113 protein-coding genes and 6 tRNA genes (2 of these 119 running past the window's edge) are annotated in these 111,641 nt (G+C 69.2%); 38 read left to right on the top strand and 81 right to left on the bottom strand.

What is annotated here, in order from left to right; translation table 11 throughout:
- Both QNO12_RS07655 and QNO12_RS07650 read left to right on the top strand, forming a co-directional pair.
- Window positions 1–833, top strand: partial view of an App1 family protein phosphatidate phosphatase gene (locus tag QNO12_RS07655; RefSeq protein ID WP_257502182.1) — the 3' portion only. It extends 205 nt beyond the left edge of the window; 833 of the gene's 1,038 nt are visible here — the last part of the coding sequence; the start codon falls outside the window, past its left edge; it ends in the stop codon at window positions 831–833.
- Window positions 834–874: 41 nt separating this feature from the next.
- Window positions 875–1,582: an SOS response-associated peptidase gene (locus QNO12_RS07650; RefSeq protein ID WP_257502181.1), complete on the top strand. Its 708-nt coding sequence runs from the start codon at window positions 875–877 to the stop codon at window positions 1,580–1,582.
- A gap of 33 nt (window positions 1,583–1,615) precedes the next feature.
- Here the strand turns inward: QNO12_RS07650 and QNO12_RS07645 are convergent, their stop codons facing one another.
- From QNO12_RS07645 to QNO12_RS07625, 5 genes are all read right to left on the bottom strand, one after another.
- Window positions 1,616–2,827: a glycoside hydrolase family 3 N-terminal domain-containing protein gene (locus QNO12_RS07645; RefSeq protein ID WP_257502180.1), complete on the bottom strand. Its 1,212-nt coding sequence runs from the start codon at window positions 2,825–2,827 to the stop codon at window positions 1,616–1,618.
- 46 nt (window positions 2,828–2,873) lie between these two features.
- Window positions 2,874–4,553 carry an acyl-CoA dehydrogenase family protein gene (locus QNO12_RS07640; RefSeq protein WP_257502179.1) on the bottom strand — a complete coding sequence of 560 codons (1,680 nt, stop codon included), beginning with the start codon at window positions 4,551–4,553 and terminating at the stop codon, window positions 2,874–2,876.
- Between the two features lie 74 nt (window positions 4,554–4,627).
- The gene (locus tag QNO12_RS07635; RefSeq protein WP_257502178.1) at window positions 4,628–5,797 is read right to left on the bottom strand and encodes a PQQ-dependent sugar dehydrogenase; all 1,170 of its coding nucleotides are present in this window, start codon (window positions 5,795–5,797) and stop codon (window positions 4,628–4,630) included.
- Window positions 5,794–6,270, bottom strand: a complete 477-nt coding sequence (locus QNO12_RS07630; protein WP_257502177.1) for a VOC family protein — start codon at window positions 6,268–6,270, stop codon at window positions 5,794–5,796. Before QNO12_RS07630 ends, QNO12_RS07635 begins: the two co-directional genes overlap by 4 nt.
- Window positions 6,271–6,673: 403 nt before the next feature.
- Window positions 6,674–6,749: transfer RNA gene (locus tag QNO12_RS07625), tRNA-Ala, on the bottom strand.
- A gap of 140 nt (window positions 6,750–6,889) precedes the next feature.
- Here QNO12_RS07625 and QNO12_RS07620 point away from each other — a divergent pair.
- The 4 genes from QNO12_RS07620 (at window position 6,890) to QNO12_RS07605 (ending at window position 10,461) form a co-directional block, all read left to right on the top strand.
- The gene (locus QNO12_RS07620; protein ID WP_257502176.1) at window positions 6,890–7,846 is read left to right on the top strand and encodes an ABC transporter ATP-binding protein; all 957 of its coding nucleotides are present in this window, start codon (window positions 6,890–6,892) and stop codon (window positions 7,844–7,846) included.
- Window positions 7,839–8,636, top strand: coding sequence for an ABC transporter permease subunit (locus QNO12_RS07615; RefSeq protein WP_257502175.1), 798 nt, complete (start codon window positions 7,839–7,841; stop codon window positions 8,634–8,636). The genes QNO12_RS07620 and QNO12_RS07615 overlap by 8 nt, the downstream gene beginning before the upstream one ends.
- An 11-nt stretch (window positions 8,637–8,647) precedes the next feature.
- Window positions 8,648–9,172, top strand: coding sequence for a DUF1697 domain-containing protein (locus QNO12_RS07610; RefSeq protein WP_257502174.1), 525 nt, complete (start codon window positions 8,648–8,650; stop codon window positions 9,170–9,172).
- 77 nt (window positions 9,173–9,249) lie between these two features.
- Window positions 9,250–10,461, top strand: coding sequence for a saccharopine dehydrogenase family protein (locus tag QNO12_RS07605; protein WP_257502173.1), 1,212 nt, complete (start codon window positions 9,250–9,252; stop codon window positions 10,459–10,461).
- Here QNO12_RS07605 and QNO12_RS07600 read toward each other — a convergent pair.
- Genes QNO12_RS07600 through QNO12_RS07585 form a run of 4 tightly spaced genes read right to left on the bottom strand, consistent with a single transcriptional unit; the run spans window position 10,421 to window position 11,726 of the window.
- A complete protein-coding gene (locus QNO12_RS07600) occupies window positions 10,421–10,750 on the bottom strand; it encodes a TfoX/Sxy family protein (protein ID WP_257502172.1) in 330 nt (109 codons plus the stop codon). The two genes, QNO12_RS07605 and QNO12_RS07600, sit on opposite strands and share 41 nt — an antisense overlap.
- A gap of 4 nt (window positions 10,751–10,754) precedes the next feature.
- Window positions 10,755–10,979, bottom strand: coding sequence for a hypothetical protein (locus QNO12_RS07595; protein ID WP_257502171.1), 225 nt, complete (start codon window positions 10,977–10,979; stop codon window positions 10,755–10,757).
- Entirely contained in the window at window positions 10,976–11,407 is a 432-nt protein-coding gene (locus tag QNO12_RS07590) for an SRPBCC family protein (protein ID WP_257502170.1), read from the bottom strand. The genes QNO12_RS07595 and QNO12_RS07590 overlap by 4 nt, the downstream gene beginning before the upstream one ends.
- A complete protein-coding gene (locus tag QNO12_RS07585) occupies window positions 11,400–11,726 on the bottom strand; it encodes an ArsR/SmtB family transcription factor (protein ID WP_257502169.1) in 327 nt (108 codons plus the stop codon). Before QNO12_RS07585 ends, QNO12_RS07590 begins: the two co-directional genes overlap by 8 nt.
- Window positions 11,727–11,920: 194 nt before the next feature.
- Between QNO12_RS07585 and QNO12_RS07580 the strand changes: the two genes are divergently transcribed.
- Complete coding sequence (locus QNO12_RS07580) at window positions 11,921–13,978, top strand: serine hydrolase domain-containing protein (RefSeq protein ID WP_257502168.1); 2,058 nt, start codon at window positions 11,921–11,923, stop codon at window positions 13,976–13,978.
- Between the two features lie 76 nt (window positions 13,979–14,054).
- On the opposite strand, the gene QNO12_RS07575 is transcribed toward QNO12_RS07580, so the two are convergent.
- From QNO12_RS07575 to QNO12_RS07560, 4 genes are all read right to left on the bottom strand, one after another.
- A complete protein-coding gene (locus QNO12_RS07575) occupies window positions 14,055–14,438 on the bottom strand; it encodes a PPOX class F420-dependent oxidoreductase (RefSeq protein ID WP_257502167.1) in 384 nt (127 codons plus the stop codon).
- A 52-nt stretch (window positions 14,439–14,490) separates the two neighbouring features.
- Window positions 14,491–14,910, bottom strand: coding sequence for a sigma-70 family RNA polymerase sigma factor family protein (locus tag QNO12_RS07570; protein ID WP_257502166.1), 420 nt, complete (start codon window positions 14,908–14,910; stop codon window positions 14,491–14,493).
- Complete coding sequence (locus QNO12_RS07565) at window positions 14,907–15,767, bottom strand: RNA polymerase sigma-70 factor (RefSeq protein WP_257502165.1); 861 nt, start codon at window positions 15,765–15,767, stop codon at window positions 14,907–14,909. The genes QNO12_RS07570 and QNO12_RS07565 overlap by 4 nt, the downstream gene beginning before the upstream one ends.
- 77 nt (window positions 15,768–15,844) lie before the next feature.
- Window positions 15,845–16,606, bottom strand: coding sequence for an SDR family oxidoreductase (locus QNO12_RS07560; RefSeq protein ID WP_257502164.1), 762 nt, complete (start codon window positions 16,604–16,606; stop codon window positions 15,845–15,847).
- A 210-nt stretch (window positions 16,607–16,816) separates the two neighbouring features.
- Between QNO12_RS07560 and QNO12_RS07555 the strand changes: the two genes are divergently transcribed.
- Window positions 16,817–17,095, top strand: coding sequence for a hypothetical protein (locus tag QNO12_RS07555; RefSeq protein WP_257502163.1), 279 nt, complete (start codon window positions 16,817–16,819; stop codon window positions 17,093–17,095).
- A 110-nt stretch (window positions 17,096–17,205) separates the two neighbouring features.
- The gene (locus tag QNO12_RS07550; RefSeq protein ID WP_257502162.1) at window positions 17,206–18,384 is read left to right on the top strand and encodes an IS481 family transposase; all 1,179 of its coding nucleotides are present in this window, start codon (window positions 17,206–17,208) and stop codon (window positions 18,382–18,384) included.
- Window positions 18,385–18,429: 45 nt separating this feature from the next.
- Here the strand turns inward: QNO12_RS07550 and QNO12_RS07545 are convergent.
- A tRNA-Ala gene (locus QNO12_RS07545) sits at window positions 18,430–18,505 on the bottom strand.
- A gap of 216 nt (window positions 18,506–18,721) precedes the next feature.
- Here QNO12_RS07545 and QNO12_RS07540 point away from each other — a divergent pair.
- Window positions 18,722–18,901: a VOC family protein gene (locus tag QNO12_RS07540; protein ID WP_257502161.1), complete on the top strand. Its 180-nt coding sequence runs from the start codon at window positions 18,722–18,724 to the stop codon at window positions 18,899–18,901.
- Here the strand turns inward: QNO12_RS07540 and rsfS are convergent.
- From rsfS to rplU, 9 genes are all read right to left on the bottom strand, one after another.
- Entirely contained in the window at window positions 18,887–19,264 is a 378-nt protein-coding gene (rsfS, locus tag QNO12_RS07535; RefSeq protein WP_257502160.1) for a ribosome silencing factor, read from the bottom strand. The genes QNO12_RS07540 and rsfS overlap by 15 nt on opposite strands.
- The gene (locus QNO12_RS07530) at window positions 19,264–20,259 is read right to left on the bottom strand and encodes a hypothetical protein (RefSeq protein ID WP_257502159.1); all 996 of its coding nucleotides are present in this window, start codon (window positions 20,257–20,259) and stop codon (window positions 19,264–19,266) included. The genes rsfS and QNO12_RS07530 overlap by 1 nt, the downstream gene beginning before the upstream one ends.
- Window positions 20,256–20,852, bottom strand: a complete 597-nt coding sequence (gene nadD / locus QNO12_RS07525) for a nicotinate-nucleotide adenylyltransferase (protein WP_257502158.1) — start codon at window positions 20,850–20,852, stop codon at window positions 20,256–20,258. Before nadD ends, QNO12_RS07530 begins: the two co-directional genes overlap by 4 nt.
- A 9-nt stretch (window positions 20,853–20,861) precedes the next feature.
- Complete coding sequence (locus QNO12_RS07520; RefSeq protein ID WP_257502157.1) at window positions 20,862–21,086, bottom strand: hypothetical protein; 225 nt, start codon at window positions 21,084–21,086, stop codon at window positions 20,862–20,864.
- A 56-nt stretch (window positions 21,087–21,142) separates the two neighbouring features.
- Window positions 21,143–22,402, bottom strand: coding sequence for a glutamate-5-semialdehyde dehydrogenase (locus tag QNO12_RS07515; RefSeq protein WP_257502156.1), 1,260 nt, complete (start codon window positions 22,400–22,402; stop codon window positions 21,143–21,145).
- Entirely contained in the window at window positions 22,402–23,253 is an 852-nt protein-coding gene (gene proB / locus QNO12_RS07510) for a glutamate 5-kinase (RefSeq protein WP_257502155.1), read from the bottom strand. The genes QNO12_RS07515 and proB overlap by 1 nt, the downstream gene beginning before the upstream one ends.
- A complete protein-coding gene (obgE, locus tag QNO12_RS07505; RefSeq protein ID WP_257502154.1) occupies window positions 23,250–24,770 on the bottom strand; it encodes a GTPase ObgE in 1,521 nt (506 codons plus the stop codon). Before obgE ends, proB begins: the two co-directional genes overlap by 4 nt.
- A gap of 111 nt (window positions 24,771–24,881) precedes the next feature.
- Complete coding sequence (gene rpmA / locus QNO12_RS07500) at window positions 24,882–25,139, bottom strand: 50S ribosomal protein L27 (RefSeq protein ID WP_179432775.1); 258 nt, start codon at window positions 25,137–25,139, stop codon at window positions 24,882–24,884.
- Between the two features lie 20 nt (window positions 25,140–25,159).
- On the bottom strand, window positions 25,160–25,468 hold the full coding sequence (gene rplU / locus QNO12_RS07495; RefSeq protein ID WP_257502153.1) for a 50S ribosomal protein L21: 309 nt from the start codon (window positions 25,466–25,468) through the stop codon (window positions 25,160–25,162).
- Window positions 25,469–25,644: 176 nt separating this feature from the next.
- Here rplU and QNO12_RS07490 point away from each other — a divergent pair, with 176 nt between their 5' ends.
- Entirely contained in the window at window positions 25,645–25,917 is a 273-nt protein-coding gene (locus QNO12_RS07490) for a DUF4031 domain-containing protein (RefSeq protein ID WP_257502151.1), read from the top strand.
- 2 nt (window positions 25,918–25,919) lie between these two features.
- Here QNO12_RS07490 and QNO12_RS07485 read toward each other — a convergent pair whose 3' ends face one another.
- Complete coding sequence (locus QNO12_RS07485; protein WP_257502150.1) at window positions 25,920–28,187, bottom strand: Rne/Rng family ribonuclease; 2,268 nt, start codon at window positions 28,185–28,187, stop codon at window positions 25,920–25,922.
- A 286-nt stretch (window positions 28,188–28,473) separates the two neighbouring features.
- Here QNO12_RS07485 and QNO12_RS07480 point away from each other — a divergent pair, with 286 nt between their 5' ends.
- Entirely contained in the window at window positions 28,474–29,076 is a 603-nt protein-coding gene (locus tag QNO12_RS07480; protein WP_257502149.1) for a vitamin K epoxide reductase family protein, read from the top strand.
- On the opposite strand, the gene ndk is transcribed toward QNO12_RS07480, so the two are convergent.
- The 8 genes from ndk to QNO12_RS07440 form a co-directional block, all read right to left on the bottom strand.
- Entirely contained in the window at window positions 29,077–29,493 is a 417-nt protein-coding gene (gene ndk, locus QNO12_RS07475) for a nucleoside-diphosphate kinase (protein ID WP_257502148.1), read from the bottom strand. It lies immediately after the preceding gene.
- Window positions 29,494–29,495: 2 nt separating this feature from the next.
- On the bottom strand, window positions 29,496–29,909 hold the full coding sequence (locus tag QNO12_RS07470; protein WP_257502147.1) for a DUF4233 domain-containing protein: 414 nt from the start codon (window positions 29,907–29,909) through the stop codon (window positions 29,496–29,498).
- Entirely contained in the window at window positions 29,906–31,258 is a 1,353-nt protein-coding gene (locus QNO12_RS07465) for a bifunctional folylpolyglutamate synthase/dihydrofolate synthase (RefSeq protein WP_257502146.1), read from the bottom strand. The genes QNO12_RS07470 and QNO12_RS07465 overlap by 4 nt, the downstream gene beginning before the upstream one ends.
- The gene (gene ileS / locus QNO12_RS07460; protein ID WP_257502145.1) at window positions 31,255–34,653 is read right to left on the bottom strand and encodes an isoleucine--tRNA ligase; all 3,399 of its coding nucleotides are present in this window, start codon (window positions 34,651–34,653) and stop codon (window positions 31,255–31,257) included. The genes QNO12_RS07465 and ileS overlap by 4 nt, the downstream gene beginning before the upstream one ends.
- A gap of 153 nt (window positions 34,654–34,806) precedes the next feature.
- Window positions 34,807–36,459 carry a dipeptide ABC transporter ATP-binding protein gene (locus tag QNO12_RS07455; RefSeq protein ID WP_257502144.1) on the bottom strand — a complete coding sequence of 551 codons (1,653 nt, stop codon included), beginning with the start codon at window positions 36,457–36,459 and terminating at the stop codon, window positions 34,807–34,809.
- Window positions 36,456–37,259, bottom strand: coding sequence for an ABC transporter permease (locus QNO12_RS07450; protein ID WP_257502143.1), 804 nt, complete (start codon window positions 37,257–37,259; stop codon window positions 36,456–36,458). The genes QNO12_RS07455 and QNO12_RS07450 overlap by 4 nt, the downstream gene beginning before the upstream one ends.
- The gene (locus QNO12_RS07445; RefSeq protein ID WP_257502142.1) at window positions 37,259–38,248 is read right to left on the bottom strand and encodes an ABC transporter permease; all 990 of its coding nucleotides are present in this window, start codon (window positions 38,246–38,248) and stop codon (window positions 37,259–37,261) included. The genes QNO12_RS07450 and QNO12_RS07445 overlap by 1 nt, the downstream gene beginning before the upstream one ends.
- Before the next feature lie 43 nt (window positions 38,249–38,291).
- Complete coding sequence (locus tag QNO12_RS07440; protein WP_257502141.1) at window positions 38,292–39,911, bottom strand: ABC transporter substrate-binding protein; 1,620 nt, start codon at window positions 39,909–39,911, stop codon at window positions 38,292–38,294.
- Between the two features lie 137 nt (window positions 39,912–40,048).
- Between QNO12_RS07440 and QNO12_RS07435 the strand changes: the two genes are divergently transcribed.
- The 3 genes from QNO12_RS07435 to QNO12_RS07425 all read left to right on the top strand — a co-directional run bounded on the left by QNO12_RS07435 (window position 40,049) and on the right by QNO12_RS07425 (window position 43,626).
- Window positions 40,049–40,702 carry a pentapeptide repeat-containing protein gene (locus QNO12_RS07435; RefSeq protein ID WP_257502140.1) on the top strand — a complete coding sequence of 218 codons (654 nt, stop codon included), beginning with the start codon at window positions 40,049–40,051 and terminating at the stop codon, window positions 40,700–40,702.
- 94 nt (window positions 40,703–40,796) lie between these two features.
- The gene (valS, locus tag QNO12_RS07430) at window positions 40,797–43,376 is read left to right on the top strand and encodes a valine--tRNA ligase (protein WP_257502139.1); all 2,580 of its coding nucleotides are present in this window, start codon (window positions 40,797–40,799) and stop codon (window positions 43,374–43,376) included.
- Between the two features lies 1 nt (window position 43,377).
- Window positions 43,378–43,626 (top strand): hypothetical protein, encoded by a 249-nt coding sequence (locus QNO12_RS07425; RefSeq protein ID WP_257502138.1) that lies wholly within the window; start codon window positions 43,378–43,380, stop codon window positions 43,624–43,626.
- On the opposite strand, the gene QNO12_RS07420 is transcribed toward QNO12_RS07425, so the two are convergent.
- The 3 genes from QNO12_RS07420 to QNO12_RS07410 are packed head-to-tail and all read right to left on the bottom strand — an operon-like array spanning window position 43,623 to window position 45,789.
- Window positions 43,623–44,951: an MFS transporter gene (locus QNO12_RS07420; RefSeq protein WP_257502137.1), complete on the bottom strand. Its 1,329-nt coding sequence runs from the start codon at window positions 44,949–44,951 to the stop codon at window positions 43,623–43,625. The two genes, QNO12_RS07425 and QNO12_RS07420, sit on opposite strands and share 4 nt — an antisense overlap.
- Window positions 44,948–45,163 carry a hypothetical protein gene (locus QNO12_RS07415; RefSeq protein WP_257502136.1) on the bottom strand — a complete coding sequence of 72 codons (216 nt, stop codon included), beginning with the start codon at window positions 45,161–45,163 and terminating at the stop codon, window positions 44,948–44,950. Before QNO12_RS07415 ends, QNO12_RS07420 begins: the two co-directional genes overlap by 4 nt.
- A complete protein-coding gene (locus QNO12_RS07410; protein ID WP_257502135.1) occupies window positions 45,160–45,789 on the bottom strand; it encodes a winged helix-turn-helix domain-containing protein in 630 nt (209 codons plus the stop codon). The genes QNO12_RS07415 and QNO12_RS07410 overlap by 4 nt, the downstream gene beginning before the upstream one ends.
- Before the next feature lie 88 nt (window positions 45,790–45,877).
- On the opposite strand from QNO12_RS07410, the gene QNO12_RS07405 reads away from it, so the two are divergent.
- A complete protein-coding gene (locus QNO12_RS07405; RefSeq protein ID WP_257502134.1) occupies window positions 45,878–47,929 on the top strand; it encodes a M3 family metallopeptidase in 2,052 nt (683 codons plus the stop codon).
- A 2-nt stretch (window positions 47,930–47,931) separates the two neighbouring features.
- On the opposite strand, the gene QNO12_RS07400 is transcribed toward QNO12_RS07405, so the two are convergent.
- From QNO12_RS07400 to QNO12_RS07370, 7 genes are all read right to left on the bottom strand, one after another.
- Window positions 47,932–49,050: an epoxide hydrolase family protein gene (locus QNO12_RS07400; protein ID WP_257502133.1), complete on the bottom strand. Its 1,119-nt coding sequence runs from the start codon at window positions 49,048–49,050 to the stop codon at window positions 47,932–47,934.
- Between the two features lie 58 nt (window positions 49,051–49,108).
- On the bottom strand, window positions 49,109–50,377 hold the full coding sequence (gene clpX, locus QNO12_RS07395) for an ATP-dependent Clp protease ATP-binding subunit ClpX (protein WP_257502132.1): 1,269 nt from the start codon (window positions 50,375–50,377) through the stop codon (window positions 49,109–49,111).
- A 216-nt stretch (window positions 50,378–50,593) separates the two neighbouring features.
- The gene (locus QNO12_RS07390) at window positions 50,594–51,265 is read right to left on the bottom strand and encodes an ATP-dependent Clp protease proteolytic subunit (RefSeq protein WP_257502131.1); all 672 of its coding nucleotides are present in this window, start codon (window positions 51,263–51,265) and stop codon (window positions 50,594–50,596) included.
- Window positions 51,266–51,296: 31 nt separating this feature from the next.
- On the bottom strand, window positions 51,297–51,884 hold the full coding sequence (locus QNO12_RS07385; RefSeq protein WP_257502130.1) for an ATP-dependent Clp protease proteolytic subunit: 588 nt from the start codon (window positions 51,882–51,884) through the stop codon (window positions 51,297–51,299).
- Window positions 51,885–51,910: 26 nt separating this feature from the next.
- Window positions 51,911–52,453: a tetratricopeptide repeat protein gene (locus QNO12_RS07380; protein ID WP_257502129.1), complete on the bottom strand. Its 543-nt coding sequence runs from the start codon at window positions 52,451–52,453 to the stop codon at window positions 51,911–51,913.
- An 84-nt stretch (window positions 52,454–52,537) separates the two neighbouring features.
- Window positions 52,538–53,977 carry a trigger factor gene (gene tig / locus QNO12_RS07375; RefSeq protein ID WP_257502128.1) on the bottom strand — a complete coding sequence of 480 codons (1,440 nt, stop codon included), beginning with the start codon at window positions 53,975–53,977 and terminating at the stop codon, window positions 52,538–52,540.
- A 74-nt stretch (window positions 53,978–54,051) separates the two neighbouring features.
- Window positions 54,052–54,125 (bottom strand) — tRNA-Pro (locus tag QNO12_RS07370).
- Window positions 54,126–54,471: 346 nt separating this feature from the next.
- Here QNO12_RS07370 and QNO12_RS07365 point away from each other — a divergent pair.
- The 3 genes from QNO12_RS07365 (at window position 54,472) to QNO12_RS07355 (ending at window position 55,723) form a co-directional block, all read left to right on the top strand.
- Window positions 54,472–54,545 (top strand) — tRNA-Gly (locus tag QNO12_RS07365).
- Between the two features lie 78 nt (window positions 54,546–54,623).
- Complete coding sequence (locus QNO12_RS07360; protein WP_257502127.1) at window positions 54,624–55,508, top strand: DUF72 domain-containing protein; 885 nt, start codon at window positions 54,624–54,626, stop codon at window positions 55,506–55,508.
- Complete coding sequence (locus QNO12_RS07355) at window positions 55,505–55,723, top strand: KTSC domain-containing protein (protein ID WP_257502126.1); 219 nt, start codon at window positions 55,505–55,507, stop codon at window positions 55,721–55,723. Before QNO12_RS07360 ends, QNO12_RS07355 begins: the two co-directional genes overlap by 4 nt.
- A gap of 5 nt (window positions 55,724–55,728) precedes the next feature.
- Here QNO12_RS07355 and QNO12_RS07350 read toward each other — a convergent pair whose 3' ends face one another.
- From QNO12_RS07350 to QNO12_RS07340, 3 genes are all read right to left on the bottom strand, one after another.
- A complete protein-coding gene (locus QNO12_RS07350) occupies window positions 55,729–56,481 on the bottom strand; it encodes an SDR family oxidoreductase (RefSeq protein ID WP_257502125.1) in 753 nt (250 codons plus the stop codon).
- Window positions 56,478–57,017 carry a gamma carbonic anhydrase family protein gene (locus tag QNO12_RS07345; RefSeq protein ID WP_257502124.1) on the bottom strand — a complete coding sequence of 180 codons (540 nt, stop codon included), beginning with the start codon at window positions 57,015–57,017 and terminating at the stop codon, window positions 56,478–56,480. The genes QNO12_RS07350 and QNO12_RS07345 overlap by 4 nt, the downstream gene beginning before the upstream one ends.
- Window positions 57,018–57,084: 67 nt before the next feature.
- Window positions 57,085–59,238 (bottom strand): acyltransferase family protein, encoded by a 2,154-nt coding sequence (locus tag QNO12_RS07340; protein WP_257502123.1) that lies wholly within the window; start codon window positions 59,236–59,238, stop codon window positions 57,085–57,087.
- Between the two features lie 170 nt (window positions 59,239–59,408).
- Between QNO12_RS07340 and QNO12_RS07335 the strand changes: the two genes are divergently transcribed.
- The gene (locus QNO12_RS07335; protein ID WP_257502122.1) at window positions 59,409–59,894 is read left to right on the top strand and encodes a Dps family protein; all 486 of its coding nucleotides are present in this window, start codon (window positions 59,409–59,411) and stop codon (window positions 59,892–59,894) included.
- Between the two features lie 65 nt (window positions 59,895–59,959).
- On the opposite strand, the gene QNO12_RS07330 is transcribed toward QNO12_RS07335, so the two are convergent.
- Genes QNO12_RS07330 through QNO12_RS07315 form a run of 4 tightly spaced genes read right to left on the bottom strand, consistent with a single transcriptional unit; the run spans window position 59,960 to window position 63,662 of the window.
- Window positions 59,960–61,456 carry an amidohydrolase gene (locus tag QNO12_RS07330; protein ID WP_257502121.1) on the bottom strand — a complete coding sequence of 499 codons (1,497 nt, stop codon included), beginning with the start codon at window positions 61,454–61,456 and terminating at the stop codon, window positions 59,960–59,962.
- On the bottom strand, window positions 61,453–62,088 hold the full coding sequence (locus QNO12_RS07325; protein ID WP_257502120.1) for an FMN-binding negative transcriptional regulator: 636 nt from the start codon (window positions 62,086–62,088) through the stop codon (window positions 61,453–61,455). Before QNO12_RS07325 ends, QNO12_RS07330 begins: the two co-directional genes overlap by 4 nt.
- 30 nt (window positions 62,089–62,118) lie before the next feature.
- Window positions 62,119–63,117 carry an Fpg/Nei family DNA glycosylase gene (locus QNO12_RS07320; RefSeq protein WP_257502119.1) on the bottom strand — a complete coding sequence of 333 codons (999 nt, stop codon included), beginning with the start codon at window positions 63,115–63,117 and terminating at the stop codon, window positions 62,119–62,121.
- Window positions 63,117–63,662 carry a ribose-5-phosphate isomerase gene (locus tag QNO12_RS07315; RefSeq protein WP_257502118.1) on the bottom strand — a complete coding sequence of 182 codons (546 nt, stop codon included), beginning with the start codon at window positions 63,660–63,662 and terminating at the stop codon, window positions 63,117–63,119. Before QNO12_RS07315 ends, QNO12_RS07320 begins: the two co-directional genes overlap by 1 nt.
- 178 nt (window positions 63,663–63,840) lie before the next feature.
- Here QNO12_RS07315 and pepN point away from each other — a divergent pair, with 178 nt between their 5' ends.
- The 4 genes from pepN to QNO12_RS07295 all read left to right on the top strand — a co-directional run bounded on the left by pepN (window position 63,841) and on the right by QNO12_RS07295 (window position 69,682).
- Window positions 63,841–66,384 (top strand): aminopeptidase N, encoded by a 2,544-nt coding sequence (gene pepN, locus QNO12_RS07310; protein WP_257502117.1) that lies wholly within the window; start codon window positions 63,841–63,843, stop codon window positions 66,382–66,384.
- A gap of 68 nt (window positions 66,385–66,452) precedes the next feature.
- Complete coding sequence (locus tag QNO12_RS07305; protein ID WP_257502116.1) at window positions 66,453–67,526, top strand: mechanosensitive ion channel family protein; 1,074 nt, start codon at window positions 66,453–66,455, stop codon at window positions 67,524–67,526.
- Window positions 67,523–67,975 carry a globin gene (locus tag QNO12_RS07300; protein WP_257502115.1) on the top strand — a complete coding sequence of 151 codons (453 nt, stop codon included), beginning with the start codon at window positions 67,523–67,525 and terminating at the stop codon, window positions 67,973–67,975. The genes QNO12_RS07305 and QNO12_RS07300 overlap by 4 nt, the downstream gene beginning before the upstream one ends.
- A gap of 36 nt (window positions 67,976–68,011) precedes the next feature.
- On the top strand, window positions 68,012–69,682 hold the full coding sequence (locus tag QNO12_RS07295; protein ID WP_257502114.1) for an FAD-binding dehydrogenase: 1,671 nt from the start codon (window positions 68,012–68,014) through the stop codon (window positions 69,680–69,682).
- Here the strand turns inward: QNO12_RS07295 and QNO12_RS07290 are convergent.
- Complete coding sequence (locus tag QNO12_RS07290) at window positions 69,679–70,353, bottom strand: DUF8185 domain-containing protein (protein ID WP_257502113.1); 675 nt, start codon at window positions 70,351–70,353, stop codon at window positions 69,679–69,681. The genes QNO12_RS07295 and QNO12_RS07290 overlap by 4 nt on opposite strands.
- Before the next feature lie 139 nt (window positions 70,354–70,492).
- Between QNO12_RS07290 and QNO12_RS07285 the strand changes: the two genes are divergently transcribed.
- On the top strand, window positions 70,493–71,353 hold the full coding sequence (locus QNO12_RS07285) for an acyl-CoA thioesterase (protein ID WP_257502231.1): 861 nt from the start codon (window positions 70,493–70,495) through the stop codon (window positions 71,351–71,353).
- A 35-nt stretch (window positions 71,354–71,388) separates the two neighbouring features.
- Here QNO12_RS07285 and QNO12_RS07280 read toward each other — a convergent pair whose 3' ends face one another.
- The 4 genes from QNO12_RS07280 to QNO12_RS07265 all read right to left on the bottom strand — a co-directional run bounded on the left by QNO12_RS07280 (window position 71,389) and on the right by QNO12_RS07265 (window position 74,730).
- Window positions 71,389–71,895, bottom strand: coding sequence for an acyl-CoA thioesterase (locus tag QNO12_RS07280; protein WP_257502112.1), 507 nt, complete (start codon window positions 71,893–71,895; stop codon window positions 71,389–71,391).
- Window positions 71,888–73,570, bottom strand: coding sequence for an energy-dependent translational throttle protein EttA (ettA, locus tag QNO12_RS07275; RefSeq protein ID WP_257502111.1), 1,683 nt, complete (start codon window positions 73,568–73,570; stop codon window positions 71,888–71,890). The genes QNO12_RS07280 and ettA overlap by 8 nt, the downstream gene beginning before the upstream one ends.
- A gap of 62 nt (window positions 73,571–73,632) precedes the next feature.
- Window positions 73,633–74,148 (bottom strand): DUF6993 domain-containing protein, encoded by a 516-nt coding sequence (locus tag QNO12_RS07270; RefSeq protein WP_257502110.1) that lies wholly within the window; start codon window positions 74,146–74,148, stop codon window positions 73,633–73,635.
- 45 nt (window positions 74,149–74,193) lie between these two features.
- Window positions 74,194–74,730: a single-stranded DNA-binding protein gene (locus QNO12_RS07265; RefSeq protein ID WP_257502109.1), complete on the bottom strand. Its 537-nt coding sequence runs from the start codon at window positions 74,728–74,730 to the stop codon at window positions 74,194–74,196.
- 241 nt (window positions 74,731–74,971) lie between these two features.
- Here QNO12_RS07265 and QNO12_RS07260 point away from each other — a divergent pair, with 241 nt between their 5' ends.
- A complete protein-coding gene (locus tag QNO12_RS07260) occupies window positions 74,972–75,235 on the top strand; it encodes a hypothetical protein (protein ID WP_257502108.1) in 264 nt (87 codons plus the stop codon).
- A gap of 11 nt (window positions 75,236–75,246) precedes the next feature.
- Here the strand turns inward: QNO12_RS07260 and yczR are convergent, their stop codons facing one another.
- On the bottom strand, window positions 75,247–76,671 hold the full coding sequence (gene yczR, locus QNO12_RS07255) for a MocR-like transcription factor YczR (protein WP_257502107.1): 1,425 nt from the start codon (window positions 76,669–76,671) through the stop codon (window positions 75,247–75,249).
- A 62-nt stretch (window positions 76,672–76,733) separates the two neighbouring features.
- Between yczR and yczE the strand changes: the two genes are divergently transcribed.
- Window positions 76,734–77,348, top strand: a complete 615-nt coding sequence (gene yczE, locus QNO12_RS07250) for a membrane protein YczE (protein WP_257502106.1) — start codon at window positions 76,734–76,736, stop codon at window positions 77,346–77,348.
- 6 nt (window positions 77,349–77,354) lie between these two features.
- Here the strand turns inward: yczE and QNO12_RS07245 are convergent, their stop codons facing one another.
- Together QNO12_RS07245 and QNO12_RS07240 are read right to left on the bottom strand one after the other, a co-directional pair.
- A complete protein-coding gene (locus QNO12_RS07245) occupies window positions 77,355–77,567 on the bottom strand; it encodes a methyltransferase (RefSeq protein ID WP_257502105.1) in 213 nt (70 codons plus the stop codon).
- A gap of 107 nt (window positions 77,568–77,674) precedes the next feature.
- Window positions 77,675–77,747: transfer RNA gene (locus QNO12_RS07240), tRNA-Arg, on the bottom strand.
- An 89-nt stretch (window positions 77,748–77,836) separates the two neighbouring features.
- Here QNO12_RS07240 and orn point away from each other — a divergent pair.
- From orn to QNO12_RS07215, 5 genes are all read left to right on the top strand, one after another.
- The gene (gene orn, locus QNO12_RS07235; RefSeq protein ID WP_257502104.1) at window positions 77,837–78,463 is read left to right on the top strand and encodes an oligoribonuclease; all 627 of its coding nucleotides are present in this window, start codon (window positions 77,837–77,839) and stop codon (window positions 78,461–78,463) included.
- 38 nt (window positions 78,464–78,501) lie between these two features.
- Window positions 78,502–78,577, top strand: a tRNA-His gene (locus tag QNO12_RS07230).
- Complete coding sequence (locus tag QNO12_RS07225) at window positions 78,578–78,928, top strand: metallopeptidase family protein (protein WP_257502103.1); 351 nt, start codon at window positions 78,578–78,580, stop codon at window positions 78,926–78,928.
- Window positions 78,919–79,227 (top strand): ATP-dependent Clp protease adapter ClpS, encoded by a 309-nt coding sequence (clpS, locus tag QNO12_RS07220; protein WP_257502102.1) that lies wholly within the window; start codon window positions 78,919–78,921, stop codon window positions 79,225–79,227. The genes QNO12_RS07225 and clpS overlap by 10 nt, the downstream gene beginning before the upstream one ends.
- On the top strand, window positions 79,224–79,721 hold the full coding sequence (locus QNO12_RS07215) for a DUF2017 family protein (RefSeq protein WP_257502101.1): 498 nt from the start codon (window positions 79,224–79,226) through the stop codon (window positions 79,719–79,721). Before clpS ends, QNO12_RS07215 begins: the two co-directional genes overlap by 4 nt.
- 7 nt (window positions 79,722–79,728) lie before the next feature.
- On the opposite strand, the gene QNO12_RS07210 is transcribed toward QNO12_RS07215, so the two are convergent.
- The 6 genes from QNO12_RS07210 to gatC are packed head-to-tail and all read right to left on the bottom strand — an operon-like array spanning window position 79,729 to window position 85,318.
- Entirely contained in the window at window positions 79,729–80,322 is a 594-nt protein-coding gene (locus tag QNO12_RS07210; protein WP_257502100.1) for a nucleoside/nucleotide kinase family protein, read from the bottom strand.
- Complete coding sequence (locus tag QNO12_RS07205) at window positions 80,297–80,617, bottom strand: hypothetical protein (RefSeq protein WP_257502099.1); 321 nt, start codon at window positions 80,615–80,617, stop codon at window positions 80,297–80,299. Before QNO12_RS07205 ends, QNO12_RS07210 begins: the two co-directional genes overlap by 26 nt.
- A 56-nt stretch (window positions 80,618–80,673) precedes the next feature.
- Complete coding sequence (dinB, locus tag QNO12_RS07200; RefSeq protein ID WP_257502098.1) at window positions 80,674–81,933, bottom strand: DNA polymerase IV; 1,260 nt, start codon at window positions 81,931–81,933, stop codon at window positions 80,674–80,676.
- 42 nt (window positions 81,934–81,975) lie between these two features.
- Window positions 81,976–83,490: an Asp-tRNA(Asn)/Glu-tRNA(Gln) amidotransferase subunit GatB gene (gatB, locus tag QNO12_RS07195; RefSeq protein ID WP_257502097.1), complete on the bottom strand. Its 1,515-nt coding sequence runs from the start codon at window positions 83,488–83,490 to the stop codon at window positions 81,976–81,978.
- Window positions 83,490–85,022 (bottom strand): Asp-tRNA(Asn)/Glu-tRNA(Gln) amidotransferase subunit GatA, encoded by a 1,533-nt coding sequence (gene gatA, locus QNO12_RS07190; protein WP_257502096.1) that lies wholly within the window; start codon window positions 85,020–85,022, stop codon window positions 83,490–83,492. The genes gatB and gatA overlap by 1 nt, the downstream gene beginning before the upstream one ends.
- Complete coding sequence (gene gatC, locus QNO12_RS07185) at window positions 85,019–85,318, bottom strand: Asp-tRNA(Asn)/Glu-tRNA(Gln) amidotransferase subunit GatC (protein ID WP_257502094.1); 300 nt, start codon at window positions 85,316–85,318, stop codon at window positions 85,019–85,021. Before gatC ends, gatA begins: the two co-directional genes overlap by 4 nt.
- Before the next feature lie 55 nt (window positions 85,319–85,373).
- Here gatC and QNO12_RS07180 point away from each other — a divergent pair, with 55 nt between their 5' ends.
- Window positions 85,374–87,074 carry a long-chain-fatty-acid--CoA ligase gene (locus QNO12_RS07180; RefSeq protein WP_257502092.1) on the top strand — a complete coding sequence of 567 codons (1,701 nt, stop codon included), beginning with the start codon at window positions 85,374–85,376 and terminating at the stop codon, window positions 87,072–87,074.
- 39 nt (window positions 87,075–87,113) lie between these two features.
- On the opposite strand, the gene QNO12_RS07175 is transcribed toward QNO12_RS07180, so the two are convergent.
- Window positions 87,114–87,590 carry a cupin domain-containing protein gene (locus tag QNO12_RS07175; RefSeq protein ID WP_257502091.1) on the bottom strand — a complete coding sequence of 159 codons (477 nt, stop codon included), beginning with the start codon at window positions 87,588–87,590 and terminating at the stop codon, window positions 87,114–87,116.
- A 127-nt stretch (window positions 87,591–87,717) separates the two neighbouring features.
- Here QNO12_RS07175 and QNO12_RS07170 point away from each other — a divergent pair, with 127 nt between their 5' ends.
- On the top strand, window positions 87,718–87,927 hold the full coding sequence (locus QNO12_RS07170; protein ID WP_257502090.1) for a hypothetical protein: 210 nt from the start codon (window positions 87,718–87,720) through the stop codon (window positions 87,925–87,927).
- Between the two features lie 8 nt (window positions 87,928–87,935).
- Here the strand turns inward: QNO12_RS07170 and QNO12_RS07165 are convergent, their stop codons facing one another.
- The 8 genes from QNO12_RS07165 to QNO12_RS07130 form a co-directional block, all read right to left on the bottom strand.
- Window positions 87,936–88,643, bottom strand: a complete 708-nt coding sequence (locus QNO12_RS07165) for a Type 1 glutamine amidotransferase-like domain-containing protein (protein ID WP_257502089.1) — start codon at window positions 88,641–88,643, stop codon at window positions 87,936–87,938.
- 64 nt (window positions 88,644–88,707) lie between these two features.
- Window positions 88,708–90,180, bottom strand: a complete 1,473-nt coding sequence (locus QNO12_RS07160) for an ArnT family glycosyltransferase (protein ID WP_257502088.1) — start codon at window positions 90,178–90,180, stop codon at window positions 88,708–88,710.
- A 69-nt stretch (window positions 90,181–90,249) separates the two neighbouring features.
- Window positions 90,250–91,494, bottom strand: coding sequence for a serine hydrolase domain-containing protein (locus QNO12_RS07155; RefSeq protein ID WP_257502087.1), 1,245 nt, complete (start codon window positions 91,492–91,494; stop codon window positions 90,250–90,252).
- 41 nt (window positions 91,495–91,535) lie between these two features.
- Window positions 91,536–91,970 carry a VOC family protein gene (locus tag QNO12_RS07150; protein ID WP_257502086.1) on the bottom strand — a complete coding sequence of 145 codons (435 nt, stop codon included), beginning with the start codon at window positions 91,968–91,970 and terminating at the stop codon, window positions 91,536–91,538.
- A gap of 1 nt (window position 91,971) precedes the next feature.
- A complete protein-coding gene (locus tag QNO12_RS07145) occupies window positions 91,972–92,268 on the bottom strand; it encodes a YciI family protein (protein ID WP_257502085.1) in 297 nt (98 codons plus the stop codon).
- 6 nt (window positions 92,269–92,274) lie between these two features.
- Complete coding sequence (gene ligA, locus QNO12_RS07140) at window positions 92,275–94,602, bottom strand: NAD-dependent DNA ligase LigA (protein WP_374761023.1); 2,328 nt, start codon at window positions 94,600–94,602, stop codon at window positions 92,275–92,277.
- 10 nt (window positions 94,603–94,612) lie between these two features.
- The gene (mnmA, locus tag QNO12_RS07135; protein WP_257502084.1) at window positions 94,613–95,755 is read right to left on the bottom strand and encodes a tRNA 2-thiouridine(34) synthase MnmA; all 1,143 of its coding nucleotides are present in this window, start codon (window positions 95,753–95,755) and stop codon (window positions 94,613–94,615) included.
- A 9-nt stretch (window positions 95,756–95,764) separates the two neighbouring features.
- Window positions 95,765–97,000: a cysteine desulfurase family protein gene (locus tag QNO12_RS07130; protein ID WP_257502083.1), complete on the bottom strand. Its 1,236-nt coding sequence runs from the start codon at window positions 96,998–97,000 to the stop codon at window positions 95,765–95,767.
- A gap of 53 nt (window positions 97,001–97,053) precedes the next feature.
- Here QNO12_RS07130 and glgX point away from each other — a divergent pair, with 53 nt between their 5' ends.
- The 3 genes from glgX (at window position 97,054) to glgB (ending at window position 103,480) form a co-directional block, all read left to right on the top strand.
- Window positions 97,054–99,141 carry a glycogen debranching protein GlgX gene (gene glgX / locus QNO12_RS07125; RefSeq protein ID WP_257502082.1) on the top strand — a complete coding sequence of 696 codons (2,088 nt, stop codon included), beginning with the start codon at window positions 97,054–97,056 and terminating at the stop codon, window positions 99,139–99,141.
- A 62-nt stretch (window positions 99,142–99,203) separates the two neighbouring features.
- A complete protein-coding gene (locus tag QNO12_RS07120) occupies window positions 99,204–101,303 on the top strand; it encodes an alpha-1,4-glucan--maltose-1-phosphate maltosyltransferase (RefSeq protein ID WP_374761022.1) in 2,100 nt (699 codons plus the stop codon).
- On the top strand, window positions 101,300–103,480 hold the full coding sequence (gene glgB / locus QNO12_RS07115) for a 1,4-alpha-glucan branching protein GlgB (protein WP_257502081.1): 2,181 nt from the start codon (window positions 101,300–101,302) through the stop codon (window positions 103,478–103,480). Before QNO12_RS07120 ends, glgB begins: the two co-directional genes overlap by 4 nt.
- A 30-nt stretch (window positions 103,481–103,510) precedes the next feature.
- On the opposite strand, the gene QNO12_RS07110 is transcribed toward glgB, so the two are convergent.
- Together QNO12_RS07110 and QNO12_RS07105 are read right to left on the bottom strand one after the other, a co-directional pair.
- Entirely contained in the window at window positions 103,511–104,452 is a 942-nt protein-coding gene (locus QNO12_RS07110; RefSeq protein ID WP_257502080.1) for a tetratricopeptide repeat protein, read from the bottom strand.
- Window positions 104,449–106,263 carry a DUF8094 domain-containing protein gene (locus tag QNO12_RS07105; RefSeq protein WP_257502079.1) on the bottom strand — a complete coding sequence of 605 codons (1,815 nt, stop codon included), beginning with the start codon at window positions 106,261–106,263 and terminating at the stop codon, window positions 104,449–104,451. Before QNO12_RS07105 ends, QNO12_RS07110 begins: the two co-directional genes overlap by 4 nt.
- Before the next feature lie 174 nt (window positions 106,264–106,437).
- Here QNO12_RS07105 and QNO12_RS07100 point away from each other — a divergent pair, with 174 nt between their 5' ends.
- Complete coding sequence (locus QNO12_RS07100; protein WP_257502078.1) at window positions 106,438–107,484, top strand: AI-2E family transporter; 1,047 nt, start codon at window positions 106,438–106,440, stop codon at window positions 107,482–107,484.
- A 21-nt stretch (window positions 107,485–107,505) separates the two neighbouring features.
- On the opposite strand, the gene QNO12_RS07095 is transcribed toward QNO12_RS07100, so the two are convergent.
- The 7 genes in view from QNO12_RS07095 to pyrH are tightly spaced (at most 59 nt apart) and all read right to left on the bottom strand, a layout consistent with a single transcriptional unit that may run on beyond the window.
- Window positions 107,506–108,228: an alpha/beta hydrolase gene (locus QNO12_RS07095; protein WP_257502077.1), complete on the bottom strand. Its 723-nt coding sequence runs from the start codon at window positions 108,226–108,228 to the stop codon at window positions 107,506–107,508.
- 1 nt (window position 108,229) lies between these two features.
- On the bottom strand, window positions 108,230–108,514 hold the full coding sequence (locus tag QNO12_RS07090) for an Rv1322 family protein (RefSeq protein WP_257502076.1): 285 nt from the start codon (window positions 108,512–108,514) through the stop codon (window positions 108,230–108,232).
- 5 nt (window positions 108,515–108,519) lie between these two features.
- Window positions 108,520–109,275, bottom strand: a complete 756-nt coding sequence (locus QNO12_RS07085) for an aggregation-promoting factor C-terminal-like domain-containing protein (protein ID WP_257502075.1) — start codon at window positions 109,273–109,275, stop codon at window positions 108,520–108,522.
- 59 nt (window positions 109,276–109,334) lie between these two features.
- Window positions 109,335–109,904 carry a DivIVA domain-containing protein gene (locus tag QNO12_RS07080; protein ID WP_257502074.1) on the bottom strand — a complete coding sequence of 190 codons (570 nt, stop codon included), beginning with the start codon at window positions 109,902–109,904 and terminating at the stop codon, window positions 109,335–109,337.
- On the bottom strand, window positions 109,904–110,947 hold the full coding sequence (locus tag QNO12_RS07075) for a phosphatidate cytidylyltransferase (protein ID WP_257502073.1): 1,044 nt from the start codon (window positions 110,945–110,947) through the stop codon (window positions 109,904–109,906). Before QNO12_RS07075 ends, QNO12_RS07080 begins: the two co-directional genes overlap by 1 nt.
- Before the next feature lie 7 nt (window positions 110,948–110,954).
- Window positions 110,955–111,509 (bottom strand): ribosome recycling factor, encoded by a 555-nt coding sequence (gene frr / locus QNO12_RS07070; RefSeq protein WP_257502071.1) that lies wholly within the window; start codon window positions 111,507–111,509, stop codon window positions 110,955–110,957.
- A gap of 51 nt (window positions 111,510–111,560) precedes the next feature.
- Window positions 111,561–111,641, bottom strand: the end of a protein-coding gene (gene pyrH / locus QNO12_RS07065; RefSeq protein ID WP_257502070.1) for a UMP kinase. Its footprint extends 639 nt past the window's final position; 81 of the gene's 720 nt are visible here — the last part of the coding sequence; its start codon lies beyond the right edge, outside the window; its stop codon occupies window positions 111,561–111,563.

The following is a 111,641-nucleotide window of genomic DNA, read 5'->3' as shown; positions in this document are numbered from 1 at the left end:
CGGTCGAGTACGAGAGCGTGCGCGGCTGGCGCAGCTTCGCCGCCGTCCCGGTGGGGTACGCACAGGTGCAGATCACCGTCGCCGATGCGGTGCACGAGGTGGTCGCCGATCGGGGCGGTGTGATCGACACGGTCATCCCGGCTCACCTGGCGCCCGGCTGGCAGACACTGACGATGTCGGTCGAGGGTGGCGAACCCGTGGAGACCCGCGTCTTCGTCGTCGGCGCCGATGTGCGCCTCGGGATCGTGTCCGACGTGGACGACACCGTCATGGTCACCGCCCTGCCGCGCCCACTCCTGGCGGCGTGGAACTCCTTCGTCGTGAACGAACATGCCCGCCAGCCCGTGCCCGGGATGGCCGTCCTCATGGAGCGGCTGGTCCGCGACGCACCCGGCACGCCGGTGATCTACCTGTCCACGGGCGCCTGGAACGTGGCGCCCACGCTCATCCGGTTCCTCAGGCGGCACCTCTTTCCCTCCGGGGCCGTGCTGCTGACGGACTGGGGCCCGACGCATGACCGATGGTTCCGAAGCGGCAAGGCGCACAAGCTGTCCAACCTGCGCCGCCTGGCCGAGGAGTTCCCGGACATGAAGTGGCTGCTGATCGGCGATGACGGCCAGCACGACGACGAGATCTACACGACCTTCGCCATCGAGAGCCCCGGCAAGGTCAGGGCGGTGGCCATCCGACGACTGTCCCCCGCCGAGGCGGTGCTGGCCGGTGGCCGCACCGCGGTCGACGACCACACCGCGGCGTCGGTGCCGTGGGTCACGGGATCAGACGGAGCCGGACTCGTCGAGCGACTCGAAGAGGTCGGCGTCCTGGAACGCTGATCCGCGCGCTCGTGTCGACGGGCGCACGTAAGCTCGCAGGCATGTGCGGACGTTTCGTGGTGGCCGACGTCGCTTCCGACCTCGTCAGCGTGCTGCGGGTCGATCTCGAAGGCGAGAACCTGCCCGCGCCGTCGTACAACATCGCACCCACGGCCCAGGTGGCGATCGTGCTGGACTCGTCCAAGACCGAGCCGCCCACCCGCCGGCTCGAGGCCGCCCGCTGGGGTCTGGTGCCGTCGTGGGCGAAGGACCCATCGGTGGGTGCGCGGGCCTTCAACGCGCGGTCCGAGGAGCTCGAGGACAAGCCGATGTTCCGCAGCGCGCTGGAGAAGCGTCGCGCAATCGTTCCGGCATCCGGCTATTACGAATGGAAGCCGGTCGGCGACGCGAAGGTCCCGCACTACATCCACCCCGCCGACGGGTCACCGCTGTTCCTGGCGGGCCTGTACGAGTGGTGGCGGAACCCGCAACTGCCCGAGGATGATCCTGCCCGCTGGCTGCTGAGCTTCACGATCCTGACCCGTGACTCCATCGGCCGCCTGGGATCCATCCACGATCGGATGCCGCTGTTGCTGGATCCCGATCACGCGGATGCGTGGCTGGATCCCACCGTCGAGAACGTCGGTGATGTGCTGGACGCCGCGATCGACGCCGCGCCGGCGGTCGCGGCCACCCTGGACGATCACGTCGTGCCCGCCGCGGTGGGCAACGTCCGCAACGACTCCCCCGCGCTGATCGAGCCCGCGTAGGAACACGACCTCGGGTGTGTCCGACCCGCTGGCTCACTCCACCGGGGCGCACTCTCCGCAGGGCACCAGCCCGCGTCCGGCGGCGGCGACCTGGAGTCTTGCCGTGGTCACGCGCAGTGCCGCCTCTTCGAGGCGGTCCGGAGACAGGATGCCGCTGTCCGCGGCGGCAGCGATTCCCTCGACGATTCGCGGTGCCGTCTCCACGGAGGAGAACATCACCGACAGGACCATGTCGTTTCCCGCCGCCAGCGCGGCCACGGCATTGGCGACGGGGTCCTGGTATCCGTCGAGCCCGGACGCCTGCAGCATCCCCAGGTCGTCCGTGATAGCGAGGCCGGTGAACCCGAGCTCCTCGCGGGCGATGCGGTGCCACTCGGCCGACAGCGTGGCCGGTGCGGCATCGATCGCGGGATAGGAGAGGTGGCCGAACATCAGGATGTCCGCGCCGGCGTCGATCCCGGTCCGGAAGGGCACGCCGTCCGTTGCGGTCCACTCGTCCTTGGTGCGTCCCGAGGTGGGGATGCCGGAGTGCGAATCGCCCGGCGCGGCGCCGTGTCCGGGGAAGTGCTTGAGGGTGGACATGGCCTGTCCGCTCGAGCCGGCCACGGCGGCATCCACCCGCGCGGCGGACTCTTCCGGGGTCGTGCCGAGGGCGCGGCGGAAGATGAACATGGACCGGTCGTCGGTGACGTCGGCGACGATTCCGAAGTTCACCCCGATCCCGGCGCGTTGCAGGAGTGCGCTGCGGGCGGCGAACGCCCCGCCGGCGGCTTCTGCCGGCTGGTCCTTCAGGGTGACCGCGGACCCGAAACCGTCCCAGGGCAGGCGGGAGACATCGCCGCCCTCCTGATCGACGGCGATCAGCGGCGGCAGCGCGGCATCCGTTGTCAGGGCGGCAGTCAGCTGTCGCAGCTCGGTCTCGGACGCGGGGATGTTGGCGCCCATCAGGATGAACCCGCCGATGCCGGTGCGCGCCATGTAGTCGGCCAGGGCGGTCGCGTCCGTGCTGGGGATGTGGCCCATCACGACGCTCGCCGCCCGCTCACGTGTGGTCATCGCCGCCACCAGCTCACGCGCCCGCGCGACCTGGTCCGACCCGGCGATCACCCGGACCGTTCCGTGTTCCGCCGCACTCGGCGAGGGTTCCGTCGCCGGTCGATCCGTGCCGTGGGACGGCGGCGCGAGACCCAGGACGAGCAGCGCGCTGAGCACGCCGGCGACGAGGGTGCTGCGAGCCGAGTTCACCCCGTCAGCCTAGGCGTGGTCCCTGGGCGGCGCCGGAGCAGGGGGCTCAGTGCCGTGCCACGATGGCGGCGGCATCCGTCCCGCGCGGAAGGCCGCCGTACTGCGCCGTGCGGTCCTCACCGAGGCGCGCCGCGAGGAACGCCTCCGCCGCCACCGACGGGGCGTGACGCAGCATGAGGGACCCTTGCAGCGCGAGAGCGAGGTTCTCGCTGAGCCGCCGCGCCTGCGCCTGCGCCTCGTCGAGATCCGCGCCGGCGATCTCATCCATCATCCGGAGTGTGCGAGCGACGTGTGCGTCCAGAAGTGCGGAGCCGCCGGAGGTCATCTCGAGCTCGGCGGCGAACGCCGCGGCCGACTCCGGATCGCGGGAGAGGGCGCGCAGCACGTCCAGTGCGATGACGTTGCCGGTGCCCTCCCAGATGGCCATCACCGGCTGTTCCCGGTAGCGGCGGGCGAGCGGGAAGCTCTCCGAGTAGCCGTTGCCGCCCAGGCATTCCAGCGCCTCGTACGCGTGGTGCGGCCCGCGTTTGGTGACCCAGTACTTCGACACGGGGGTCGCGAGGCGGCGGAAGGCGATGTCGGAATCGGACGCGTCCGCGCCGAACGCCTGCGCCAGGCGCAGCCCTGTCAGCATGGCGGCCTCCGACTCGAGGGCGAGATCGGCGAGCACCGAGGTCATCGCGGCCTGATCCACCAGGAGCTTGCCGAACGCGGACCGGCCCCGTGCATGCCACGTCGCCTCCGCGACGGCCTGGCGCATCCCCGCTGCCGAGCCCAGCACGCAGTCCATCCGGGTCCGCTGCACCATCTCGATGATGGTGCGCACGCCTCGCCCCGGCTCGCCGAGGACCATCCCGATCGTCCCGTCGAATTCGACCTCGGCCGACGCGTTGGACCGATTGCCGAGTTTGTCCTTGAGGCGCTGGATCCGGAAGACGTTGCGCATCCCGCGCTGCAGCAGGCGCGGCACGAACAGGCAGCTCAGCCCCTCCTCCACATTGCCCCGCCGCGTGTTCGCCAGCACCAGGAAGCCGTCCGACATCGGGGCGGAGCAGAACCACTTGTGACCGGTCAGCTGGTACGCGTGACCGCCCATCGCCTCGCCGACCGTGGTGCCGGCCCGGACGTCCGACCCGCCCTGCTTCTCGGTCATGGCCATGCCGATCAGCGCACTCGTCTTCTCCTCGTTGGGCAGCAGCCGTGGCTCGTACTCGCGCGAGTACAGGCGCGGAAGCCACGCGTCGGCGACCCACGGCGACTCCTTGATCGATGCCACCGCGGCGTGCGTCATCGACACCGGGCAGGCGTGCCCCGGCTCCACCTGCGCGAACAGCATGAACATCGCCGCGCGCGCCACGTCCGCACCCTGCTTCGGATCGGACCACGCCGAGGTGTGCGCACCCCGGGCGACAGCCTCGGAGATGACCCGGTGGTAGGACGGGTCGTACTCCACTTCGTCCAGCCGGAAGCCCCAGCGATCGTGGGCCTGCGCTACCGGCGGGTGCACATTCGCAAGGGTGGCATCGCGCTGGAACGAGGGCGAACCGACCAGCGCACCGGCCTCGCGCAACGCCTCATCCGCCCAGGCCGCGCCGAATGCGGCGACACCCTCCACGAGCGGAGCGTTCGCGGCGTACTCGTTCACCTCCGTGCGCACCGGTGGCTGATTCTCGACGTAGTGGGTCGCGGCGCCGATCACGCGCTGCCCGCGGGCGACTGAGGTCACGCTTGCTCCCGTTCTCGGGACGCCACCACGACGCCCGCCGGTCTCACCGTATCGGTCGCCGCGAGCCGCCTGTCTCACGGCGCGGGGGCGAGCGGCACGCTGATCAGGAGGTCATCGTCCGCACGCGGCGCCCCACGGCCGTCGGTGTTGTTGGTGAGGATCCACAGGCCGCCGTCGGGGGCGGCGATGACATCCCGCAACCGGCCCTGACCCGCCAACCCGACGGTCGGCGGCGCGGCCCCGTCGGGCGGCGTCGCATTCACCACCCACAGGCGTTCGCCGCGCAGACCCGCGACGAACACCGTGTCGCCGACGGCGGCGATACCGCTGGGACTGGCGTCGCCGGGCGTCCACACCACGACAGGGTCGGTGAACCTGGCATCGCCGGCCTCCCCCTCCACGACCGGCCAGCCGTAGTTGGCCCCCGCGACGATGCGGTTCAGTTCGTCCCACGCGTTCTGACCGAACTCGCTGGCCCACAGCTGGCCGTCCGCGCTCCAGGCCAGCCCTTGGACATTGCGGTGTCCCAGGGTCCACACCGCAGTGCCGAAGGGGTTGTCCGGGGCGGGGGCTCCCTCCGGCGTCAGCCGCAGGATCTTCCCGCCCAGCGCGTCCGGATCCTGCGCGGCATCCGGATCCTGCGCGTCACCGGTGCTCACGTACAGCAGACCGTCCGGCCCGAAGGCGATGCGACCGCCGTTGTGCGTGCCGGTGCGTCGGATGCCGGCAAGCACGGTCTGCGCCTCGCCGAGACCCAGCTCGCCGGGATCGCCGAGCAGCGGCATCCGCACGACCCGATTGTCCTCCGCCGCACCGTGATACGCGTAGAGCCAGCGTTCCCCCGAGCTCTCGTCCTCCCACACGGCCAGGCCATGAAGCCCGGACTCCCCGCCCGAGACCACACCGGGCACGACTCCTGCCGTTCGCAGCCCACCCCGCGGTGTCAGCTCCCGCACGGTGCCGCTGTCGCGCTCGGAGACGAGCGCTCCGCCCGTATCGAGAGCCACGACCGACCAGGGCGCGACCAGGCCGGTGGCCAGAGTGGTCGGTGCTCCGGCCGGCTGCCATCGACCCTGCACGACGGTCGTCGACGGCGCAGCGGTCGCAGACGGCGAGGGGGTCGCCTGCGGCGAGGCGGCACGCGTGGGCACGGCGTTCGGCGGCACGGCGGGGGCACAGCCGGATGCCGCGACCAGAGCGCACAGCAGGCACCCGATGGCCGCGGTGCGGCGCGAGCGCTTCACGAGCCGTCGGCGGCCGCCTCGAGGGCGGCGATGTCGATCCTGGTCATCCCCAGCATCGCCTGCACCGCGCGGTGCGACCGGTCCGGATCAGTGTCGCGGATGAGTTCGACCAGCCGGTCCGGCACGATCTGCCACGACACACCCCATCGATCCTTCAGCCACGCGCACGGTTGCTCCTGGCCGCCGTCGGCGGTCAACGCGTACCAGTACCGGTCCACTTCCTCCTGGTCCGCGCAGGAGAGGAACAGCGAGATCGCCTCGGTGAAGGGGAACTGGGGTCCGGCATCCATCGCGTAGTAATCGCGGCCGGCGAGGCGGAAGTGCGCGTGCATCACCTTCCCGCCCATACCCGGAACCTCGTCCGGGTACGTCGCGATGGACACGACCTCGGACCCGGGGATCAGGGCGGTGTAGAACCGGATCGCCGATTCGGCGTCGTCATCGAACCACAGGAACGGGATCACGTCGCTCATCGGGCCTCCTCGGATCATCCAGGTTCCCGCGTGGAGCGTCTGCGGTCAAGGCTGCGCTCCGGGCCCATCTCAACTCCGACGCCGATCGCGGTTCGACTGGCCACCTCTGCGCTCCAGTTGAGCGTCGCTGCCGTCCGCTACGAAGGAGAGCGGATCGACTCGGGGCCGGCGACGCGTGCGGCGCCCTGGCCGTCGGCGGGCGTCGAGGATGCCCGGCGGCTCTCGCCAGACGCGCCCGTCGCGTCGTGAACAGTGGCGCATCTTTTGGGCCGTCGCGCCGAGCGCGAAGCGGTCGACGGACTCCTCTCCCGCGCGCGCGCCGGGCGCAGCGGGTCGCTCGTGGCTGGCCCCACAAATGACAGATGTCTCGCGACATATGAGACATATGTCGCGAGACATCACATGGTGGACCTGAGGGGACTCGAACCCCTGACCCCCTGCATGCCATGCAGGTGCGCTACCAGCTGCGCCACAGGCCCGAATAGTTCTTTCGTCACCACGCCGGTTTCTCGGCCGAGCGCCTCGATCCAGGTGGTGACGCCAGTCTAGCCGAGTCGTGCCGGGGATCACTTCGACGCCCCCCCTTGCGCGCCCGCGAACGGTGTCTAGCATCCTGTACGTGCGCACACCCACTGCTGATCGGACCACCCCTGCGATCGAGACCTCGGGCCTGCACAAACGGTACGGAACCCGTACTGCTGTGCAGTCCCTCGACCTGACGATCCCCGCGGGCAGCGTGTTCGGGCTGATCGGCCCGAACGGAGCGGGCAAGACGACGACGCTGCGGATGCTGCTGGACATCATCCGCCCGACGGCGGGGATCGCCCGCGTGCTCGGCTCCGACCCGCGACGAGGCGGACCTGCGCTGCGACGACGGATCGGCTTCGTCCCTGGAGACCTCCGGCTCGAGGGACGCGTCACGGGCAGACGCCTGCTCGAGTTCTACGCCGAGGTGTCGGGTCCGGTCGCTGCCGGTGCGATCGAGGAGTTCGCCGATCGACTCGGCGCCGAGCTGAATCGGCCGGTGCACACCCTCTCGAAGGGCAACAAGCAGAAGCTCGGGCTCGTTCAGGCTTTCATGCACCGGCCGGAGCTGCTGGTCCTGGACGAGCCGACCAGCGGTCTGGATCCACTGGTCCAGCGCGAGTTTCTGCAGATGCTGCGAGAAGCGCGTGCCGCCGGCCAGACGGTACTGCTCAGCTCGCACGTGCTCAGCGAGATTCAGCAAGCCGCGGATGCCGTCGCCGTCCTCAGCGGCGGGCGGGTGGTGGCAAGCGGCGATGTGGCGTCACTGCGCCTCGCGGCGGTGCGCCGCCTCCGGGTCGGACTGGTCGACGCCGAGCCCGCCAGGATCGAGCAGGAACTGGCCGAGCTCAGCCAGGTCGGGGAGGTCCACGTCATCTCCGGTCCGGATGGGTCCGTCCGGGTGACCGCCACGGTGGCCGGCGACATCAATCCCGTGGTCGGGATGCTGGCCCGCCATCGCATCGCGGATCTCGCCGTCGAAGAGCCCGACCTGGAGGAATCCGTCCTGCGCCTCTACGGAGCGCACACCACGGGAGCACCCGATGCGTGAGCTGGCCCTGCTGCGGCGGACCCTGCGGGAGTCATGGCGCGGGCTGCTGGGCTGGACCGCAGGCGTCGCGGCGGCGCTGGCGCTGTACCTCCCGCTGTTTCCGAGTATCGGCGGCAATGGCCAGCTGCAGCAGGTCATCGAAAGCCTGCCGCCAGAACTGGTCGCCGCGCTCGGATACGACCAGATCGGAACGGGCGCGGGATACACCCAATCGACGTTCTACGGGCTCATCGGATTCCTGCTGCTGAGCATCGCCGCCATCGCGTGGGGCGCCGGCGCGGTCGCGGGTGCGGAGGAATCGGGCCGTCTCGAGCTGGATCTCGCCCATGGCATCGCGCGGCGATCCTATGCACTCCAGTCCGCGCTGGCGATGCTGCTGCGCCTCCTCTGGCTCAGCGCAGCGGCCGGCGCGATCGTCGCGCTTCTCGACGCGCCGGCCACCCTCGGACTGGATGGGGCGAACATCGTCGGAGCCACCGTCGCGCTGTGGGGACTGACCGCGCTGTGCGGCGCAGTGGCGCTCCTGGCAGGCGCCCTCAGCGGCAGACGACTGTGGGCGATCGGGGCGGGAGCCGGGGTCGCGGTCCTCGGGTACGTCCTGACCGCGGTCGCCAACCAGCTGCCGGAAGCGGAGTGGCTGCGCTCCTTCTCACCGTACTCGTGGGCATACCACCAGTCCCCGCTCGCCGACGGCGCCGATCCGGTCGGGCTGACCGCGCTGTGGGCTGCGACCGCTGTCCTGATCGCTGCCTGTGCCGGGGCGCTGCAGCGCCGCGACGTCACGGGCTGACCGGAGGACGGATGCGCTGCGTCGCCCTCATGCGGAACGTCAACCAAGGCCAGCGCGGCCACCCGTCCACCGACGCCATCCTGGCCGGCTTCGCCGACGCCGGGTGCCCCGACGCGGTGACGTTCCAGAGCAACGGGACGATCCTGTTCGATGCGCGATCCCCGGAAACGGTGGTGGACGCCGCTGCTGCGGCGATCGCCATCCGCTCGGGACATGAACGTGACATGTTCTGGATCGCCTTCCAGGACGTGGCGGCGGTCGTCGACAGGTACGCCGGAGTGAGCGAGCCACGGCGGTTCGAATTCACCGCGCACCGCGGTGGCACCATCGACCTCGAGGATGCGCAGGTCGTCGGTGAAGCAGACCGCAATCGCTGCGAACTCGTCGACACCGGTCCGCGCTGGGCGCTCGTGCGCAACAGGATCGCGGGCGAGGGACACGCCACCCCGACCCTGGAGCGCATCACCGGGCACCCGGCCACCTCGCGCGGGCTGCCGAGCATGGTGCGACTGGTGCTGCGGTTCCGTTCACGATGACGAGGGCGCCGTAGGGGTCAGACGCGCGCACGCAAGCCGGTGCCTGCGGCGGTCTGCCGCGCGTAGGCTCGCGTGCCATGGGCACGAACGACCGCGAACATGACATCGTCCTGCTCGGCGCCACGGGCTTCGTCGGGCGGTTCACCGCCGAGCATCTGGCCCGATCCGCGCCCGAGGGCGCGCGCATCGCCGTCGCGGGACGATCGAGCGCACGGCTGCTGAGCCTCACGCGTGAGCTCGGCGTGAACTGGCCGACGATCGAGGTGGACACCGCGGACGACGCGGGTGTCACCCGCCTCGCCGCCTCGACGTCCGTGATCGCGACGACGGTCGGGCCGTATCTGCGCTACGGCGAGCGCGTCGTCTCCGCCTCCGCACGGGCCGGCACGTCGTACGCCGACCTGGCCGGGGAGAGCATCTTCGTCGCGCGCAGCATCCGCGACAATCACGACGCCGCCCAGCAGAGCGGAGCGAAGATCGTCCACTCGTGCGGCTTCGACTCGATCCCGTCCGATCTCGGCCTCGGTCTGGGCCATGCGGCCGCCGGCGGCGTGCCGATCATCGCGGCGACGCTGCGCGTGCGATCGCTGCGCGGCGGGATCAGCGGCGGAACCATCGACTCGCTGCGCCAGCAGATGAAGGAGGTCAGAACGGATGCCGCGGCCCGCCGCATCGTCGGGGATCCGTATGCACTCACACCCGGTCCCTCCGTTCGTCTGCCCGGCCGTGACCCGCGTGTGTGGGGCAGAGAGCGCGGGGTGTGGCAGGCGCCGTTCATCATGGGCGCCTACAACCAGCAGATCGTCCAGCGCAGCAACCACCTGACGGGCTGGAGCTACGGTCAGCTCATGCGGTACCGCGAGGTCGTGAGCACAGGACGCGGGCTGCCCGGCTTCGTGCGCGCCGCGGGAATCGGCCTGGGGACGGCGGGTTTCGTCGCCGGCGTGGCGTTTCGGCCGAGCCGGGCGATCCTGGACCGTGTTCTGCCCGCGCCGGGGGCCGGCCCCGGGGCGACGGCGATCGCCCGCGGCCGCTTCGCCCTCGACATCGACATCTACCCCGTCGAAGGCGACCCCGTCCGCACGCGCGTGGCGGCGCCGTACGATCCCGGCTACGGGGGCACCGGTGTGATGCTCGGTGAGTCGGCGCTCAGCCTCGCACTCGATGACCTGCCCGACCGCTCCGGGGTTCTGACGCCGATGGTGGCGATGGGAGAGGCGCTCGCCGATCGATTGCGCCGGCACGGGTTCACGCTGGACGCCGGCGCGCGTGCTGAACCCACAGGCTGAGGATCGCCTCGTCGGCGGCGGCGGCGCCGTCGACGCGAATCCAGCCGATGCCCATGGACCTGCCCGCACCCATCTCCGCCCGTGTGGCCTCCGATCGCTGAAGCAGCGTCGCGTCGTCCGCGGGGTCGATGCGCACGAGCAGACTGCCGTCTTTGTTGACGGCGACGAGCATGGTGTCCTCGACCATGACGGCGACGGCCCCGAACATGGAGACCTCGCGCACGGACTCGGCGGGCAGCAGCTGCTTGATCCTGTTCAACAGGTCACGCCGGTCAACCTGCGTCGGCATCGGCTCACCCCCCGTGCGGCAGGTAGCCGAGCCGGTCGAAGGACAGGCGGATATCGGTGATCTGATCGCCTTCCACGGTGAACAGCTCGCAGATCAGCGAATCCGACACGTGATCCAGTGCGCGATCGACATCGCCGCTGGTCCAGGCCCGGTGGTAGGCATCGACGATGGCTTGCGGTGTGGTGGGGTTCGGCATCCCGTGCTTTCCTTCGTACTCGGTGGTGGTCATGCTGAGGGCGTCCAGTCATCCGCCGGCAGATTCCGGCCGGTGGCGACCAACGCCAGTCGCGCGACGAAGTGCTGCCACCCGTCGACGTGCCCGGCGACCTCACCCTCGGGCAAGTCGGTGTGCACCACCTCGACCCGCGTGCCCAGGGCGGTGGCGGTCAGCTCGAACGACACGGTGGATGAACCCGGCGGCAGTGTCGCGCTGCCCTCGAATCCCCACGAGACGATGACCCGCCGCGGCCTGTCCACCTCCAGGAAGGTTCCGCGGGCGCCGTAACCGGCGATGTTCACCGAGAACTCGCCGCCGGGGGTCGGCTCCACCTGCGCCCAATCGCCCATCCACGCGGTGATCCCATCCGCGGTGATCAGATACTCGAAGACGCGCTCCGGTGCTGCCGCGATCTCGACGCTGGATCGATGCTCAGCCATCGAGCCCCTCCGCGCTGCTCTCGACCGCGCGCTTGAGGCGTGTGAGGCGCTCCGGCCAGAAGTCATCGAAGAACGCCTTGCCGACCGCGAGGCCCTCCACACGCACGGCGAACATGTGCCGGGTGCCGGATCGGGTGCCAGCGACCAGCCCGGCCCGGCTGAGCACCTTCAGGTGATGCGACACGGTCTGCTGCGACAGCCCCAGCTCGGCGGCGATCTCCCCGACCGGCCGCCGACCGTCGCGCACCAACGCGAGGATCGCCCGGCGGTGTTCATCTGCGAGGGCGCGAAACGCCTTGTCGAGGGCTGCCGGTTCCATGCCTACCAGTGTGACCACAAGCATTCGTTTGTACAAGCGCGACGTGGTGAAGGGCGATCAGCGGTGCACCAGCATTTGCGCTCTGCAGAACGGATGCGGGAGACTGACGCCCACGCGGGTGCTGGGGTCGCCACCTCCGTCGCCACATGGCGTGCACGCTCGATGGCGCCCCCCTCGGCACGAAGGAGTGCATGATGAGGGCGACCTCGCCCGTGTACGCGGCATTCGCGGCCTGCGCCGCCATCATCACGGTGGTCGCGGTGACGATCGCAGCGACCCCGAAGACCTCGGACTTCTCGCGGACCGCCTCCATCGCGAGCCAGGACGCGGAAGCCCTGCTCGCCGCGCACGATGGGACATCCCTTTCCCTGGCGCTGGTCGCCGGCGACGAGCTCGCCTGGTCTGCCACCTTCGGCGCGGTCGACACGCGCGGCACAGCGCCGACCGCCGAGACGCTGTACGGCATCGGGTCGGTCAGCAAGATCGTCACGACGGTGGCGGTCATGCAGCTGGTCGACGCCGGGAAGGTGGACCTCGACGCGGCGGTCGCGGACTACATCACCGATTTCCGGATGGAGGACCCGGGCTACACACGGGTCACCGTGCGTATGCTGCTGAACCACTCCGCCGGGTTCCCCGGCACCGATTACGCCAACGGCTTCACGTCCGCCCCGTTCGCCGACTACGCCGAGCAGATGCTCGCGCAGCTCGCTCGTTCCCGGCTCAAGAGCATGCCGGGATCGGTCGCGGTGTACTGCAACGACTGCTTCACCATGGCCGGTCTCCTGGTCGAACGGGTCAGCGGCATCCCGTTCACCGAATACGTCCAGGCCCGAGTGTTCGAGCCGCTCGGCATGACCGCGTCGATGTACCCCACGGATCCGCTGGAGCCCGGCGGGTTCGCACCGGTGATCGTCGACGGCGAGGCCCAGCCTCCGGAATACCTCAACCTCTACGCGTCCGGCGCCCTGTTCTCGACACCGCACGAGCTGGCACGGCTGGCGGCGGTGCTGCTCGGCGACGGCACGTGGCGTGGCCGGCAGGTGATCTCCCCCGCTTCGATCCAGCAGATGGGTCTGGACCACATGTCCGGCACGCTGGACCCTATCGCCTCGACGGCCTTCCGGTACGGTCTGGGCTGGGACACGGTGGCCGATCCCGGGCTGGAGGCAGTCGGTGCACGCGGCTGGGGCAAAGGCGGCGACACGGTGGATTACCACGCGGCGTTCCTGCTTGCTCCGGATTCCGACGTCGCGGTGATCATCACGGCCGCGGGCCGGCAGGTCGGTTCGGGGATGCTGAGCACTCTGGCGCAGACCGTCCTGCGCAACGCGATCAGCGAAATCCATGGCGCTGTGCTGCCGCCGGGTGCATCCGTCGACCACGACCCGCCGGAGGCACGCCCTACGACCGGTCAGCTGGACGCGATGGTCGGTTCCTACGCCGGGTCGATGCTGGTGCGCGTGGGAGCCACGCCGGAGGACTCGCTCGCCGTGGATGCGTACGCCGGCGGAAAATGGGTGCCGCCGGATTTCTACACGCTGCGCAGCGACGGCCTCTTCTGGAGCACGACCGAGCCGTCACGATCGTTGCAGACCCGTTCCGCCTTGGGACGGACCTACCTGGTGCTTCAGCTTGCCGAACCGCAGGGGACCTTTCTGGAGACCACCATCCTCGGCGAGAAGGTGTCACCGCACGACGCGCTCCGCGCCACCTGGACGGAACGGGCGGAGCGGAGCTGGGTCATCGTCAACGAGCGCTCCGACTCGCTGCTCTGGAACGGCAACCCGACCCTGACCATGGCGGATCCGGATGGCACCGGCTATCTGTGGGTCACCCATGCCCAGGGATCGACGCCCGTCGATCCGCGAGACAGCGACGATCTCGCGTCGATGTTCGTGCAGCTGCCCGCGGTGAACGGGCGCGACATGAACGACCTGCGCATACTGTTGCGCGAGGGCGAGGAGTGGGTGCAGTTCGGCTCGGCGACGTATCGCCCCGTCGAGAGCATCCCACCCCTGGAGGAAGGCGTGGTGCGGATATCGATCGGCGTCGATTCCGCCGCGCAATGGCGTTCCGTCCCCGCCGAGACGCGGCTGAGTTCGACCGGCGACGGCAGCTGGCGCGCGTACACCGCGGACGGTGATCCGATCGATGTGGCGACCGGCTGGGGAGTGCTGCCCGCCGGATCGCTCGTCGCCGTGTTCGGGATGGCCGGAGAGACCATCAGGCTCAGTGCTGAACGGATCTGAACCCGGAGCAGGGACAGTGTCGCCGGCGTGACAGAGCCCGAATCACGCGGCTACCGACGCGGAAGGCAGCAGCGCATCAGTTGAGCACGAGCGTCACCGAGACGCTCTTGGAACGCATCAGCTTCTGCCCGGCCCGGATCGCCTTGTACTTCGCGCCGTACTTGCGCATCAGCGCGCGGTCGATCCGCGCGCGAGTGTCTTCGTCGTGGCGCACGACCGCCGTGGCTTCCACTGCTTCAGCGCCGTCCAGGAGTCGTCCTCGCATGTCGCAGGGGGTCAGCACCACGCGGGCGGTATGAGCCAGGCGCTTGACCTTGCCCGACGTGGCGGCGGTGGTGATCAGGGCATCCTCCCCGTCCCGGACGATCCAGACCGGAGTTGCCACCGGGACGCCGGTTCGACGGAACGTCGTCAGCAGAACGTACTCGCGGGCGGCGATGTCGTGGAGCGCAGGGATCATTCTTCTATTCTCCGCCGTTCCGCACTGGCCCGGCGCCAGCACGGACCCAGCTTCAGGCGACGTCGAAGCGCACGAGCTTATCCGGGTTCACGACGACCCAGATGCGCGAGATCGCCTCGCGCGTCGTTGCGACGCTGATCACCGCGACCAGGATGCCGCCCTCGCGCAGGAGGATCCCGGGCGCACCGTTCACGGCACCCACGTCGAGGGTGAGCAGTGGGTACTGCGCGAGGATCCCCAGGAGCAGATCGGCTGCGGCCCGGTCGCCCTCGACCCGGTCCGCGGGTGTCGGGACGAGCCCCCCGCTGTCGACGGCGAGCTCCACATCGCGGGCGAACAGCCGCGCGATCTGCTCGGGATCACGCCGTTCGCACGTTGCCGCGAGTGCGCTCACGGCAACCGCGTGCCACCGCTGCTGGACGGCCTTCGTCTTCGGATCCGCGTGCCGTGACGGGTTGCGCCACCATGTCATGCGCCCACCGTCGTGACGTGCTGAAGCTTGTCGGGGCTCATGATCCAGAGCAGCTGATGGATCCCTCGGTCGGATACGGTCAGCGTCAGCGCCGTGGTGACGACGCCGTCCTCGGACAGGGTCACGGCGGGCTGACCATTCACCTCCACCCAGTCGATGGTCTTCCCGGTCCAGAAATGACTGGAGAACGCGGCGACGAACTTGGCCACCCGCGACTGCCCGACGACGGGAATGCGCGCGGCCAGTTTGACCCCGTTGCCGTCGGTGTAGCTGACCACATCCGCGACGAACAGCTCTTCCAGCGCCACGGCGTTCCCCCGCTGCGCGGCGGAGAGGAACGCCTCCAGCAGGCGGCGCTGTTCACCCGTGGCCACCGCTGTTCGCCGCTCCGAGGCCAGGTGCTTGCGCGCCCGGCTCACGAGCTGCCGTGCGGTGGCGGGTGCGGTCTGCACGATCTCGGCGATCCGGTCGTAGGGATAGTCGAATGCTTCACGGAGCACATAGGCGGCACGCTCCGTGGGAGTCAGCTTCTCGAGCAGGATCAGCATCGCGTACTGCAGCGCTTCGCCCCGCTCGGCGCCCAACGACGGATCGTCGGCCGTGTTGACCGGCTCCGGCAACCACGGACCGATGTAGGTCTCCCGTCGCGTATGCGCGGACTGGAGTGAATTGATCGCCAGCCGGGTGGTGATCGTGGACAGGAACGCCGCCGGCTCGAGCACCTCGTCACGGCGGGTCGATTGCCAGCGGATCCACACGTCCTGAAGGATGTCTTCGGCATCGGCGACGCTGCCGAGCATGCGATAGGCGATGCCGAAGAGTCGGCCTCTGCAGCGCTGGAACGCTTCCGTCGCCACTGCCAAGTCCTGTGTGCTCGCGTCGTCTGGCACGATCAATCCGCCCTTTCCGCGTGGATCCGGAGAATCGAATCGATTCAGTGTGGCACCGGGACACCGGTCTGCCACTGGTGCAGTGACGTGGCACTTATTGTCGCGCCCCTGTCGGGGAGCAGGTCCCACCGGCCTACCCGCGCACCGAAGTAGGTTCCGAGCGGATCTGCGAGCAGTTCACGCTCATCGTGCCGGAACCGCAGGTCACGCCTGGCCACATCGGCGAGGCTGAACACCTCCGGCCCGGCGAACTCCACGATGCCGCCCACGGGCTCGCCGACGGCGATGTCGGCCACAGCCGAGGCGACATCGTCCGCGGCCATCGGCTGGACGAGCACATCGGCGAGAGACCCGCCGCCGCCACGCAGCGCTGTTTCTGTGATGTCCCGGATGAACTCGAAGAACTGGGTGGCGTGCACGAGGGAGTACGCGCGCCTCGAATCGATGACCAGGCGCTCCTGCACGGCCTTGGCGATGAAGTATCCGCCGTGCGACCGGGCGAGTCGATCGGTTCCGACCACGGAGAGCGCGACGTGGTGTGCGACGCCGGCGGCGGCACCATAGGTGAGCAGGTTGAGGGTGGATGCCTCGAAGAACTCAAGTGCGGCCGCCTCGTCGGTGTATGAAGAGTTCGAGACGTCGATCACGGTCTGCGTCCCCTCGTGCGCGTCTGCGAGGCCTTCGCCGGTGAAGGAGTTCACGCCGGTCGCTCGGGACGCCGCGATGACCTGGTGCCCGCCGCGTTCGAGCACGTCGACCAATCGGCTTCCGATCAGACCGGTGCCTCCGATGACGGTGATTCTCATGGCGGTTCCTTTCCTCATTCGAAAGCTCAGACCGCGCGGCAGCCGCATGTGTGACGACGAGGGCAGAATTGCCCGGTGCTGTCACATCGGCACGGTCCCTCCGGTCCTTCCTGGTGAGCGGCCGACGTCCGACCGCTCCCCCGCACAATCGACACCTTCCCGAAAGCAGGCGAACCCCCCTCCGCAGCCTCGCCGGCGACGCACCGCCCGGTGACGCAGGCGGCACTGTCCGAGCCGCTCGCGACCGAACGCCCGGCGTGGCGGGACATCCCGTCGTGGTTCGTGTTCGGTGACGCCGACCTGAGCATCCCCGACGCCGTCCACCGCGCGACCGCCCAAGCTCTCCCTGCCGAGGGACGATTGCCCGACCGATACCGGCTGCGCTACGACCGCGTCGAAACCGACGACCGCGTCAGCATCCGACGCGCGGGCCAACTCACCCCACCCGGCCGCTGGCCCCACAAATGCCAGATGTCTCGCGACATATGAGACATATGTCGCGAGACATCACACGGTGGAACTGAGGGTGTTTGGGTTCAGGACATGTGTCACAGGTGATAGGTCGCTGATGAGTCGCGACATAGGTCACAGTCGGCGGGGTGTCGAAGCATCGGGTCGTGGTCTTGAAGGTCATCGCTGGGCAGTTGTCCGTCACGCAGGCGGCGGAGGAGCACGGGATCTCCCGCCGACATCTGCAGCGGCTCCTTGCCCGGTATCGGGTGGGCGGATTGGAAATGGTCGAGCCGCGCTCGAGGAGACCGAAGACGAACTCGGCGGCCACGTCGGGTGAAGTTCGAGACCGGATCATTACTCTCCGGCAGGAGCTGACTTCCCGGGGGCTGGACGCCGGACCGGTGACGATCGCGTGGCACCTCGAACGTGAGGGACACCCCCCACCATCGACGTCCACGATCAGACGGATACTGCACGCCGGCGGGCTGGTGATCCCGGAGCCGCGGAAACGACCGAAATCCTCCTACATCCGGTTCGAGGCCGCGCAGCCGAACGAGACCTGGCAGTCCGATTTCACCCACTGGCGCCTCGCCGACGGCACAGACGTGGAGATCCTGAACTGGCTCGATGACCACTCCCGATACCTGCTCTCCTGCACCGCCCACCTGCCGGTCACCGGCGACGACGTCGTCACCACGTTCCTGGCAGCGACCGACGACCACGGGGTGCCGGCCTCGACCCTCACAGACAACGGCCGCGTCTACACCGCCCGCTTCGGCGGCGGCCGGAACGCGTTCGAATACCTCCTCCCGCTGTTGGGCACCCGTCAGAAGAACGGCTCACCCGGCCACCCGCAAACCCAAGGCAAGATCGAACGCTTCCATCAGACCCTGAAACGCTGGCTCGCCGCGCACCCCGCCCCGGCCGCCCTTGACGATCTGCAACGACAGCTCGACCTGTTCCGAACTCACTACAACGAGCACCGCCCGCACCGCAGCAACGACCGGGCCACCCCGGGCGACACCTACCGGGCGATACCGAAAGCCCTCCCCACCTCACCGCGCGAGGGGCACTATCGCCTCCGCTACGACCACGTCGACCACAACGGAAAGATGAGCCTGCGCCGAGCCGGCCGCATGCACCACCTCGGCATCGGCGCCGACCACCGCGGCAAACGCATCCTCGCGCTCATCGACGAGACCACCGTCACCGTCATCCACCTCGACACCGGCGAGATCCTCAGCACCCACCACATCAACCCCGCCCGCAGCTACTGGCGCGACCAACAACAAGAGCCCGGCCGATGGCCGGGCTCTCATTTGTGACACATGTCGCGACTCAGATGAGACACATGTCGCGACTCATTACATTGGTGGACCTGAGGGGACTCGAACCCCTGACCCCCTGCATGCCATGCAGGTGCGCTACCAGCTGCGCCACAGGCCCGGAAACCGCCTCCCGATCGGAGGCAACCCCAAAAGATTACTACACCGATACGCATGGTCCGAACCGGCCGATGTCCGTGCATCCGTCTACGGTGGTGCACGAAAGGGGCGGAATGGCCACGCTCGGCAACATTACCTTCCACGGGACGGACCCGCGAACGCTCGCGCACTTCTGGGCCGGGGTCTTCCACTAACCGATGCTGGAGTCGGCCCACGCGTGCCCAGCTCGACGCCGAGAAGGACCGCCTGGTCGCTGGGCGCGACCGCCTGGTCGCTGGGCGCGACCGTCGTACGGCTCGTCGAGCAGAGCTGGGGACCGTGGCCGGAGCTGTACTACCAGCTGCAGGACCCCGAGGGGAACGAGTTCTGCCTGCGTGAGGGGCTACTCGACCGCTGACCGGGCGGCCAGTTCGATCGGCACGACCGGGCAGTCTTTCCACAGACGCTCGAGCCCGTAATACAGGCGCTCCTCCTCGTGGAAGACATGTACGACCAGATCCCCGAAGTCCAGCAGGATCCACCGCGATTCCTGGCGGCCTTCGCGACGGAGCCGCTTGTGTCCGGCCTCGAGGAGCTTGTCCTCGATCTCGTCGGCGATCGCTGCCACGTTGCGCTCGCTGCGGCCCGTGACGAGCAGGAAGATGTCGACCAGAGGCAGCGGACCGGACACGTCGAGAGCGACGAGATCCTCACCGCCCTTGGCATCGGCAGCGTGCGCAGCGACGCGGAGCATGTCGCGGGCTTGCGGGGTGGCGGTCATCAGAAAACTCCAGTCACAAACGCAAGGATGAGCACACCGACGAGCGCGAGCGCGAGCACGCCAGCCGTGATTGCGAGCGTCAGCATGAGGCGCCCGCCCTTCTCCGGCGTCGGGGGCTTGATGATGTCGCCGTCGTTCTTGACGGTGCTGATCGCCGCACTGGCGGCGATCGGCGTCGGCGATGAGTGTGCGGGCAGTTCGCCGTCGACCAGGACCGCGTCGACGTCCTTGCCGTCCGCCGTCCCGTCGGCGTGGCCGGTCGAACCGAGACCCTCGGGCAGGTTGAACGAGCCCGTGATCAGCACCTCGCCGGTCGCGGTCACCGGTGCGACGAGGTTGGGGGCAGAAGGGGTCTGCGAAAGGATCAGCGCGTTGCCGGTGCCGATGGAACCGGTCACCGAACGAGAGATGAGCTGGTCGAACGAGGGAGGCAGATCCGGCTGCACCGCCGCACCGGCCAGGAGCCCGGCACCCAGCTGAGGACTGACCACAGCCTTGTCGGCGCCGTCCTCGTCCGCATCGCCTTCGGCTGCCACCAAGTCCAGCACCGCGTCGGCGGACTCGCTGTCGTTCTGGTCCGCGACCTCGTCTGCACCGTCGCGCTCCGCCTCGGCGGCCTCGACGGCGGATGCCGCAGCGTCGGCCACCGATGCCGCATGCGCGGCGGCGATCTCGGGCGTGATGACCGGCACCGACGCGGTGCGGATGCGCTCCTGCTGACGCGCCTGTCGGCGTGTCAGCGGGGTGGCATCGAGATCGACGCTGGCGTCGGGTGCGGGTTGGTCGCGAACCGGCGCCGGGACAGCCGCGCGCGGAAGCGGGGCCGAGACGGGTGCAGCGGTATCGTCCGGCTCGGTCGCCTCGCCTGCGAGGTCGGATGCCGATTCGGGGTCAGCGCTCGCATCAGAGGCGACGGGGGTCGCTCCCGTGTTGCGCAGGTCACGCAGCTGCTTGCGGGTGAGGGCTGGTGTCGCCGGCTGCTCGGGTGTGCTCATTCCTTGCTCCGGTAGAGGTGATGCTTCGCAATGTATTGGACGACCCCGTCGGGAACGAGGTACCAGACGGGATTACCGTGCTCAACGCGCTCGCGGCAGTCCGTCGATGAGATGGCCAGGGCGGGGATCTCGAGTTGGCTTACGTCTTCTGTCGGCAGACCCGCAGTGCTCAATACGTGCCCGGGTCGGGAGACGGCGACGAAGTGGGCGAGGTCCCACAACTCATCATGGTCCCTCCAACTGAGAATTTGCGCCAAGGCGTCTGCTCCAGTGATGAAGAACAGGTCCGCGTCGGGCCGCTGCGTCTTCAGGTCGCGCAGAGTGTCGATCGTGAAGGTGGGTCCGGCCCGGTCGATGTCCACGCGGCTGACGGTGAACTGCGGGTTGGATGCCGTGGCGATCACGGTCATCAGATAACGGTGCTCGCTGGGAGACACGTCGTGCTTCTGCCACGGCTGACCGGTGGGCACGAACACGACTTCGTCCAGGCCGAAGGACTGGGCGACTTCGCTGGCCGCCACGAGGTGACCGTTGTGGATGGGGTCGAACGTCCCGCCCATGACCCCGATCCTCGGGGCGCGCGTCACCGACATGCAGTCGGCCTAGTGGCCGTGCCCCGCCCTCTGCACCTCATGCGCGTGGGAGGCGGCATACGCGTCGGCCTTGTTCGCGTGCCGGTTGGCGACGTTGCGGTACGACAGGGTGACCAGCGCCAGCGCACCGAACACGACGATCGAGACGATGCCGAAGATGACGGTCTCCAGCGCCACGTTGCCGGTATGTTCGGCCTCTTCTGCGGCGAGGACGAGAAGCGAGGCGATGGTCATTCGTGCTCCGTTCGGGTTTCGCGTCGCAGCGACGACGCAGCTATCAGTTTATGTGGTCACGGGCGGACTTGCCCGGAGCCCCGCGCCAGCCACTTGGTGCTGGTCAATTCGTTCAGACCCATCGGACCGCGCGCGTGCAGCTTCTGCGTCGAAATGCCCACCTCCGCACCGAAGCCGAACTCACCGCCGTCGGTGAACCTCGTGGACGTGTTCGCCATCACGACGGCCGAGTCGACTTCGGCGAGGAAGCGCTCCATGTTCGCGGCATCCTGCGTGATGATCGACTCGGTGTGGTGGGTGGAGTAGCGACGGATGTGCGCGAGCGCCTCGTCCAGATCGCCGACGACGCGCATGGAGACATCCAGGCTGAGGTACTCGGTGGCCCAGTCCTCATCGGTGGCGGGAACGACGTCGGCGCAGAGCCCGACCACCTCGGAGTCGCCGTGCACGGTGACACCGCGCTCGGTCAATGCGGAGACCACCGCGGGCACCAGCCGGCGGGCGGCGTCACGGTGCACCAGGACGGTCTCGACGGAGTTGCAGACGCTGGGACGCTGCACCTTCGCGTTCACGACGATCTCGCGCGCCCACTCCAGCGGGGCCGATTCGTCCAGCAGGATGTGGACCACACCCGCACCGGTCTCAATGACGGGCACCGTCGATTCGGTGACCACGGTCTCGATCAGCTGCGCGCTGCCCCGCGGCACGAGCACGTCGACGATGCCGCGCGCGTGCATCAGCTCGCGGGCGCCGTCGCGGCCGAACTCGTCGATGGTCTGGATCGCCTCGGGATCGATTCCCCGGGCGGCGAGGGCGTCGCGCATGGCGCTCACCAGCGCCGCGTTGGTCTGCTCCGCTGCCGAGCCGCCCCGCAGCACCACGGCATTGCCGGAGCGCAGCGACAGCGCGGCGATGTCGACCGTGACGTTCGGGCGCGCCTCGTAGATCGAGCCGACCACACCGAACGGCACGCTCACCTTGGTCAGCGCGACGCCGTTGGCGAGCGTCCGCTCCTCCAGCACCCGCCCGACCGGGTCCGGCAGGGCGGCGATGTCGCGGACCGCCGCGGCCAGAGCGGCCACGCGCGGCTCGTCCAGACGCAGACGATCCTGCAGCGCGGTCGAGAGTCCGCTCGCGCGTGCGCGCTCCAGGTCCTCACCGTTGGCGGCGACGATGTCCGCAGCCGCGGAATCGATGGCCTCGGCCACGGCCAGGAGCGCATCGCGCTTCTCCGCGTCGCCGAGCAGGCCGATGGATCGGGCCGCGGACTTGGCCAGGAGCATCCGGTCGCGCGCGGTCGTCGCGGTGGTGGTCATCAGCCCAGTGTATCGAGGGCGTGCGCGGCGGGCCGGCGGATGGGCCCGGTCAGCGAACCCACGACCGGTTCAGGGTGCGGCGCGAACCAGGTGCCGATCTCATCGCCGCGCAGGGCGCGATCCACCAGATCGGCGCTCGTGACGAGCACGCCGATTCCGGATGCCGCCGCCAGCCTCGCCGCGGAGACCTTCGTCGCCGCTCCCCCGGTGCCGACGCTGTTGACGACCACGGATCCGAACTCGTATCCGTGCAGGTCGTCATCGTGCGCGACGTAGGAGATGGGCAGCGCACCGGGCTGGTCAGGCGGGCGCGTGTACAGGCATTCGATGTCGCTCAGCAGCACCAGCGCATCGGCGCCGATCAGCTGAGCGACGAGGGCGGCAAGCCGGTCGTTGTCGCCGAAGCGGATCTCATGCGTCGCGACCGTGTCGTTCTCGTTCACGATCGGCAGGATCCGCAGACCCAGCAGCCGCTCCATCGCACGACGCGCGTTCGAGCGCGGCGTCGGGTTCTCCAGGTCACCGGCGGTCAGGAGCACCTGACCGGCGACGATCCGGAACGGACGCAGCGCCTCCTGATAGCGGTAGATCAAGACGTTCTGACCCACGGCAGCCGCGGCCTGCTGGGTCGCGAGGTCGCTGGGACGCTCCCCGAGGCGGAGGTACGGCATGCCGGTCGCGATCGCTCCCGAGGAGACCAGCACGACCTCCGTTCCGCGCCCGTGCGCCTCGGCCAGCGCGTCGACGATCGGAGGGATCTTTCCGGAGTTCTCCCCGCTGATCGACGAGGAGCCGACCTTCACGACGATGCGGCGCGCGGTGCGAAGCTCCGCCCGTGTGGCGGCCGTCACGCCTGCTCCTCGTCGTCCCGCCCGACCGGGTTGGTTTTCGCGGCGATGCGCTCGGTCTCCAGCTCAGCGCGCGCCTCCGACTTCGCGTCCATGCGCTCGTAGTAGCGCTCGCGCCGCTCGGATGTCGTGCGCCGCGGATTCAGGTCGAGACGCGGGTCCGTGCCGCGCGGCGCCGTGGCCAGCTCCGCCATGGATCCCAGCGAGGGCTGCCAGTCGAAGACGACACCGTCGTCCTCGCCGATGACGACCGTCGATCCGGGCTGCGCACCCGACTTGAAGAGCTGATCCTCCACGCCCAGCTTCTCCAGACGATCTGCCAGGTAGCCGACGGCTTCTTCGTTCTGGAAGTCCGTCTGCTGCACCCAGCGCAGCGGCTTGGCGCCCAGGACGCGGTAGATGTCCCCGTACGTGCCACCCTCGACCCGGATGGTGAACTCGCGCTCCGAACCGTGCGGGCGGACGACGACCCGTTCGACCACGGGCTTGGCCGCCTCTTCCACCCGATGCGCGGCGACGATGTCGCCCAGCGCGTAGGTGAGCTGACGCAAGCCCTCGTGGCTGACCGTGGAGATCTCGAAGACGCGGTAGCCGCGAGCCTCCAGCTCGGGACGGACCAGGTCGGCGAGGTCTTTGGCTTCGGGAACGTCCACCTTGTTCAGGGCGACGATCTGCGGTCGTTCCAGCAGGGGCAGTTGCCCCTCCGGTACGGGGTACGCCGCCAGCTCGGCCAGGATCACGTCGAGGTCGGTCAGCGGATCGCGCCCCGGCTCCAGCGTGGCGCAATCCAGAACGTGCACGAGCGCAGTGCAGCGCTCCACGTGGCGGAGGAACTCCAGGCCCAGGCCCTTGCCCTCACTGGCACCCTCGATGAGGCCGGGGACATCGGCGACGGTGTAGCGCACGTCCCCTGCTTGGACGACGCCCAGGTTGGGGTGCAGCGTGGTGAAGGGGTAGTCGGCGATCTTGGGCCGTGCGGCCGAGATCGCGGCGATGAGGCTCGACTTGCCCGCGGACGGGTACCCGACCAGCGCCACGTCGGCGACCGTCTTCAGCTCGAGAAGGACGTCGCCTTCCCATCCGGGCGTACCGAGCAGGGCGAATCCGGGGGCCTTGCGCTTGTGGTTGGCCAGGGACGCGTTGCCGAGGCCGCCGATGCCGCCGGGCGCCACCACGAACCGCATACCGGGTTCGATCATGTCGACCAGGGTCTCGCCGGAGACGTCCTTGACCACGGTGCCCACGGGCACGGGCAGCTCCAGAGTCTCCCCGACAGCGCCGGAGCGATGATCGCCCATTCCGAATCCGCCGTTGCCGGCCGATCGGTGCGGCGAGTGGTGATACGACAGCAGGGTGGTGACCTGAGGGTCTGCGACCAGCACGATGTCGCCGCCGTGACCGCCGTTGCCGCCATCGGGGCCGGCCATCGGCTTGAACTTCTCGCGCTTCACCGACACGCACCCGTTTCCGCCCTTGCCGGCGGACAGGTGCAGCGTCACTCGGTCAACGAATGTGACCATGCGCTCCCCCTTTTCGGGCTCTTGGTGCCTGATGAGTGTTGCCTACTGATGAACACGTGAGGGGGCGGGCCGAAGCCCGCCCCCTCACGAGAAAACTGCGTGTGCGGCGGACTACTCCGCCGGGACCACGATGTTGACGACCTTGCGGCCGCCCTTGGCGCCGAACTCGACCGCGCCGGCCTCGAGGGCGAACAGCGTGTCGTCTCCACCGCGTCCGACGTTGACGCCGGGGTGGAAGTGGGTTCCGCGCTGGCGGACGATGATCTCGCCGGCGAGAACCTTCTGGCCGCCGAAGCGCTTCACGCCGAGGCGCTGTGCGTTGGAGTCACGACCGTTGCGAGTGGAGCTTGCGCCCTTTTTGTGTGCCATGTCCTGAGTCTCTTCCGTGCTTACTTGATGCCGGTGACCTTGACGCGCGTGAGGTCCTGTCGGTGCCCCTGGCGCTTCTTGTACCCGGTCTTGTTCTTGAACTTCTGGATCACGATCTTGGGGCCGCGCTCCTCGCCGACGACCTCGGCCGTGACGGTCACCTTGGCAAGCTTGTCAGCGTCGGTCGTGACGGTGTCCCCGTCGACGAACAGCACGGCGGGCAACTTGATCTCGTCGCCGACCTTCGCGGACTGACGATCGAGGACGACGATCGTGCCGACCTCGACCTTCTCCTGCCGGCCACCGGCGCGCACAACTGCGTAGACCACTTCATACCTGTTTCTTCGGGGAGCGCGCGGCTCCGGATGCCTGAGCAAAGACTCGATGCGGAGCAGAAATGTCGTCAACGCACCAAGGGGATACTTTACCGGATGCGCACGCCACAAGCAAAAGCGCCTCCCCTGGGGCTCGTCCCCATGACCTGGTCGGTGCATAGGATCGGGTGATGGCGATCCTCATCGACGACGCGCGCTGGCCGGCGCACGGTCGATTCTGGGCGCACCTGGTGAGCGATTCCAGCCTCGACGAACTGCACGAGTTCGCGGCGGCGAACGGCATCCCCGGGCGCGGCTTCGATCGCGATCATTACGACGTGCCGGATGAGGCGCACGCCCGCCTGGTCGCTGCGGGCGCACGCCATGTCGACGGGCGCGTCCTGGTCAAAGCGCTCATCGCATCCGGTCTTCGCGTCACGGCGAGGGAACGCCGCGAACGCTGAGGCTAATCCTCGGTCGGCGTATGCGAGACAGGAGTTCCCGTCAGCGCAGCCGTCGTCACACGGCGGCGCGACCGCCCCTGACCGGGCGCCTTGGGCTCGGGAAGAGCGCTGAGCACGGAGTCCAGCAGCAGATCCTTCTCGGTCCGCGGCGCCTTCGACCCGGCATCCTGTCGCTTCTTACGCTGCTTCTTGGGCCGCTCGACCGGCGCCTCTGCGACCGGCGCCTCGACCGGGACGATCTCCTCGTCCTGGTGCGAGTGGATCGTGGATGCCGCGATCTGGGCCAGTGCCGACTTGACGCCTTCGGTGATGACGTGGGTGCCACCGGTCGCACCGTTGGCGGTGGGCGCGGCGGCACGCGGACGGCGACCCGGAGGGGACCCATTGCCGGCCGGTGCGCGGTGCTTCACGACGGGGTCGTGGTGGACGATCACTCCGCGACCGGCACACACCTCGCACGGCTCGCTGAAGGTCTCGAGCAGGCCGAGACCCAGCTTCTTGCGGGTCATCTGGACGAGGCCGAGCGAGGTCACCTCGGCGACCTGGTGCTTGGTGCGGTCACGACTCAGGCACTCCACCAGGCGTCGCAGCACGAGGTCGCGATTGGATTCGAGCACCATGTCGATGAAGTCCACCACGATGATGCCGCCGATGTCGCGCAGCCGCAGCTGGCGGACGATCTCCTCAGCGGCCTCGAGGTTGTTCTTGGTGACCGTCTCCTCGAGGTTTCCGCCGGTGCCGACGAACTTGCCGGTGTTGACATCGACCACGGTCATCGCCTCGGTGCGGTCGATCACCAGCGACCCGCCCGAGGGCAGCCAGACCTTGCGGTCCAGCGCCTTCTCGATCTGCTCCGTCACACGGAACCGGTCGAACGGATCGACGTCGCTGTCATACACCTCGACGCGATCGAGCAGGTCCGGTGCCACGCTCTCGAGATACGCCGTGATCGTCTGGTACGCGTCCTCGCCCTGGATGAGCATCTTGGTGAAGTCCTCGTTGAAGACGTCGCGGACGATCTTGACCAGAAGGTCGGGTTCGGAGTGCAGCAGTGCCGGCGCCTGGATGGATTCGACCTGGCGGCTGATGTGCTCCCACTGCGTGGTGAGACGCTGCACGTCGCGGGTGAGCTGATCCTCCGTGGCCCCCTCGGCCGCGGTGCGGACGATGACGCCCGAGGATTCGGGCAGCACCTCTTTGAGGATCTTCTTCAGGCGAGCGCGTTCGGTGTCCGGCAGCTTGCGCGAGATTCCGTTCATCGTGCCGCCCGGCACGTACACGAGGTAACGACCGGGAAGGGAGATCTGACTCGTGAGCCGGGCGCCCTTGTGGCCGATCGGGTCCTTGGTGACCTGCACCAGGACACGGTCGCCGCTCTTGAGCGCGAGCTCGATGCGGCGGGGCTGGTTACCCGTCTCCACGCCGTCCCAGTCGACCTCGCCGGAGTAAAGCACCGCGTTGCGTCCACGGCCGATGTCGACGAACGCCGCCTCCATGCTGGGCAGGACGTTCTGGACCCGGCCCAGGTACACGTTGCCGATCAGCGACGCGTCCTGATTGCGGGCGACGTAGTGCTCAACGAGCACGTTGTCCTCGAGCACGGCGATCTGGATGCGCCCGTTCTTGGAACGCACGATCATCTCGCGGTCGACGGATTCGCGGCGCGCGAGGAACTCCGCCTCGGTCACCACGGCGCGACGACGACCCGCTTCCCGGCCGTCCCGGCGGCGCTGCTTCTTGGCCTCGAGGCGGGTGGAGCCCTTGATGCGCTGCGGCTCGGTGATCAGCTCGACCGCCCGCTGACGGGGCTGCTGCGGCTCCGGCGGAGCGGATGCCTCGTCCCGGCCCTCGCCCGTCCGGCGGCGGTTGCGGCGGCGGGCACTGGTTGATGAGGACTGCTCGGCAGCGGGCTCCTCATCGGGCAACGCCGGCAGCGCCGGCAGCGCCGGCGGCTCGGGCGCGTAGAACACCAGCTGAGTGGACACCGCCGAGACGAAGACCTCCGGAAGAAGACCGAGATCCACCGCGGACTTCGGGCCGGAGTCCTCGGCCGGCGGTGCAGCCGGTTCAGGCTGCTCGGCGGGAGGTGTTGCGACCTCCGTGCCGGGTTCTGCCGGATCGGCGGAGGTCGGACCCGTCGCCTCGGCGGTCTGGGTCACATCGGACTCGACTTCCGGCGCGGGCGTGTCCGGTGCGTCGGGAGCGCTGGGCGCTACCGGTGCGTCTGAGACGTCGGCGGATTCGAGGTGTGCATCGGTTTCATCGGCCATCACTGGCGTACTCCCTGCGGACGACACCGCGCGTCGTCCGGCGAAATCTCGTGCGGTGCCGCACCTGCGGTGCCGCTAACTCATCGGTCTGCAGCCGGCCCGTGGCTCGTGCTGCGAAGGGCGCTCATCGCCCGAAGTCTTCTGGTGACGCGTATGGCGGCGCGGCCGCGACGCATCGCAACCATTATCGCACTTTCAGGGACTGAATGTGCCGACGCGCCCCATCGGTGTTTCGAGGCCGGACGCGCGCGGCGTCTGCACAGGCCTCAATGCCATAATCCGAGACATGACGCAGCCCGGTTCCCGCACCCGGCCGACCGCCCTGGCGGTGTGGCTTCTGATCGCCGGCGTCATCGGCTGGTGGGCGGCCTTCTCGCTCACCGTGGAGCGACTGCACCTGCTGATGGACCCGGATGCGATCCTCGGCTGCGACATCAGCCCCCTCGTGCAGTGCGGCAAGAACCTCGAGTCCTGGCAGGGCAGTGTGTTCGGCTTTCCCAACCCGATCCTGGGTCTGACCGGGTGGGTGGCGCCGATCGTCGTGGGCGCGGCGATCCTGGCCGGGGCACGGTTCGCGCGCTGGTTCTGGCTGCTGTTCGAACTCGGCCTGGCGTTCGCCTTCGTCTTCGTGATCTGGCTGATCGGTCAGAGCGTGTTCGTGCTGGGCACCCTCTGCCCATGGTGCATGGTGACGTGGGTGGTGACGATCCCGACCTTCTACGCGGTCACCCTGCATCTGCTGCGCACCGGACTCGTCGCTGCGCCCCGACCGGTCCGCAGCGCCGCCGACACGCTGATGGCGTGGCTTCCGCTGCTCGCGGTCATCAGCTACGCGATCATCGCGGTGATCGCCCAGATCCGTCTGGACGTGCTCGGCGCCGTCTTCTGATCAGGGGAACCAGATGTCGAGCTCTCGAGCTGCCGATTCCGGGCTGTCCGAGCCGTGCACGAGGTTCTGCTGCACCTTCAGTCCCCAGTCGCGTCCGAAGTCACCACGAATGGTCCCGGGAGCCGCCGTCGTGGGATCGGTCGTACCGGCCAGGGACCGGAATCCTTCGATCACCCGATTGCCGGCCAGCCGGATGGCCACCGACGGTCCCGACATCATGAACTCCACCAGCGGCTCGTAAAACGGCTTGCCGGCGTGTTCGGCGTAGTGCTTCTCGAACATGTCGCGATCGGGCTCGACCAGTCGGATGTCGACGAGCGAGTACCCCTTCGCCTCGATTCGAGCAAGGATCGCGCCGGTCAGGCCGCGCGCGACGCCGTCGGGCTTGACGAGGACGAGAGTCTCTTCGGTGGCCATGGTCATTCTCCGTTCAGGGTGTCGGCTTCGGCGGCGAGCCGCGCGTTGCGCGCGTCCAGGGAAGCCCCCTTGATCGTCGCATATCCCCACATCGCACCGAAAATGAGCGCGACCAGCGCAAGCGCCGGCACCAGGATGGCGCCCAGGGCGACCACCAGCTGCAGGGCCCAGCCCAGGGCGATGCCCCATCGGTGCCGCAGCGCGCGACCGGTGAGCACCATCACGACCGCCAGGACCGCCCCGGCCACGATGCCCCACCAGCCGGGGATCTGCGGTGGCAGCGCGTTCAGCCCGTAGATCGCGAGCCCGCCCAGGAATACGACGATCGATTCGAACGCCAGCACGATCGATCCGAGCGACTCTTCTGCGCCGCGCGCGCGGCGCTGACGCGGCGCGCGCTCCTCTCCCCCGCTCATTCGACCCACCCGGCCTTCCAGTCCTCTTCGGCCGCGAGGCCGACGGCCTCACCGGCCAGGACCACGGAGCCGGCGATCACGACCGCCCGGCGGTCGGATGCCGCCGCCCACGAGCGCGCCGCCTCGGCCGCGTCGGTCACGTTCGCGTGGACGGTGACGGGCAGTCCGGCCGCCTCGGCCCGATCGGCGATGCGGTCCGCGTCGTCGGCACGCTCGGAGTCGGGCGCCGTCGCGAACACGTGGGTTGCGATGCGGGCGATCTCCGCCATGATGCCCGCGGCATCCTTGTCGGCCAGAACCCCCAGGACCACGCCCCACTCGTCGAAGTCGAACGAGTCGCCCAGCGCCGTTACCAGAGCGCGCGCGCCGTGCGGGTTGTGTGCGGCGTCGACGATCACGGTCGGGTTCACCCCGACCAGCTGCAGCCGGCCCGGTGAGGTGGCCTGCGCGAAACCCTCGGCGAGGATGTCGCCGGCTATCGGCTGGGTTCCGCCTCCGATCAGCGACTCCACGGCCGCGATCGCGAGCGCAGCGTTCTGCGCCTGGTGTCCTCCGAACAGCGGGAGGTATTCCTCCGAGTAGACGCCGGCGAGCCCGCGGACCGAGATGAGCTGGCCACCCACCGCCAGTCGGGCGTCGGTGAGCGCGAACTGCTCTCCTTCGAACGCGATCGTGGCGTCCTGCGCGGCGGCCGCCGCGCGCAGCACAGCTTCGGCCGCGGCATCCTGTCGTGCGGAGACCGCAGCTGCGCCGACCTTGATGATTCCGGATTTCACTGTGGCGATCTCACGGATGGTGGAGCCCAGCCGGTCCGCGTGGTCGATGTCGATCGGCGTGAACACCGCGACATCGCCGTCGGCCGTGTTGGTCGAGTCCCACGATCCGCCCATCCCGACCTCCAGCACGAGGACATCGATCGGCGCGTCGGCGAAGGCCACGAACGCAAGCACGGTGAGCAGTTCGAAGAACGTCAGCGGCGCGTCGTCCGCTGCCGCCAGCTCGGCGTCGACGAACTCGACGAACGGGAGGATCTCGTCCCATGCGTCGGCCACCGCCGCATCTGAGACGGGCTCTCCGTCGATCATGATCCGTTCGGTGAAACGCTCCAGATGCGGGCTGGTGAACAGCCCCGTGCGCAGTCCGTGCGCGCGCACCAGGCTCTCGATGATGCGGCTCGTGGATGTCTTTCCGTTGGTGCCGGTCACATGCACCACGCGGTACGTGCGCTGCGGGTCATCCAGCAGTTCCAGCACCCGACGGGTGCGCTCGACCCGTGGCTGCACCCAGCGCTCGCCCTGGCGGGTCAGCAGGGCGTCGTACACGGCGTCCGCGCGGCTGCGATCGCTCATCGGGGGTCCTCGACCTTCGTCAGTGCTCTGCTCACCGAAACGGTGAAGTCTCCGGCGTTGGCGAAGGTGCCCTTCGCGAACTCCGTGGCGTGGTCGGCGCCGGCCGCCGAGAGCGCTCCGTCGCCGAGCAGCAGGGTCGCGTCCGCGTCGGTGACGGCGTACTGGACCGCGAGGGTTTCGCCGGCGACGTCGGCGATGTCGAACGCCGATGCCACCGCCTCGCCGTCGGTGACCGAGTGGAAGGTCAGCACCAGCCGGATGCGATCGCTGACATCGAAACCGGCCGCCTTGCGCGTGTCCTGCACCGCCCGCACGACGTCGCGGGCCAGGCCCTCGGCTTCCAGTTCGGGGGTGGTGTTCGTATCGAGGAGCACGAAACCGCCGTGCGGGAGCACTGCCAGGGCCTCTCCCTCCGGCCGTCCGGTCGTTTCGAGGACGAGTTCGTACTCACCGGGCTGCAGCACGATCGAACCCGCGGTGACGGACCCGTCCGTCTCGGACCAGTCCCCCGCCTTGGCCGCGTGGATCGCCTGCTGCACCTGCTTGCCCAGCCGGGGACCCGCGGCGCGAGCGTTGACCGAGAGGCGGTGCGAGATGCCGTAACGCGACGCGGTGTCCTGCTGCAGTTCCACCAGCTCGACCGATTTGACGTTGAGCTCCTCGCGCAGGATGTCCTCGAACTGCCGGAGCGATTCGGCGGCGGTCGCGACGACGGTCAGCCGCGCCAGCGGGAGCCGCACACGCCGCCCCTCACGCTTGCGCAGTGCGTTGGCGACCGAGGAGACCTCACGGACGGCATCCATCGCGGTGCGGATGTCATCCGCGGCCGGGAACGCGTCGGCATCCGGCCAGTCCTGCAGGTGGACGCTGCGTCCGCCGGTGAGCCCCTGCCACACGCGCTCGGACACCAGCGGGATCAGCGGAGCCGCGACCCGGGTGAGCGTCTCCATCACGGTGTACAGCGTGTCGAAGGCCTCGCGACTTCGCGGATCGTCGCTCACGCCCACCCAGAACCGGTCCCGCGAGCGGCGGATGTACCAGTTGGTGAGCGCTTCGGCGAAGTCGCGCAGCTTCGCCGCGGCCGTCGTGGAGTCCAGCCCGTCCAGGTCGGCGGCGACGTCGCGGACCAGGTCGCCGGTCAGCGCGAGGATGTAGCGGTCCAGGACATCCGTGGAGTCGGTGCGCCAGGTCGCCTCGTACCCGCCGCCGCCGGGGCCGCCGGCGGCGTTGGCGTACGTGGAGAAGAAGTACCACGCGTTCCACACCGGGAGGAGGAATTCCCGCACGCCCTGGCGGATGCCCTCCTCGGTGACCACGAGGTTGCCCCCTCGCAGGACCGAGCTGGCCATCAGGAACCACCGCATCGCATCCGAGCCGTCGCGGTCGAACACTTCGGACACGTCCGGGTAGTTGCGCAGCGACTTGGACATCTTCTGGCCGTCGCTGCCCAGCACGATGCCGTGGCAGCTGACTCCGGTGAACGCGGGGCGGTCGAAAAGCGCACCGGACAGGACGTGCATCACGTAGAACCAGCCGCGGGTCTGGCCGATGTACTCGACGATGAAATCAGCCGGCGAGTGCTGGTCGAACCACTCGTGGTTCTCGAACGGGTAGTGCACCTGTGCGAAGGGCATCGAGCCGGAGTCGAACCACACATCCAGCACGTCCTCGATGCGGCGCATCGTGCTCGCGCCGCTCGGGTCGTCCGGGTTCGGCCGGGTCAGCTCGTCGATGTACGGGCGGTGCAGATCGACCTGACCGGTGGGGTCGCGCGGCAGCCGCCCGAAGTCGCGCTCCAGATCGGCCAGCGAGCCGTACACGTCCACGCGCGGGAAGTCGGGGTTGTCGCTCTTCCAGATCGGGATCGGCGAACCCCAGTACCGGTTCCGGCTGATCGACCAGTCCCGCGCGCCCTGGAGCCACTTGCCGAACTGTCCGTGTTTGACGTTCTCCGGAACCCAGGTGATCTGCTCGTTGAGCTCGACCAGGCGGTCGCGGGTGTCGGTGACCCGCACGAACCAGCTCGAGACGGCCTTGTAGATGAGCGGATTGCGGCAGCGCCAGCAGTGCGGGTACGAGTGCTCGTAGCTGGCCAGGCGGAGCAGTCGGCCGTTCTGGCGCAGGATGCGCACCAGCGGCGTGTTCGCGTCCATCCAGAGCTGGCCGACGACATCGGTCACCGCGGGCAGGAACTTGCCGCCGTCGTCGAGGCTGAGGATCGTCGGGATGCCGGCGGCATCGGCGACCCTCTGGTCGTCCTCGCCGTACGCGGGAGCCTGGTGCACGATGCCGGTGCCGTCGCCGGTGGTGACGTAGTCGTCGGCCAGGATCCGCCAGGCGTTCTGGGTGCCGTACACCTCGGCGTCGGCGTAGTAGTCGAACAGACGGTCGTAGTGCACGTCCGCCAGATCGGCGCCGAGGTGGACCGCCTCGACGGCCGCCACGGCATCCGCCGCGTTTTCGTAGCCGAGGTCCTTCGCATAGTTCGCCAGCAGGTCCTCCGCGAGGAGGTAGCGGTGCGACTGGGCTTCGGCCGGATCGTGCGCCGCCCCGGCTGCGCCGGGTGACGGGTCGTGATGCACGTCAGCGGCGCCCAGCGGACCGCCGGGGACGACGACATAGCGGATGCCGGGGCCTACGGCCAGGGCGAGGTTGGTCGGAAGCGTCCAGGGGGTCGTGGTCCAGGCCAGAGCGCGGACGGCGGTGAGCCCGAGCGCTTCGGCCTTCACACCCACGAGCGGGAAGGTCACCGTCACCGAGGGGTCCTGGCGCATCTTGTAGACGTCGTCGTCCATGCGCAGCTCGTGGCTGGACAGCGGCGTCTGGTCGCGCCAGCAGTACGGCAGCACGCGGTAGCCCTCGTACGCGAGCCCCTTGTCGTAGAGGGTCTTGAAGGCCCACAGCACGCTCTCCATGTAGTCGGTGTCGAGGGTCTTGTAACCGCGGTCGAAATCGACCCAGCGCGCCTGACGCGTGACGTACTCCTGCCACTCCTGGGTGTAGGCGAGCACCGACTCGCGGGCCTTCGCGTTGAAGGTCGCGACGCCCATCCGCTCGATCTCCTCCTTCTCGGTGATGCCGAGCTGCTTCATCGCCTCCAGTTCGGCGGGCAGGCCGTGCGTGTCCCATCCGAAGACGCGATCGACGCGATGGCCGCGCATCGTCTGGAACCGCGGAAAGAGGTCCTTGGCGTACCCGGTGAGCAGGTGCCCGTAGTGCGGCAGACCGTTGGCGAAGGGAGGCCCGTCGTAGAAGACCCACTCCGGTGCGCCCTCGCGGTTGCGGATGGACGCCTGGAAGGTGTCATCCGCGTTCCAGAAGTCGATGACCTCGCGCTCGATCGCGGGGAACCGGGGGCTCGGCGGGACGTCGGGTCCGGACTTGGGATAGGTCATGTCACTCCAGCAGGTTGCGATGCTTCCTGCGAGGACGACCCCCCTGTCCGGAGAACCGCGGTACCACCCCGCCTTGCGCCGGTGCACCGGATCTTCCGATCCGTCCACCGTGCCCCTCTCACTGCGGCTGTGACGGGCCTGCCCCGTCCGGTTCTACTGGGGGCTCGCGCCCTGTTCTTCCGGAAGCTCCCCGGTGATGGCCGGATCTGCGCTGCTGAGTCGATTGTACCCACGCACGCCGCCCGGCGCGTCTCCCCGATCGGCTCCGTCCATCTTCCCCGCGCGCAGCAGCGCGCGGGTGAACGGATGCCGCGGCTGGCGGAAGACCTCCGCAGTTGACCCCGCTTCCACGACGCGGCCATCCCGCATCACCATGATCTCGTCGGCGACGGCCGCGACCACCCGCAGGTCGTGGGAGATCAGGATCATCGCTATCCCCGTCTCGCGCTGCAGACGGTTCAGCAGGGCGAGCACAGTGACCTGCACCGAGGCATCCAGCGCGGAGACCGGCTCGTCGAGGATCAGGATGTCGGGTCCGACGGCGAGCGCACGTGCGATCGCCGCGCGCTGACGCTGTCCGCCGGAGACCTCCCCCGGGCGGCGCAGGGCGATGCCCGGATCGAGTTCCACCTGCTCGAGCAGTGCGGCGACACGGTGCCTGCTGGCGGCACGGGCGACCCCGCCCGCACGAAGAGCCTCGGACAGCGAACGACCGATGCTCCAGCGCGGATCGAACGCGGCCCGGGGGTTCTGATGCACGAGTTGGATGCGGCTGCGCGAGGGCCGCCGCCGTGCTTCGGTGGCCGGGTTCCACATCGCGCCTTCCAGCGTCACCTCTCCGGCGTCCGGCGACTCGATCCCCATCAGGAGGCGGGCCAGAGTGGTCTTGCCCGATCCGGATTCGCCCACGATCCCCAGCGTGCTCCCGCGTCGCAGAGCGAGCGACACGTCGTGGACCACCGTCCCGCTCCCGGCGAAGCTCTTGCTGAGCCCCTGCGCGGCCAGCACGATCTGTCCGGACGGCTCGGAGCGGGGCGGGGTGCGGGTGCGCCACGCAGCGACGAGCTCACGGGTGTGCGGGTGCCTCGGGCCGACCAGCACCTCGGCGGTCGCGCCCTCCTCCACGATCTTCCCGGCCCGCATGACCGCGATCCGGTCGGCGACGTGCGCGACGGCAGCGAGGTCGTGGCTGATCACGACCAGGGCGGTTCCGGCATCCACGATCTCGCGCAGCAGCTGCAGGATCCGCAGCTGCACGGTCGCGTCCAGCGCGGTCGTGGGTTCATCTGCCACGACGATGCGCGGGTTCGTGACCAGCGCCGACGCGATCAGCGCGCGCTGCCTGAGACCCCCGGAGAGCTCGTGGGAGTACGCCTCGACGCGCCGGGACGCATCGGGCATCGAGACGGATTCGAGCGCCGCCACGGCGCGTTCACGTCGTCGCGCTCGTGTGTCGCCGGTGTGGATCTCCAGCGGTTCCTCGATCTCGCGGCCGATGCGACGCAACGGGTCGAGGGAGACCAGCGCATCCTGCGACACCAGGGCGATCCGCGATCCGCGCACTCCGCGCCAGGCGCGTTCATCCGCTGTGCTGACATCCACTCCGTCTACCGAGAGCACGTCGGCGGTGACGGTGGCCCGATCGGGGGCAAGGCCGAGGAGGGCGTGCGCGGTCATCGATTTGCCCGCGCCGGACTCCCCCACGATCGCCAGGCACTCCCCCGGCGCCACAGACAATTCGACGCCGTCCACGATGACGCGCCCATCCATCACGATCCGCAGACCGCGAACCTCCAGGGCGCTCATCCGCGCCGCCCCTCGGCGCGGGCCCGCAGCGCCCGCCCGAGCGCGCTCAGCGAGATCACCGTCAGGGTGATCGCGATGCCCGGGAAGACCGCGATCCACCAGGCTCGCCCCAGCACGTTCCGGCCGCCCGACAGCAGGAGCCCCCATTCCGGGGTCGGCTCGGTGGGCCCGAGCCCGAGGAAGCTCAGACCGGCCGCGGCGAGGATCGCCGAGCCGACGCCGATGGTGGCCAGCACGCTCAGCGAGCCGGCCACACCGGGCAGCACGTGCCGTGCGATCGCCACCGGCCGGGACACACCGAGCAGGTACGCGGCCTCCACATGATCGGCCTGCCGGAGCGTGCGGGTGTGCGCGCGCGCAAGGCGGATGTACACGGGCACCGCGGCGATCGTGACGGCGACCGCCACCGTCACCGGCCCGGGGCCGAGGATCGCCACCACGACCAGCGCCACGAGGAACTCCGGAAACGCCAGCAGCACATCGACTCCGCGCATCGCGACGGCGCCGACCGGACGCGGCGCCAGACCGACGGCGATACCGAGCAGGAGCCCGAGGACAGCGGCGAGGACAGTGGCTGCCAGCCCGATGCCGATCGAGATGCGGGCGCCGTACACGACCCGCGTGAAGATGTCGCGCCCGCTCTGGTCGGTGCCGAACGGGTGCTCCGCGCTCGGGGGCAGCAGTGCCGCACGCAGGTCCGTCGCCAGAGGATCCGCGCTGGTGAAGACGCCGGGCGCCACGGCCATGCCCAGTACGACGAGCAGGACGACCGATGCCGCGACCAGCCACACCCGGCGCATCAGACCGGCTCCGGCATCCGGGCGGGCGTCACGCCGATCGGTGCCGCGTGCGAACGCAAGCGCGGATCCAGGAGCGGGTAGGCCAGGTCGACCAGCAGGTGCACCACGACGAACACCACGGCGCTGAGCATGATCACACCCGCCACCACGGGCAGGTCCCGGTCGGTGATGGCGGTGAGCGTCACGCGCCCCAGCCCCGCGCGGGCGAACACCGTCTCCACGAGCACCGCTCCGCCCAGCAGCGATCCGACGAGGTAGCCGGCCAGAGTGAGGGCTCCGGTCGAGCCGTGGCGCAGCGTGTGACGCAGCAGCAGCCGCGAGCCGCCGGCTCCCCGCGCACGCACCGTGAGGGCGAAGGGCTGGCGCTCGGCCTGCTCGATTCCGTCGCGCAGCACCTGGCCCAGCAGCGCCGCACAGGGAAGCGCGAGCGTGACGGCCGGCAGCACCAGCGCGGCGAAGCCACGCGAACCGGACACAGGGAACCAGCCGAGAGTGAACGAGAAGACCGTGAGCAGCACGAGCCCGATCCAGAACACCGGCGAGGAGAGGATCACCAGCTCGGCGGCGGCCACGACCGCACCGGCGCGACGGCCGCGGGCGAGCAGCACGACGGCGAGCGCGATCAGGAGGGCCAACACCAGCGCGAGCGCGGCGAGCTGGAGGGTCGGAAAGAGCTGACGGCCGATCACCTCGGTCACCGGCATCCGCAACTGGTACGACTCGCCGAGGTCCCCGCGCAGCAGCCCCGCGAGGTAATCCAGGTACTGCGCGATCGCGGGACGGTCCAGGCCGAGCTCGGTCCGGATGGAGTCCTTCACGGCCTGCGAAACCTGCGCCTGCGGGCCGAGCATGACATCCACCGGGTCACCGGGGACGATCCGCATCGTCAGGAAGGCGAGGGTTGCCGCACCCCACAGCACCAGGAGGATGCCTCCGACGATCTCCGCGATGCGCAGCAGCGATCGCCGGGGCATCCTGGGCGTGCTCATGACGGGCGTGCCCTCCTCGGGCCTGGACGGCGGCTGTGCGTCGTCAGCCGAGTGAGGCGGTGTAGAACAGCGGACGACCGTACAGATCGTAGGTCAGACCCTGAACCTCCGCTCCCACCGCCGTGATCACAGACGGAACGTAGAGCGGCACGATGGCGACGTGCTGCGCGTTCCACTGCTGGACCTCGCGATAGATGCCGGCACGAGCGTCTGCGTCGCCCTCGGCGACGGCCCGGGTGAGCAGTTCGTCCAGGGCGGGGTCGCTGACCTGCGATGCGTTCTGGAATCCCTCGGTGTGCAGGTGGCTGCGCAGCAGATCCGCGTCGACTCCGGAGAAGCCCCAGTCGGTCAGATCGAAGGTCTTGGGCTCGTACTGCTCGTTGTAGGCGCCGGGCTCCAGCACCTCCCGTACGATCTCGAAACCGACATCCTTCAGATCGGCCTGGATGGCGTTGGCCAGCGCTGCGCGGTCATCGGGCACGGGGGTCCAGGCGATCCAGCGCGCCGAAAGCCGCTGCCCGTCCTTGACGCGGTAACCGTCGGCGTCCCGCTGCGTCCAGCCGGCCTCGTCCAGCAGCGCCCCCGCGGCCGCCTGGTCGTAGGTCCAGGTGCCTTCGAGAGTCTCGTCATAGCCCGGCGTCGCCGGCCCCAGAACGCTCCAGGCCCGCGGGAACTGACCGAAGTAGATCGTCTCGACGGCGGTGTCGACGTCGATCGCACGAGAGAAGGCCTGCCGCACGCGCTCATCGCCGAAGACGCCGTACTTCTCGTTGAGGAACAGCGAGTAGGGCAGCCCGGGCAGACTCTTCGCGTCGACGGTGAGGCCGGCGTCGAGCTCGGACACGACGCTCGGCGGCAGCTGGCTCGCCAGATCCGCTTCTCCGCTGGAGACCACTCCGGACCGCACCGCGGACTCCGGCACGATCGTCACGCGCAGGGTATCGACCTGCGGCACGCCCGCTCCGTCCGGACCCCAGGCGTAGTCGGGGTTGCGGGTGTAGACGATCTCCTGGTCGGGCACGTACTCGCTCAGCAGGAACGGGCCCGTTCCCACCGTCACGTCCGGCCCACCGGCCTTGAGCTTGTCGGCGCTCGTCTCCAACACGGCGGGCGAATAGAACCCCAGGTTCGCGGTGCTCGCCGCCTGCAGGAAGGGAGCGTTCGGCTGGGTGAAGCGCACCGTCACCGTGTGCTCATCGACCACCTCGGTGCCCGCATAGAAGTCGGCGCCGAGCATGCTGGCCGCCTGCGCCGACGCGGTCTCCGGGTCGGCGATGCGGTCGAAGTTCGCCTTGACCGCTGCCGCGTCGAAGGGTGTGCCGTCGTGGAACTTGACGTCATCACGCAGCTGGAACGTGTAGGCGAGCCCGTCATCGGACACACTCCATTCCGTCGCGAGCCAGGGCGAGAAGGTGCCATCGGCGTTCTGGAATACCAGCGAATCGAGGACCACGCGCTGCACCATCGCGGAGACATCCAGCTGGCTGGTCTGGGGATCCATGTGACCAGCCGAGAGATTGGCCCCCTCGATCGCCCAGACGATCTCTTCGCCGTCCGTGGCGTCGCCGCTCTGCGCGGCGCAGGCACTCAGCGCGAGCGCGGCGGTCGTGAGCGCTGCGAGGATCGGGAGCAGACGACGGGAGCGTCGGCGGTGTGCAGGCATGAAAAGCACCTCTGATCAGGCGGGTGGAGGGGGAACGCTCCATCCTACATCTTGCACCGAGTCCAAGAACCGTTTCGCGCTGCTCCCCTCCTGCAGCGCCGCGCCGTCGGCGATCGGCTGCCGCGTAGCGTGGAGACATGGCCCGTGCATCGCTCCCCCTCTCCCCGCGCATCAGCGCCCCGGATCTTCCCGCGCGGCTTGATCCGGCGGTGCTGGGCGCACGGGTCGATCTTCTCGGCGCTCTCGTACAGGGAACGACCGGAGATCTGGACGCGCCGGACGCGCACGTGAGCGAGAGCATCCTGCGGGATCTCGATCTCGGCCGTTTCGATTTCCGCCGCGCGCGGTTGAGCGATGTCGACATCTCCGGGCTCTGCGCAGTCGCGGCCACAGCATCCGAGTCGCGCTGGCAGACCGTCCGGATCGACGGCGGCCGCATCGCCACGCTGGATCTCTCACGCAGCACCCTCTCCGGCGTCGAGATCCGCGGTACGCGCATCGACTACCTCACCCTGGCGGGCTCCGATGCCTCGGATCTGAACTTCGTCGACTGCACCATCGGCGCGCTGGATGCCCCGCAGGCGACTCTGCGCAGGGTGGCGTTCTCCGGGTGCCGCGTCACCGAGGTCGACAACCGCGGGTGGCGCACCGAGAACGTCGATCTGCGCGGCCTCGAGGGTGCCAACTACCTCGACATGGCTGCGCTGCGCGGCACCACCCTCAGCGAGCGGCAGGTCTCATGGCTCGGCCGCGCCTTTGCCGAGGCGGTCGGTGTCGACGTCCGGGACTGAGCGCTCCCGGCTCCCGGCAGCAAGAGCGATAGAATCGATATCCCACACTCAGGCACGCTCACACAGTGCCGCACATATCGCCAAGGAGACCCTCATGGCCGACGCACAGATCCCGGACAAGCCCGCTCTTGAAGGTCTCGAGACGAAATGGGACGCCGCCTGGCAGGGCCAGGGCACATATCTGTTCGACCGGGCCGAAGCGGTGCGACGGGGACGCGCCGGCGTGTACTCGGTGGACACTCCCCCGCCGACCGCCTCCGGCAGCCTGCACATCGGCCACGTGTTCTCGTTCACGCACACCGACATCAAGGTGCGCTTCGAGCGCATGCGCGGCAAGTCGGTGTTCTACCCGATGGGCTGGGACGACAACGGCCTGCCCACGGAGCGCCGCGTCCAGAACTACTACGGCGTGCGCTGCGATCCTTCACTGCCGTACGACCCGGACTTCACGCCGCCGTACGAGGGCGGCGACAACAAGAGCTCGCGCGCGGCAGACCAGGTGCCCATCAGCAGGCGCAACTTCATCGACCTCTGCGAGGCCCTCACCGCACAGGACGAGGTCACCTTCGAGGAGCTCTTCCGCCAGCTCGGGCTGAGCGTCGACTGGACGCAGACGTACCGCACGATCAGCGACGACACCATCCGCACGTCGCAGCTGGCCTTTGTGCGCAACCTCGAGCGCGGTGAGGCGTTCCAGGCGATGGCGCCGACGCTGTGGGACATCGACTTCCGCTCGGCGATCGCGCAGGCGGAACTCGAGGATCGCGACCAGCCCGCTGCGTACCACCGACTCGCCTTCCACAAGACGGACGGCTCCGGCGACGTGTTCATCGAGACGACCCGGCCCGAGCTGCTGCCCGCCTGCGTGGCGCTGGTGGCGCACCCGGACGATGAGCGCTATCAGCCGCTGTTCGGCTCGACGGTGCGCACGCCGCTGTTCGATGTCGAGGTCCCCGTCCTGGCGCACCCGCTCGCCCAGCAGGACAAGGGGTCGGGCATCGCGATGATCTGCACCTTCGGCGATGTCACGGACATCGTGTGGTGGCGCGAGCTCGACCTGTCCAACCGCACGGTCCTGGGCAAGGACGGCCGCGTGCTCGCCGAGGCGCCCGACGTGATCGTCACCGAAGCGGGCAAGGCGGCCTACGCCGAACTTGCCGGTAAGACCGTGTTCAGCGCCAAGAAGCGAGTGGTGGAGCTGCTGAGCGAGTCCGGCGAGCTCATCGGCGACCCGAAGCCGTTCACCCACGCCGTCAAGTTCTACGAGAAGGGCGACCGCCCCCTCGAGATCGTCTCCACCCGCCAGTGGTATCTGCGCAACGGCGCCCGCGACGAGGCGCTGCGCGAGAAGCTGATCGAGCTCGGTCAGCAGATGTCCTGGCACCCGGACTTCATGCGCGTGCGGTTCGAGAACTGGACCAATGGGCTGACCGGCGACTGGCTGGTCTCGCGCCAGCGCTTCTTCGGTGTGCCGATCCCGGTCTGGTACGCCCTGGACGAGCACGGCGAGCGCGACTACAGCCGCGTGCTGGTGCCCTCGGCCGAGCAGCTCCCGGTCGACCCGACCACCGATGCGCCGGCCGGCTATACCGAATCGCAGCGCGGAGTCCCCGGCGGCTTCGACGGCGAGCGCGACATCTTCGACACCTGGGCGACATCGTCGCTGACCCCGCAGCTGGCCGGCGGATGGCAGCGCGACGAGGAACTGTGGTCGCTGGTCGCACCGTTCGACGTGCGCCCGCAGGGGCAGGACATCATCCGCACCTGGCTGTTCTCGACCATGCTGCGCAGCGCGCTGGAGGATGACCGCGCGCCGTGGACGGATGCCGCGATCTCCGGCTTCATCGTCGACCCGGACCGCAAGAAGATGTCCAAGTCGAAGGGCAACGTCGTCACCCCCGCCGACATCCTGCACCAGCACGGCTCGGACGCGGTCAGGTACTGGTCGGCCTCCAGCCGGCTGGGCACCGACGCCGCCTTCGACCCGCAGAACCCGACGCAGATCAAGATCGGCCGTCGCCTGGCCATCAAGGTCCTCAACGCCGCGAAGTTCGTGCTCTCGTTCCCGGTGCCCGAGGACGCCGCGGTGACGCACGCGCTGGACGCGTCGATGCTCGCGACCCTCGACGGCGTGGTCCGCGAAGCGACGAAGGCGCTGGATGCCTACGATCACGCCCGCGCCCTGGAGATCACCGAGTCGTTCTTCTGGACGTTCTGCGACGACTACCTGGAACTGGTCAAAGAGCGGGCCTACGACCGCTCCGATGTCGGCCAGGCCTCGGCCGCGCTCGCACTGCGCATCGCCCTGTCGACGCTCCTGCGGCTGTTCGCGCCGGTCCTGGCGTTCGCCACCGAGGAGGCGTGGTCGTGGTTCAACGACGGCTCGGTGCACACCGCACCGTGGCCCGAGCCGCTGGGCATCCAGGGCGACCCCGCGGTGCTCACGGTCGTCGGCGACGCCCTGATCGGCATCCGCCGGGCAAAGACCGAAGCGAAGGCCTCACAGAAGACGCCCGTGACGCGCATGACGATCGGCGCCCCCGCGGACACCGTCGCGCTGCTGCAGCTGGCCGAGGGCGATCTGAAGGCAGTCGGGCGGATCGCCGAGATCACATACGCGGATGCCGAGACCATCGCCGTCTCGGGCATCGAGCTCGAGCAGCAGGAGGTCTGAGATGCAACTGGGCACACGATGGTCGGCGGGAAGCGAACCACCCGCGTCGGTCCCCGCCTCGCTTCGCCAGCAGATCGACGCCGTCGAGGACGCGATGCCGGCCGATCAGCTCGGGCAGCCGACGCCGCGATGGACGCTGACGTGGCTGGAGGGGCGGCCGATCGCCGAGCTGGACACCGGAGTCATCGTCAGTCTGGACGCGAACGGCAAGGCGGTCGTGCGCTACGACGAGGATGACGAGTTCGGCTAGGACCCGCCCTGAGGCTCGGCTCCGGCTCGTCGGGTGCCGACGATCAGCAGCCGGGCCGCGACGAGAGCGGCGACGGCAACGACGGCGGCGGCGATCACAAACGGCAGCCGCAGATCGATCCGCGCCACCCATCCGCCCAGAAGCGTCGCAATCGGGAACATCCCCCAGGTCAGCATCCGGATGATCCCCAGCACTCGACCGAACAGGTGCCCCGGCACGATCTGCTGCCGAAGCGCTCCCCACGGGACGTTCCAGGTGGACACGGCGAACGCGAACAGGCCGTACGCGAGTACAGCCGTCACGACGTCGGCGGCGAGGCCGGTCAGCAGCATCGCCAGCGCTGAGACGACGTTGGCGGCGAACAGCACCCAGCCACGGCCGAACCCGGCCACAAGCCGCGGCGCCGTCAGCGCGCCGACGAGGGCTCCGGCGCCGATGCCCGCCGTGACGAGACCGATCGCGGCCGGCGCCACGTGCTGAACGTCCAGGAAATACAGGATCGTCCCGGCCTGCGCGAATGCGAACGCGGAGCCGACGAGCGACGTGAAGACGACCATCGCCCGCAGATAGCGGCTCCCCCACAGGTAAGCGATCGCCTCGCGCGCAGAAACCTTCGACGGTGCGGCCTGGCCGGTCGCGACCTGTGGCGGATCCGGTTGCGCAGAAGCGGCGTGCTCGCGAAGCGGGCGGGCGGCCGACAGCGGAAGCAGGACGGCCAGCACGATCGGGACGAGATAGCCCACCGAGCCCACCCACAGGGGCAGCGCCAGCGCGACGGCGAACAGCACTCCCGCGATGGGCGTCGCGATGAAGCTGTCGATCGTGACCTGTGCGGCCTGCATACGGCCGTTCGCGCGATCGAGCTGGCGCGGGGTGACCAGGCCGGGGATGACGGCGTTGGTCGCATTGTCGAACAGGGTCTCGCCCAGGCCGAAGACCAGCGTGCCGGCGAACAGCGCCCACAGGCTGATCTGCCCGGTGGCGGTGAGGATCGCCAGCCACAGCGCGACCGCACCGCGGATGCCGTTGGCAACCGCCATGATGATGCGGCGGTCGAATCGGTCGACGATCATTCCGGCGGGCAGACCGAACACCAGCCACGGCAGGAACGCGAGCGCGCCCACCACGGCGATGGCCAGCGGATCGCGGGTCAGCGTCGTGGCGATGAGCGGGACGGCCATGCGGCCGAGCCCGTCCGCGAGGTTGCTGAAGGCGGCGGCGATCCACAGCTTGCCGAAGTCACGGCCCAGCGGGCGAGGCCGGCCGCGCGGACGGGCCGGTTCGGCCGCCTCGCCCCTGGCAGCGGGCGCGGCCGCGTCGGTCATCGCGGAAGAACACCCATCGCGCCACGCGCCTCTGCGGCGGCGCGCAGGGTGACGGCGTGGGAACGAGCCTCCGCAGCGCGGCGGTAGGCGGGGTGGCCACGACGGTCGAGGCGAGCGGCGACGTACCGATCCAGGCCGGAGGCGGCGCGCAGGAGCGCGCGTTCGAAGGGAGTCGCCCGCGGGAGGACGCGGGGCGCGGAGACGGCGGTCATGACGGTTCTCCTAGCTCGGGGAGCGGGAACACATCCGCTCGGATGGTGACGGGGCGCACGCCCTCGCCGGTCTGGTCGCGATATTCGTCGACGGTCTGGTCGATGAGCGCCATGATCTTCCTGTTGAGCTCTCTGCTCTGGTCTGCCGTGAGACGCGCGGTGGCGGTCGAGATCATGCTTGCCTCCTGCCACGCGTCCCGCCCCGCGACGTCCTGAGCGATCCCGCGATGGATGAACTCCAGCAGCTGGTCCTGGCGCAGCGTGAAGAATTCGTTCATGACGATCTGCGTGGCCGCCTTGCCGGATGGCGTCTTCATCGCCTCGGGATTGGCGAAGGACACGCCTCCTGCCGGCCGCTCCCACCACCGCTGGCGGCCCGTGCCCTGGTCGGTGCACTCCCGAATCAGCTCGTGCTTGGCCAGTGCCCGCAGGTGGTAGCTGGTCGACCCCGAGGACTCCCCTAGCCGCTCCGCGAGGGAGCTGGCGGTCTGACGGCCGTACTGGCTGAGGATGTCGTAGATCTTCACCCGCAGGGGGTGCGCCAGCGCGCGGAGGGCGCCGGCATCCAGCACCCGGTCACCCGAGCGCCAATCGTCGGGCTGGGCGGGTTGCGGTTCGTCAGTCATAGGACGACGATAGCGGTGCAAAGGGATCTTTGCAAGCATCTCTTTGCAAACATATCGTGGCATCTACGTTGGCTTTAGGCTTGGTCGCATGGCGAATGAGAACCCCCTGCTGTCCCCGAGTCCACTGCCCTACGGGCTCCCGGAGTACTCGCTGATCCGCCCCGAGCATTACCTTCCTGCCTTCGAGGCCGCGTTCGACGCGCAGCGTCGCGAGATCGAGGCCATCACACGTCTGCGAGCCCGGCCGACATTCGAGAACACGATGGTCGCGCTGGAATCCAGCGGCAGACTGCTGGGCGATGTGGCCCGCACCTTCTACACCGTCTCTTCCGCCGACGCCACACCGGAGATCCAGGAGATCGAAGAGACGCTCGCGCCGCTCATGTCCGCGCACCAGGACTCGATCCAGCTGGATGCCGACCTGTACCGACGCATCAAGACGCTGCACGAGCAGCGGGACGATCTGGGGTTGACCGCCGAGCAGCGGTATCTGGTGGAGCGCCACTTCCGGGAGATGTCCCATGCCGGCGCGGGCCTGGATGACGCGGCGAAGGCGCGTCTGACGGCCGTGAACCAGCGGCTGTCCACCCTGACGACGACCTTCGAGAAGAACCTGCTCCGTGACACGAACGAGCTCGCTGTGGTCTTCGAGGACGCCGCCGAGCTGGACGGCCTCGCCGAGGGTGAACTCTCCGCGGCCGCACAGGCGGCGGCGGACCGCGGGCTCGAGGGCAAGTGGGTGGTCACGCTGACGCTGTTCACGGGGCACCCGTACCTGTCCACGCTGACCGACCGCACCAGCCGCAAGCGCATCCTGGATGCCTCACGAGCGCGAGGTTCACGGGCCGGACTGAACGACAATCGACCCGTGCTGCGCGAGATCGTCAGGCTCCGTGCCGAGCGCGCCGCCCTGCTCGGTTACCGCTCGCACGCCGCCTACGTCACCTCGGACGAGACCGCCGGCTCGCCCGAGGCGGTCCACGACCTGCTGCGCCGCCTCGCGGTGCCCGCGGCGCGCAACGCGGCACGGGAGCAGGCGGTCCTGCAGAGGATCATCGACGCCGAACCGGAGCCGTTCCCGCTGGAGGCGCACGACTGGGCGTTCTACACCGAGCGCGTGCGAGCTGCCGAGTACGATCTGGACCGTTCCGCGCTGCGTCCCTGGTTCGAGGCCGAGCGGGTGCTGCGGGACGGGGTGTTCCACGCGGCGACCGAACTGTACGGAATCACGTTCGAAGAGCGCGCCGACCTGGACGCATACCACCCGGACGTGCGCGTCTTCGAGGTGCGCAATGGCGACGGATCCACTCTGGGTCTGTTCCTCCTGGACCTCTACACACGCGACACCAAACGCGGCGGGGCGTGGATGAACTCGATCGTGCTGCAGTCCCGCCTGCGCGGTACTCAGTCGATCGTCGTGAACAACCTGAACGTGCCCAAGCCCGCGGCCGGCCGCCCCACCCTGCTGACGCTGGACGAGGTCACGACCCTGTTCCACGAGTTCGGGCACGCGCTGCACGGATTGTTCGCCACAGTCACCTATCCGCACTTCGCCGGGACGAACGTGTTCCGCGACTTCGTCGAGTTCCCCAGCCAGGTGAACGAGATGTGGATCTACTGGCCGGAGATCCTGGACACCTATGCGCGCCACGTCGACACCGGGGAGGCGCTCCCCCGCGATGTGGTGGAGAAGCTGCGGGCATCTGAGGCGTTCAACCAGGGGTTCGCCACCAGCGAGTATCTCGCCGCCGCATGGCTCGATCAGGCGTGGCACTCGCTGGATGCCGAGACGGCCGCGGGAGATCTGGACGTGGCGGATTTCGAGGCGGCGGCGCTGTCCGACATCGGCCTGGACAACCCCGTCGTTCCGACCCGTTACTCATCGACGTATTTCGCACACGTGTTCTCCGGGGGCTACAGCGCCGGCTATTACTCGTACATCTGGAGCGAGGTGCTGGACGCGGACACCGTCGAGTGGTTCCGCGAGAACGGCGGTCTGCAGCGTGCGAACGGAGAACGGTTCCGCGAGCGCCTGCTCGGCGTCGGCGGGTCCAAGGATCCGCTGGAGGCCTACCGCGACTTCCGCGGGCGGGATGCCGAGATCCAGCCGTTGCTGGAGCGCCGCGGCCTCGCCGCCTGACGCTAGAGCAGGCCGATCTCGCGCGCGAACGCGCGCGTGCGCGCTGCCATGGCGCCGGGTACTTCGGCAACGGCGAAGTGGCCGCCCTCGGCCAGCCGCTCGAACACCCGGAGGTCCCGGTAGAACGTCCGCGCAAGCGACTCGGGATAGTCGTGCTCGTGTCGTTGGATGAACACCGCTGCGGGCACCTCCACCGGGGGGATCGGATCCGGTGTGTCCGCGCCCTCGTAGTACGGTCGGAACGAGGTGCCGATGCTCTGCGTGACCCAGTAGATCATCGCCTCGGTCAGGATCCGCTCCCGGGCGATGCGCCGCTCGACAGCGACCGGCTCTGCCGGCGGGGTGTCGCTCCACTCCACGAGCTTCTCGGTGAGCCACCCGATCAGACCGGCCGGGGAATCGTTCAGCGCCACGGCCAGCGTGTCCGGGCGGGTCGCCTGTACGTGCCCGTAGGCACCGTCTCTGTCGTGCGATGCGGCCAGCCGTGCAAAGAATCCGCGCTCCTCGGGTGAGGCGCTCTGACGGCGTTCGTCCGGTGTCGGGAAGTGCGCGTGCGTGACCAGGACGCCGGCCGCCGCGTCCGGGTAGGACGCCGCGATCAGGTCGTTCACGTTCGCGGACACGTCCTCGCCGTAGGTCAGGTACCGCCGATAGCCCAGGACGTCGGTCATCAGACTGTGCATCGTGGCAGCCAGGCGCCGTTCGGTGATCGGTCCCGCCGCGTACGGCGTCGAGAACGCGAATCCGGGGAGACTGGCCACCACGACCGAGAAGTCCGGCAGCAGATCGGCGAATTCCAGCTGCAGGGCGAAGGTGTGCGGCCAGCCGTGCATCACCAGCAGTGCCGGGGGGTTCTCCCCCGTCCCCCGCCGATGCGCGAAGTGAATGGTGGTGTCCTCGATGTCGGCGAGGAACTGCGGATGCGCGCCGAGCCATCGCTCCCGCTCCCGCCAGTCGAAATCCCGCCAGGATTCCACGAGCTGCCGGTGGTACTGCGCGCTCATCCCGGCGGCAGGGCGGCGTGGCGAATCCTCCAGCAGCCGACTGCGCGCCAGCCGATCCCGCAGGTCGTCGAGGACGGCATCCGGCACGTGGAGGGTGAACGGCCTGACCGGGATCATGAGAGAACGTTACGACGGAGCCCGGACGCGGCGTGCTGCGGCGGGGAGACGCCGGGCCTCAGGCGCTCTTGCGAGCCCGGCGGTGCACGAAGGTCGGCGCTGCGCCGGTGTCCACCGCGTCACGGGTGACCACGACCTTCTCGATGTCATCGTTCGAGGGGATGTCGAACATGATCGGTCCGAGCACATCCTCGAGGATCGCCCGTAGCCCGCGAGCCCCGGTCTTGCGGTCCACGGCGAGATCCGCGATCGCCTCCAGGGCATCCGTCTCGAACTCCAGTGCCACGCCATCCAGTTCGAACATGCGCTGGTACTGCTTGACGAGCGCGTTCTTCGGCTCGGTCAGGATCTCCATCAGAGCCACCTGGTCCAGTGGCGTGACGGATGCGACGACCGGAAGCCGTCCGATGAACTCGGGGATGAGCCCGAACTTGTGGAGGTCCTCGGGGCGCACTTCGCTGAACAGGCTCAGATCGTCGCCCTTGTTGTGCAGCGGAGCGCCGAAGCCGATGCCGTGCTTGCCGACCCGGCTGGAGATGATGTCCTCCAGCCCTGCGAATGCGCCGGCGACGATGAACAGCACGTTCGTCGTGTCGATCTGGATGAACTCCTGGTGCGGATGCTTGCGCCCGCCCTGGGGAGGCACGGATGCGACCGTGCCCTCGAGGATCTTCAGCAGCGCCTGCTGGACGCCCTCGCCGGAGACGTCGCGGGTGATCGAGGGGTTCTCGGCCTTGCGCGCGATCTTGTCGACCTCATCGATGTAGATGATGCCGGTCTCGGCCCGCTTCGTGTCGAAATCGGCGGCCTGGATGAGCTTGAGCAGGATGTTCTCGACGTCCTCGCCGACGTACCCCGCCTCGGTCAACGCTGTCGCGTCCGCGACCGCGAACGGGACGTTCAGGCGCTTGGCGAGCGTCTGCGCCAGGTAGGTCTTGCCACAGCCCGTCGGGCCGATGAGCAGGATGTTGCTCTTGGCGATCTCGACCTCGTCGGCACGCTGCTCCGCACTCTGAATCGTGCCGTGCGCGCGGATGCGCTTGTAGTGGTTGTACACGGCCACCGACAGCGCGCGCTTGGCGGCCACCTGGCCGACCACGTACTCCTCGAGGAAGGCGAAGATCTCGCGCGGCTTGGGCAGATCGAAATCCGACACGACGCCGGTGGAGGACTCCGCCATGCGCTCTTCGATGATCTCGTTGCACAGCTCGACGCATTCGTCGCAGATGTAGACACCGGGCCCGGCGATCAGCTGTTGGACCTGCTTCTGGCTCTTTCCGCAGAAGGAGCACTTGAACAGGTCGGCACTCTCACCGATGCGCGCCATCAGGCTCTCCTCGTTTCATGCAGTGAGGGCCTCGCCCCCATGGCGTCGGGATCCCTGCCCCGGCTGTCCTCAGAGCCTAACCGGTGACATCGACATGCGGAGGGATTGCGGGGCGCATTGGGAAAGCGCGACCCGGGTTTCTGCTGACGGCGGAACCGGTGCACGACGACGCCCCGCTTCCTCTTCGCAGAGGCAACGGGGCGTCGAGGCGATTGGCTACTTGGTCAGCGCGGCCGGAATGCGCTTGCGCGTGGTCAGCACCTGGTCGACGAGTCCGTACTCGACGGCCTCGCGGCCGTCCAGGATCTTGTCGCGGTCGATGTCGCGGTTGACCTGCTCGACCGTGCGGTTGGAGTGCGCGGCGAGAGTCATCTCCAGCCATGTCCGCATGCGGAGGATCTCCGCCGCCTGGATCTCGATGTCCGATGCCTGGCCGTGCCCGGCCTCGCCCATCGCGGGCTGGTGGATCAGCACGCGAGCGTTGGGCAGCGCCAGTCGCTTGCCGGGCGCTCCGGCCGCCAGCAGGACGGCTGCCGCGGAGGCGGCCTGCCCGAGGACGACGGTCTGGATCTGAGGGGAGATGTACTGCATCGTGTCGTAGATCGCCGTCATCGCGGTGAACGAACCACCGGGCGAGTTGATGTACATGATGATGTCTCGGTCGGGGTCCTGGCTCTCCAGCACGAGCAGCTGCGCCATGACGTCGTCCGCCGATGCGTCGTCGACCTGCACGCCGAGGAAGATCACTCGATCCTCGAACAGCTTGTTGTACGGGTCCTGGCGCTTGTAGCCGTACGCCGTGCGCTCCTCGAACTGGGGAAGGATGTATCGGCTGGAGGGCAGTGCCAGGCCGTTGCCTGCAGTGCCGCCGAAGGTGGGGGTGCTCATATCGCTGTCGTTCCTTCTCATTCGCCTTCGGTCACTCCTGGTCGGTTCCGCCGCCGCCGACGACGTCTTCGAGATGCGCGCGGATGTGGTCGACGAAACCGTACTCGAGCGCCTCCTGGGCGGTGAACCAGCGGTCCCGGTCGCCGTCCTCGTTGATCTGCTCGATGCTCTTGCCGGTCTGGGCGGCGGTGATCTCGGCCAGACGGTTCTTCATCGAGACGATGAGCTGCGCCTGCGTCTGGATGTCGCTGGCGGTTCCGCCGAACCCGCCGTGGGGCTGGTGCAGCAGCACACGCGCGTTGGGCGTGATGTAACGCTTGCCCTTCGTGCCGCTGGTCAGCAGCAGCTGACCCATAGACGCGGCCATGCCGATGCCCACGGTGACGATGTCGTTCGGGACGAACTGCATCGTGTCGTAGATCGCCATGCCCGCGGTGATGGATCCGCCGGGCGAGTTCACGTAGAGGAAGATGTCCTTCTCCGGGTCCTCGGCGGCGAGGAGGAGGATCTTCGCGCAGATTTCGTTGGCGTTGTCGTCACGCACCTCCGAGCCCAGCCAGATGATGCGGTCTTTCAGCAGCCTGTCGAAGACGCTGGTCGCGACAAGGGGTTCGGCCATGTTCACTCCTGATTCGGTGGTCGTGGCTACGAATCTACCGGCGCTCCGCATCCGACCCGGCCGTGTTCGCCCTGGGCAGAGAAGCCGTCGTCGCCGACGAGATCCTCGGCGTACCGCAGCACCGCCCGGCGGTACATGCTCAGGTGCGGGGCCAGGGTGCGCAGGGCGATGGAAGCCGCTTCCCGCATGTCTCCGGCGGACGCCAGTGCGAGGGCGAGGAACGCCGCCGCCTCGTCATGCAGCACCGACGGCGGGGTCTGCTCGACTTCGGCGCGCAGCATCCCGATCGCCTCGTCGTGGCGATCGAGGTTGCGCAGCGTGCTGGCCAGCTGGATCACCGCCTGTGCCCGGTGCGGGTCATCCAGCCCTCCGGCCAGGGCTGCACGGTACAGCGGCTCGGCCTCGCTTTCCCGCCCCGCGGCATCCCGTGCGCCGGCGCGTTCGAACAGTGCCCGCGGGTCAGCATCGGGACGCTGCGCGGCCAGGGCGTCGATCCGCTCGATCACCTGCTGCTCGCTCAGCGACGCGTCCGCCCACACGGCTGCCACGCGCTCGTCCCACTCGGTCATGACTGCCCCCTCTGTGCGAAAGAAGGGGACGGATGCCGCGGCACCCGTCCCCTTCCGCATCGCCGGCGTCGGCGACCTGGTGTCTTACTCTGCGGCCTTCTTCTTGGCCGGAGCCTTCTTGGCCGCAGCCTTCTTGGCCGGCTTCGCGGGTGCTTCCTCGGCCTCGATCACGGCGTCCGCCTCGGCAGCGGCGTCCGCGATCTCCTCAGCCTCCTCGAGGACCTGCTCCTCGGCGGCGGCCTCGTCCTCGACCGATACGAAGCCGGTCAGGTCGACCGGGGCGCCGTTCGTGTCCACGACGTTGACCTTGCCCAGCGCGACGGCCAGTGCCTTGTTGCGGGCGACCTCGCCGACCAGCGACGGAAGCTGGTTGTTCTGCTGCAGCGCCTCGATGAACTCCTGCGGCGCCATCCCGTACTGCGCGGCGGACTGCACGAGGTACTGCGTCAGCTCGTCCTGCGAGACCGACACGTTGAGGTTCTCCGCGATCGCGTCCAGCAGCATCTGCGTGCGGAACTGCTTCTCGCTGGCCTCGGTGACCTCGGCGCGGTGCACGTCGTCCTCGAGGCGGTTCTCGCCTTCGAGGTGGGTGTGCACCTCGTCCTCGATCAGCTTCGGCGGCACGGGGATCTCGACCTGCGTGAGCAGCTGCTCCACGAGCTTGTCGCGGGCGGCCGATCCCTGGGTGAAGGTGGACTGCTGCGCCACACGATCCTTCAGGCTCTCGCGCAGCTCGGCGAGGGTGTCGAACTCGCTGGCGATCTGCGCGAAGTCGTCGTCGGCCTCGGGCAGCTCGCGCTCCTTGACGGCCGTGACCACGACGGCCACCTCGGCCTCCTCGCCGGCGTGGTCGCCGCCGATGAGCGTGGAGCGGAAGGTCGTCTCTTCACCCGCGGTGAGCGAGTCGATGGCCTCGTCGATGCCCTCCAGCAGCTCGCCGGATCCGATCTCGTACGAGACGCCCTCGGCGCGGTCGATCTCGGTGCCGTCGATGGTGGCGACCAGGTTGAGCTCCACGAAGTCGCCGGTCGTGGCCGGCCGGTCCACGGTCACCAGCGTGCCGAAGCGGGCGCGGAGGCGGTCCAGCTCCTCGTCGATGGCGGCCTCGTCGACCTCGACGGCGTCGACCTCGATCGTGGTGCCCGCGAAGTCCGGGAGCTCGAAGTCGGGGCGGACATCCACCTCGACCTCGACCTGCAGGTCGCCGGCGAAGTCCTTCTCGTTCGGCCACTCCACGACGTCGGCGCTCGGACGGCCGAGGACGCGCAGCTCGTTGGCCTCGACGGCCTCACGGTAGAAGGTGTCCAGGCCTTCACTGACCGCGTGCTCGAGCACGGCGGTTCGGCCGACGCGCTGATCGATGATCGGAGCGGGGACCTTGCCCTTTCGGAACCCCGGAATCTGCACGTCCTGCGCGATGTGCTCGTATGCGTGAGCGATGCTCGACTTGAGCTCATCCGGCGAAACCGTGATGTGCAGCTTCACCCGGGTGGGGGTGAGCTTCTCGACGGTGCTTTTGACCATGCCTGTTCGTTCTCCTCGTGATCGACCGCGTGCCAGCGCGGCAGCTGAAGGTCTGGGTATGTGGTGCCGTGACGTCGGGGCGACAGGATTTGAACCTGCGGCCTCCCGCTCCCAAAGCGGGCGCTCTACCAAGCTGAGCTACGCCCCGGGCGGGTGCGCACGCGAATACGTGCTGATCGGCCCCCAGAAGTCTAGCCGACAGGCCGGTGCCCCATGGCACCTGCCCGATACGGGCGTCCGGCGGCGTTGACGCGGCCGGCGCGTCGGTGCGCGGCATCCGCATTCGGAGACCGCCACCGGATTCGGATCCCCGCCCGCCGGCCATCCGAATCCAGTGCAGTGACCCGATTCCGAACCGACCCGAGAACCCCAATCCACGGCGTGGTCAGAGAACGCCCCGCGGCATGTCATAGAATCGACGATGCCGCGGCCTGCCGGAACGCAGTCCAGGGCAGACAATCGAATACCTGTACCGGCGGGATTCCGCCGAATTCGGGGCTGTAGCTTAGTGGTAAAGCCTTAGTCTTCCAAACTAATGATGCGGGTTCGATTCCCGTCAGCCCCTCCACTGCCCTCACGTGCGACTGAATTCGCCGCCGTCCGCAAGTCCCGTGCCGTCCGCTGCGCGTGCTGGTATCCCGGAGTCATGGCGTCTGGGACATTCGACACTGAGCCCGGACGCGTGCGCGTCGGGATCTCGGGATGGCGGTACCCGTCGTGGCGGGGAGATTTCTATCCGCGCGGCCTCGTACAACGCCGCGAACTGGAGTTCGTCGGTCAGCGCATGTCGACGCTCGAGGTCAACGGGTCGTTCTACTCGCTGCAGCGGCCGGAGAGTTACCGGCGATGGGTGCAGTCCGTTCCGGAGGACTTCGTGTTCGCGGTGAAGGGCTCCCGCTACATCACGCACATGATGCGGCTGCGCAACATCGACACCGCCATGGCGAACTTCCTGGCCTCGGGCGTGCTCGCCCTGGGCAGGCAGTTGGGACCGATCCTCTGGCAGCTGCCCGAGCGTCTCGCCTACGACCCGGACGGCCTGGAGGCCTTCCTCGCCGGCCTTCCGCGCACTACCGGCGCCGCCCTCGCGCTCGCCCGAGGCCACGACGAGCGGCTGGACGGCCGCTCCTGGCTGGCCATCGACGCAGACCTCCCGATCCGGCACGCGCTCGAACCGCGCTCGGCGACCTTCGAGGACCCCGCCCTGATCGCGCAGCTGCGTCGCCACCAGGTCGCGCTGACGGTCGCCGACACCGCCGGAAGGTGGCCCGCGTTCGGCGAGGTCACCGCCGACTTCGTCTATGTGCGCCTGCACGGCGCTCAGGATCTGTACACCAGCGGATACACGGATGCCGAACTCGACGCGTGGGCGGCACGCATCGCCGGTTGGGCCGGCGGATCGGGCCCCCCGGACGGGCAGCCCCGCGACGTGTACGTGTACTTCGACAACGACGCGCACGGGCACGCCCCCCACGATGCGCTGGCCCTCGCCGAGCGGGTCGGTGACCGCGGGGAGGTCGAGCTGCGATGAGGCGGGCGCACGTCGACTCCTCCGCCCTCGCGTCGGTCGGCTACGACCCGCAGACTGCGGAACTGGAGATCGAATTCGTCAGCGGTGACGTGTACCGCTACTTCGCGGTGCCCGCGCGCGTGCACCGCGACCTGCTCGCCGCCGCCAGCAAAGGCCGCTTCTTCCGCGACCGCATCCGCGATCGCTACCCAGCGCAGCGTGTGCGCCCGCGCTGACGACCTCAGATCGAGATGGAGAAGCCGCCATCCGCGCTGAGCAGCTGACCGGTGACCCACCGGCCGCGCGGGGAGACCAGGAAAGCGACGACCTCGGCGACGTCGGCGGGTGCGCCCAGGCGTCCACCCGGCTGCATGCCGGTCAGCGTGGCACGCACCTCGTCCGTCATCCATCCGGTGTCGATCGGACCGGGGTTGAGCACGTTGGCCGAGATCCCCTGAGGCGCCAGTTCGCGAGCGGCCGAGATGACGATCCGATCCAGCGCGCCCTTGCTGGCCCCGTAGGGCAGGTTGCCGGTGGTGTGGTCGCTGGTGAGCGCGACGATCGCACCGCCGGCATCGGCCTGCTGCGCGAACTGCCGGATCAGCAGCCAGCCGGCCCGCGCATTGACGGCGACGTGTCGGTCGAACTCCTCGACGGTGGTGTCCAGGATCCCGGACTCCACGTCCCACGCGTGCGAGAGCACCAGCCCGGACACGGTGCCGAGCTCAGCATGCGCCGCGTCGAAGAGGGATGCCGCGGCATCCGCGTACTGCAGATCGACCGGGATGTCCACGATCCGCGCGCCGGCATTCCGCGCATCGGCGATCACGGCCTCGAGGCCCCGGGCCGCGTCAGCACCGAAGATGGCATCGTCAGCCGGCTGCCAGCGGCTGAGCGCGAGATCCCACCCCTCGCGGGCCAGTGCCCGCGCGATGCCGGCGCCGATCCCCTGCGGGCGGCCGACACCGGTGACCAGCGCGACCGGTCTGCTCATGCGCCGGACTCGGCCTCGGCGTGGCGGACGCTGTGGGTGCGGTATCCGTCGGCATTGCGCAGGATGCTCTCCCGCTCTTCGGCGGTCAGCTCCCGCCGCACCTTGGCCGGGACGCCGGCGACCAGCGATCCGGCCGGGATGATCGCCCCTTCGAGCACCACCGCGCCGCCGGCCACCAAACAGCCCTCGCCGATCACCGCTCCGGAGAGGATGACGCTGCCCATCCCGATCAGGCAGCCGTCGCCGATCGTGCAGCCGTGGACCACCGCGTTGTGCCCGACCGACACGTTCTCGCCGATGACGACCGGGTGGCCGCGGTCGACGTGGACGGAGACGTTGTCCTGGATGTTGCTGCCGGCACCCACCGTGATGCTGTCGCCGTCGGCGCGCAGGACCGCGTTGTACCAGACGCTGGCGCCCTCGTGGAGGGTCACGGCCCCGATCACGCGCGCACCGGCGGCGACGAACGAGGTCTCTGCGGTGTCGGGCGTTGCGTCGCCGAAGGGAAGGACGGAGGCCTGCGAGGAGACGGTCATGCCTTCGACCATATCGCCGCGGACGCGGCGCACCGTGACGCGCGAACCGCGCCCCGCCCACCGACGCTCACCCCGCGCTGGGCACTCCCCTGCCGAGCGCGTCGCTCAGCGCGGCCGTGTACCACGGCGCGAGCGTGTCGGCGAAGGTCACGGTGAGGTGGTCCTGGTCCCGGTAGACGTTGGCACCGCCGATGACCGGGGAGCACAGCTGCTCACCGCAGAACACGCCGGTGAAATCGAGCAGGGTCACCCCGGGCACGCCCTCCGCGGCATCCCGCAGGGGATCGTCCGCGACCAGCAGCTGCGCGCGGGGCCCGTCGCATTCGCTCAGGGAGCGGGTGCGCAGGCACTTGTTCGGATCGGTCTCCCACACCGGGTTGTCCACCACGGTGACGACCGGGATGCCGCGGTCCAAGACCTCGCCCCACGCGTCGCGGTAGCCGGCCACCGCGGCGTCGTGTGCGGAGTCGTAGCCGGCCGAGGAGTACGGGGTCGTGGCGATCGCCGCCGTGAAGACGGCGTCCAGATCGCGGTCCGCCAGTTGGGCACGCACCCCGTCGCGCCACTGCGTGCACGCGGCGCCGAACGCGCCGGGTGTGGACAGCGGCGCGGTGTTCCACGGGCATGCGCCCTTGAAGTAGGTGACCAGGTGCCACCCGTTCTCGTCGGCCATGCGCTGGAAGGTCGACAGCAACTGGTACGCGTGGCTGTCGCCGATGAGCGCGATGCGCGGTGCGTCCGGGGCGTCGGAGCCGAACTCGCACGAGACCGGGCTGGCGTTGTTGAGCTGGACGAAGCACTGCTCGTCGGCGGGACGGTCCACACCCGCGAATCCCGGTGCCGGCAGAATCGTGTCGCCGAAGTCCGCGCCCCCGCAGACGGCATCCATCCCGACCGCTGCACCGAAGCACGCCGGCGGGTTCTCACGCAGCTCCTGGATGGCGCGCACGCCCTCGCTGTAGGTCGGCGCGTTCACCGCCCAGGCACCACCGGCGGCGCCGGCGACCACCAGCATCGCGGCCAGCGAGGACCACAGCGTCACCCGGGCCGGACGCGACGTGAGGACCTTCCAACCGCGCGCCGGGTCCTCAACGAACCGCTTGGTCAGCCAGGCCAGGAGGAAGCAGATGCCGAGCAGCGCGACGCGGTGATAGATCGTCAGCCCCCAGAAGGGCACCGACGGGGCGATGATGATCAGCGGCCAGTGCCACAGATACAGCGAATAGGAGATGTCGCCGACGAATTGAGCGGGTCGCAGCGCGAGCAGGCGCGTCGGGTACCACCACCGCTCGGTGTTGGTCGCCGCGATCACCGCGGCGGCAGCGAGGGTCGGCAGCGCGGCGGCATACCCGGGGAAGGGTGTCTGTCCGTCGAATCGGAAGATCACGAAGACGAGGACGGCGATGCCCGCCCAGCCGAGCACGAAGCTTGCGACCGCGTTGCGGATCCGCAGCGCCGGAACCAGGGCGACCATCGCACCGATGCCGAACTGCCACATCCGACCGAACGTCACGAAGTACGCCGGTGCCGGATCGGTCAGCGTGAAGACCACGCAGAAGGCGAAGGACAGCACGGTCACCGCGGCGAGGGCGATGATGACCGCGCGGCGACGCGATCCGCGGAACCACTTCACGGCCACCCACGCCGCCAGCAGCATGATCAGCGGCCACATCACGTAGAACTGCTCTTCCAGCGACAGTGACCAGTAGTGCTGGACGGACGTCGGTTCCCCGCCGTGGTTCAGGTAGTCCGCGGAGTTCAGGGCCAGGTACCAGTTCTCGACGTAGAAGGTCGAGGCGAGGATCTCGCGCACCTCGTTCGGCAGGGCCGAAGTGGGTGTCAGGTAGGGCGACATCGCGACCAGCGCGCAGAAGAGCAGGACGAGGAGGGATGCCGGCAGCAGGCGTCGCGCGCGTCGGGCCCAGAACTGCCCGAGCCGAACGGTGCCGGTGGCGCTGAGCTCGCGCATGAGGTGTCCGGTGATCAGGAACCCGGAGATGACGAAGAAGATGTCCACGCCGACGTAGCCGCCCGAGAACCGTGCCGGCCAGAAGTGGTAGAGCACGACCGCCAGCACGGCGATGGCACGCAGCCCCTGAACGTGCGGGAGGAACCGCGACGGTTCGGCATGCTCCGGCGAGCGGTCGGTCGGCTCACGCCGAACCGGCCGCGACGGATCGGCCAGATGCTGCGGTCCGAGGTCATGATCGGCGGAGGGCACCCCTCGACGTTAGTCGCTGAGGCCGCGCATTCCGGCTCGACCCGTCGGGAGGACCCGGCCGGGTTAGCCCAGCCTGTGCTTGCTTGCGGAATGCGCCCCGCTGAGTACCGTTGCAGCAAGCAGGCAGCCCGCGTCCCACGCGCACGAGCTGCCAGATGGAGGCGAAAGAGATGACCAAGATGCAGACAATCCCCGCAACAGCCGCCGATCCGACGGTCGCGGCAGGAGCTGCCCAGTTCCTGACCCCGGTTGCGCTCGGGCTGCAGGCGCTGGCCGTGAACGGCAAGCAGGCGCACTGGAACGTGCGCGGTGCGAATTTCATCGCGATCCACGAACTTCTCGACACCATCGTGGCGCACGCGCAGGACGGCGCCGATCTGGCCGCCGAGCGGATCGTCGCTCTCGGACTGCCCATCGACGCCCGCCTGTCGACGGTGGCCGCGAAGGTCCCGACCTCGCAGGTCCCGGCCGGCTTCACGCAGTGGGAGGCCATGATCCGCGGCGTGATCGCCGACATCGATGCCGTGCTGATCGACGTCAAGGCGGCCATCGACGGGCTCGACGAGGTCGACCTCGCCAGCCAGGACGTGGCGATCACGATCCGCGAGTCGCTGGACAAGGACCGCTGGTTCCTCTTCGCGCACCTCGCGGAGTAGCACCGACACATGACGAAGCCCCCGGTCCGTCCAGACCGGGGGCTTCGTCGTGTCAGGCACGAGGGTCACGCGCGGTGCGTCACGCGTCCGGCCAGGAGTGTCGCCGCAACGCCCATCCGCCGCAACTCGGGCTCACCCGCGCTGAGCGGATCGCGCTCCACCAGGACCAGGTCGGCGCGGGCGCCCGGTTCGGTCGCCGCCGCTGCGGTCGATCCGCCGTGGGTGGATGCGGCCAGCGCGGTTTCGGCATCGATCGCCTGCTCCGGATGCCACGGCTGCCTTCCATCGCGCGTCCGGAACGTCGCGGCGGCGATCGCCGCCCACGGGTCCAGCGGCGAGACTGGCGCGTCGGAGCCGAACAGCAGGTTCGCGCCGGAGTCGGCGAGGGCGCGCAGCGGATACGGCAGCGCGGTCTGCCCCGCCCAGATCGAGTCAGTCAGATCGCGGTCGTCGATCGCATGCTCCGGCTGGACGCTCGCGCCGACGCCGAGCCGCGCGAACCGCGGGATGTCGGCGTGGGCCACCAACTGTGCGTGCTCGATGGTGCCGACGGCGCCGGTGAGCGCGAACGCGTCCAGCGCATGCGTATTGGCGGTGTCGCCGATGGCGTGGATCGCGCAGGCGAGCCCGGCGCCGGTCGCCGCGGTCATCAGCTCGCGCAGTGTCGCCTGATCGACCGCGAGCACGCCGTGGTTGTGCGGATCTCCCGGGTACGCGTGCGAGCACGCCGCCGTACGGGTGCCGAGCGAACCGTCGGTGATCACCTTGAGCGCTCCGACGCGGGCCAAGCCGGAATCCTCGCCGCGCACCGGGTCACCGGTGCGCAGTCCTTCCGCGATCGCACGCTCCAGGAGCTCCGGGTAGATGCCGAACTCCACCCGCAGCGTGTCGAACCCGCCGCGCAGGCGCCGCGCCCACGCGGACTCGTTCCACGCCATGTCCAGGTCCACGATGCCGACGACGCCTCGAGAGGCGGCATCCCGAGCAGCCTGCGCCACCAGCGCGTCGCCGGCGTCGGGGTCGACGTCGTTGAGTCGCCGCGAGATCTCGAACGCGGGACCCTCACGCAGGATGCCGATACCGTCGGGCCGGTGACCCTCGCGGCGCAGCGCCGCCGTGTTCAGCCACACGCTGTGCACGTCCGCGTTGATCAGATACGTCGGAACGTCTCCGGTCGCTGCATCCAGCACGTCCAGGCTCGGCACGTCCCGCCAGAGTGCGTCGCGGAAACCGGTGCCGACGCGGCGACCGTCCCCCAGGGTCGGCGCTCGTCCCATCAGGCGGGCGGCGTGCGCGGCCGACTCCGCGCCGATCAGCGGCACGCGCTGGGAGATCAGCGCCCACTGCATGACGTGCACGTGGTGATCCCACAGCCCCGGTATCAGCCAGCCGCCGTCCGCGTCGAGCACCTCGCCGCGCGGCGCCAGGACACCGGCCGGTGCGATGTCGGAGATGATCCCGTCTTGCAGGAAGACATCGACCGGCCCGTCCGTCGGAAGCAGGGCGCGCCCGGCACCCGAAACGCGGGCGCGTGCGATCGTCCCGACCGTCGCACCGATCACGCGCGCGCCATCGCCTCGTGGGCGCGGCGCATCTCGGCGGCCAAGGCGGGATTGGCGTACGGGCCGTCGCCCTCGAGCTGGGCGATCACGGTCTCCACGACCTCAGCGGCCTTGTTCTGGCTCAGCTTGCGTTTGGCCACGATCCTCCTGGGAGTCAGGCGGAAGCCGATGGTCCCGCGCTCGAGGCGCTCGACGAACGCGGGATCGTTGGGTCGTTCCCACATCATCCGCGGCTCCGGCAGGCGGGACTCGAACCGCGTCACCAGACGATCCAGCACCGCCAGGTTCTCCTCGGGAGTGAGCACCTCCGGGATGCCGGACAGGTGCGCGGAGACGAAGTTCCAGGTGGGCACGCTCTGCGCGTCGCCGTACCAGCCGGGCGAGATGTAGCCGTGCGGACCCTGCACCACGACCAGCAGCTCACCTGCGCCCAGGCCGTGGATCATGTCGTCCGGCTTGCCGACGTGTCCGACGATGGTCAGATCGTCCCGGCCCTCGTCCAGCAGCACGGCATAGTGGGAGGCGACGAGGCCGTCCTGTGTATCGCTGACCAGGGTCACCCACGGGTTGCGGTCGATGAGGCGACGCAGCTCCGCGACATCCGTCATGGTGAAGCTCGGGTTCTGACGCATGCTGACCATGCTACGGTCCGTCGCACCGCCTCACCTCTGGCAGTAGGGGCACCAATACAGCTTGCGGGTGGCCATCTCCTCGACCGCGATCGCCGTGCCGCAGACCCGGCAGGGCAAGCCCGCGCGGTGGTACACCCAGTGGCGATCGTCACGGCTGGCCATGGCCGCGCGGTACGCCTCCGGATCCAGGTCGTCCATCGTCATCATCTGCCCGGTCTCCACTCCGATCGCGAGCAGGCGGACCCAGTCGTGCCACAGGTGTCGCAGCACGTCGTCGGGGACATCGCGTCCCGGTGTGTGCGGGTTCTGCCTGGCGCGGAAGAGCAGTTCCGCGCGGTACACGTTGCCGATGCCGCTGACCACGCTCTGATCCATCAGCAGCTGGCCGATCGGGGTGGGCTTGCGCCGCGCGACTGCGACGAACCGCTCCTCCCCCTCAGCGATGTCGTCCACCAGCGGATCGGGCCCGAGCTTCGCGATCGTGGCGGCGACCTCGTCGGGCGTCTGCAGCTCACAGGCAGTCGGTCCACGCAGGTCCGCGCAGGTGAGGTCGGTGAGAAGCCGCAGCCGGACCTGCCCGACCACCGGAGGCGGCCAGGCGTCCCCGTCGTCGGCGAGGCCGGTCGTCTGCTCGGACATGCGCACGCGCACGCGGGCACGGCGCGGTGCTCCGATCGAGGTCAGTGAGTTCTCGCCCGCCGCATCCAGGATCGGGGCATCCAGCGCCGTGCCACGCTGGTTGGTCTGACCCATCCGGCCGTTGGCCGATGCGATCGTCGGGTCCGCCTCGATCTCGCCGGCGAAGTCCCACGCCCCGTACATACCCAGGTGGACGCGGAGCCACAGATCGTCGTCGAACTCCAGGAACATCTGCTTGCCCACCGCACGCACCGCCGTCGCGGTGCGACCGCTGAGGATCTGCGCGCCTTCGGCGAACCTGCCTTGCGGACTGGATGCGGCGACCGTGCGCCCGACGAAGTTCCGGTCGAACTGTCGGGCGATCCGGTGGACGGAATGCCCCTCCGGCATCAGCCGGCTTCGGGGTCGAACGAACTGTCGGCGGCGGCGAGCACGTCGGGTCGTTCGGCGCCGGCCCGCGGGTCCGGTTCCAGCACACCGTCGCGCTCGAACGCCGCGATCTGCGCGATGCGACGCGCGTGGCGCTCCTCGCCGGAGAACGGCGTGGCGACGAATCGATCGATGAAGGATGCCGCCTCTTCGAAGGTGTGCTGGCGGGCCCCGATCGCGATGACGTTCGCGTCGTTGTGCTCGCGGGCCAGTTCCGCCGTGGCGATGCTCCACACGAGTGCCGCACGGATGCCGCGGACCTTGTTCGCGGAGATCTGCTCGCCGTTGCCCGACCCGCCGAAGACGACTCCGAGAGCGTCGATCCCGGCCTCCTGATCGGCGATGACCGCCTGAGCGGCGCGGATGCAGAACGCCGGGTAGTCGTCGAGGGGCTCGTATTCGAGCGGACCGTGATCCACGACGTCGTGCCCCTGACCCGCGAGGTGGTGCTGCAGCTGGGTGGAGAATTCGAGGCCGGCGTGATCGGTCGCGATGTGGATGCGCATGGCCCTCAGTCTACGGAGCCGCGGAAGTGGTGGGCGGGCCGCGACGCCCTCGCGTGAGGCGATCTCGACGCGACGCAGCCGGTCACGGGAGGGCGCCCTGACGTAGGCTGGGGAGGTTGCCAGCGCCGGCCATCCGCCGCTCTCGTGACATCCGAACCCCTACACATCGGGAGCTGCCGTGCCTGGAGAGAACCTCACCCGCATCGAGGCGCAGGAGCGCCGCGCGATCGTGGACACCCACTCGTACGACGTTGCGCTCGATCTGACGAAGGGCGCCGAGGTCTTCGGCTCGCGCACGGTCGTCACCTTCTCCGCCACCGAGGGCGCCGACACATTCATCGACCTGATCGCACGCGAGGTCCACTCCATCACGCTCAACGGCCGCGACGTGCCCGTGTCGGCGTTCGCCGACTCGCGGATCGCGCTGACCGGCCTGGAGCGTGAGAACGAGCTGATCGTGGACGCGGACTGCCTCTACACGAACACCGGCGAGGGACTGCACCGCTTCGTGGACCCCGTCGACGAGGAGGTCTACCTCTACTCGCAGTTCGAGGTTCCCGATTCACGTCGCGTCTTCGCCGTATTCGAGCAGCCCGACCTGAAGGCCGCGTTCCAGTTCACCGTCACCGCTCCGGAACCGTGGAAGGTCGTCTCCAACTCCCCCACTCCCGAGCCGAAGAAGCACGGTGACGGCCGGGCGACCTGGACGTTCGAGCCCACACCGCCGATCTCCTCCTACATCACCGCCATCATCGCCGGCCCCTACGAGGAGATCTTCTCGGAGCTGACCAGCGCCTCCGGCCGCGTCATCCCCCTGGGTGTGTACGCGCGCAAAAGCCTGTGGCAGTTCCTGGATGCCGATTACATCTTCGAGAAGACCCGCCAGGGCTTCGCGTACTACGAGGAGAAGTTCGACTACCCGTATCCCTTCGCCAAGTACGACCAGCTGTTCGTTCCGGAGTTCAACGCCGGCGCGATGGAGAACGCCGGCGCGGTGACCTTCACCGAGTCCTACGTCTTCCGCAGCAAGGTCACCGACGCCATCAAGGAGCGCCGCGTGGTGACGATCCTGCACGAACTGGCGCACATGTGGTTCGGCGACCTGGTCACCATGAAATGGTGGAACGACCTGTGGCTCAACGAGTCCTTCGCCGAGTGGGCGTCGACGATCGCCACCGCCGAGGCCACCGAGTGGACCGAGGCCTGGACGACCTTCAACGCGATGGAGAAGACCTGGGCATACCGTCAGGACCAGCTCCCCTCCACGCACCCCGTCGTGGCCGAGATCGCAGATCTCGAGGACGTCCAGGTCAACTTCGACGGCATCACGTACGCCAAGGGCGGTTCGGTGCTCAAGCAGCTGGCCGCATGGGTGGGCATCGAGGCGTTCTTCGCCGGGGTCGCGCAGTACTTCCAGAAGAACGAATGGGGCAACACCGAGCTGTCCGACCTGCTCTCCGAGCTGGAGGCGACCAGCGGCCGCGAGCTGGGCACGTGGTCCAAGAAGTGGCTCGAGACGGCAGGAGTGAACACTCTGACGCCGGTGATCTCCGCGGACACGGACGGCACGATTACCCGGTTCGCCATCTTGCAGACCGCCCCGGCGGACTATCCCACGATCCGCCCGCACCGGCTCGGAGTCGGCTTCTACAACGTCACGGACAACGGTCTCCAGCGCGCGCACCACGTCGAGCTGGATGTGGACGGCGACCTCACGGAGGTGCCCGAGCTGAAGGGCCAGAAGCGCCCCGACCTGGTCCTGCTGAACGACGAGGACCTCGCCTACGCGAAGATCCGGCTCGACGAGCGCTCGCTCGCCACCGCGATAGAGCACCTCGGCAGCATCACCGACCCGCTCGCCCGATCGCTGGTGTGGGGTGCGGCGTGGGACCAGACCCGCGATGCCGAATCCTCCCCCAGCGCGTACATCGATCTCGTGCTGCGCAACATCGGCAGCGAGACCGAGTCCACGACGGTGCGCACCACGCTCGGCCAGCTGCAGCTCGCCGCGAACGCCTACGTGGCGCCCGAGAAGCGCACGGCGGCACGCGAGAAGGTGGCGGACGGGCTGTGGGCGCTCGCGCAGGCGGCCGAACCGGGCAGCGACAGCCAGCTCCAGTTCGTGACCGCGTTCGCGACCGCGGCGTCGACGCCTGAGCACTGGGCGATCGTGGCGTCCCTGCGCGATGGCGAGCGGACGCTGGAGGGTCTCCAGATCGACACCGACCTGTCCTGGCAGCTGCTGATCTCCCTCGCGGCCGGTGGGGTGGCGCACGAGAAGACGATCGATGCGGCGCTCGCCGCCGACAACACCGCCAAGGGCGGGGAGTTCGCGGCGCAGGCGAGGGCATCGATCCCGCAGCCGGCCACCAAGCGCGCGGCGTGGAATTCGATCATCGAGAACGATGACCAGCCGAACACGATCGTGCGCTCCACGGCGCTCGGGTTCCAGCATCCGGCCACCGTCGGCCAACTCGGCGATTTCATCCAGCCGTACTTCGACATGCTGCTGCCGATCTGGGAGTCCCGCTCCTACCAGATCGCGCAGTACATCATCGTCGGGCTGTATCCGGCGCCGCTGGCGAACCTGGAGCTGCGCGACGCGACGCGGGCGTGGCTGACGGCCAACGGCGCTGCCTCCCCCGCGCTGCGTCGGCTCGTGGAGGAGAACCTCGCGGGCGTCGAGCGCGCCCTGGCCGTGCAGGCCCGCGACGCGGAGTGACGATGTGATCGGACGCCTCGGCCCCGCACTCAGGCGGCGCCGAGGCGTCCCTCGTTAGGATCGTGACGATGATGTGGACTGCTGCGGACCCGACGATCACCAACCCCGAGTTCTGGGCCGAGGTGGGCCGCTTCTTCGCCGAAGCGGGATGGAACGTCGTCCGCGTGCTCGCGATCCTGCTCGGCGCCTTCCTGATCGGCTGGGTCCTCAGACTGGTCATCCGCCGTGTCGTCGGGCGCATCGTGAACGGCGCAAAGAGCAAAGCCAACGTGGATGACACGCAGGCGCTGGATCGCTCACCGCTCGCGTCGATCCGTCTGGTGCAGCGCACGCGCACCCTCGGATCGATCCTGCAGAACATCGTGAACGTGTCGATCGTCGTCGTCACTCTGCTGCTGATCGTGAACGTGCTGGCGCCGAACGCCCTGGCCTCGCTGACCCTGCTGACGGCGGCGATCGGCGCCGGCCTGGGTTTCGGCGCGCAGAACATCGTCAAAGACGTGCTCAACGGCATCTTCATCGTCGCCGAGGACCAGGTCGGCATCGGGGACGTCGTCGATCTGGGTCTGGCGACCGGCATCGTGGAGTATGTCAGCGTGCGCGTCACCACCGTGCGAGACGTCAACGGCACCCTCTGGTACGTGCGCAACGGCGAGATCACCCGAATCGGCAACATGTCGATGGGCTGGTCCCGGGTGATCGTGGACCTCGCCCTGCCGGTGGGCTCGGACATCCCCGAGGTGGAGGCTGCGCTGCTACAGACCATGCAGGACCTCGCGAAGGATCCGAAATGGCGAACCCGTGTGATCGACAAGCCTGAGGTCTGGGGTCTGGAGTCCGTCTCCGGCGACGCGCTGATCATCCGGCTCGTGATGAAGACCCGCGCCAACGCGAAGGATGACGTCGCGCGAGAACTGCGGATGCGCGTGCTCAACATGGCCGAGAACCTGGGGCTCACGCTGCCGCAGCTCAACTCGATCACCCTGAGCGGCCTGGACGGAGCGCAGCGGGTGCGTGGCGCGAACCCCCCGAAGACTCGCCCGACGAAGGTCACCACCGATCCGGCGCCGCCGGATCGCGCCGTGTGGCGGCCCAAGCGCCCGCTCAAGAAGCCCCCACAGACACCCGAAGGACCCCGATGAGCATCAGCTTCTACGATGAGGTCGGCGGTCACGAGACCTTCGTCCGACTGGTCGACGCGTTCTACCGGGGCGTCGCCGACGATCCGGTGATGCGGCCGATGTATCCCGAGGACGACCTGGAACCCGCCAAAGAGCGCCTGACGATGTTCCTCGAGCAGTACTGGGGCGGGCCGGGCACCTACAGCGAGCAGCGCGGCCACCCACGGCTGCGGATGCGGCACGCGGCGTTCCATGTCAACCCCGACGCGCGGGACCGGTGGCTCGCGCACATGCGCGTCGCGGTGGACGAGCTGAAGCTCGCGCCGCTGCACGAGGAGACGCTGTGGGACTACCTGCAACGGGCCGCCTTCGCGATGGTCAACACCTTCGAACCGTCCGGCATCGGTCCCTCGGCCGGCGGGCGCAGCACGACCGGACTGCCCCTCTCACCGCAGACTCCCCCGCACTGACGCGCTGAGCTGCACCGCCCCGACGAAGGAGTCGCCATGCCCGCATCGCCCACCTCGCACTCCGCTGACATCCTGGTGATCGGATGGGGGCTGGCCGGACTCGTCGCCGCCGCCGAGGCCCTCGCGGCCGGCAAGCGCGTTCTGCTCGTGGACCAGGAGCCGCGGACCAACCTCGGCGGGCAGGCGTGGTGGTCCTTCGGCGGTCTGTTCTTCATCGACTCGCCCGAGCAGAGCCGGATGGGGATCAAGGACTCCTTCGCGCTCGCGCACCAGGATTGGTTCGGCACCGCCGGATTCGACCGCGACGAGGACGCGTGGCCGCGGCGCTGGGCCGAGGCGTATCTGCAGTTCGCCCACGAGGAGAAGCGATCGTGGCTGCGGCAGAAGGGCATGGGGTTCTTCCCCGTCGTCGGCTGGGCCGAACGGGGCGGCTACACCGCGACCGGACCGGGCAACTCCGTCCCGCGCTTCCACATCACCTGGGGCACCGGACCCGGCGTGGTGGCCCCGTTCCAATCCGCCGTCGAGGACGGCGAAGCGCGCGGTCTGCTGACGATCCTGCCCCGCCACCGCGTGCACACGCTGACGAGTGCGGACGGGGTGGTCACCGGCGCTGCCGGCGAGATCCTGGCCCCGTCCGGCGCCGCCCGGGGCATGGCCAGCTCACGCGAAGTGGTCGGAGCGTTCGAGATCACCGCGGGAGCCACCATCGTCTCCTCGGGCGGGATCGGCGGCAACCACGAGATGGTCCGTGCGCAGTGGCCTGCCCGTCTCGGCGAGCCGCCCTCCGCGATGCTCTCGGGCGTCCCGGCGTACGTCGACGGTTCCATGCTCGCCGTCTCCGAGCAGGCCGGTGCCCGCCTGATCAACGGCGACCGGATGTGGCACTACGTGGAGGGCATTCAGAACTGGGGTCCGGTGTGGCCGCTGCACGGCATCCGGATCCTGCCCGGTCCGTCCTCCCTGTGGCTGGACGCGACCGGCCGGCGACTGCCCGTGCCGCTGTTCCCGGGCTTCGACACGCTCGGCACGCTTGCGCACCTGCGCACCAGCGGCCACGACCACAGCTGGTTCGTGCTGTCGCGGCAGATCATCGAGAAGGAGTTCACGCTCTCCGGCAGCGAGCAGAACCCCGACCTGACCGGTCGTGACATCCCGCTCCTGGTGAAGTCCCGCCTCGGCAAGGGCGCAGCCGGCCCCGTCCAGGCCTTCATGGACAGCGGAGCCGACTTCGTGGTGCGCGACAACCTGGATGACCTGATCGCCGGGATGCGAGCGCTGCCCGGCGGCGAGGTGCTGGATGCCGCGGTGATGCGCACCGAGGTCGAGGCCCGCGATCGGGAGATCGAGAACGACTTCACCAAGGACGCGCAGATCGCGATGCTCCGCTCCGCCCGCTCGTACCGAGGCGATCGCCTGGTCCGCACGGCCAACCCTCACCGCATCCTGGACCCGAAGGCCGGTCCGCTCATCGCGGTGAAGCTGCACATCCTGACCCGCAAGTCACTGGGCGGCATCGAGACGGACCTGCAGAGCCGTGCCCTCGCAACCGACGGCGCGCCCATCCCGGGTCTGTACGCCGCCGGTGAGGCGAGCGGGTTCGGCGGCGGCGGGGTCCACGGATACCGTGCGCTGGAAGGGACATTCTTGGGCGGATGCCTCTTCTCGGGCCGCATCGCCGGCCGGGCCGCCGCCGCGGCGGTCTAGGCTGCTGCGCCCGTCGTACGCACGTCCGTCATGCCGACGCGCGCGGGTCCGCGCAGCAGCACGTGGCCCCTGCGCAGCGTGAGGCGCGTCCACGCGCCGCCGGTACGGAGCACGCCCTCCTCCTCGCCGACGATGAACCCCAGCGTGAATGCGGCGAACGCGACGCCCAACGGCAGCCCGCCCAGTGCGTCATCCGGCACACCCCAGACCGCTGCGCGCACCGCGCGGACGGCGTCCTCACCCGGATTGTCCGGCAGCGCCTCGGCCACCGCGGTGATCCCCCACTGGGCACGCGCCGCCAGGAGGGACGTCCCGATCGTCCCCGTCTGCACCCAGCCGCCCCGCGGGGGTGTCACGCCCGTCCACGAAGGAGACAGACCCACGTCCGGAAGCAGCAGCTGCGCGGCATCGTCATCCGCCGGGACCAGCTGGGACGCGTCGACGACCACATCGCAGATGAGTTCGGGGTCGACCGGCACGGTGCGCATCGCCAGCACCGTGGGCGTCGCATCCAGCAGTCCGCGGGGGGCGAAGGGGGCCGACGTCATCACCAGAGTGCCGTCCACTGCGCGCAGTCGTACCGCACCGTCGCCGACGCGGGCCGTGCGCCCGGCGAACGTCAGGGCATCCACCGCGGCGGCGGCTTCGGTGAAGATCAGGCGCTGGGGCATCCGCCCTAAACTACCAACGATGGCGGGGCGCTGCCCCGCCGCAGAGACGAGAGAGCCTGTGACCGAACAACAGCCACCGACCTCCGCGGATCAGCCTGCCACGGACGACTTCGTCCCCGATCCCGATCCGGTCGGATCGATGCTCGCCGTGCTCGACCTGTCGCACTCGGGTGCGCGCACCACAGAGGACATCTTCACGGGTGTCTCGCAGTCCATGCCGTACGGTCGCGTGTTCGGAGGTCAGGTCCTCGCGCAGTCGATCGTGGCCGCCGAGCGCACCACCCCCGAGGGACGCGCGGCACACTCCATGCACGGCTACTTCCTCCGGCCGGGCGACGCGTCCAAGGGCATCACTTTCGCCGTGGACCGCATCCACGACGGTCGGTCCTTCTCCACCCGGCGCACCCAGGCGTTCCAGGAGGGTGTGCCGATCTTCTCCATGATCGCGTCCTTCCAGGACGAGGGCCCCGGAGTCGAGCACGCCGAGCCGATGCCCGAGGGACTGCCCGCCCCGGAGGATCTTCCCGATCTGGAGGCTCAGCTGGCCGGCGTGCATCCGATGTCGCGGCGGCTGTTCGTAGACCGCCCGCTGGACCTGCGCCACATCCCATCGTCCATCTATCTCACCGCGGAGGATGAGCCCGCGCCGCGCCAGGCCGTCTGGGTCCGGACACGGCGGGCGCTTCCCGCCGATCAGAGGACCCACCGAGCGGTGCTGGCCTATCTCAGCGACCTGACGATCCAGGAGTCGATCCTGCGCGCTCACGGCATCGCCTGGGCCACACCCGGCCTGAAGGTGGCGAGCCTGGATCACGCCATGTGGTGGCATCGTCCCGGCCTGGCCGATGACTGGATGCTGTACGTGCAGGAGTCCCCGAGCGCGCGCGGCGGGCGCGGCCTGGCGACCGGACGGATCTACTCCCGAGACGGGACCCTGATCGCCAGCGTCGCGCAGGAGATCATGGTGCGTGTTCCGGCCGAGTCCTCGGGCGGGCGCTGATCCTCAGCGACGGTGCTCCTCAGCGACGGTGCTCCTCAGCGACGGTGCGCGTACGCGATGGGTTCGCCCAGATAGGGCGTCCAGGCCTGCCGCTGTTCGTCGGTCAGTCGCACGGGTCTGCCCGTGGCGGCATCCACCATCACGACGACGGCCGAGGCACGGGCGTACAGCTCCTGCTGGGCCGAGGTGGCGGGGCTGAACACCTCGTAGCAGACCTCGATGCTGGATCCGCCGACCTTGCCGAACCAGAGCTGCACGTCCAGCGGATTGCGCTGGTACGGCACCGGACGCAGATACTCGATCTCCTGCCGGGCGACGAGCGTCAGCGTACCGGTGTCGATCCCGGAGTCCAGCACCGCGGTCGGCGGCGCCTCCTCGTCGATTCCCGGCCGCCAGAACGCGCGAATGCGCACCTCTTCGAGGAGCTTCAGCATCGCGGCGTTGTTGACGTGATTGAACGCGTCCAGATCGCCCCAGCGCAGGTTTATCGCAATGTGGATTCGCCGGGCGGATGCCGCTGCCCGGGTCGGCTCATCAGTCACGGGTGAGCTTGCGGTACGTGGAGCGATGCGGCTTGGCCGCATCCGGTCCCAGGCGCTGGATCTTGTTCTCCTCGTACGCCTCGAAGTTCCCCTCGAACCAGTGCCACTTGTCGGGCTCTTCTTCGGTGCCCTCGTACGCCAGGATGTGCGTGGCGATGCGGTCCAGGAACCACCGGTCGTGAGTGATGACCACGGCGCAGCCGGGGAATTCCAGCAGAGCGTTCTCCAGGCTGCCGAGCGTCTCGACGTCCAGGTCGTTCGTCGGCTCGTCGAGCAGCAGCAGGTTGCCACCCTGCTTGAGAGTCAGCGCCAGGTTGAGGCGGTTGCGCTCACCGCCGGAGAGGACTCCGGCCTTCTTCTGCTGATCCGGGCCCTTGAACCCGAACTGCGAGACGTACGCGCGCGACGGGATCTCGACCTTGCCGACCTGGATCCAGTCCTGGCCGTCGCTGACGACCTCCCACAGCGACTTGTTCGGGTCGATCCCGCCGCGAGTCTGGTCCACGTACGAGATCTCGACGGTCTCGCCGACCTTGAGCTGCCCGCCGTCCAGCGGCTCCAGTCCGACGATCGTCTTGAACAGCGTGGTCTTGCCGACGCCGTTGGGCCCGATGATGCCGACGATGCCGTTGCGCGGCAGCGTGAAGCTCAGTCCGTCGATGAGGCTGCGGCCGTCGAAGCCCTTTTGGAGGTTCTTCGCCTCCAGGACGAGCTGTCCCAGGCGCGGCCCGGGCGGGATCACGATCTCGTCGAAATCGAGCTTCCGCGTGCGGTCCGCCTCCGCGGCCATCTCCTCATAGCGTGCCAGACGCGACTTGGACTTGGTCTGGCGGCCCTTGGCGTTGCTGCGCACCCATTCCAGCTCGGATGCGAGCCGCTTGGCGAGCTTGGCGTCCTTCTTGCCCTGGACCTGGAGCCGTTCCTGCTTCTTCTCGAGGTAGGTCGAATAGTTGCCCTCGTACGGGTAGAGCCGGCCGCGGTCGACCTCGCAGATCCATTCCGCGACGTGGTCGAGGAAGTACCGGTCGTGCGTGACGGCCAGCACGGCGCCGGGGTACTTGGCGAGGTGCTGCTCGAGCCACTGGACGCTTTCGGCATCGAGGTGGTTGGTGGGCTCGTCGAGGAGCAGGAGATCGGGCTTCTGCAGCAGGAGCTTGCACAGCGCGACGCGGCGCTTCTCGCCACCGGAGAGGTTCGAGACGATCGCCTCGGACGGCGGCGTGCGCAGCGCGTCCATCGCCTGCTCCAGTTGCGAGTCCAGATCCCACGCATCAGCGGCGTCGATCGCCTCCTGGAGCGTGCCCATCTCGGCCAGCAGCGTGTCGAAGTCGGCATCCGGATCGGCCATCAGCGCCGAGATCTCGTTGAAGCGGTCGAGCTTCTCCTTGATCGGACCGACGCCCTGCTGGACGTTCTCCAGCACGGTCTTGTCCTCGTCCAGCTCCGGCTCCTGCATGAGGATGCCGACGCTGTAGCCGGGGCTGAGCTTCGCCTCGCCGTTGCTCGGGGTGTCGATCCCCGCCATGATCTTCAGAATCGTGGATTTTCCGGCGCCGTTGGGTCCGACGACGCCGATCTTCGCTCCGGGGAGGAAGGCCATCGTGACGTCGTCAAGGATCACCTTGTCGCCGACAGCTTTGCGGGCGCGGACCATCGAGTAGATGTATTCAGCCATATCCGCTCCAGTCTACGGGGCGGTCATGTGCCCGAGATCCGCCCGGGTGGGGCCAGACACGCTCACCAGTCGATGGGACGCGTGGCACCCACCAGGCACTTCCCGTCGCCCAGACCGGGCGTCACCACGGTCACCGGAGCACCTGACGACGGGCCCACCTGGCCGACCAGACAGTCCGCACCCCACCGGACGGCGAACTGGATGCTCTCGGCCGGGTTGCCGATGGTGGTCTGGTCGGCAGTGACCTGCATGGCCGCCTTGTCGAACCCCGCTGCCACCAGAGCATCGACATACGCGCGTCCGGACACGTTCTCGGGACCGGCCCAGACGGCAGCGGTGACGCTGGTGAACAGCGGCAGGTTGTCCTGCGCGCTCCCCTCGGGGATCAGCGCCGGGCCGGCGGGCACCGCGGCCGACGGAGATGCCTCCGGCGCCGCCGTTGCGGTTGCGCTCGGCGGCGGACTGCTCGCCGTCTGCGGATCGGAGCATCCGCTCAGCACCAGTGCCGCGCCGAGTCCGACAGCGAGGAGGACGAACGATGCGGGGCGCGCACGGCGACGCTCGGGGGGGCGGGACACGGACAGAGTCTAGGTGGGCCGCCCCGAGCGCTTTCTGTGCGCCGGTCAGAACGGGGCCTCGACGCCGGCCAGCGCCAGTCGGTCAGCCGACTCCGACCCGGTGGCCGCCTGCGGGGCGACCGTGTCCGCATCCAGGCTCTGCTGGGCCGGGCTCCCCCACGCCGGGTCGGCGACGTCGGCCGGCGCCCAGGCATCCCCCGCCGGCTCGGACGGCGATGCCACCGCAGCGGGCGCATCGCGGGTGAACACGGACGTGCCCCAGAACAGGTCGTGCCCGATCGCTTCCAGGTCGATCTCCATCGCGGTGCCCTTGCTCTCGCCGGTGTCCCAGGACCTGATGCGCAGTCGACCGGTCAGGATCACCCGGTCCTTCTTGCGCAACGACTGGAAGGCGTGCTCGGCGAGCCTGCGGTACGCCGAGACGGTGTACCAGTTGGTGCCGCTGTCCGTCCACGCGCCGGTGGAGCGATCGAAACGGCGCTGCGGACTGGCGACGCGGAATGTGGTGATCGGCAGACCATTGGGGTTCTTCCGCTCCGGGTCGGTCCCGATGATTCCGACGATCGTGATGGTGTCGCTCATGTCGCATCCTCTCTGCCCGAGGACCGTCCCCGGGTCGCGCCGATGCCCGAGTGCCCGTCGGGCACCGGCGCCATCTCAGACTGCGCGGACCGAGCACGGTCCGGGGCCTGAGGGTGGCGCTCTGCGCAGAACGGGTCGTCCCTGGCGCCCTGGGGAGGAGCCGACGGGGTTGCCCTCGCTCGTCACGGTGGGCGATGTCGGAGGTCGAACGTATCTTCGACCTATCGGAGAGGAGCACGACATGAGTCTCATCCTGGACGAGCCCGCACCGGGAACACCGAACCTGTCCCGCGCCCGCGGCGTCCGCCTGATTCGAGCCGCGCCCGCGCTCTGGCGGATCGTGGACGGCCGTGGCCTGGTCCTGGGTCACCTCCGGGCGATCGGCCAGGGCGCGCAGCTGAGGTACAGCGCCCGGCGCTTTCACGCACCGAGCCGCGCGTTCCTCGAACTCGGCGAATTCTGGTCGGCCGACGACGCCGTGGAGTGCGTGACGTTCAGCCGGTGACCGACTGCAGCTCAGACCACCGAGTCCAGTTGGTCGACGATGGACACCGGAGCCCCTCCGCGCACGCGAGGCCATGCCTCGGCGAGGATCGACACGGCGCGGACGAGTTCATCCGGCGAGCCGGTGAAGGGAATCCGCAGATGCCGGTCGTGGCCACCATCGACAGAGAATCTCGGGCCTGCGGAGAGCAGCAGGCCCCGCGAGCGCACGTCCATGACCAGAGCGGAGCTGAGGGGCGCGTCCAGCTCGAGCCAGAGCGACACCCCGCCGTGCGTCCGCGGTACACGCCACTCCGGCAGGTCCGCCGCCAACGCGGTCAGGACGGCATCCCGCCCGGCCCGCAGGACGTGGGACCGCTGCGCGACGACGGCGGCGTACTCGGGCAGCACCGCTGCGGCAACCGCCTGCTCGAACTCGGGGGTACCCAGGTCCTGCGCGGGACGCGCCGCCACCAGGCGACGGATGAGGTCTGCTTCGGCGCGGATCCATCCGATGCGCAGTCCCCCCCACACCGTCTTTCCGAGGGAGCCGACGCGCACCGTCAGTGCCGGGTCCCCGTCCAAAAACCCGGGTGAGAGTGCTCCGCGGTCGATGTCCAGGTCGGCCGTGGTCTCATCCAGCACCAGGACGGTGCCGGTGCGATCGGCCGCGCGGGCGAAGGCAGTGCGCTCGACCTCGGTCATCGATCGGCCCGTGGGGTTCTGGAAATCGGGCATCAGGTAGCCCAGCACGGGCAGTGTACGCGCGAACGCCTGCTCCGCGCGGTCCAGATCCCAGCCGTCATCGGTCGTCACCGGCACACCGACCAGGCGCGAGCCGGCGCGCCGGAAGGCGTCGGCGGCGTGCGGGTAGGTCGGGGTCTCGATCAGCACCCGATCGCCCCGCCCGAGCAGGACGGCGGCCAGCAGGTGGATGGCGCTCTGGGCGCCCGTGGTGACGATCACCTCGCCGGCGGATGTGGGGATGCCGCGGTCGCGGTACCGCGCCGCGATCGCCTCCCGCAGCTCGGTCCGTCCGAGGACGTCGTATCCGACGCGGGAGACCAGGGCCGCCGCGGAGTGCGCCACCTCCGCCACCACGCCGGCCAGGCCGGGCCAGGCCGGCGGGCTCGCCTGCTGCAGGTCCACCGCGCCCTCGGTGGACGGGGCGCGTCCAGGGTCGCGGCGTCGCAACGGGAGGGTGACGCTGCCGGACCCGCGCGTGCTGGCGATATGCCCGGACTCGCGCAGGCTGCGATACGCGGCCGCCACCGTGCTGCGGCTCACCCGCAGTCCGGCCGAGAGCTCACGCTCGGCCGGGAGTGCCGTCCGCGGAGCAAGCCGGTTGTCCAGGCACAGCAGCCGGATGCCGTCCGCCAGAGCCTCGTAGGCGGGTTCTCGGGTGCGCCAGCCGCCGAGTGCCGCGGACAGCGCACGTGCCGATATCCGTGAGTCCATGCAGCCACCATACCGACATTGGACTGGTCGGTACGGTCCACTTCTGGGATTGGATAGCAGACATGCCCCGTCGCGTCCTGCAACTCCTCGTCGGCCTGTTCCTGTACGGAGCGGGGTGCGCGTTGACGGTCCAGGCCGGACTGGGCATCGACCCGTGGACGGTCTTCGCTCAGGGCATCTCCCTCCACACCGGCATCGGCATCGGCTGGGTCACGAACATCCTCGGCTTCGTCGTGCTCCTGCTGTGGATCCCGCTCCGTCAGAAGCCGGGCATCGGCACGGTGGCGAACATCCTGCTGGTGGGCACGAGCATGCAGGTGGTGCTGTGGCTCATCCCCCCGGTGACGGGCTTCGCCGCGCAACTGGGAATGCTGGTAGCCGGCATCCTCCTCGTCGCCGTGGCGTCCGGGCTGTACATCGGCGCGCGGTTCGGGGCCGGGCCGCGGGACGGTCTGATGACCGGGCTGCACGCGCGTCTGGGCTGGCCGATCTGGATCTGCCGCGTGGTCGTGGAAGCGACGGTGCTCGCGGCCGGCTGGGCGCTCGGCGGCACCGTCGGGATCGGAACCGTGCTGTTCGCGGTGCTCATCGGACCGCTCGTGCATGTCGCGCTGCCGCTCCTGGACACCGCACCCGCCGCACGCGCGGCCGCACCCGCGCGACGCGACGGGCGCTGACGCGAGTCAGTGCTCGCGGAACTGCGGCCAGTCGCTGCCGGGTGTCATCCGCGAGTGCAGAGCGTTCTTGGCGATCTCCATCGACGGATACGTCCCCGCCGAAGCGTCGGCTCCCGCCATCGTCACGGTGTACCCGGCGTCGTCCCTGCGGATGCTGCCGACGACACCGGAGTTGCCGTAGGCCACCCACAGTCCATGGCGCGCTTCGGCCGTGCTCATCATCGAACCCCTTCCGTCCCTCCGACCATACGACCGCGGCGCGAGAGTCGCCAGTGCCACGCGGACCAGCGGAGCGGGAGCCCATTCGGCGGCCGGACGGGGACGAGTGCCCCCGACAGGACTCGAACCTGTGACCGGCGGATTAGAAGGCCGCTGCTCTATCCACTGAGCTACGGAGGCGCGAAACCAGCGTATCGCGCCCCCGCGGGAGGATCCGGTGCCCGCCGGCGGGCAGGGCGTGTCCCGAGCCCCTGACTAGGATGGAGCGCATGGTGGGGGCTTCGGAAAACGACAGACTCGTGTGGATCGACTGCGAAATGACGGGTCTCGATCTGGCGATCGACGAACTCGTCGAGATCGCGGTCGTCGTGACGGACTTCGAGCTTCGGCCGCTCGACCCGGGTTTCTCGATCGTCATCAAGCCCGACGACACGGCGCTGGCCCACATGAACGACTTCGTGACCGCCATGCACGAGAAATCCGGGCTGCTCACCGAGATCCCCGACGGCGTCAGCGTGGCCGAGGCCGAGTTCGAGGCGCTCGAGTACATCCAGCGCTTCGTCCCCCTCGAGGGCAAGGCACCCCTGGCCGGGAACACCATCGGCACCGACCGGATGTTCCTGGCGAAATACATGCCCCGCGTCGACCGCTGGCTGCACTATCGCAATGTCGACGTGTCCAGCGTCAAGGAGCTCAGCCGACGCTGGTATCCGCGCGCCTACATCCACGCTCCCGCCAAGGGCGGTGGCCATCGTGCGCTGGCGGACATCCGCGAATCCATCCTCGAGCTCGCGTATTACCGCTCCGCTGTCTTCGTGCCCGAGCCGGGGCCGACCAGCGACGGCGCGCGGGCTGCGGCGGCTGCCGCCGTTTCGTCTTTCGCGCCCGGAGTATGAGAGAATTTCCTGGTTCCTCCGCACACGCGGTGGACATGGTGGGTATAGCTCAGTTGGTAGAGCGCGGCCTTGTGGTGGCCGATGTCGCGGGTTCGAGCCCCGTTACTCACCCCAATGCTTGACATGGATGCCTCGGCATTCGAGGCCCTTGTGGTCGACGAACTGGATAGGCTTCCCGACGACATGGTCGACGGACTGGATAACGTGATCTTCGTCGTGCAGGATCGCCCGGACGACGGGAGTCTGGATCTGCTCGGCCTCTACGACGGCTGGGCGCTGACCGAACGCGACCGCTACGGTTCCGGCGAACTGCCCGACCGCATCATCCTGTACCGGGAGCCGCATCTCGCTGTCTGCGACAGCATCGGTGATCTCCGGGACGAGGTGCACACGACCCTCGTCCACGAGATCGCGCATTTCTACGGAATCGACGACGAGCGCCTGCACGAACTGGGATGGGCGTGATGGCCAACCCCGCCGCGCCCGACGTGGTCGAAGACCGCGAGATCCGACTCGACGCACAGGTTCGTCGCCCGTGGCAGACGGTCGTCTGGAATGACCCGGTGAACCTCATGAGCTATGTCACGCACGTGTTCCGGGAGTACTTCGGGTTCGACCGACCGCATGCGGAGCGTCTGATGCTGGCTGTCCACCACGACGGGCATGCCGTCGTCGCCGAAGGGGCCAGGGAGCAGATGGAACTGCACGTTCAGGCGATGCACGACTACGGTCTGTGGGCAACGCTGCGGCAGGCACCCCAGTGAGCGGCGCCCGGACGGTCGTGCTGGAGCTGACGCGGATGGAGGCGGCTCATCTTGCCGGTCTCGTCCAGCAGTTCGCCGAGCTGCTGGACGGAGCCCACAGCGCGGGCGGCGACCCGGCGATCGCTCGTCTGGTGCCGGATGCCTATGCCGATGACGCCACGGCCGCCCAGGAGTTCCGAGACGTGACCGAACAGGATCTGCTCGACCGCCGCCGCGATGACGCCGATCGGGTGCTGGCCTCGCTGCATGACGCCGCCGTCCTGCCGGACGCGCCCGCGGAAGATGTGGCGATGGAGATCGTCGAGCTGCGCCTTGATCCTGAGGACCTGAGGTCGTGGCTGCGCTCACTGGCCGCGATCAGACTGGTGCTGGCGACCCGGCTGGACATCCGCACCGAGGAGGACCACGACGTGGACGATCCGCGATTCGGCATCTACGAGTGGCTCGGGTACCGGCTGGACGGGCTCGTACAGGCCGCATCCGAGGACGACTGAAACTGCGTCACGGGATCGCGAACACGAGGGTGGCACGGCTGGCCGGTGCGTCGCGAAGAAGGTGTCTCTCCTCCTGCTCGGCCCAGCGCGCCCAGTGCGGACGATACGCGTCGCCGTCGCGATGCAGGGCGCGGCGCATGCGTGAGGACGGCGGTGACTCCAGCCAGACGCGCACATCTGCGAGCTGAGAGGTGGATGCGGTCAGCAGACCGGAGCCTTCCACGATGAGCGGAAGAGACGGGTCCACGGCATGCGCCTCGGCGTGGGCAGAGGCATCCCAGTCCCACCGCTCCCACACCCCCATCATCCCGCGGGCGTGCGGGCGCAGGATCAGCTCGCGAGCGGCCTCGACACCGTCAGCCAGGCCATCCCAGCCCGGGTACAGCGAATCGAGCGCCACCAGTTGAACGCGACCCCGCAACGGCCAGCGCGCGACCAGCCGGCGCGCGAGCGTCGTCTTGCCGGATCCGCTTCTGCCGTCGATGAGCACGACCGGGTTGGCTGCCGCGACACCGACGATGGCCTCGCGGATGTGCGCAGCGGCGACGTCGAGCGCGGCGGAGAAGGGGTCGGCGCTAGCGCTTGAGAGCGCGGATGACACGGCTGAGTGCGCGACCGGCGACCCACACGAAGGGGATTGCGACCGCGAGGAAGGACACGACGTTCGGCTCGAACCGCAGATCGTCCCCGCGGCGGATGTAGGCACCCAGGGGGACGGCGTATCCCCCGCCACCCCCGCCGCCGTTGCCCGACTCATCGGAGCCGCCACCGAATCCTGACCACGTCAGCGCGACCGGGACGATGCGGACTCCGTCGATGTCCGTCTGCTCGCCGTAGGCGCTCTTCACGCCGAAGGTCGCGGACTGCTTGCCGAGTTCGAGTGCGATGTTGGGCATGGCTCAACGGTACCGGGCTGGAGGCGGCATGCCCAGAGCCACGGCGGGGTCCGGTCTCAATCGAGGCTGTGCGGTTTCGGGTGGGAGGGCAGGGTCCCCCCTCCGCGCGGCCCGCCGAGCAGGGTCGCGCGCGTGACAGCCCCACACCCGAACCTGGCGGCCGCGTCATCCAGCGCCCCCTCGATGCGACGCCACTCGGCGTCGTCGTCCCAGAGCGTCAGCGCCGCACCGCCGGAGGGGAGCAGCTTCTCGGCACGGACGCCGACCAGTCGTACCGGCATCCGGCGGTCGACGGCGCCGAACAGCTCGAGCGCCGCCTCGCCGATCCGCTGCCCTACCGCCGTCGGCTCGGGCAGCGTCTGGGACCGGGTGATCGTGCTGAAATCGGCGAACCTCACCTTGATGGCGACGGTGCGCGCCTCCCAGCCGTGTGTGCGCAGGCGTGCCCCCACCCGATCGGCCAGGCGGCGGAACTCGGTGCGCAGCACCCCGAGGTCGCCGATGTCCTCGTGGAAGGTCTCTTCGTGGCCGATGCTCTTCTCGACCCGCTCGGTATCGACCCTGCGCGCGTCCAGCCCGCGCGCCAGCTGCCAGATGCGGTCGCCCATCGCCGGCCCCAGAGCACGGTCCAGCACGGGCCGGGGCGTCTGCAGCACATCCCCGATCGTATGGATGCCGCGCCCCTCGAGCGCCTCTGCGGACTTGGGGCCGATGCCCCAGAGCGCGCGGACAGAGCGCGGCGCGAGGAACGCCGCGGTTCCGGACGCCGGCACGATCAGCATGCCGTCCGGCTTGCTGATCGTCGAGGCCATCTTGGCGACGTGCTTGGTCGCGGCCACCCCGACGCTGCAGGTCAGTCCGGTCTCCTCGACCACCCGCTCTCGCAGCATCCGCGCGATCTGCCCCGGCCTGCCCCACAGCCGCCCCGCGCCGCGCACGTCCAGGAACGCTTCGTCGATCGAGAGCGGCTCGACCAGCGGCGTCACGTCGTGGAAGACCCGCATGACCTGCGCCGACAGGGCGAGGTAGCGGTCGAAATGCGGGGGGACGACGATCGCGGTGGGGCACAGCCGCAGTGCCTGGCCGACCGGCATGGCCGAACGCACGCCGAAGCGGCGTGCTTCGTACGAAGCGCTCGAGACCACGGAGCGCCCATCGGGGGCGCCGATGATGATCGGCTTGCCCCGCAATGAAGGGTCATCCAGCACCTCGACCGATGCGTAGAACGCGTCCATGTCCACGTGCAGGATGCCGGTTCCGGCGTCGTCCGCGTCCGCCGGGGAGACCAACCGCCCCGTGCCGTCCCCGCGTCCCATACGTCGATTCTCCCCCGCGCCGCCGACATGCGACGGATGAGGCTACTGCGCCGCGCGCTCGAGGATCAGTTCACGCACACGGGCGGCGTCGGCTTGACCGCGCATCGCTTTCATCACGGCGCCGATGACCGCGCCGGCCGCCTGCACCTTGCCTTCGCGGATCTTCTGCATGACGTCCGGCTGCGACGCGAGCGCCTCGTCGATCGCGGCGATCAGTGCGCCGTCGTCCGAGACGACGGCCAGTCCGCGCCGGTCGATCACCTCTTGCGGGGTGCCCTCCCCGGCGACGACGCCTTCCAGCACTTGCCGTGCGAGCTTGTCGGTGAGGGTGCCGGCCTCGATCAGCGCCTGCAGCGCTGCCACATCGGCCGGCGAGATCAGATCGGCTGCCTCCCGTCCCTGGGCGTTCGCGAGGCGGCTGATCTCACCGGTCCACCATTTGCGTGCGGCTGCCGGGGCTGCCCCGGCCGCAATCGTGGCGGCCACCTCGGCGAGCAGGCCGCCGTTGGCGACGTCCTGGAACTCGAGGTCGCTGAAGCCCCATTCGCTCTTCAGCCGCCGCCGGCGCTCGGCCGGGCGTTCGGGCAGTGCGGCGCGCAGCTCCTCGATGAGCTCGAGGGACGGCGCCACCGGCAGCAGGTCCGGCTCCGGGAAGTACCGGTAGTCGTCCGCGTCGGACTTAGGACGGCCGGGCGACGTGGTACCGGTGTCTTCATGCCAATGCCGGGTCTCCTGTGTGATGGAACCGCCGGCTGCCAGGATCGCGGCTTGGCGCTGGATCTCATAGCGGACGGCTCGTTCCACCGAGCGCATCGAGTTGACGTTCTTCGTCTCGGTGCGCGTGCCCAGCTTCTCCTGTCCGCGGGGGCGCAGCGACACGTTGGCGTCGCAGCGGAGGTTTCCGCGCTCCATGCGGGCCTCCGATATGCCCAATGACAGGACGATGTCGCGGATCGTCTGGACGTACGCCTTGGCGATCTCAGGTGCGCGGTGCTCGGCGCCGATGATCGGCTTGGTGACGATCTCCACGAGCGGCACGCCGGCGCGGTTGTAATCCACGAGGGAGTACTCCGCACCCTGGATGCGACCGGTCGCGCCGCCCATGTGGGTCAGCTTGCCGGCATCCTCTTCCATGTGCGCCCGCTCGATCGGCACCGTGACGATGGTGCCGTCGGCCAGCTCCACGTCGACCGAGCCCTCGAACGCGATCGGCTCGTCGTACTGGCTGATCTGGTAGTTCTTTCCCAGGTCCGGGTAGAAGTAGTTCTTCCGCGCGAACCGGCTGGTCGGGGCGATCGAGCACCCCAGAGCGAGCCCGAGACTGATCGAGTACTTGATCGCCTCTGCGTTCACGGTCGGCAGCGAGCCGGGAAGTCCCATATCCACCGGCGCGACCAGGGTGTTGGGACCGGCAGCATGGTTGGCGGAGTTCGCGGGGTTCGCCGCGGACGAGAACATCTTGCTCTCGGTGTTCAGCTCGACGTGCACCTCGAAGCCGAGCACCGGCTCGTACAGTTCCAGGGCTTTGTCGAAATCCATCAGCTTGTCCTTGGCCATCAGCGTGCCCCTCCGGTGGATCCCTGAGCCTGTCGAAGGGTCGGTGCGCGATCCAGCAGCGGTGCACCCCATGAGTCGACCAGGACTGCTTCGAGCGCCGCTCCGACACGGTAGAGGCGTGCGTCCTCGCGCGCCGGCGCGAGGAACTGGATGCCCACAGGCAGCCCGTCCTCGCTGGCCAGGCCGGAGGGGATCGAGATGCCCGGGACCCCGGCGAGGTTCGCCGGGATCGTGGTGACGTCGTTGAGGTACATCTGCAGCGGGTCGTCGATCTTCTCGCCGATCTTGAACGCGGTCGTCGGCGCGGACGGGGTCGCGATGACATCGACCTGCGCGAACGCCTCGGCGAAGTCGCGCTGGATGAGCGTGCGCACCTTCTGCGCCGAGCCGTAGTACGCGTCGTAATACCCCGCGGACAGCGCATAGGTGCCGAGGATGATGCGGCGCTTGACCTCATCGCCGAAGCCCGCGTCGCGCGTCTTGGCCATCACGTCCTCGACGGTGCCGCCCGGAACGTCCAGGCGCATCCCGAAGCGCACGGAGTCGAACTTGGCGAGGTTGCTGGATGCCTCGGCGGGGAGGATCAGGTAGTACGCGGCCACGCCGTACTCGAAGTGCGGAGCACTGATCTCGACGATCTCGGCACCCTGCGCCTGCATCGCGGCCAGCGCCGAGCGGAAGGATTCCGACACTCCGGCTTGGAAGCCGGAGTCCGGCAGCTCCTTGATCACTCCGACCCGCAGACCGCGGAGCACGTCACCGCGAGCGCCTTCCCGCGCGGCATCCGCGAACGACGGCCAGAGGTCGGTCAACGAGGTGGCATCGTGCGGGTCGTGACCGCCGATGACATCGTGCAGCAGTCCGGCATCCAGCACCGTTCGGGTCACCGGGCCGACCTGGTCCAAGCTGGATGCCAGTGCGATCGCGCCGTAGCGGCTGACGCCGCCGTACGTCGGCTTCATGCCGACCGTGCCCGTGACGTGGGCGGGCTGGCGGATCGAGCCGCCGGTGTCCGACCCCAGTGCGAGCGGGGCTTCGAACGCAGCGACGGCAGCGGCTGAACCGCCGCCGGAACCGCCCGGGATCCGGTCGAGGTCCCACGGGTTGTGGGTGGGTCCGTAGGCCGAGTGCTCGGTCGAGGACCCCATGGCGAATTCGTCCATGTTCGTCTTGCCGAGCGGAACGAGCCCGGCGGCGCGGGAACGCGCGACCACGGTCGCGTCGTACGGGGACATGAACCCCTCGAGGATCCGTGATCCGCTCGTGGAGGGCATATCGGTCGTGACCAGCACGTCCTTGATCGCCAGCGGCACGCCGGCGACCGGTCCGAGCTGCTCCCCCGCGGCACGGCGGCGGTCGATGTCGGCGGCCACCTCGAGCGCGTGGTCGCTGACATGCAGGAAGGCGTGGATGTCGCCGTCTACGGCAGCGATCCGGTCCAGATGCGCCTGGGTGGCCTCGACGCTGGATACCTCGCGCGAGGCGAGCCTGTCGGCCAGGTCGGCGGCGGACAGGCGAGTGATGTCGCTCACTGCTCCTCCCCCAGGATCGCCGTGACGCGGAAACGCCCGTCCGCGGCATCCGGAGCATTCTGCAGCACCTGCTGGGTGCTGAGCATGTCGCCGGCGACGTCGGGACGGAAGACGTTCTGCAGCGGGATCGGGTGGCTCGTCGCCGGCACATCGGGGGTCGCCACCTGGGAGACCTTGGCGATGTTGTCGACGATCACGTCGAGCTGCCCCGTGAGGCGCCCGACCTCCTCGTCGCTCAGCTGGATCCGGGCGAGCACACCGAGATGGCGCACGAGATCAGGGGTGATTTCAGACACTCCCCCATCCTACGAGCGCCCGCCTGCGCGTTCGGACCGTAAGTAGGCTGTTCCGGTGACGACGTACGAGCCTCCCCGCCCCTGGATCGCCAGCTACGCCGAGGGCGTCCCGGCGGATCTCGGGCCGCTGAGCGGATCACTGGTGGACATCGTGCAGGCCTCGGCCCGTGACTACCCCGACGCGCCGGCGCTGCAGTTCTTCGGCCGCACCACTTCCTACCGCGAGCTGAACTTCGCGATCGAGCGCGCCGCTGCCGGTCTGCGCGACCAGGGCGTCGGGCACGGCGATCGGGTGGCGATCGTCCTTCCCAACTGCCCGCAGCACATCGTGGCGTTCTACGCCATCCTGCGCCTGGGTGCGGTGGTCGTCGAGCACAATCCGCTGTACACGCCGCGCGAGCTGCGCAAGCAGTTCGAGGACCACGGCGCGCGTCACGCGATCGTGTGGAGCAAGGTCGTCGCGACCGTGCAGGAGTTTCCCGCCGATCTCGCCGTCACCTCGCTGATCTCGGTCGACATCACCAAGGCGATGCCGCTGCGCACCCGCGCGGCGCTGAGGATGCCGATCGCGAGGGCGCGTGCCGCCCGCTCCGCCCTGCACGAACGCGCGGGCGGCACGATCTCGTGGGAATCCATCGTCTCGACTCCCCCGCTGCCGGTCTCGCACCCGACGCCGCAGACGGCCGATCTCGCTCTGATCCAGTACACCAGCGGCACGACCGGGACCCCGAAGGGCGCGGCGCTGACGCATCGCAACCTGCTGGCCAATGCCGCGCAGGCGCGCGCCTGGGTGCCTTCGATCGTGCGCGGCGACGGCTGCGTCGTCTACGCGGTGCTGCCGATGTTCCACGCGTACGGGCTCACCCTGTGCCTGACGTTCGCGATGTCGATGGGCGCCCGGCTGGTCCTGTTTCCGCGGTTCGACCCCGACATGGTGCTCGAGGTGACCAAGAAGCATCCGGCGACCTTCCTGCCGTTGGTCCCACCGATCGCCGAGCGGCTCTTGAAGGCATCGCGGGAGAAGGGCGTGTCGCTGGCGGGCACGCGGATCGCGATCTCGGGCGCGATGCCGCTGCCCCACGACCTGGTGGTGCCGTTCGAGGAGGCCTCCGGAGGATACCTGGTCGAAGGCTACGGGCTCAGCGAGACCTCGCCGGTGCTGATGGCCAATCCGGTCGCGGACAACCGTGTGCCCGGAACGGTCGGACTGCCGCTGCCCGGCACGGAGGCGCGGGTCGTCGATCCGGAGGAGCCGACCCGGGATGTCGAGCCCGGCGCTGCCGGTGAGCTGATCGTGCGCGGTCCCCAGGTGTTCAGTGGCTACTACGGCAAGCCGGAGGAGACCGAGCGCGTCTTCGTGGACGGGTGGTTCCGCACCGGGGACATCGTGACCATCGACCAGGCCGGGTTCGTCCGCATCGTCGATCGGATCAAGGAGCTGATCATCACCGGCGGTTTCAACGTCGCCCCCACCGAGGTGGAGATCGCGCTGCGCCAGCACCCGCAGGTGGAGGATGCGGCCGTGGTCGGCCTGCCGAGCGAACACTCCGGTGAGGAGGTCGTCGCCGCGATCGTGGTCTCCCCCGGTGAGGAGATCGATGTCGAGTCCGTCCGGGAGTTCGCCCGCGGCATCCTCACCCCCTACAAGGTCCCCCGACGGATCTTCGTCGTGGACGAGCTGCCCACCTCGATGGTCGGCAAAGTGCTGCGTCGCCATGTGCGCGACTCGCTGTTGCAGCTGACTGGTCATTCGTAGGCACGGTCATTCGTGAGGGCACGGGCCCTGCCGCCTGTCTCAGGCGTGCTCGTCCTCTGCGCGCGGGCCGGGCTGCACGGTCCACGACGGCGGCTCGTCCTTTCCGGACTCCTCGTCCTGCTCCGCCTTCTGCGCCGTTTCCTGCACGAGGCCGGGCGCGTGGTGTGTCGGGGCGTAGATCGCGTACAGGCGAAGCGGCTCGTCGCCGGTGTTGATGACGTCGTGCCACGTGCCGGCGGGCACCTGGATGGACCAGCCGTCGGAGACGTCCTGCTCGAAGGTGAGCTGGTCCTTCTCCGGACCCATCACGCATCTGCCGCGGCCCGCGTCCAGACGCAGGAACTGATCGGTCTCCGGATGGACTTCCAGCCCGATCGAGTCTCCGGGTGAGATCGACATCAGAGTGACCTGCAGGTACTTCCCGGTCCAGGCCACCGTGCGATACGTCGAGTTCTCCCGGGTGGCGGTCTCGATGTCGAACGCATTCGGATTCGGGCCGTTGTCCTCGATGTGCACGCGGAGAGCTCCATTCGCTTGGGTGGTGTTGTCTGGAGTGTCGCCTCTTCAGCGGTGACGCACAAGGGGATTGCGGAACCCGACCTGTCGATTCCCCTGTGGCCCGTGGTGCGGCATGCTGAAAGCCATGGGAGGCACACCGAACGGCTTCGAGTTCACAGTGCGGGGCGACCGTGTGGAGATCCGCCACCATGGCCGGTTGGCCGCGACGCTCCGCGCGTCCTCGGCGATGAAGTTCCTCGACGATGTCGAGCGCAACGAGCCGCAGCAGGTGATGGCGCGCGTCACCGGCAATTACAAGCGCGGCAACGAACGGTCGGGCACCCACCGGCCGTAACCTCGGGCCTACATCTGCGCGGCGCTTCCGACCGGTTGGCGCTGCTGGGGCGGGAACAGTTCCCAGTGCCCCTCGGAGACGACATCGACCGCATCGCCGACCACCGCGATCGCGGTCTGGTCGTCGATAGCGTACGCGGGACCGGACATGTCGGCCGCCCATCGGCGCGCACGGGGCAGGGTGTTGCCGGACCAGCCGGGGTAGTCCAGGTGGGGGAAGATCGAGAAGTCCACGACGCCCAGCGTCTCATCGCCGCCGCCGGGTCTCCAGTCCACGAAATCCTCGCCGATGCGAGGCGTCATGACCATGCTCCCGGCGCTGACGCCCACCCAGACGGTCTCGTCGAGGGACGGCAGCAGATCGGCCAGCCCGGACTCCCGCATCCAATGGGCGAGGTAGACGGCCTCGCCGCCGTCCACCAGGAGGACGTCGGCGTCGCGAACCCACGTGACCCATCGTGCGCGGTCGATGCTCGGCAGGGCGGTCAGCTCGAGCACTCCGACCGATTTCCAGCCCAGGCCGCCGAGGTTCGCGCTGTCCGGCCACGCCCCGGCGATGGACCGCCACACCGATTCGGGAGTACACGCGGGCTGGCCCCATTGCCCCGTCGGGATGAGGAGCGCTGTGCTCTCGCTGATCGGCTTTCCGACCAGCTCGATCAGTCGCCGGCGGATGCTGTCGTTCGTGACCCCGCCGGATGTCAGGAGCAGCTTCATCGAAACTCCAAACTCGGTGCAGTGTGAATCGGATGCTGGGACGCTAGCAGGCATCGCCCGAAGCTCAATCCAGGTGACGGAACCTCTCCCACAACTCGTCCCAGGGCTCCAGCGGGCCGGTGCACACCATCACGGGCGCCCCCTGCTCCTCGTTGTCGACGCCGACGCCGTTCTCCAGCGTGTCCACCAGGGCGCATTCCTCGAACCAGCGCTGCATACCGCGACCTTGCCATCCCACGAGCAGGACCGTCTGGGCATCGGCCGCGGGTGGGCCCAGGTCGCCGAGTGCGTTGTGCCCGCTCACCACCGGCGGCAGGCCGACACCGAAACGGTCCAGTGCCCCCGCCTCGCCGTAGTTGCTCGTGATGATCGCATCGGCGCGGACGGATGCCGCGGCATCCGTCACCTGCTCTGCGTACCGTTCCCAGCCGACCTGATCGGCCGCTGCCGAGTTGATCGCGGCGAGCCCGGTGGCGCCGAAGACCTGCACCGGCAGCACCGGGAGCGACGCGATCGCGCACGAGACGGCGTTGACCCCGAGCAGGACCGCCACCACGGTGCGACGGCGCCTCGTGCGCGCCCAGCCGGCAACCAGCACCGAGCCCATCGCGGTCAGGACCGCCAGCACCCCTGCGGTGTAGTAGAACTGCGTGCCGGCGATGAAGACGAACAGCACCACCACGGCGAAGGTGACCGACAGGAAGCGCAGCGGATGCCACAGCGGTCGGCGGAACAGCCCGACAAGGCCGGCGATCCAGAACACGGCGAGCACCGGGCCCACGAGGAGGATCAGCATGGGTCCGACGAGGATGCGCACCTCGTCGGCGTTGTTCTGAGCGAGTGCGGCGCCCATCGCGAACTGCGGCCATCCGTGGGCGGCCTGGTAGATCACGTTCGGCACGGCGAGCAGTCCCGCCAGCCCGACGCCGCCCCACAGCCAGCCCGACAGGAACCATCGTCGTGGTCCGCACACGGCGAGTCCGACGGCGATGCCGATCATGAGGATCACGCCCAGGAGCTTGTTGAACGTGCTCGCCCCGATCACGGCACCCGCGGCCAGCCACCACCGGCCGTCCGCACGCAGCACCGCGCGGATCGTGAACAGCAGTGCGGCGGGCCACACCACGAGGTCGAGGCTGGCCGTGAGCAGAACGTGCCCGAAGAGGAGGGTGAGGCTGGCCCCGGCCATGCCCCACGCGGTGAGGGCCTGCGCCACGCGCGTGCCGCCGACCTCCCTGGTGACCAGGGTCAGGATGAGCACGGATGCCGCTGCGCACACCAGCGCGAGGATCCGCAGCCCCACGACGCTGTCGCCGAACAGCCCGACGGCGGCCTTGGCCAGCAGCGGAGTGAGCGGCGGCTGGTCGGTGTAGCCCCACGCGGGCGGAAGCATGCGGAAGTACAGCTCGTCGCGGTGATAGCCGTACGCCGAGGAAGTGGCGGCGAGCACCAGCGCGAGGGCGGTCATCGCCCCGACGGCATGCCCGATGGCCAGCGGATGCCTGGTCACGACAGCCTGGGAGGTGTCGAGAATCACGACGCTCAGGCTAGCGGAACCCCGCGACGGCTCCTGCGGCGGCGCACGCGGAGTGCGACGCGCCGGCCTTCATCGGCTGCAGGGCTGCGTGGGCATCTCCGTGACGGCCGACGCGAAGACGGGGTGCAGCGCCTGGACCACCCGGAAGACCTCCTCACCGGTCCCGCCGTCGCCATTGGCGAACGCGACGAACACGGCATCGGTCGTCGCGAAGTAGGTGACGTTGGTGCCGTACCCGGGCTCCGCCCCGGAGTGACCGAGATCGAGGATGCATCCCGTGGCGAGGTCGCGGTGCACCTGCACGCCGAGTCCGTATGCCAGACCGTCCGCGCCGGAATCCGGAGCGGTGTCGCCGTACCGGGCGATCAGCAGCTCGGGCGAGATGCCGGCTCCTGCCCCCAAGGCCCGGCCCCACGCGTGCATGTCGTCGAGCGTGGAGACCATGGCGCCCGCAGCCCAGCTCTCCGCGTTGGACCAATCGATGGTGTCGGTGGGACGGGGCAGCTCCGGGCAGAACAGCGAATATCCGTGCGTCGACGGTGCCTCCACCTGCCCGTCCGGCGCGAACCGGCTGCGGCTCAGTCCGAACGGTTCGGTGATCCTGGCCTGGATCAGACCGGCCAGGTCTTCGCCGGTCGTCTCCTCGAGGATGCGGCCGAGGAGGAAGGTGTTGAAACCGGAGTACGTGAATCCCTCACCGGGCGCGAAGCCCGACCTCGGCGTCGTCGCACCGATGGCGATGACACGCTCCGGGTCGGCGACCGCGTACGGGGCCGCGCAGATGCGCTCGATCTGTTCCATACCGGGAGGGCCGATGCCGCTGGACATGTTCATCAGCATCCGCACGGTGATGTGGGACGCTTCGGGGAAGTCCGGGTACCAGCGGTCGATCGTGTCCTCCAGCGTGAGGCCGGAGGTGCCCTCCCCGATGAGCTGCAGGGCAACGCTGGTGACGATGCTCTTGGTGATGCTGCCGATCTTCTGCTGGTTGCCTGCCTTCATCGGCTCCCCCGTCTCCAGGTTCGCGGTCCCGCGCGAGGCCACCCACTCACCCTGGCCTGGGATCCAGAGGCCCACCAGGACGCCGGGCAGCTGTGTGGCGGCGAACGATTCGTCCAGCGCCGCCTCCAGAGCGGCCACCAGCTGCCGATCCAGCCCCGGAGTCGGCGTCTGACCCGTCGGCGCGGGCGAGGCCTCCTGGGACACCGGCCCTGCCCCGCAGGCGGCCAGCCCCAGGGCCAAGACCGCGGCGAGCAGCCCACTCATCCCGCGCCGGCCGATGTGCTCTGCCCTGCCCGTGCGCGGCACTCGCATGTCGGCCCCATCCTGTCGGTTCCGCCGAGAGGATCGGCCCCTCAACCTATCCGCAAGTCGCGCGGATCCGATAGGGGCGGCGACCGAGGCGGGTTGTGCATGAACTCGAGGCGGATGCCGCTGTCATCCTCGACGAAGGACGCGTAGTAGCGGTCGTTGAACCGCGGATACAGCTTCGGCTCGCGCACGGCGGACCACCCCGCAGCGAGGGCGACCGAGTGCAGGCGGTCCACCTCCGCCCGGGACTCCACCGCGAAGGCCAGGTGCTGCCATCCCACCTCGCCGTGCCGGTGCGGCTGCGAATCCGGCTCGCGCGCCGGGAACAGGATCAGCTCCACGTCGCCCTCTCGATACCAGGAGACCGAGCCGTCCGCGTCGTATCGCGTGAATTCGAGCGCCTGCAGCAGCGGGTCGAACTGCTCGGTCGCGCGGTCCAGGTCCGCGACGGTGATGCCGAGATGGTCGAAGACCGGCACGCTACTGCTCCGCGCCGGCCGCGAGGGCGTACGGGTACAGCGTCGCGGTCATCACACCGGCGGCGACCGCCGGATCGGTCTGCATGACGGCACGCGCCGTCTCCTCGTCGGGCGCCTCGATGATCGTGATGGCCGGGGTGGTGGGATCCTCCGGCATCCGGCCGGCGAGGATCAGGATGCCGGCGCTTTTCAGGGCCTGGACGTAATCGAGGTGGTCGGCGACGGCCTCTTCGTGCTCATCGGCTGCGTCGGGCAAACCCGGACGGGCCGGGACGATGCGATAGAGCCATTGCGCCATGACCGCTCACTCCCCACTCGCGGACGCGGCATCGGCGCCGTCCGCGCCGGCACCGTCGCCCAGGGCGGCCGGCCCCTGGGTGACCAGCACGTGGAACTGCGCGGCGTCGATGATCCGTACCCCGAGCTCTTCGGCCTTGGCCAGTTTCGAGCCCGCGCCCGGTCCGGCCGCCACGAAATCGGTCTTCTTCGACACGCTGGAGGCGGCCTTCCCGCCCGCGTTGATGATCGCCTCCTGCGCCCCTTCGCGGCTGTATCCCTCCAGCGAGCCGGTGGCCACCACGGTCACACCCTCCAGGACCCCGCCCGCCTCGGCGGCGGCACCGGGTCCGGGGTGGCCGGGGGTGTGCAGCTGCGCCCCGGCCGCCGTCCAGCGCTGGACGATGTCACGGTGCCAGTCCACCTCGAACCAGTCGATCAACGAGTCCGCGATGATCCCGCCGACCCCTTCCACCGCGGCCAGCTCGTCACGGGACGCCGCACGGATCGCGTCGAGCGAGCCGAACCATTGCGCGAGCGCCCGCGCGGCGACCGGCCCGACGTGACGGATGTTGAGCGCGACGAGGAAGCGCCACAGATCCTTCGTCTTGGCCAGCTCGATGTTGGCCAGCAGCTGGGTCGCGGAGGAGGACAGGATGTGTGCGGCGTCTCCGTCGAACGGTCCGTCGGTGTCGAGGGGCGGGTCGGTCTTCTTGCGCTGGCGGCGGAACGGCGATCGGGTGTCCGGGCTGCCGTCCTCGAGCAGCCTGGGCAGGCCCGTCTCGGCGTCGCGGACCACGACGTCGATGCCGAACAGGTCCTCAGGGCGCAGGTCGAACAGCCCCGCCTCGGTCACCAGCGGGGGGATCTCCGGCCGGACCGGCTGGGTGAGCGCCGCCGCGGACACCTCGCCGAGCCCCTCGATGTCCAGCGCACCACGCGACCCGATGTGCTCCACCCGCCCGCGCACCTGGGCGGGGCACGACCTCGCGTTCGGGCAACGCAGGTCGATGTCGCCCTCTTTCGCCGGAGCGAGCGGGTGTCCGCACTCCGGGCAGACGGTGGGCATCACGAAGGCCCGCTCGGTCCCGTCGCGCAGCTCGACGACGGGGCCGAGCACCTCCGGGATCACATCGCCGGCCTTGCGCAGCACGACGGTGTCGCCGATCAGCACACCCTTGGCCTTGACCACGTCCTGGTTGTGCAGCGTCGCCTGACGCACCACGCTCCCGGCGACCCGCGCCGGCTCCATCACCGCGAACGGGGTGGCGCGTCCGGTGCGGCCGACCGAGACGACGATGTCCAGCAGCTTGGTGTTGACCTGCTCGGGAGGGTATTTGTAGGCGATCGCCCAGCGCGGAGCGCGGCTGGTCGCGCCCAGCTCGTCGTGCAGCGCCAGCTCGTCGACTTTCACCACGATTCCGTCGATCTCATGCTCGACGTCGTGCCGGTGCGCACCGTAGTGGCGGATGAACTCGTCCGCCGCGGCGGCGGAGTCGGCGACGGAGAAGTACGCGCTGGTCGGCAGCCCCCAGGTGGCCAGGAGCGCATAGATCTCGCTCTGCGTCGACACCGGGGGGTCCGGCCACGCGCCGATGCCGTGCACGGTCATGCGCAGCCGCGACAGCCGCTGGTGCATCGCCTCCAGCTGCCGGTCGTTCTTGCCCTCGGTCTTCTGCCGCAGCGAGCCGCTGGCGGCGTTGCGGGGGTTGGCGAACAGACGGTCGCCCATCCGCTCCTGGTATGCGTTCAGGGACTCGAAGTCGGCGACGTTGAAGAACACCTCCCCGCGCACCTCCACCAGCGGCGGATGCCCGGTCCCGGCGAGCCGCTGCGGGATGCCGCGCACCCGGCGCACGTTCTCGGTGACATCCTCGCCCACCCGGCCGTCACCGCGGGTCGCCGCCGACACCAGGCGTCCGCGCTCGTACCGGAGCGAGAGGGCGAGCCCGTCGATCTTCAACTCGCACAGGTAATGCACCCGCCTGCCCGCGTCGCGCTCCACCCGGGTCGCCCAGGCGAGGAACTCCTCGTCGCTGAAGACGTTGTCCAGGCTCAGCATCCGCTCGGCATGCTCGACCGGAGCGAACAGCGTGCCCGACGCGGCTCCGACCGAGAGCGTGGGCGAGTCCTGGCCCTGCAGCTCGGGATGCAGGCGCTCGATGGCCTCGAGCCGGTGCATCCACGCGTCATAGGTCGCGTCGTCGACGATCTCGGCATCCTGCCCGTAATAGGCCTCACGGGCGCCGAGGATGCGATCGGTGAGCTCGCTCGCGTGCGTGCGGGCCTCATCCAGGGTCAGGCCCGCGATGTCCGTGCCGTGGTCGGCGTTGGCAGGGGTGGAGGCATCCGTCACGCCCGTAAGTCTAGAAGCCGCCTGCGACAGATGAGCCCGCGGGCCCCGCCGGTCGGGCTTCGACGGGGACGGCCGAGACGGTGCGATCGATCGTGAACTGACCCAGCACCCTGGTCCCGTCGTACAGCACCGCGGTCTGCCCCGGCGCCACACCGTCCAGCGGCGTCTCCGGGGTGACCGTCAGCGCGCCGCCGGCCAGTCGCGCCCGGGCCGGCACCGGATCGGCGTGGGCGCGGATCTGCACGTGGCAGGCGAAATCCGGGACCGCCGGTGCCGCACCCGTCCACGTGAACCGCTCCCCGGCGATCTCCGCCGTCGCGAGCGCCTCCTTCGGCCCGACCACCACGGTGTTGCTGACCGGCCGCACCTCCAGCACGAAGCGCGGCTTCCCGTCCGAGGCGGGCACGCCGAGGGCGAGCCCGCGGCGCTGACCGACCGTGAACGCGTGCGCGCCCTCGTGCGTTCCGACGACGGCGCCGGAGCGATCGACCACGTCGCCTCGCGCCGCCCCGACCCGCTCGGCCAGCCAGCCGCGGGTGTCGCCATCGGGGATGAAGCAGATGTCATGGCTGTCCGGCTTGTTCGCGACGGTCAGTCCGCGCGCCTGCGCCTCGGCGCGCACCAGCGCCTTCGACGGGGTCTCGCCGAGCGGGAACAGCGTGTGCGCGAGATGGTCGGCGGTGAGCACCCCGAGGACGTAGGACTGGTCCTTGGCGGCGTCGCTGGCGCGGTGCAGTTCGCGCTCCCCCGAGGCGTTCTCGCGCAGGATCGCGTAGTGCCCGGTGCAGACGGCGTCGAAGCCGAGGTCCAGCGCCTTCTCGAGCACCGCGGCGAATTTGATCCGCTCGTTGCAGCGCATGCAGGGATTCGGTGTCCGGCCGGCACTGTACTCGGCGACGAAGTCCTCGATCACGTCGTCGCGGAACCGCTCCGAGAAGTCCCAGACGTAGAACGGGATGCCGAGACGATCCGCGGCACGTCGCGCGTCCATCGCATCCTCGATCGTGCAGCAGCCTCGGCTCCCTGACCGGAGTGTGCCACCCGCCCGCGAGAGCGCGAGGTGGACGCCGACCACATCGTGCCCGGCGTCGACGGCGCGCGCGGCGGCCACCGCGGAATCCACCCCACCGCTCATCGCCGCCAGAACACGCATGTGAAGAGTCTACGAGCGCTGGGCTCCGCCGAAGCTGGGAGCGGAGCCCGGAACGCGGCGTGAGGACAGCCCGGCCGCGCGTGCCCGCTCGAACGCGGCCGGAAGCGCATCCAGCACGGCGTCGACGTCCGCATCGGTGGTGGTCCGTCCCAGCGTCAGCCGCAGGGCGCTGCGCGCCGCACTCTCCCCGAGACCCATCGCGCGCACCACGTGCGAGGGCTCCGGCACGCCGGCCTGACAGGCCGAACCCGTCGAGACGGCGATTCCCGCAGTGTCCAGCAGCAGCAGCAGCGAGTCGCCCTGCGCTCCCGGGAACACCACGTGCAGGTGCCCGGGCAGCCGCTCCGCCGCCGCGGCCGAGACTCGCGCGTGCGGAATCCGAGCCCGCAGCCCCGATTCGAGCCGGTCGCGCAGGGACCGGATGCGCGTCGACTCGGCGGCCAGTTCGCCGACGGCCAGCTCCGCCGCCACAGCGAAGGCCGCTGCGCCGGCGGCATCCTGGGTGCCGGCGCGAAGACCGCGCTGCTGCCCGCCGCCGTGCAGGAGGGGCTCGACGCGCGCCTCGCGCGCCACGACCAGCGCACCCACACCGACCGGTCCGCCGAGCTTGTGCGCCGCGACGCTCATCGCGACCAGTCCTGCGCTGCCCGATCCGGACTGCGCGCGCAGGCCCCGGAACGACAGCGGAACGTGTCCGAACGCACCGACCGCGTCTACGTGCACCGGCACGTCCGCCTCGGCTGCGGCGGCGGCCGCCCCGACGAGGGGCTGCAGGCTGCCGACCTCGTTGTTTGCGGCCAGCAGCGTCGCTGCCGCGGCATCGCCACCGCCCACCGCGCTGCCCCACGCGTCCAGATCCACCCGCGCATCGCGGTCGACGGGCACCCATTCGATGTCGGCCACCTCGTGCGCGTGCAGCCAGCCGAGCGTGTCCAGCGTGGCGTGGTGCTCCGCGAGCGGCGCGACGATCGCGTTGCGGCCTGTGGACTCACGACGGGCGCGGTACAGACCGGTGATCCCGAGGTTCACCGACTCGGTGCCGCCGGAGGTGAAGACGACCTCGACCGGATCGCAGTCCAGCGCCGCAGCCAGACGCTCGCGCGACTCCTCCAGCAGCTGACGGGCGGACTGACCGGCGGAGTGGATCGAGGAGGCGTTTCCGACCGTCTCCGTGGCGGCCAGCCACGCCTCGCGCGCTTCCGCGCGCAACGGCGTCGTGGCAGCGTGGTCGACGTAGACGACCATGGACCCTCCGCTCGAAGCAACCTGCGACTGTGCGCGTTACTACTGTAGAACGCATGCTTTCGCCAGAATCCCTCGCCGCGCTCGCCCCGCGGTCAGGCCTGCTCCGTTCGGAGCTCGACGACCTCGGCGTCACCCTCGGACCTGACGGCGGCACGCTGCGGGTTTGGGCCGCCAATGCCGGCGAAGTGGAACTGGTCCTGTTCGACGACAGCGACCTGGACTGGAGCACCGACACCATGCCGCTGCAGCCTGCCGGTGGCGGCGTGTGGAGCGTCACGACGCCCGGGCTTCGCCCTGGAGCGCGGTACGCCATCCGGGTGGACGGCCCGCACGGGCCCGGCAACATGTTCAACCCGGGGACCCTCCTGGTCGAGCCGTATTCCAAGGGCCTGGTCAGTGGCGGGTTCGAGGACTGGCGATCGGTCGTGATCGAGGGCGGCTTCGACTGGGGCGGGGTGGCCAAGCCGGCGGTCCCGCTGGATCGGACGGTGATCTACGAGGGCCACCTCAAGGGGCTTTCGAAACGGCATCCTGCCGTGCCGCCCGCCCTGCACGGCACGTACGCCGGCCTCGCGCATCCGGCGATGATCGATCACTTCCTCACGCTCGGCGTGACCAGCATCGAGCTGCTACCGGTCCATGCGTTCGCCACCGAGCCGCGCCTGCTCCAGCATGGACTGACCAACTACTGGGGGTACAACTCCCTGAACTTCTTCACCCCGCACGGCGCGTACGCCACGGAGGAGAGCCGCCGCGGGGGGCCGGAGGCGATCCTCCGGGAGTTCAAGGGCATGGTGCGCCTCCTCCATGAGGCCGGACTGGAGGTCATCCTCGACGTCGTCTACAACCACACCAGCGAAGAGGGCATCGGCGGCCCCCGGACCAGCCTGCGCGGCATCGACAACCGCTCGTATTACCGGCAGGACCAGGACGGCGTCTACATCGACGTCACCGGTTGCGGCAACTCGGTCGACACCTCGACGGATGCCGCATCCCGCCTGGTGCTGGACTCCCTGCGCTACTGGGCCAACGACATGCAGATCGACGGGTTCCGGCTGGACCTGGCCGTGACGCTGGGTCGAGATGCCGCGCACACGTTCACGCCGGAGCACCCGCTGCTGCGCGCGATCGCCGAAGACCCGGCGCTGGCCGGTGTCAAGAAGATCGCCGAGCCCTGGGATGTCGGAATGGGCGGCTGGCAGACCGGCAATTTCGGCGAAGGCTGGCTGGAGTGGAACGACCGCTACCGCGACCGCGTCCGCAACTTCTGGCTCAGCGACGTCGACTACGCACGCCGCGCCTCCGCCGCCCCGGTGGGCATCGGCGGCTTCGCCACCCGCCTCTCCGGGTCCTCGAACACGTTCAGCGCGGAGCGCGGCCCGCTGGCGAGCGTCAACTTCGTCACCGCGCACGACGGGTTCACGCTCAACGACCTCGTCTCGTACGACGTCAAGCACAACCTCGGCAACGGCGAGCAGAACCGGGACGGGGCGGACACCAACCGTTCCTTCAATCACGGCGCGGAGGGCCCCACCTCCGATGAGGGGATCCTCGCCACCCGCCGCAAGGCGATGCGCAACCTGCTGGGCACACTGCTGCTGTCGGCGGGCGTGCCGATGCTCTCCGCCGGAGACGAGTTCGCGCGCACCCAGCGCGGCAACAACAACGCGTACTGCCACGACTCGCCGCTGACCTGGATCTCGTGGGAGCACGCGCCATGGCAAGACGACCTGTTCGCGCACGTGCGGCGTCTGCTGGAGCTGCGCCGCGAGAACCCCGCCCTCCGGCCGAGCCGATTCGCCAAACTCAACGAGCACACCCCCTCCGCCTCTGTGATGCAGTGGTACGACCAGAACGGCAGGACCATGTCGATCGAGCAGTGGACGGACCCGTCCAGCCGGACGCTCCAGTACGTCGCCGCTTCGACGCCGGAACACGAGGAGTTCAACCGGATCCTGCTGATGGTGCACGGAAACGAGCACCCCGTCGACGTCACGCTGCCTCGGATCGACGGCGTCGCCACGTTCGTGTCGCTCTGGTCCAGCGCGGACGAGACGCCCAGCGACACGCATGCGCAGCTGCGTCCGGGAGATACCGTAGCCCTGCCGGGAACCTCGATGCGGCTGTTTCGCGCAGGGTAGGCGAGGGCCGGACGGCGCGCCAGAGCCTGTCCCCTCGCCGAGGCTCGCGGTAGGTTCGAGGGGTGGTCACGACGACGCGCTCCGTGCGCACCCGCCCCTGGCGAAGCGCCTCGCCGATCCCCCTTCGGACAGTGGATGACCCGCCGCCCGAGTCGGCCGCCGCGGTCTCCGGGACGGTGACTGCGCGCATCCCGATCGTGCTGCCCTCGCCGTCGGTGCCCGGGGGGCAGTTCCGCCCGAGCGCGTTCTCCGGCGAAGCGGTCCCTTTCCGAGCCACGGCCTTCCGCGAGGGCCACGACCGCATCGGCGTGCACGTCAGGCTGTTCTCCCCCTCCGGCGATGAGTCGCTGCATCGGCTGTCCGCCCTGGAGGACGGGTTCGACCGGTGGGAGACCACGATCGCGCCGCTCGAAGAGGGGGTCTGGAGCTTCCGCTTCGAGGCTTTCGCCGACGACTTCGCCACCTGGGAGCACGCGGCCGAGGTGAAGATCGCGGCCGGCGTCGACACGGCGATCATGCGCGAACTCGGCGCCCTCCTGTTCGAGCGGGCCGTCGCCGACCAGAGCCGCCCGCTTCCCGAGCGGCGTCGGCTGGAGAACGCCGCCCGCGATCTGCGCGATCCCGCAACGGACGACGGACGGGCTCTGGATGTGGTGCGCGACCCGTCGATCGCCGCGTTATTCGCGGTGCGGCCGGTGACCTCGCTGATGACCGTCGGGGCGACCCTGGAGCTGCTCGTGGAGCGAGAACGCGCCGGCGTGGGCGCGTGGTACGAGTTCTTCCCCCGGTCTGAGGGCGCGCGGCCACTGAAGGACGGCACCATCAAGAGCGGCACGTTCCGCTCCGCCACGCGGCGTCTCGCCGGGGTCGCGGGGATGGGGTTCGACGTGCTCTACCTGCCGCCGATCCACCCCATCGGCCGGGTGAACCGCAAGGGCCGCAACAACACCCTCGACCCGCAGCCGGGCGATCCCGGATCGCCGTGGGCCATCGGCTCCGACGAGGGCGGGCACGACGCCGTCCATCCCGACCTGGGGACGCTCGCGGACTTCCGCGCGTTCGTGCGGGCCGCACGCGAGCGGGGCCTGGAGGTCGCCCTCGACTTCGCGCTGCAGGCGGCACCGGACCACCCCTGGGTCTCCGCTCATCCGGAGTGGTTCACGACCCTCCCGGACGGCTCGATCGCCTACGCCGAGAACCCGCCCAAGAAGTACCAGGACATCTATCCGATCAACTTCGACAACGACCCCGAGGGGATCCGGGCGGAGGCGCTGCGCATCCTGCGCCACTGGATCGCGCAGGGCGTGAAGATCTTCCGGGTGGACAACCCGCACACCAAGCCGCTGCAGTTCTGGGAGTGGCTGATCGCGACGGTCTCCGCCGAGAACCCCGACGTCGTGTTCCTCGCCGAGGCGTTCACGCGACCCGCTCCGCTGCAGGGCCTCGCCCTGGCGGGGTTCCAGCAGAGCTACACCTACTTCACCTGGCGCAACACGAAGAGCGAGCTGGAGGAATTCCTCACCGGCCTCGCCCATGACACCGCCGACTTCCTCCGCCCGAACCTGTTCGTAAACACGCCGGACATCCTCACCGAGTATCTGCAGTTCGGGGGCCGACCGGCCTACAAGATCCGTGCCGCGATCGCGGCGACGGGTGCGCCGACGTACGGCGTGTACGCCGGGTACGAGCTGTACGAGAACGTCGCGCGTCCCGGTTCCGAGGAGAACATCGACAACGAGAAATACGAGTACAAGCTCCGCGACTGGGACGCCGCCGAGGAACGCGGAGACTCGTTGGCGCCCTACCTGAGGCGCCTGAACGAGATCCGCCGCGACCATCCTGCGCTCGGGCAGCTGCGCAACCTCACAGTGCACTGGAGCGACGACGACGCCATCCTGGTGTACTCCAAGACCCTCAGCGCCGAGCTGTCCTCCACCGGGCGGGCCGACACCGTCATCGTGGTGGCGAACGTGGATCCCCACTCGGTGCGCCAGACGATGGTGCATCTGGACACCCGAGCCTGGGGCGTCACTCCCGGTGAACCCTTCGAGGTCGAGGAGCTTCTGACCGGCCAGCGCTGGACCTGGGCCGATTACAACTTCGTCAAGCTCGACGCCTTCCACGAGCCTGTCCACATCCTGCACGTGAAGGAGTCGCGATGAAGACCACCACCGATGACCTGCTGGACGCCGTGGCCGAAGGCACCCATCACAACCCGCATTCCGTACTCGGCATCCACCGCGGGACGAACGCCGAGGGTGCGGTGGAATGGACCATCCGCGCCCGGCGTCCGCTGGCCCGCAGTGTGACCGCCGTGTTCCCGGACGGCACTCGCGTGCCGCTGGAGCACGTCCGCGGGGGGATCTGGGAGGGTCAGCGCGCCGGTGAAGACGGCCGGTACACGCTGCTGGCCACCTACGAGGACGGCTCCGACCACACCGCCGAGGACCCGTACCGCTTCGCGCCGACGATCGGTGAGCTCGACCTGCACCTGATCCGCGAGGGCCGGCACGAACAGCTCTGGCGCGTGCTCGGCGCCCACGTGCGCGAACTGGACGGCACCGTGGGCACGTCCTTCGCCGTGTGGGCCCCGAACGCGCGGGCGGTGCGCGTCGTGGGCGATTTCAACGGCTGGGACGGCGCCTCGCATGCGATGCGGTCGATGGGCGGCAGCGGAGTATGGGAGCTGTTCGTGCCGGAAATCGGCGTGGGCGCCACATACAAGTTCCAGCTGCTCTCGCGCAGCGGCGAGTGGGTCCTGAAAGCGGATCCGATGGCCCGATACGCGGAGATGCCTCCGGCGACTGCGTCCGTGATCACCGAGTCGGAATACACCTGGTCGGATGCGGCCTGGATGGCGCAGCGGGCGAAGAGTCAGCCCATCTCCCAGCCGATGTCGATCTACGAGGTCCACTTCGGCTCCTGGCGTCCCGGGCTGTCCTACCGCGACGGTGCGGATCAGCTGATCGAATACGTGACCGCCCAGGGCTTCACGCACATCGAGTTCCTTCCGCTGGCCGAGCACCCGTTCGGCGGATCCTGGGGCTACCAGGTGACCGGCTATTACGCACCGACCAGCCGCTTCGGCACGCCGGACGACCTGCGTTATCTGATCGACCGCCTGCACCAGGCCGGTATCGGCGTGATCATGGACTGGGTTCCCGGGCACTTCCCCAAGGACGCGTTCGCACTGGCCCGGTTCGACGGTGAGCCGCTGTACGAGCACTCGGATCCGCGCCGCGGTGAGCACCGGGAGTGGGGCACGTACATCTTCGACTACGGCCGCAGCGAAGTGCGCAACTTCCTCGTGGCCAACGCGCTGTACTGGTTCGAGGAGTTTCACGTCGATGGGCTGCGCGTCGATGCCGTCGCATCGATGCTGTACCTGGACTACTCGCGCCAAGCCGGCGAATGGACGCCCAACGTGCACGGCGGGCGCGAGAACCTGGAGGCGATCCATTTCCTGCAGGAGGTCACGGCCACGTCCTACAAGCGCTATCCCGGCATCGCGATGATCGCGGAGGAGTCCACCAGTTTTCCCGGGGTCACCGCACCGACCAGCCAGGCGGGTCTCGGGTTCGGCTTCAAGTGGAACATGGGTTGGATGAACGACTCGCTGCAGTACATCTCACGCGACCCGATGTACCGTTCGCACCACGAGGGCGAACTGTCGTTCTCGTTCGTCTACGCCTTCACCGAGAACTTCGTGCTGCCGATCAGTCACGACGAGGTGGTGCACGGCAAGGGCAGTCTGTTCTCCCGGATGCCGGGGGATCACTGGCAGAAGCTCGCGAACATGCGCGCGTTCCTGGCCTACATGTGGGGTCACCCCGGCAAGCAGCTGCTGTTCATGGGTCAGGAGTTCGGTCAGCCCTCCGAGTGGGCCGAAGGACGGGGCTTGGACTGGTGGATCCTCGATCAGCCCTCGCACGCCGGCCTGCAGAGCTTCGTTGCGACGCTCAATCGCGTGTACCGCGACAACTCGGCGCTGTGGGCGCGTGACAACGACGGCACCGCCTTCTCCAGGCTGGGCGGCCCGAGCTGGAACCCCAACGTGATCGCCTTCACACGCCGCGATTGGCACGGCAACGCCGTGGCCGTCATCTGCAATTTCTCCGGCGTGCCGGTCCACTCCTACGCTCTGGACCTGCCCGCGCCGGGCGTCTGGCACGAGATTCTCAACACCGACGCGCAGGACTACGGCGGCTCGGGCGTCGGCAACATGGGGCTCGTGCAGGCGAACGACTCGGGGCGCGCAACGATGGTGCTCCCGCCCCTGGGTGTGCTGTGGCTGCGGCACGACCCGGACGCCCACATCCCCTCGCCGACGCGCGGCTGATCCGCGTGCGCTGAGGCGCGTCGCCGCCGGCTAGAACAGCAGGGAGGCGAGGCGGCCGCGGGCGCGGATCACACGCGGGTCGGCGTCGCCGGTCAGCGCGAACAGCTCGAGCAGCCGCTCGCGCACGGGCGTGCGCTCGTCCGGCGCCAACGCGGCGAACAGATCCAGCAGGCGCTCGAACGCGTCCTCGACGTGGCCGCCGGCGACATCCAGGTCGGCCACGGCGAACTGCGCGTCCACGTCGGTCGGTGCCGCGGCCGCAGCGGCACGTGCCGTCTGCAGGTCCAGGCCCTGCACGCGGCTGAGGAGCTTCACCTGACCGAGGCCGGCACGCGCGTCATCGTCGCGGGGATTCTCGGCGAGGGCCTTCTCGTAGGCCGCGATCGCACGGTCGTAGTCGCCCGCTTCGATGGCGTCGAACGCTTCGGCGTGCAACGGCGGCAGCGGAGGCTCGACGGCTGCGGCGTCCTCGTCCCCATCGGCTTCGGCCGGGTCGACATCGAGCGTCCCGGTGACGCCGTTCTGGGCGGCCAGCTGCAGCAGCTGCGCGAAGACCTCACGGACCTGCTGCTCCGGCACGGCTCCGGTGAACAGCGGGACAGGCTGACCGGCGACCAGGGCGACCACCAACGGGATCGACTGAGCGCGGAACGCCTGGGCGAGCTGCGGATTGGCGTCCACGTCGACCTTGGCCAGGACGAGGCGGCCGCCCAGTTCGGTGACGACGCGCTCCAGGATGGGGCTGAGCTGCTTGCAGGGACCGCACCACTCGGCCCACAGGTCGATGACGACCGGGACGGTGCGGGACAGCTCGAGAACCTCCGGGAACGTCTCGTCCGTGACGTCCATCACCAGCGAGCCGGTCGCCGCAGCGGCAGGCTCCGTGCCGGCCGGAGCGGGAGCGGGCCGGTTGCGGAGTGCAGACAGGTCGACGGCGCCGCGCAACGCGGCACCGGGGGTTACGTCCGTCAACTGATCACCTTTGCATCGAGGATTTCGGATCCGTACCCGAGCAGGCGGATCTTCTCCGAAGACCCCTGACCCGGAACGTAGAAGAACAGCTGGTCGCTGAACGTCGTGGAGAAGCCGGTTGCGGACTGCTCCGCGCCGGCCAGCGTCTTGACCGTCGGGTTGCTGTCCAGCTTGATGACCGCGTCGGCGTTCGTCGGCTGGACGGTGTCGACCTCGTTCATGTTGATGGCCACGATAGCGCCGCTTTCGAGTGTGGCCAACGCGAGCGGCGGGTGGGTGCCGGGCATGGACTCGAAGGAGAGGCTTCCGGTGGATGCCGCTGTGGTGTTGAACTCCGCAAGGCGCTGGTCCCGGTCGGCGGCGATGCTCACGCGGAACTGGTCGCCCTCGGCTTCGAACTGGTCGTAGAACTCGCTGGCCTCGCCGTTGTTGATGATGTCCGCGTAGGCGGCGGCGAGCTGATCCGGCGGCATCACCAGGAACGAGGAGTCCGGCGGCACCTGGGCGGCGCCCACGTACGCCGGGGCGAGGTCGGGCATCTGCGTGGCCGCTTCGAGGCTGGACAAGTAGGTCAGCTTGTACGGCGCCCACGCATCCGCCTGGGTCATCAGCATGATGCTCGCCGTCTTGTCAGCCTCGCTGTTCACGACGGCCATCACCGAACGCGGCCACCCGTCGTAGGCCTGCGGGAGGACGATTTCGAGAGGCTTCACCGGGATCGCCGTCGGCGCCTTGTAGTCGGCGATCGCGGCGCGCAGCGTGTAGTTGGTGGTGCGCTCGGCCAAGACGGCGCCGGTCAACCGCGTCGCCGCAAGCGTGGGGTCCAGGGCCGCGTCGGCGTCGGCTGCGGTCGCGGCGATCCGGGCGATGATCCGCTCGGCCTGCGCTTCGGTGACTGCCGGTGCCTGCTGGCCCTCGGGCACGATGACGGTCGCCGTGGGCGTCGGCGTGGGGCTGCCGGCCAGCTGCGGCCAGGAATCCGCCGAGCATCCGGCGAACAGGAGCGCCGAGACCGCGACGGCCGGGATGACCGTGAACGCGCGCCGGCCGGATGTCACGGAGCGGCGGGTCGGGGTGGCGCTGATGACGCCCTTGTCCGCCCCCTCGACGGCAAGGTCGATGGGCTGGGTGGCGGCGAGCGGGAGGCCCTTGCGGCGAGGGCCGCGCGAACGGCGGGCGTGACGGATCCCGAGGATGTACAGGAACACGCCGATCACCATCAGGATGCCGCCGATGACGATGAGCGGACCGGCCAGCGGGGTGGCGCTGGCGATCGGCCATGAGACGGTCACTTCCGCTGGCGCGGCCTCGATGCCGTCCGCGGCGACGAGCACGCTCATCTCCTCGGGAAGCTGCAGCGGTGCGATCAGGAGATCCTCTTGCTGGAACTCGTCCAGCCAGAGGTCCGATCCGACCGGGCTGCGGACCGGGGCCGCCGGCTCGGTCGCCCCGGCCTCGGCAGCGGCAGCCGTCTCGTCCTCGACCGCGGTCGGTTCGATCGCCTTCGTGACGATCTCGCCGTTCTTGTCGAGGGAGACCTGGTTGTAGGTCGTGTCGGCCAGCCAGGCCTTCATGTCGGCGGTGCGGCCGTACGCCGCGAAGATCTCGCCGTCGCCCTGCGCGCGCAGCGTCTGCGCACCGGGCACCATGTTCAGCACGTCGCCGTCGATCAGGAGGTACGGCGCACCCTCGGAGACCGAGATGGCGGCCGTTTCCGTCTTGGGACCTTGGAAGACGGTGCGTTGGGCGATGCCTGCCCCGATCATCACGGCAGCCAGGACGAACGCCGCTACGGCCCACACGAAACGCACAGAACACCTTTCCGGGCCCGCAAGACTGAGCAGCGGGCCACCTACTCGACATTCCAGACTAGCGACAACGACCTGAAAGTCCTCCGGGAGGCGCCAATCCCCGCATGAGCGCCCTCGTGTGCTTATCCTGACGTGACAGGGTCGACGGCCCGTCGAGAGAGGCTGGATCGCCACATGAAGGTGCACAACCCGTTCCGCGTCGCGTTCGTGGCGACTTTGGGCGTCGGACTCGGGATGGTCCTGATCGGGAGCATCCAGACCCTGTCGACCATCCTGCTGTACGTCGGCACGGCGCTGTTCCTGAGCCTCGGTCTGGAGCCTGCGATCTCCTTCCTCGAGCGGCGCAAGCTGCGGCGCTGGGCGGCGGTTCTCATCACGATCCTGGCGGTCCTGGCTGCCTTCGCCGGGATCGTGCTGATGCTGGTGCCCATCATCACCAGCCAGGTCAGCCAGCTGATCGCGGCGATCACGCGAGTCGTGCAGCGCGGGACGACCCTCGATGACATCAAGGAATGGCTGGGCGGAGTCTTCCCGAATCTCGATGTCGAAGAGGTCTTCGTCTTCGTCCAGGACTGGATCGAGAACCTCGACTATGCGTCGATCGGCGAAGGCGTTCTGGCGGTCGGCGCCGGCGTGCTCGCCGGCCTGGCCGGAGCGTTCATCGTCCTGATCCTGACCATCTACTTCACGGCATCCACTCCCAACCTGAAAGCCGCCGTCTACCAACTCGTGCCGGCATCCAAGCGCGCGCGGTTCATCGACATCGCCGAGCAGATCACGAAATCCGTCGGCTACTTCGTCATGGGTCAGGTCACCATGGGCGTCATCAACGGCGTGCTCAGCGCGATCCTCCTCTCCATCATCGGGGCCCCCTTCCCCGCGGTGCTGGCCGTCGTGGCCTTCTTCTTCTCGCTGATCCCGCTGGTGGGCACGCTGACCGGCTCGGCGATCATCGTCCTGACGTGCCTCGGCCTCGGCTCCCCGACGACGGCGCTGATCGCGGCGATCTATTACCTGATCTACATGCAGATCGAGGCGTACGTCATCTCGCCGCGGGTCATGAACCGAGCGGTGTCGGTCCCCGGCGCGGTCGTGGTGATCGCCGCCCTCGCGGGCGGGTCGCTGCTGGGTCTGCTGGGAGCGCTGATCGCGATTCCGGTCGCCGCCAGCATCCTGATCATCTACCGGCAGGTCGTGATCCCGCGCCAGAACGAGCGCTGAGAAGACTGCCGCACTCGCCTGTCACTGGCTGAGCGGTCCGTCCCATTCGGTGGCGAGCGGCAAAGCGTCCGGGTTGACGGCCGCCACGATCTCGGTGAGGACCCGTCGGGTCTGGCTCTCCCCCACCCACAGGTGCTTGCCGCCCTCGACCGGGATGAGCACCGCATCCGGAAGGGACGCGAACTTCTCCGCGGCCTCGTCGGGGCGCAGATAGTCGTCCAGCTCGGGGACGACCACGACGACGCGACGAGAACCGCCCGCCCAGGCTGCGACCTCTTCGGGCGTCGTCCTGTGCAGCGGCGGCGAGAGGAGGATCACTCCCTCGATGTCGTGGTCCAGTCCGTACTTCAGCGCCACCTCCGTGCCGAACGACCAGCCCACCAGCCAGGGGCGCGGCAGCCGGCGCGTGCGCACGAAATCCATCGCGGCAGCCAGGTCGAACGCCTCCGCGCGACCGCCGTCGAAAGCGCCCTCGCTGGTGCCGCGCGGCGACGTGGTCCCCCGCGTGTTGAATCGCAGGACGGCGAGGTCGGCCAGAGCGGGAAGACGGGCCGCCGCCTTGCGGAGGATGTGCGAGTCCATGAACCCACCGGCCGTGGGCAGCGGATGCAGGGTCACCAGGGTGGCGACCGGTTCCCGATCCGCCGGGACGGCCAGCTCCCCGACCAGGGTCAGGTCGTCCAGGGTGTGCAGTTCGATGTCCTCCCGCCGGGCAGGCAGGAGCACGGGTCCGCGGATGTCCATGTCAGGCGATCCTCCAGCAATGCGTGTGCCAGTGTCTGCGACCGGCGAGATCGGCCTGATCGCCGAGCACGCCGTCAGCGCGCCAGACCACCAGGTGGGCGACGCCGCCGAGGACCGAGCGACCGCAGCCGGGGCAGACATAGCTCTTCGCCGCCTGCGCGGCCGTGACCGGCTGCACCGTCCATTCCACACCCCGTCGCACCTCGGTGCGCTTCCAGCCGGTGATCAGTCGCTCCAGGGCGTCGTCGCCGTCGTCCTCGGGGCGCCGACGGTTTGGCCGCGGCATGGCGGTCAGTACCAGCCGACGCGCTCGGAGTGGTCCCACGCACCGCACGGCGATCCGTAGCGACCGCCGATGTAGCCGAGGCCCCACGAGATCTGCGTGGCCGGGTTGGTCTCCCAGTCCGCGCCTGCGCTGGCCATCTTGTTGCCGGGGAGGGCCTGCGGGATGCCATAGGCGCCGCTGCCGGAGTTGTACGCATTGACCCGCCAGCCGGATTCGCGGTTCCACAGCGCGACGAGGCAGGCGAACTGGTCATCGCCCCATCCGCGCGCCAGCACCATCTCGTAGGCGATGCCCTGCGCGGTACCGGGATCCGGTGTGACGAACGGCGGTCGCCACCCCGACGAGGAGGACTCCTCCGCGTCGTCGTTCGCGGCGACGACCGGCTCCGGTGTCGGCGTCGGCTTGGGGGTGACGTACACGGTGTAGCCGGCACGGTCCAGATCAGCCGCGGCCTGCTCGCCGGCCTCGCGTGCGAGCAGCAGCCGCTGCGCGTCATCCAGCGTGCTGGAGTAGAGCGTGACGGGTATAGGCTCCTGCGCGCGCGCCTCGGTGAGCGCGACGCCGGTGGGTCCGATGTACGCGGCCGCGAACCCGATGACGGCGAACGCGGCGAACACGCCGGCGACGCCGCGGCGGCGCGACCAGCGCGGAGAGGTGGGGCTCCGCCGGTGGGAGGCCACTGCTACCGCCGCCGTGTCGAGGGTCGCCGCATCCTGACGGGGCATTCCTCGGGCGGGAATCATCTCGTTGCCGGAAGTCACAGTGTCCCGAGTCTAACCAGCACAGCGCGGGCGTGCCATCCGGGGTTGCTTTTGCGACATCACGCGACGGCGAGGATGACTTCGATCACGGCATCCAGAACGGCGTCGACCTGGGCTTCGCGGTATCCCCCGCGCTGCATCCGGAACGCCACGCCGCGGACCTGCTCCACCGACAGCGCCTCACCGGTTTCCAGATAGCGGGCGAGCTTGTCGGCGACCAGATCCACCTCGTCGATGCGATATCCGTAGCGGAGGCCGCCGACCCGATCGAACCGTCGCCCCTTCGGACGCGAGAGGCGATCCAGCACCACCTGGGCGGTTTCGCGGGTCTGTCCGACCCATGCGTGCACGCCGCCGTCGGCGACCGCCGCCTCGCGCTCCCGTGCCGCGAACGCGTCTTCGATCCGACCGAGCGCGTCGTCCACCGCGGAGATCACGTAGCCGTGCCGAACGATCGGGAATGCGACCCGCCGCACGTCCGCCGAGGTCATCTGGTCCGCCTCGTCGCCGTATCTCTCGAATGCGTTGCGGGCGCGCAGGAGAAACGCGTCCACGGCGCGCTTCTCATATCCCTTCACCGACCCGTGGGTCTCGGCGAACGTGATCGTCGCGGTATCGGACGTGGTCATCACGCCGCCAGCGGAGAGAGCAGGTAGAACAACGCGAGGGCGCCGACCGCCGAGGGCAGGATCGAATCCAGCCGGTCCAAGACGCCGCCGTGACCGGGAAGCCATGAGCTCATGTCTTTGATACCGAGATCGCGCTTGATCATGGATTCGCCGAGGTCACCGGCGGTCGCGGTCCCCAGGATCACTGCGCCGATCACCAGGCCGGTCCACCACGGCAGCCCGAGCATGAACAGTGACAGCAGGACACCGGCGATCAGGGCCGCCAGCGCGGCACCCGCGAAGCCCTCCCAGGTCTTCTTCGGACTGATCCGGGGAGCCATCGGATGCTTGCCGAACGCGATTCCCGCGGCGTACGCGCCGGTGTCGGAGGCGACGGCGATGATGATGAAGGCCAGCACCCACCACTCCCCGCCTTCTTGGCGGAGCAGGATGAGACACAGGCTGGTCAGGAACGCGACGTACAACTGCAGGAACCCGGCGATGAGGACATCGCTGAGAACAGCGCCGTAGGTGCGTCCGTCCCTTGCGAACATCTGGGCCAGCAGCCGCCAGACGATCACCAGTGCGACGGCGACGAACGCCGCTATCCAGTGCACCCACAGGTCCACGAAATACCCGGAGAGGATCAGCAGCGTCCCGATCACCAGCTGCGGGATCAGGTCGACTCTGCGCCCCGCCCCGATCAGGGCGCGGCCGAACTCGAACATGCCCAGCAGTCCCGCCCCGAGTGCGAAGAGCACGAAGACCCACTTGAGGAAGATCAGCGAAGCGATCAGGGCCGCGCCGATCGCCAGGCCGATCAGGATTGCGAGGATGAGATCCCGGCCGGTGCGCTGCTTGATCCGCTCGTTAGCTTCCTCGAACTCCGCGCGGGCCTGCGCAACCTGACTTTCGAACTCGGTACGGGCCGCCCGCACATGCGATAACGCCGGGCTGACGGCGCCGGGCGAGGACCTGCGGTGCTGGCGGGCGGCCTCCCGCCTGGTCAGCGGCGCGTCCGTGGGCGGCTCGTCACCCGGCTGCTCGCGGGATGCGTCGGTCATGGTGGACTCAGATCTCGAGGAGCTCGGTCTCTTTGCGCTTGAGCGCGTCGTCGATCGCGTCGACGTGGGCGCGCGTGAGCGCGTCGAGTTCCTTCTCGGCGCGCGCGAGCTCGTCCTCGCCGATGTCGCTCTTGAGCGCGTCCAGGTCATCCTTGGACTTGCGCCGGATGCCGCGGACGTGCACCCTGGCGTCCTCGCCCTTCGCGCGCACGATCTTGACGAACTCGCGGCGGCGCTCCTCGGTCAGCTCCGGCAGCGTGACGCGGATGATGTTGCCGTCGTTGGTCGGGTTGGCGCCGATGTTCGGGGTGTCGCGGATGGCCTGTTCGATCGCCTTGAGCGCGGACTTGTCGTACGGCGTGACCAGGATGGTGCGCGCCTCGGGGTTGTTCAGGGAGGCGAGCTGAGCCAGCGGCGTCGGCGTTCCGTAGTAGTCCACGGGGATCTTCTGGAACAGCTGCGGGTTCGCACGACCGGTCCGGATCGTCGCGAAGTCTTCCTTCGCACCTTCAACGGCGCGATCCATGCGCGTGCCGGCCTCGGCCAAGACGTCGGCGATCACAGTGACTCCTATCGGTAGATCTGAGGGCTAAGTCTAGTGGCGGCGATCAGGTCACGCCGTGACGAGCGTGCCGATCGGCTCGCCCAGCAGCGCCCGGGTGACGTTGCCAGCCGGCTCCATGCCGAACACCCG

The organism is Microbacterium sp. zg-B185 (assembly GCF_030246885.1).
Lineage (GTDB): Bacteria > Actinomycetota > Actinomycetes > Actinomycetales > Microbacteriaceae > Microbacterium.
The sequence above is the reverse complement of the archived record's forward strand: the minus strand, read 5'-3'. Positions and strand labels throughout refer to the sequence as shown.

Coding starts and splice junctions, on each gene's coding strand:
- QNO12_RS07470 (WP_257502147.1), bottom strand. CDS start 29,909: ATGAGCGGGGGAGAGGAGCGCGCGCCGCGTCAGCGCCGCGCGCGCGGC.
- QNO12_RS07075 (WP_257502073.1), bottom strand. CDS start 110,947: ATGACCGACGCATCCCGCGAGCAGCCGGGTGACGAGCCGCCCACGGAC.
- QNO12_RS07285 (WP_257502231.1), top strand. CDS start 70,493: ATGCTCGCCGTGCTCGACCTGTCGCACTCGGGTGCGCGCACCACAGAG.
- QNO12_RS07245 (WP_257502105.1), bottom strand. CDS start 77,567: ATGAGCACGGCCGAAGCGCGCCATGGACTGTGGGTGGCCTACGGCAAC.
- QNO12_RS07315 (WP_257502118.1), bottom strand. CDS start 63,662: ATGCGCATCCACATCGCGACCGATCACGCCGGCCTCGAATTCTCCACC.
- rsfS (WP_257502160.1), bottom strand. CDS start 19,264: ATGACCGCCACCCCGCAAGCCCGCGACATGCTCCGCGTCGCTGCGCAC.
- QNO12_RS07090 (WP_257502076.1), bottom strand. CDS start 108,514: ATGCCGCGGCCAAACCGTCGGCGCCCCGAGGACGACGGCGACGACGCC.
- yczE (WP_257502106.1), top strand. CDS start 76,734: ATGCCCCGTCGCGTCCTGCAACTCCTCGTCGGCCTGTTCCTGTACGGA.
- QNO12_RS07415 (WP_257502136.1), bottom strand. CDS start 45,163: ATGACCGCCGTCTCCGCGCCCCGCGTCCTCCCGCGGGCGACTCCCTTC.
- mnmA (WP_257502084.1), bottom strand. CDS start 95,755: ATGCGTGTTCTGGCGGCGATGAGCGGTGGGGTGGATTCCGCGGTGGCC.
- QNO12_RS07580 (WP_257502168.1), top strand. CDS start 11,921: ATGAGGGCGACCTCGCCCGTGTACGCGGCATTCGCGGCCTGCGCCGCC.
- QNO12_RS07265 (WP_257502109.1), bottom strand. CDS start 74,730: ATGAGCGACACCATCACGATCGTCGGAATCATCGGGACCGACCCGGAG.
- QNO12_RS07490 (WP_257502151.1), top strand. CDS start 25,645: ATGGCGATCCTCATCGACGACGCGCGCTGGCCGGCGCACGGTCGATTC.
- QNO12_RS07165 (WP_257502089.1), bottom strand. CDS start 88,643: ATGAAGCTGCTCCTGACATCCGGCGGGGTCACGAACGACAGCATCCGC.
- QNO12_RS07435 (WP_257502140.1), top strand. CDS start 40,049: ATGGCCCGTGCATCGCTCCCCCTCTCCCCGCGCATCAGCGCCCCGGAT.
- QNO12_RS07325 (WP_257502120.1), bottom strand. CDS start 62,088: ATGCGTCAGAACCCGAGCTTCACCATGACGGATGTCGCGGAGCTGCGT.
- QNO12_RS07405 (WP_257502134.1), top strand. CDS start 45,878: ATGGCGAATGAGAACCCCCTGCTGTCCCCGAGTCCACTGCCCTACGGG.
- QNO12_RS07570 (WP_257502166.1), bottom strand. CDS start 14,910: ATGACATGGTGGCGCAACCCGTCACGGCACGCGGATCCGAAGACGAAG.
- QNO12_RS07080 (WP_257502074.1), bottom strand. CDS start 109,904: ATGACCACGTCCGATACCGCGACGATCACGTTCGCCGAGACCCACGGG.
- QNO12_RS07465 (WP_257502146.1), bottom strand. CDS start 31,258: ATGAGCGATCGCAGCCGCGCGGACGCCGTGTACGACGCCCTGCTGACC.
- QNO12_RS07130 (WP_257502083.1), bottom strand. CDS start 97,000: ATGGTCGTCTACGTCGACCACGCTGCCACGACGCCGTTGCGCGCGGAA.
- QNO12_RS07385 (WP_257502130.1), bottom strand. CDS start 51,884: ATGGCCGAACCCCTTGTCGCGACCAGCGTCTTCGACAGGCTGCTGAAA.
- QNO12_RS07530 (WP_257502159.1), bottom strand. CDS start 20,259: ATGAGCACACCCGAGCAGCCGGCGACACCAGCCCTCACCCGCAAGCAG.
- QNO12_RS07450 (WP_257502143.1), bottom strand. CDS start 37,259: ATGCGCCGGGTGTGGCTGGTCGCGGCATCGGTCGTCCTGCTCGTCGTA.
- QNO12_RS07205 (WP_257502099.1), bottom strand. CDS start 80,617: ATGCCCAACATCGCACTCGAACTCGGCAAGCAGTCCGCGACCTTCGGC.
- QNO12_RS07650 (WP_257502181.1), top strand. CDS start 875: ATGTGCGGACGTTTCGTGGTGGCCGACGTCGCTTCCGACCTCGTCAGC.
- QNO12_RS07345 (WP_257502124.1), bottom strand. CDS start 57,017: ATGACCGTCTCCTCGCAGGCCTCCGTCCTTCCCTTCGGCGACGCAACG.
- ettA (WP_257502111.1), bottom strand. CDS start 73,570: ATGGCTGAATACATCTACTCGATGGTCCGCGCCCGCAAAGCTGTCGGC.
- QNO12_RS07290 (WP_257502113.1), bottom strand. CDS start 70,353: ATGCCCCAGCGCCTGATCTTCACCGAAGCCGCCGCCGCGGTGGATGCC.
- ileS (WP_257502145.1), bottom strand. CDS start 34,653: ATGACCTATCCCAAGTCCGGACCCGACGTCCCGCCGAGCCCCCGGTTC.
- QNO12_RS07590 (WP_257502170.1), bottom strand. CDS start 11,407: ATGGCTGAGCATCGATCCAGCGTCGAGATCGCGGCAGCACCGGAGCGC.
- QNO12_RS07455 (WP_257502144.1), bottom strand. CDS start 36,459: ATGAGCGCCCTGGAGGTTCGCGGTCTGCGGATCGTGATGGATGGGCGC.
- QNO12_RS07560 (WP_257502164.1), bottom strand. CDS start 16,606: ATGAGAATCACCGTCATCGGAGGCACCGGTCTGATCGGAAGCCGATTG.
- ndk (WP_257502148.1), bottom strand. CDS start 29,493: ATGGCCACCGAAGAGACTCTCGTCCTCGTCAAGCCCGACGGCGTCGCG.
- QNO12_RS07300 (WP_257502115.1), top strand. CDS start 67,523: ATGAGCATCAGCTTCTACGATGAGGTCGGCGGTCACGAGACCTTCGTC.
- obgE (WP_257502154.1), bottom strand. CDS start 24,770: ATGGTCACATTCGTTGACCGAGTGACGCTGCACCTGTCCGCCGGCAAG.
- QNO12_RS07305 (WP_257502116.1), top strand. CDS start 66,453: ATGATGTGGACTGCTGCGGACCCGACGATCACCAACCCCGAGTTCTGG.
- QNO12_RS07355 (WP_257502126.1), top strand. CDS start 55,505: ATGAGGCGGGCGCACGTCGACTCCTCCGCCCTCGCGTCGGTCGGCTAC.
- QNO12_RS07320 (WP_257502119.1), bottom strand. CDS start 63,117: ATGCCGGAGGGGCATTCCGTCCACCGGATCGCCCGACAGTTCGACCGG.
- QNO12_RS07585 (WP_257502169.1), bottom strand. CDS start 11,726: ATGGAACCGGCAGCCCTCGACAAGGCGTTTCGCGCCCTCGCAGATGAA.
- tig (WP_257502128.1), bottom strand. CDS start 53,977: ATGGTCAAAAGCACCGTCGAGAAGCTCACCCCCACCCGGGTGAAGCTG.
- QNO12_RS07605 (WP_257502173.1), top strand. CDS start 9,250: ATGGGCACGAACGACCGCGAACATGACATCGTCCTGCTCGGCGCCACG.
- QNO12_RS07575 (WP_257502167.1), bottom strand. CDS start 14,438: ATGATCCCTGCGCTCCACGACATCGCCGCCCGCGAGTACGTTCTGCTG.
- QNO12_RS07095 (WP_257502077.1), bottom strand. CDS start 108,228: ATGGACATCCGCGGACCCGTGCTCCTGCCTGCCCGGCGGGAGGACATC.
- nadD (WP_257502158.1), bottom strand. CDS start 20,852: ATGTCGGTGACGCGCGCCCCGAGGATCGGGGTCATGGGCGGGACGTTC.
- QNO12_RS07595 (WP_257502171.1), bottom strand. CDS start 10,979: ATGACCACCACCGAGTACGAAGGAAAGCACGGGATGCCGAACCCCACC.
- QNO12_RS07440 (WP_257502141.1), bottom strand. CDS start 39,911: ATGCCTGCACACCGCCGACGCTCCCGTCGTCTGCTCCCGATCCTCGCA.
- QNO12_RS07260 (WP_257502108.1), top strand. CDS start 74,972: ATGAGTCTCATCCTGGACGAGCCCGCACCGGGAACACCGAACCTGTCC.
- orn (WP_257502104.1), top strand. CDS start 77,837: ATGGTGGGGGCTTCGGAAAACGACAGACTCGTGTGGATCGACTGCGAA.
- QNO12_RS07100 (WP_257502078.1), top strand. CDS start 106,438: ATGAAGGTGCACAACCCGTTCCGCGTCGCGTTCGTGGCGACTTTGGGC.
- QNO12_RS07155 (WP_257502087.1), bottom strand. CDS start 91,494: ATGCGAGTGCCGCGCACGGGCAGGGCAGAGCACATCGGCCGGCGCGGG.
- QNO12_RS07515 (WP_257502156.1), bottom strand. CDS start 22,402: ATGACCACCACCGCGACGACCGCGCGCGACCGGATGCTCCTGGCCAAG.
- QNO12_RS07295 (WP_257502114.1), top strand. CDS start 68,012: ATGCCCGCATCGCCCACCTCGCACTCCGCTGACATCCTGGTGATCGGA.
- dinB (WP_257502098.1), bottom strand. CDS start 81,933: ATGGGACGCGGGGACGGCACGGGGCGGTTGGTCTCCCCGGCGGACGCG.
- QNO12_RS07520 (WP_257502157.1), bottom strand. CDS start 21,086: ATGACCATCGCCTCGCTTCTCGTCCTCGCCGCAGAAGAGGCCGAACAT.
- QNO12_RS07480 (WP_257502149.1), top strand. CDS start 28,474: ATGACGCAGCCCGGTTCCCGCACCCGGCCGACCGCCCTGGCGGTGTGG.
- QNO12_RS07170 (WP_257502090.1), top strand. CDS start 87,718: ATGGGAGGCACACCGAACGGCTTCGAGTTCACAGTGCGGGGCGACCGT.
- QNO12_RS07630 (WP_257502177.1), bottom strand. CDS start 6,270: ATGAGCGACGTGATCCCGTTCCTGTGGTTCGATGACGACGCCGAATCG.
- QNO12_RS07225 (WP_257502103.1), top strand. CDS start 78,578: ATGCTTGACATGGATGCCTCGGCATTCGAGGCCCTTGTGGTCGACGAA.
- QNO12_RS07485 (WP_257502150.1), bottom strand. CDS start 28,187: ATGGCCGATGAAACCGATGCACACCTCGAATCCGCCGACGTCTCAGAC.
- QNO12_RS07350 (WP_257502125.1), bottom strand. CDS start 56,481: ATGAGCAGACCGGTCGCGCTGGTCACCGGTGTCGGCCGCCCGCAGGGG.
- QNO12_RS07445 (WP_257502142.1), bottom strand. CDS start 38,248: ATGAGCACGCCCAGGATGCCCCGGCGATCGCTGCTGCGCATCGCGGAG.
- QNO12_RS07400 (WP_257502133.1), bottom strand. CDS start 49,050: ATGATCCCGGTCAGGCCGTTCACCCTCCACGTGCCGGATGCCGTCCTC.
- QNO12_RS07410 (WP_257502135.1), bottom strand. CDS start 45,789: ATGACTGACGAACCGCAACCCGCCCAGCCCGACGATTGGCGCTCGGGT.
- clpS (WP_257502102.1), top strand. CDS start 78,919: ATGGGCGTGATGGCCAACCCCGCCGCGCCCGACGTGGTCGAAGACCGC.
- gatB (WP_257502097.1), bottom strand. CDS start 83,490: ATGGCCAAGGACAAGCTGATGGATTTCGACAAAGCCCTGGAACTGTAC.
- glgX (WP_257502082.1), top strand. CDS start 97,054: ATGCTTTCGCCAGAATCCCTCGCCGCGCTCGCCCCGCGGTCAGGCCTG.
- QNO12_RS07335 (WP_257502122.1), top strand. CDS start 59,409: ATGACCAAGATGCAGACAATCCCCGCAACAGCCGCCGATCCGACGGTC.
- glgB (WP_257502081.1), top strand. CDS start 101,300: ATGAAGACCACCACCGATGACCTGCTGGACGCCGTGGCCGAAGGCACC.
- QNO12_RS07610 (WP_257502174.1), top strand. CDS start 8,648: ATGCGCTGCGTCGCCCTCATGCGGAACGTCAACCAAGGCCAGCGCGGC.
- valS (WP_257502139.1), top strand. CDS start 40,797: ATGGCCGACGCACAGATCCCGGACAAGCCCGCTCTTGAAGGTCTCGAG.
- QNO12_RS07615 (WP_257502175.1), top strand. CDS start 7,839: ATGCGTGAGCTGGCCCTGCTGCGGCGGACCCTGCGGGAGTCATGGCGC.
- QNO12_RS07360 (WP_257502127.1), top strand. CDS start 54,624: ATGGCGTCTGGGACATTCGACACTGAGCCCGGACGCGTGCGCGTCGGG.
- clpX (WP_257502132.1), bottom strand. CDS start 50,377: ATGGCGCGCATCGGTGAGAGTGCCGACCTGTTCAAGTGCTCCTTCTGC.
- QNO12_RS07390 (WP_257502131.1), bottom strand. CDS start 51,265: ATGAGCACCCCCACCTTCGGCGGCACTGCAGGCAACGGCCTGGCACTG.
- QNO12_RS07420 (WP_257502137.1), bottom strand. CDS start 44,951: ATGACCGACGCGGCCGCGCCCGCTGCCAGGGGCGAGGCGGCCGAACCG.
- QNO12_RS07145 (WP_257502085.1), bottom strand. CDS start 92,268: ATGGCGCAATGGCTCTATCGCATCGTCCCGGCCCGTCCGGGTTTGCCC.
- QNO12_RS07380 (WP_257502129.1), bottom strand. CDS start 52,453: ATGACCGAGTGGGACGAGCGCGTGGCAGCCGTGTGGGCGGACGCGTCG.
- QNO12_RS07600 (WP_257502172.1), bottom strand. CDS start 10,750: ATGCCGACGCAGGTTGACCGGCGTGACCTGTTGAACAGGATCAAGCAG.
- QNO12_RS07425 (WP_257502138.1), top strand. CDS start 43,378: ATGCAACTGGGCACACGATGGTCGGCGGGAAGCGAACCACCCGCGTCG.
- yczR (WP_257502107.1), bottom strand. CDS start 76,671: ATGGACTCACGGATATCGGCACGTGCGCTGTCCGCGGCACTCGGCGGC.
- rpmA (WP_179432775.1), bottom strand. CDS start 25,139: ATGGCACACAAAAAGGGCGCAAGCTCCACTCGCAACGGTCGTGACTCC.